The organism is Sanguibacter antarcticus (assembly GCF_002564005.1).
GTDB lineage: Bacteria > Actinomycetota > Actinomycetes > Actinomycetales > Cellulomonadaceae > Sanguibacter > Sanguibacter antarcticus.
Map to the genome: position 1 here is coordinate 3,149,222 of NZ_PDJG01000001.1, position 112,448 is coordinate 3,261,669.

The window sequence follows — 112,448 nt, forward strand, 5'->3', positions numbered from 1 at the left end:
TCCTGCGGATCGGTGCTCGGAGCGTCTTGGGGGTCCTGCGGGTCCTGCGGATCCTCCGGCTCCTGAGGGTCTCCCTCGCCGCTGTTCTCGTCCTCGGGTGGGGGCGGGTTCTCGAGCGCTTCGCGTTTCTCGCGCGCGGACGTCTCCTTCTCGACGACGCGTTCGCGCGCCTCGTCGTCGTCCGGGCACTCGTTCCAGATCCGGATCTCGTCGGCGTCCTGGTAGAGCCCCTCGGCCTCGAGGTAGGACTCGATCGCCAGGTCCTTGTAGAGGTCGGGGTCCGGCGCCGTCCCGTCGGTGGGGACGTCGGTCCCGAGAGCGTCGAGCGCTCCCTGCTCACGCTTCATGCGCTCGACGTGGCCGTCGGCGACGGCCTGCGCGACGTCGCCCTGGAGCTCGTGGCCGACTGCGAGGTTCGTCTGGATCGCGCACACCGGCACGAACGTGCCCGCCGGGAGGTCGGCGAGGTCGGCTGGCGGCTCGGGGGCGAGGTCGTGAGCACGGAAGAGGGCGTCGATACCGCCCTGGAGGTTGTCGTCGCGCATCAGCGACGTCCCCTCGTCGAAGTGTCCCTTCCACTGCTCGGCCACGTCGAGGGTCTGCAACCAGTGGTACCGCGACGATGCTCCGGCGAAGTCCTCGTCACCGTAGAGCTCGTCGGCCGCGTTGGCGATCAGGGGGACGGACAGCGCCTTGGCTGCGCCGAGGAGCGCAAGGAGCACGAGCGGGAACGTCCACCAGAACAGGCGCTTGCGCTTGCGCAGCCGTGCCGTGCGGATGCGTGCGACCCGGTCGTGCTCGAGCACCCGGCGGCGTTCTTCTGCCTGGTGCTCGAGCTCGACGCGGCGGGTCGCCGGGCGGCCTGGACGGGCGCCGGGGCCGGTCCGGACCTTGGTCGGGAGCGGGGGGACGGGCTGGTCAGGCATGGTGGACCCCCACGGTTCGGCCGAGCCGGCGCCCGGCGTCCCAGGCTTCGAGCGTGAGCAGGAGCGCGAGGACGAGCGCGAACGGCCACACGACCATCTGGTACGACGTGAGCGTGCGCCGCCCGTCGGCAGCGATCTGCCGGGGGTCGACGTCCGCGACGAGGTCGGCGGTCTCGGTGGGCTCGGTGCGCTGGACGTAGGGGATGCCCATCTCGTCGGCGACGGCCTGGAGCTGGACGGGGTCGAGGACCGAGAGGGCGTCGGGGGAGCCGTCCTTCGTCGTGTCCTTGATGTAGTCGCCCTCGGCGTCTGTGCCGTTGTTGAAGATGGGGTCGTACTCCTTCATGCGCCCGCCCTGCGTGGTGCCGTAGCCCAGGACGGCGCCACCGTCGACGAGAGGTGCGAGGTCGGCGTAGGACCGGCGCGCGCCGTCGGCCGTGTTCTCGCCGTCGCTCATGAAGAACACGAGGCGCACATTCGTGGGGTCCTGCTCGGACGCGCCGGTGAGCGCCCGGGTGAGCTCGGTCAGCGGGCGGTCGACGAGGGACCCCTGGGAGTAGATCGTCACCTCCCGCTCGAGGGTCTGGGCCCAGGCGGTGACGGAGCGGGCGTCTGTCGTCAGCGGCAGCTGCCGGCTCGCCTGGGAGTCGAACGAGATGATCGAGTACCGCGCGCCGGGGATGTCGGCGGTGATGCTCTGCATGTCGGCCCGCACGCCGTCCAGGCGTTTCTCGGTGCCGTCGTAGTCCTCCGCGGCCATGGAGCCGGTGCGGTCGACGACGAAGAACACGTCGACCGCGGTGATCGTCGTGTCGGTCCCGGTCCGCGGCACGCTGGGGGCGAGGCCGACGACCGCGACGGCGAGGACGATGCCGGAGCGCCGGAACCAGGCCCACGCCTCGCGGCGACCGGTCCCGGACGGGCGGCGGGCTGCGCGGACCGCGAGGACGGCCGTGAACCCCAGCAAGGGCACGAAGATCGCGGCGAGGACGACGACGGGCAGGAGCGGTTGGAGGATCACTCGCGCAACCTCCACTGCACGACGACGAGCAGCGTCACGCCGAGGACCGCCCAGAGGAACCACGGACCGGCCTTGTCGGCTGACGTGACCTCGGGCGAGGCGTCGAGGTCGACCGCCTGCTGTGCCTGGACGTCACGGACCATCGTCTCGACCGCCTCGGCGTCGTCGCTGTAGAAGTACATGCCGCCCGCGCCTTCGATGGCCTCGCGGTACTCCCGCTCGAGGTTCTCGCTGCCGCCCCAGTCGGACGCGCCGTAGAGACCGTTGAGGGAGATGCCGCGCGAGGCGGCCAGGTCCACCGACTCCTGCAGCGAGTAGATGGGGGCTCCCATGAGGTCGTTGTCGGTGGCGAGGATGATCGAGCGCGACCGCTCGGTCTCGGCCTCGTCGAACTGCAGCACGCAGCTCGCGAGCCCGTCGCCGATGAGGGACGAGCCGTCCGTCGTGCCGGTGGTGCCCGCGGTGAAGAGCATGTACCGGTCGAGCGCCTCGGCGTCGTCGGTGTACGTGACCACGGGGTCGAGCGCCGCGGTCGCCTCGACGAGCTGGTCCTGGACGAGCGTGTAGTCGTCGGTGAGCGGGAACACGGTCCGGGAGGTGGAGTTGAAGATCGACAGGGCGATGCGTTCGCCCTCGAAGCTCTCGACGAGGCCGGAGAACACCTCGACCATCTCCTTGTCGTACTCGAGCATGGACCCCGAGACGTCGAGGCACAGGACGATGTCTCGCGTGCCGAGCTTCTGGTTGACGACCGAGACGTCGGCGGGGCGCGCGGCGATGACGGCGGTGCCGACCGTCGCGACGAGGAGCCCGGTAACACCGAGCCACTGCAGCGCGCGGTAGCGCCGGACCCACGCCCGGAGCTCCGGGATCTGCTGGAGGTACTCGGAGTTCGCGACCCAGACGGCTTCCTCGGACCGGGCGGACCGCGGGTGCCGGGCGGTGTACCAGGCGACGAGCGCGGCCGCCGCGACGACGACGAGCACGACGGCGACGAGCCACGGCCACCGGATGGACGACGTGACCTCCCCTGCTGCGAGGATCACCATGACGAGACCACCGTCCGTGCGCCGTCGAGGCCTTCGACCCCGGTCTCCTGGGTGGTGCGCGCGAACGCCGGCTGGTAGTACCGGGCGATGAGGTTGGCGAGACGCCCGGCCCCGGTGAGGTGCTCGAGATCCGTGAGCGTCATGACGGACGTGTCGATCCCGCGGCGTCTGCCGGCGAACTCGCGGACGATCGTGCTGAGGCGCAGGTGCAGCTCACGGACGTCGATCTCCTCGGCGTAGAAGGCACGTTCCACCTCGTCGATCTTCGTGAGGCAGAGGACCCGGACGTCGACGAAGGGGTCGCTCCCGGCCGCGTACGTCGCAGGCGGCAGCGGCTCGCGCACCTGGTCCTCGTCGCTGCGCCGGCGGGTGACGACGAACAAGACGACGAGCCAGACGGTGACGGCCACGAGGAGCGCGACTCCCGTCCAGGCCCACCACGCGCTGAACGCGACAGGGTCGACGATGTCATCGATGGGCACGTCGCTGCCTCCCCAGGAGCTCGACGAACCGGTCGACGACGTCGTCGCTGCTGTCCACGACCATCCCGTGGACCTGCTGACGTCGGAGCAGGTCGGCGACGAGCGCGCGGCGCGCGTGGACCACCTTGTCGGCTGAACGCTGGAGCCCGCGACGCTGCTGGAGGTAGGCCGGCAGGTGGAGGTCGTCGTCGACGTCGCGCACCGGGCTCTTCGTCGGCCCGCCGGTGATCGTCAGCGCCGAGGCGTCGGCGACAGCGAGGACCATGACCTCGTGGCGCACGCGCAGCTGGCGCAGGAGGCGCTCGTGCTGGGGCTCGGGGCGTGCCTCGTCGGTGATGAGGATCATGAGCGATCGGCGCTGGAAGGCGTTCATCGCCCGCTCGAGCGGGCGGTCGAGATCGCTCGCCGGTGCGTCGACGTCGAACATGCCCGCCAGGTGGTGGAGCATGACCTCGAGATCGCGCGTGCTCGCGCGCGGCGGGCGCTGGACGAGCCGTTCGGCGTCGCCAGCGACGAGCGCGACGCGGTCACCCCGGTCGCGCGCCAGGTACGCGACGAGCGACGCCATGAAGACGGCGACCGTCGACTTCTCTTCCCCGCCGGCGGAGACCGCTGCCATGTTGCGCCCGGTGTCGACGACGAGCACGAGGTTGAGGTTCGACTGCCGCACGAACCTGCGGATGATGGGGATGCCGGCGCGCGCGCTGGACTTCCAGTCGACGTCGCCGACGTCGTCACCGGGGGAGTAGAGGGAGAGGTCGTCGAAGTCTTGGCCGTGGCCTTTGAAGATCGACCGGTGCCGGCCCTCGAGCAGGCCGGCCGCACGGCGTGCCACGGGGAGCTCGAGCCGAGCCCTGACCTGGGCGAGCCGTGAGATCTCTGTCATCGTCGGGCAGCCCCTACGGCGTGGGGACGGCGTCGAAGATCGCGTCGATGAGCTGCTCGGGCTGCACGTTGTTGGCGAGCGCGTCGAACGTCCGGACGATGCGGTGCCGGAGCACGGCGTAGCGGATCGCCTTGATGTCGTCGGGGATGACGAAGCCGCGACCAGCCTGGATCGCGAGGGACTGCGCCACGCGCATGAGCGCGATCGACCCGCGGGGGCTCGCGCCCACGCGCACGTGGTTGGAGAGTCCCTGGACGGGGCGAGGGCCGGAGAAGCGGCTCGTGTTGATGACGTCGACGATGTACCGCTTGATCGAGGTGTCCACGTACACGTCGTCGACGAGCCCTTGGAGGAACCGGACGTCGTCCAGGGAGATCGGCGGGACCGTGAGAGGAGCCGACTGGCGACCGGACGAGACCCGCTCGAGGATCTCGACCTCGTGGACCGCGCCCGGGTACGTGAGGACCTCTTTCATGAGGAACCGGTCCATCTGCGCCTCGGGCAGCACGTACGTGCCCTCCTCCTCGATGGGGTTCTGCGTCGCGAGGACCATGAACGGGTCGGGGAGCGGGTACTCGACGCCACCGATGGACGTCTGGCGCTCTTGCATCGCCTCGAGCATGGCCGACTGGGTCTTCGCGCTCGACCGGTTCACCTCGTCGAGCAGGACGAGGTTCGCGTGCACGGGGCCGAGCTGCGTGGTGAACGAGCCGGTCCCGTAGTTGTAGATCTGCGTGCCGACGATGTCGTTCGGCATGAGGTCGGGCGTGCACTGGATGCGGTGGAACGTCCCGCTGACGGACGCGGCGAGCGTCTCGGCAGCCGTCGTCTTCGCGAGGCCTGGGACGCTCTCGAGCAGGATGTGCCCGCCGGCGAGGAGGGAGCTCACGAGCGCGGTCCGCAGCGCCTCTTGCCCGACGACCCGCTGCTCGAAGACCTGGGTGACCGTACCGAGGAGCTCTTTGGCCTTCTGGAGGTCTTCGGGAGTGATGCCGCCGTGGCCTGCGCTCATGGTGGGACGTGCCTTTCGTCGCGGGGTCGGGCTTCAGTATGCCAGCGCCCCAGGTCTTCCGGCCCTTGCGCCCGATGGTTCCGGGTACCCGTGCACAACTCCCCTCCACGTACCCTGGTGGCGTGAAGACACGCCAGCAGGACGGGGGCGCGGTGGCCTCTCGCAGGCCTGCGCAGGCGCCGCCCGACGCACCACGCTCTTGGGTCGGGGTCCCCGTCGGGGTCGTCCTCCTCGCTCTTCTTGCCGTCGTCGTGGGCGGCGCGTTCTCGGACGCGTTCACGACGCAGCTGCTCCTCGACCCGGGCGCCGTCGTGCGGTGGGGGCTGCCTGTCGCGACCGTCGTGAGCGAGCTCGCGGTCGCTGTGACGCTCGGGGGGCTCGTCCTCGCGGCGTTCGTCGTCCCGCCGGGCGTCGCTCTCGACCGGACCCTGAGCACCGTGGCGCTCGGTGCGGGCACGTGGACGGTCGCGTCTCTCGTGCGGATGGTCCTCGCCGCCTCCAACGCTGTCGGTGTCCCGCTCGACGCGCCCACCTTCGGTGAGCAGCTCGGCGTCTACCTCACGCAGATCTCGGCCGGGCGCGCCTACCTGGCCATCACGGTGACGGCTGCGGTCGTCTGCCTGATGGCCATGCTCACGCGGACCGCGACGGGCGCTCTGTGGTCGGCGGCCCTGACGTTCCTCCCGCTCGTGCTCCAGTCGCTCATGGGCCATGCGGCGGGCTCAACGAGCCACGAGATCGCGGTCTCGTCCCTCTTCATGCACCTCGTCGGTGCTGCCGTGTGGATCGGCGGCCTGCTCGTGATAGCGGTTCTGCGGACGCGTCGCGCGCTCACGGACGAGGCGCTCGCTGTCGTCGTCGCCCGCTTCTCGCCGGTCGCGGCCTGGTGCTTCGTTGTCGTCGCGCTCTCCGGCGTGGTCAACGCGCTCGTCCGTCTCGGCGGGGTCGCAGGGCTCTCGACGGACTACGGGGTGCTCATCCTCGCCAAGGCGGGGCTGTTCGTGGTGCTCGGTGGGTTCGGCTGGGCGCACCGGTCCTGGGTGGTCGGACGGCTCGGTGCGTCTGCGGCTCGCGGCTCGACCGCGCTCTTCTGGCGCCTGGCGGGTGCCGAGCTGCTCGTCATGGGTGCCGTGTCGGGGGTCGCCGTCGCTCTCGGTGGCAGCCCGCCGCCCGACGACAACGCGCCGCCCCCTGACCCCACGCCCGCGTTCATCATCACGGGCAGGGCTCTCCCGCCGGAGCTGACCTTCTCCCGCTGGTTCACCGAGTGGAACTGGGACGTGCTCCTCGGCTTCGCGTGCGTCGCCGCCCTCGTCGTCTACCTCCGGTGGGTGCGGCGCCTGCACCGGCGCGGCGACGCCTGGTCGCCGGTGCGCACCGTCTCCTGGGTGACCGGGACGGTCATCATGTTCTGGGTGACGAACGGTGGACCGGCGGTCTACGGGTCCGTGCTCTTCAGCGCTCACATGCTCCAGCACATGGTCCTGGCGATGGTCATCCCGATCTTCCTCGTCTCGGGTGCACCGATCACTCTCGCGCTGCGCGGCCTGACCATCCGCAAGGACGGGACGCGCGGGCCGCGCGAGTGGCTGCTCGTCATCGTCCACTCCCACCTGGGGCGGTTCTTCGCGCACCCGATCGTCGCAGCGATCAACTTTGCCGGCTCGCTGATCGTCTTCTACTACACCCCGGCGTTCGAGTACGCCCTCTCGACCCACACGGGTCACATCCTGATGACCGTGCACTTCACGCTCGCGGGCTACTTCTTCGCCAACGCGCTCATCGGCATCGACCCTGGTCCGTCGCGTCCGCCGTACGCGCAGCGGCTCCTGCTGCTCCTCGCGACGATGGCGTTCCACGCCTTCTTCGGTGTGACGCTCATGTCCGGCGAGATCCTCCTCGTCCCCGAGTGGTTCGGCCTCATGGGCCGCGAGTGGGGGCTGTCGGCTCTCGCGGACCAGCAGGAGGGTGGTGGCATCGCCTGGGGCGTCGGCGAGCTGCCGACGATCAGCCTGGCGGTCATCGTGGCCGTCTCGTGGTCGAGAGCCGACGAGCGCCTCGCGAAGCGTCGTGACCGCAAGGTCGACCGCGACGGGGACGTCGAGATGGACGACTACAACGACATGCTCCAGAAGCTCTCCGACGCGGACGACCGGGCGCTCTGATCGTTCGGTGCTACCGGTGCTACCGGTGCTACCGGTGCTACCGGTGCTACCGGTGCGGCCCGCGTGCTCGTCGTGCAGGAACCGGTCGTGGTGCAGAACGGCAGCGGCGCCCCAGCCCGACCGGGCTGAGGCGCCGCTGCTGCTAGGTCAGACGGTCGTGCACTCTGTTCCCCCGAGGGAGAAGATCGGCGCAGCGCCCGGCGACCCGGAACCGATGAACCCGAACGAGACCGCGCCGTGGTGGCCGATCGTCGAGTTCCAAGCCGCTCCTGTGGCCGAGACGGTGCTCCCGGTCTGGGTGAGCGTCGCGTTCCATGCCTGCGAGACGGTCTCTCCGTTGGCGAAGTCCCACGTGAGGTCCCAGTCGTTGATCATGGTCATCGACTCGTTGGAGATCGTCACGTTGCCCTGGAAGCCGGCGCCCCAGGAGTTCGTGGCGTCGTACTCGACCGAGCAGGTCGCTGCGGCTGCGGCCCCGGAGGAGAACATCAGGGTCGGTGACTGCGGGGAGGAGTTGCCTGCCGCGTCGTGGCCCACGACATAGACGGAGTAGTCCGTGTCGGGTGCGAGGCCCGTGAGCGCGGCGCTCCCGGTGCCGGTCCCCGAGTAGGGGACGGTCGCGAGGACGTCGTCCGTCGTGGCGTCGTGCACCGTGTGGTTGGTGACGGCGACGTCGTCGGTCGACGCGGCGAAGGAGATCCCGGCGCTGGACCCGGACGCGGTGACGAGCGTCGGTGCGCCGGGTGCGGTCGGTGCCGTGGTGTCGGTGGGTGTGTCGGTCGGCGGGTCGGTCGGCTCGCTCGTGCTGCCACCGAACACGACGTCCGAGCAGTTGTAGAACGCTTCGGGGCTGTCCGAGCGCTCCCAGATGGAGTAGATGATGTGCTGGCCGCTCTTCTCCGGGAGGGTCGCGTCCCAGTAGTACTCCGGGCCTGTTGCACCGCCGGAACGCACCGGTGGGTCGACGGCCTTGTCGAACTCCTCGATGTCGTCCCACCCGATCGGCTGTGTCGGGTCCCACCCGTCTTTGGTGATGTACTGCGTCCACGATCCAGGGTGTTGCACTGTCGCGGCGTACTGGAAGGTGATGTTGGCGCCGGACGTCAGAGCTGTCGTCGGCCACTCGGTGCTCGCCGCGTTGAAGGCCTTGAACTCGGCGCCCGGACCGCAGAGCTCGCCGTCCGGGATGGTCTCTTCGTGCTTGCCGTCGACAAAGGAGAGCAGGTTCCCGTACCAGGTGTAGAACGGGTAGGAGCTGACCGCGAGAGCGTCTTTGCACATCTCGTTGGTCGGGAGCATGTTGCCGCCCTGCCCGGCAGCCTGCCCGCCGGCGAGGCCGTCGAGGTAGCACTGGTACGTGCGGGTGGCGGGGAAGGTGAGTCCGCCGTGAGCGTCGGCGCTCTCCGGCGTGCCGGCGACCACCGAGCCTGCTCCGACGAGGCCGACTGCGGCGAGGCTGATGAGGAAGCGTCTCGTGCGGGAACGTGGGGTGGTCATGGTCGTCGGTCTCCTGCCGTCGTGGATGGACGCCCGTTTCGGGCGAGATGTCATATCCATGGCTCCCCAGCGTCCGTCGAGATCACGGACGGGTCAACGACCTAAACGTTTCTCATCCGACACCGGGACGAGCACGCGACGAGTACCGGACGAGCTCGGGACGAGATCACCTGCCGATCGGGAGCGGGGGTCGGGGTGGGTGTCGGGGGTGGCGACCATACTCGGACCGTCATGAGCACGAGATACACAGGATGCCGGTGACGGCAGATGCGGGGGCGTCGGATGGACCACGAGGAAGCGCGAGAGATCAAGCGGCAGCTGGCGGACTACGTCGCGGAGATGTACGGGAATGACGTCACCGCGAGCGGCGCAGGTCTCGTCGGCGCCGGGGTGGCGCTGGGCCTGTCCCCCGTGCGCGACGGCGGCTACGGTCTCGCGGTCCGGTACCGGCTCGGCGTGCCGAAAGCACGGATGGTCGCCCGCAAGGTCGCCGAGCAGGTAGGCCCGATGGCCGACGTGCGGCGCACGGGTCGGATCTACGCCGGGCCGCGGCGGGCTGTCGGGCTCAGGACACCGGTCGCGACCGCGCTGGCCGTCGGCGAGACGGGGCGCACCCGGCCGCTGCGCCCGGGGGTGTCGATCGCGCACCGTGACGTCACCGCCGGGACGCTCGGGGCGTTCGTCCACGTCGACGGTGCGCTCCACGTGCTGTCGAACTATCACGTGCTCGTCGGGTCGCCGTCGGCGTCGGTGGGCGACCCGGTCCTCCAGCCCGGGCCCGCGGACGGCGGGCAGGACCCGCAGGACCGGGTCGGCGCGCTCGCAGGGTTCGTCGCGCTGCGGCGCGGCGCCGTCGCCAGGGTCGACGCCGCGGTCGCGCTCCTCGAGGACCCGTCGGTCGAGCTCGACTACCCCGAGGTGGGCCCGATCACGACGACGGCCGAGGCTCTCGGCGACGAGGAGGTCCTCAAGGTGGGACGCACCACGGGCCTGACGCGCGGCCGCGTCACCGCGATCGAGCTCGACGACGTCGTCGTCGGCTACGGCGAAGAGCTCGGCGAGCTGCGCTTCGACGACCAGATCGAGGTCGAGAGCACAGGCACCGGTTCCTTCTCTCGCGGGGGAGACAGCGGGTCTCTCGTGTACCGGACGGACGGGACTGCTCTCGGTCTGCTCTTTGCAGGGAGCGAGACCGGGGGCGACAATGGGACCGGGCTGACGTACATCAACCCGATCGACACCGTCCTGCGCGAGCTGAGGGCGACGTTGGCGGGCTGAGGCGGCCTCCCGGCCGAGATCCGGCCGGGAGCTCCTGACGCGAGGTGCACATGGCTGACCTGGACAAGGCGCGGCACGCGAAGCTGCGCCTGCGATCTGAGCTTGCGGACCGTGACGGCATCCGTGGCGTGGGCATCTCTCGGGGCGACGACGGCTACCGCGTGCAGGTGAACGTCCTCAGCGCGTCCGACAACCGGGACCTCCCGGCGACCGTCGAGGGCGTTCCCGTCCTCGTGCGCGTGTGCGGACGGATCCACGCAGGAGGCTGAACCTCTCGTGCTCGCCCGGTGCGCGCCCACAGATCGTCCTCGATCGTGTTCACTAGTCCTGTGACCTCGAACAATCCTCGTCTGCCCCGTGTCCGCGCCTCCGAGCTCGTCGGCCGCGGCTGGCTCAACACCGGGGGCAAGGACGTCAGCCTCGCGGACCTGCAGGGCAAGATCGTCGTCCTCGACTTCTGGACGTTCTGCTGCGTCAACTGCCTGCACGTCCTCGACGAGCTCCGCGAGCTCGAGGCGGCCCACCGGGACGAGCTCGTCATCATCGGTGTGCACTCGCCCAAGTTCGTCCACGAAGCCGACCCGGTCGCGCTCGCCGCAGCGGTCGAGCGGTACGAGGTGCACCACCCGGTCCTCGACGACCCGGAGCTCGTCACGTGGTCGGCGTACACCGCCCGGGCGTGGCCGACGCTCGTCGTCATCGACCCCGAGGGCTACATCGTGGCGCAGATGGCCGGGGAGGGGCACGCGCACAACCTCGAGATCCTCGTCCGCGACCTCGTCGTCGAGCACGAGGCCAAGGGCACGCTGCACCGGGGCGACGGCCCGTACGTCCCGCCCGAGCCCACGTCGGGCACCCTGCGCTTTCCTGCCAAGGCCATCACGCTGGCGAACGGCAACCTTCTCGTCGCCGATGCCGGGCACCACTCGCTCGCGGAGCTGCTCCCCGACGGCGAGACGCTCGTGCGCCGCATCGGCTCTGGCGAGCGCGGCCTCGTCGACGGCCCCGCCGAGGTGGCTCGGTTCAGCGAGCCGAACGGCCTGTGCCTCGTGCCGGACGCGCTGCGGTCGCTCGTCGGCTACGACGTGCTGGTCGCGGACACGGTCAACCACGCGCTGCGCGGGGTCGACCTCGAGGACGGGACGGTCGTGACCGTCGCCGGCAACGGCGCACAGCTCATGGTGGGCGCGAGCGACAACGTCCTGCCGTCTCCCGAGCTGGACCGCGCGCCCGAGAGCGAGCCCGAGACCGCCGCACAGGCTCTGCCCGACGCGCTGCAGGGGGAGACCGCGGACGCAGCGTTCGAGGCTGCGCACACCCTGACCTTCGAGCTCCCGGACCTCGCCGCGACGGGTGCGTCCCTGTGCGTCGGTGGCGTGCCCTTCAACGGCTCGGCACAGCTGCACAAGCTCTCGTCTCCGTGGGACGTCGTGTGGGTCGAGCCGCTCGGTGCATTCCTCGTCGCGATGGCGGGCAACCACTCGCTCTGGGCGTTCGACGCCGAGGACAGCTCGATCGCCCAGGTCGGCGGCACCATGAACGAGGGCTTGCTCGACGGCCCGCTCGCGGAGGCATGGTTCGCGCAGACGTCCGGCCTCGCTGCAGGGTCGGACGGCGCCGTGTGGCTCGCGGACTCCGAGACCTCTGCGCTGCGACGGGTCGAGATCGAGCCGGGCATCTCGACGGGAACCGTCACGACGGCGATCGGCGAGGGCCTCTTCGACTTCGGCCACCGCGACGGACCGGCCGCGCAGGCGCTCCTGCAGCACCCGCTCGGTGTCGCGACGCTCCCCGACGGCTCGGTGGTCGTCGCGGACACGTACAACGGTGCGATCCGGCGTCTCGACCCGGCGACCGACGAGGTGACGACCCTGGCGACCGGGCTCGCCGAGCCGAGCGGCGTCCTCGTCCACGTAGACGGCGACGCGATCACGCTCACCGTCGTCGAGTCCGCCGCGCACCGGCTCACGCGCGTCGCGCTCCCCGCCCGCCTCGCGGGGCAGGTGCTCGACACGGGCGCGCACCGCACGCAGCGACCGGTCACGGAGGTGTCGTCGGGCGAGCTGTCTCTCGAGGTGGTCTTCACCCCCGCGGCAGGCCAGAAGTACGACGACCGCTACGGCCCCTCGACCCGGCTCCAGGTCTCGTCCACCCCGCCCGAGCTGCTGCTCGACGGGACGGGCGACGCCGTCGAGCTGACCCGGACCCTGCGGATCAGTCCGGACGTCCACGAGGGGGTCTTGCACGTGACGGCTCAGGCAGCCTCCTGCGACGACGACCCGGAGAACGAGTACCCGGCCTGTCACCTGGCTCAGCAGGACTGGGGCGTACCGGTCCGGGTCCTTGCGGGTGCGCCGTCGACCCTCGTGCTGCCGCTCCACGGCTGACGCTCGATGGCAGCCGGTCCACGTCCGCCGGTCTCGCGACCTCGAGGGCTTCGCGCACGCGGGGCGCGCTAGGCGGGGAGGTCCTCCAGCGCGCCGCGCACGATCGAGTCGCCGGAGTGCGACGGGTCGCCGTCGAAGTGCTCTTCGGAGACGTCGACGAGCGAGAACTCCGTGAGGTCGAGCCCTGCCGGGATGTCGAAGCGTCCTTGCGCGCCGTCGAGGATCCCGAGGCTCACGAGCCCGCTGAGGTCGTCGGCGATGAGCCACACCTCGCGGTACCCGTCCTCGGTCGTGGGCGCTGCGAGGTCTACGACGATCTGACGGACGCCCGCCGAGCTCTCCTCGAGGCGCGCCTCGCCGCTCGCGGTGGTCCAGTCCGGCAGGGCGTCGAGCTGCGCGCTGGCGAGAGGCGTCTCGTCGGCGGAGGGGACGCGTCGCTCCCACAGTACCCCGACGCTCACGCCCAGGACGAGCGCGACGCACGCCGCCACGAGCATCTGCGCGATCCCGCCGCGGCGGCGCTCTCGCCGCTCCGACAGGCTCGTCACGGTCGCTGGAGCGACAGGTTCAGGTGCGGCCGTCGACGCGAACGGGCGCGCGGCGTCCGCGCCGAGCCCGAGCTCGGCGCTGATGCGGTCCCAGACGGCGGGCGCCGGGGGCACCAGCGCGTCGTCGGGCGTGAGGGCGCGGCCGGTCTGCGCGACGACGGCAAGCTCTGCCATCTCTTCCGTGCACCGTGGGCAGGCGGAGAGGTGGTCGCGCTCGTCGGCGCTCGTCGTGCTCTCGACGTCTTCGCCGAGCGCGAGGAGCGCCAAGACATCAGGATCGATGTGCTGCACCATCCACCTCCAATCGTGTTCGCAGACGGGTCAGGCTGCGCCTGACGTGGCTCTTCACCGTGCCGAGCGGGAGCGACAGCTCGTCGGCGATCTGGACGTGCGTCAGGTCGCGGAAGAACGCCAGCCGCAGGATCGTCCCGCCGGGGTCACCGAGCCGGTCGAGCTCGTCCGCGATGAGGACGCGGTTCGCGACGGTGTCGGCGTCCGACTCGTGGGCTCCGACGATGTCCGGGGCGAGGATCGCGGCGGCCGCCTCGGACTTGCGTGCGCGGGTCCGCGCCTCGTGGGTGTCGGCGATCTTGTTCCGGCAGATCCCCATGATCCATGTGGAGAGCTTGGCCTTCTGCGGGTCGAAACCGCCTCGGCCTCGCCATGCCGCGACGAAGACCTGCTGGGTGACGTCCTCCGCGTCCGTCGTGCTCCCGAGCGAGCGCAGCGCCACCGTGTGGACCAGCGTGGACCACCGGCGGTACGCCTCGCCGAGCGCGCTCTCGTCGCCGCTGGCGAAGGCCGCGCCGAGCTCGCGCTGGGTGTCGACGTCGACCCCCGGGGGGACGGTCACATGCTCTCCTTCGGGTGCCGGGCGATGTCGTGTGCCTCATCGTCATGCCGTCGGGAGCGCTGTGACGATGACGTTGTCCACATAGTGTCCTGTCTCGCGGTCGAAGTTACCACCACAGGTCACGAGCACGAGCCGTCGTTCGCCGGCCCTGTCGAAGACCTGGTCGAGCGGCACGTCGACCTTGGCGATGCGTTCTGTCGTGCTGACCGTGTAGCTGAACTCTGAGCCGGTGGAGTCGGTGACGACGATCGTCGCGCCGGGCTGGATGTCGACGAGCTTGGCGAACTCGCCGAGCCCGGTCGCCCGGGTGTCGACGTGCGCAGCCACGACGACGGCGCCGCTCTCCCCGGCAGGCGCCGGGCCGTACTGGTACCAGCCGGCTCGTTCCCCGGTCTCGGGCAGGGACATGCTGCCGTCGGCCTCGACGCCCACGGGGTCGACCGGCATCGCGATGGAGAGGTCGGCGATCTCGAGGGACACAGGAGGCGGGGACGGCGCGGCGGGTTGTTCGTTCGCGGGCCGGACGGTCACGGCCGGGACGGCGCCCACGGCTGCGGGCGCCGCGGGAGGGGTGGCCGTCGTGTCGGGCTGCGGGGCGACGGTGGCTGCGTCGGTCCGCGTCGGGTCGGAGGCGCCGCACGCCGTCAGGGTGAGGACGGCGACGACACCGGTGAGGACGAGCCGGGTCGTGGTGCGAGCGTGCCCGGCGCCCCGACCGCCTCCGGAGAGGGGTCGAGGCGCCAGGAGTGCTGCACGGGACGGCTCGTCAGGGAGAACAGCACTCATGGCTTGTGACCTGACGTGTCGGTGCGGTTCAGCGCTGGTCGGCGCTGACGGTCTCGCGGGTCCCGCGGCGTGCGAGGAACGCTCCACCGAGGACGGCGGCGAGGATCGCGCCACCGATGCCCACGCCGAGCGGGCTCACCGAGGAGCTCGAGGTGTCGGCGAGGCCGACCTCGCCTGCCGGGACGCCGGCCGGGGTGGAGTGGAGCCCGTCGATGGTCTGGGTGGCGAGAGCGAGGTTGTCGTCCTCGAGGCTGCCCCACGCGTAGACGATCGTGTTGACGCCCTCGGCCACGGTGACGTCGGCCGGGCCGATGAGCGGGTCCGTGGTGCCGGCGGCGGCGACGGACGCCGAGACGGTGCCGGCCGGGAGGTCGAGGACCTCTTCCATGGGGTTCGTCAGACCGGAGACGACAGCGCTGCCGCCTGCGAGGACGTCGACGGCCGGGGCCGCTGCGACGTGGCGCACGGTGAGTCGTCCCTCGCCGGGCGCGGTCGTCGAGGTGTCGTTCGTGAACAGGGTGGCGGTCGGTGCCCCGTCCGCGTCGAGGTGCGCTGCGGCGGTGTAGCTCGTCCCGGCCTCGAGGGGAAGGTCGACCGGACCGATCGCGGGGTCGCTCGCGTCGACGGCGTCGGCGGCGGTGATCGCGACCGTGTAGGTACCTGCCGGGAGGTCGAGCGGGCCCGCGAGGTCGCCAGGGGCGAAGTCGTCGAGCGTGAGCTCGCCGTTGACCCACACGTCGACGGTCAGCCCGGGGACTGCGTGGAGGACAGAGAGCTGGGCGTCGCCGTCAGCGGCCTGGGCGGGGGCGGCGAGTGCGCCGAGCCCGACCATCGCTGTCGCTGCACCGGTGGCGAGGATTCCTGCTGCGCGCTTCGTGGTTCGCATTGTTTCTCCAGGGTGTGCGGGCCCGGTGGTCGTTCACCGGGCCGATCTGAGCTGACACCCCGTACTTCTGCTGGAGGTGCAGTCTCGGATGCACCTTCAGCAGAAGTATTTTTCGCGTGCTGCGCGCACGACCACGTCAGGCCAAGATCGACTCCAGGGCTTCGAGGGTCTTCTCGAGCACTGCGATCCCCTCGCCGAACTCCAACGTGGACACGTCGATCATGTCTCCGCTGGTCCAGTCGGGCAGGTGGGTCATGTCATTCCTCGTTCTCTCGCGCGACGACGCGGTTCTGGACGGCTGGTTCTGCTGGAGCGGAACGGTACAAAATGGTCTCTAGATGGTCAAGACCGGGTGAAAGATTACGAAAGCATAACGCCCCGGCCTGGTGGGAAGATCGATGGCATGATCTTCGACCTCGCACTGATCGACCTCGACGGCACCATCACGGACTCGGCACCGGGGATCGTCTCCTCGATCGAGCTCGCCTACGACGCCCTAGGGGTACCTCGCCCGAGCGATGACGACCTCCGCCGGTTCGTGGGCCCGCCCATCGAGGAGAGCGCACGGCGCCACGGGATCGAGCCGGGCCGCGTGGCCGAGTTCGTCTCCGCCTACCGCAGCGTCTACAGCGTGACCGGCCTGTTCGACAACAGCGTCTACCCGGGCATGGCCGAGGCGCTCGTCGCGCTGCGGGCCGCGGGCGTGCGCTGCGTCGTCGCCACCTCGAAGCCGGAGGTGTACGCGCGCCAGATCCTCGAGCACTTCGGTCTGGACGACCTCTTCGAGCACATCTGTGGTTCGACGCTCGACGGCACGCGCACCACGAAGGCCGACGTCGTCGCCTATGCGCTGGCCACTGTCGAGGGATCGGAGCGCGGCCTGCCCGAGCGCGCACGGGTGACCATGGTCGGGGACCGCGAGCACGACGTCCTCGGGGCGCGGGAGCACGGCATCGGGACGATCGCGGTCGGCTGGGGCTACGCGGCGCCCGGCGAGCTGGCCGAGGCCGCGCCGGCGGCCGTCGTCGACACCCCGGAGGACCTGGTCGCCGCAGTGTCCGGCTGAGGAGCGCGTCCCGGCGGTGCGGGCTGCTCCAGACGTGCGTGCGTTCACCGCAGAGCCGCTCGCAGATCGCCGCGGTGACGGCTGATGTAGTCGGCGGCAGGGCCCCAGTGGTCGGCGTGCCCTGCGGCGTGGAGGGTCGCCCAGGGCTCGGTGCCGGTGCGTGCACCGTCGACGAGCAGGTCGTACATGCCACGGGTGTGGTCGGCGGTCAGCTGCACGAGGTCGGGTCGGTGGGTGGAGCTGAGCCCGTAGCCGTCGACGAGGTTGCGCAGGCGCGGGCCGTCCACCGCCGGGTCGCCGCCGGGGCTCAGCGGCAAGAAGGCGTGGGCGACGTAGGCGAGGTCCCACAGGCGTGATCCGGGCCCGGCGCCGTCCCAGTCGATGAACACCCAGCGGTCGCCGTCGCGGACGAGGTTCCACGGTGCGAGGTCGTGGTGACAGATGATGTCGTCCGTGGGGGCGGGGATGCCTACCTCCCAGTGCGCGTCTGGGGGGAGCGCGAACGTCGCCGCGGCGTCGTGCAGGTCGCGGACGAGGACGCCGAGGCGTGCAAGCTCGTCGTGAGACATGGGCCCCATGGTGTCGGCCATGGTTCCGGGGATGTACTCGACGACGTGCCGACCCTGCTCGTCGATCCCGAAGGACCGCGGTGCGCCGCGGAAGCCGACGTTGGCGAGGTGGGCGAGGAAGGCGTGCACGGACGGGGTCGCCGGTGTGGCGGGTTTGCGCACCGTCGCTCCGAGGATGTCGTCACGCACGAGAACCACGGCGCCGGCGCCGTATCCGCCGTCGGTGAGGAACTCTTCCGACACGTTCATGAGCACAGTTTGCCCCTAAAGCAGCGGGTGAAAAAACTGTGTCCGCTCGCGCGTCCGCGCCGGGTGTGCTGCGGGGCGTCGTCCGGTGGGCGGAATGTGGCCTTGGAGACGTTTGGTGGACCCTTGACCTTGACGTTACGTCAAGGTCTAGCGTGGCAGACATGACGACGAACGACTGGTCCATCCAGGAGATCGCCCGCACAGCCGGGACCACGAGCCGCACCCTGCGTCACTACGACGACGTGGGGCTCCTGCGCCCCAGCCGGACCGGCACCAACGGCTACCGGTACTACGACGCCCCGGCGCTCGTCCGGCTGCAGCGCATCCTGCTGCTCCGCGACCTTGGGCTGGGCCTCCCGGCCATCGCCGAGGCGCTCGACTCCGAGCGCGACGAGGTCCGCGCGCTCGGCGCGCACCTCGCCTGGCTCCGCGACGAGCAGGAGCGCGTGGCACGTCAGGTCGTCGCTGTCCAGGCCACGATCACCGCACTCGAGAAGGGAACATCCCCCATGGCACACAGCATGTTCGACGGTTTCGACCACACCCGGTACGCAGGAGAGGTCCAGGAGCGCTGGGGCGCCGAGACGTCCGAGCGGAGCACCCGCTGGTGGAGCAGTCTCAGCGCCTCGGAGAAGGAGGCCTTTCTCCAGACCCAGCACGACATCGGGACGGACTTCGGCCGTGCGTGCGCCGCAGGCCTCGCCGCGGACAGCGCCGAGGTCCAGGCTCTCGCGCGTCGTCAGGTCGCATGGCTCGCGGTCTCTGCCGAGGCGACGACGGGGGCGCCGCTGACGAAGGAGTACGTCGTGGGTCTCGCTCACCTGTATGCCGACGACCCTCGGTTCGCCGCGACCTACGACCGCAACGGGACAGGGACCGCGCTGCTCGTGCGTGACGCGATGATCGTGCTCGCCGAGACGGAGCTCTGAGGCACCTCGGCACCGACGGCGCGCAGCACGAAGGCCTCCGTCGCGGTGATCGCGTGGGCGCGGGCGACGGACTCCTCGGGGAGGGACCGGCCGGACAGGCAGGCGTTGACGAGGATGACGGACGTCGCGATGTCCTGGTCCGGGAACTCTCCTCGGCGGATGCCCTCGGCGAGGATCTCTCGCAGGATGTCCTCGACGAGGACAGCGTGCTCGCGCAGGCGCTGCTGCGTGCCGCGGGACAGCACCGTCCGGAGGTCGGGCCCGGGGGCGACATGGAACACCCGGGTGAGGCGCGCCTGCGCCTGCACGTAGGTCCGGAGCCGTTCGACCGGGTCGTCAACGCCGTCGAGCGAGCGGCTGAGCGTCTCGACATAGCGTGAGGTCTCGAACGTGATGAAGCCCATGAGCAGGGCTTCTTTGTCGGCGAAGTGGTTGTAGACGGCGGTCCGCCCGACCCCCGCGGCTGCTGCGATCTCGGCGAACGTGATCGCGTCGAAGCCGCGCTCGGCCATGAGCGCGGAGAGTGCGGTGAAGAGGCGCTGGCGAGTCTGCTCGCGGTGCTCGTGGAGCGACCCACCAATGATCTTCGGCATTGTGACAGTGTTCCACCTTGTGTCAGCACCCGCATCGAAGGTTGCCCTTCCCTGGCGCGGGGCCACGATGTGTGGATGAAATATCGCCGCATCATTTTCCACGTATCGTCATCCGGATGACGGCACTCCTGGGCACGGCGGTCCCGGCGCCGCACGCATCTGACCACGTCCTCGCGGTGTCGTCGGACGTCGACGTCCTCGCGCTCGCCCGCGCCTGGTTCGCTGATGCACGGTGGGTCCGCGAGCCTGTCGACGGCGACCTCGCCGCACGTCCCCAGCCGCGCGGCGGCGCACGCATGCGCGGCATGGTCCACGTGCCGGCCGAGGCGATCCCGGGCGAGATGCTCCTCGCCCCCCGCGTCACGCTCCGCGGCCCCTACCCGCTCACCGCCGCCCAGACGCAGGCGCTCGACCTCCCGTCACGCCGCTCGAGCGCATACGCGATTCACGTGGAGGGCCGGGCCAGGCGCGCCGCCCCGACCGGGGACGTCGACCCGCACGACGACCTCGTCCGGGCCTTCCCTGGCGGCAGGCCAGTGGGAGACGAGCTCCTCGTCGCACGGTGGCTCGTCGCGGCAGCGCGGCACGCCCGCGGCGCCGTGCTCGTCGACGGTGGCGGGACGCCCGTCGTCCCCGACCCCCGGACTGCGGTCGACCTCTCGCTCTTCAGCCCGAACGCGCTCGAGGCGGAGAGGGCTCTGGCGCTCGCCCGTACCATCCTGGTCCAGGCGCAGCTCGTCACGTCGACGGCGACCCTCGACGGTCCCCAGGAGTACTCGCTGCGAGCCGAGACGCCGTACGACGGCACGGTGACGGTGCGGTTCCATCGCACCCAGATGCTGCCGCTCGTGCTGAACACCGTGCCGTGGCGCGACTCGGGTCCGTTCGCCTACCGGGTGGGCTGGGGGCCGGGGACGGAAGGAGACCTCGGTCTCGAGCAGTCGTCGCAGCTGTACTCCATCGCGCGGACCCGGATGGCACCGGTGGTGAACAGGCTGACGCTGGCGCTGCAGACCGCGATCGGCGGGATCGTCGTCGATGCGGACGGCTTCATGAGGGATGCCTCATATCTCGCGTGAAGTCCCCCTGCCGTCGTTATCATGAGTCTCATGGTTGGCGAGAGCATTCCTCCGGACACCAAGGACTGGACCTGGGTCCTCACGGCTCCGTGCCCGGAGTGCGGGTTCGTGGCCACCGAGATCTCGATCGGCCAGATCGGTCCAGAGGTCCGGGCAGGCATCCCACGGTGGACCGCCGCGCTCATGCGTCCCGACGCCCGGGTGCGTCCGGACGCGACGACATGGTCGACGCTCGAGTACGCGGCGCACGTGCGCGACGTCTTTCGGTTGTTCGCCGAGCGTCTCGACCTCATGCTCCGGGAGGACGACCCGACGTTCGACGACTGGGACCAGGACGCTGCCGCCGAGCAGGCACGGTACGCGTCGCTGAACCCGATGACCGTCGCTGTCGAGCTCGAGGAGGCAGGCCGCGCGGTGGCTGAGCGCTTCGACCAGGTGATGCCGAGCCAGCTCGCGCGCACCGGGCTGCGATCGAACGGCTCGGTCTTCACCGTCCTGACGTTCGGCCGCTACTTCTTGCACGACGTGGTTCACCACCTCCACGACATCGACTCCGTGTCGGTCTGACGTTCTCACCCAAGTTATCCACAGATCTTGTCCACAGGGCTGTGGATCTGTGGACGTTCTCGGTGCACAGCCTGTGGAGAACTGTGCATGGAGAGATCCGCGGCGAATGGGGGACAAGGTCCTCTTGCGGCGTTCGTGACGCGGGGCTACAACTGGGGTAGAGACAGAACCGGCGGACTCGGGAGCGGCTTCAACCCCGCGAGCGACCACCGGCTATGTCCGGACCCTCCGGAGAACGGCGCATCTTCTCTTCGGCCCCACGGCTAGGTCTGTCGGGGTCGGCGGGCTGTGGGCAACGTCGCAGGACGCGTCTGGACCGGATGGTCACACGGCCGTGAGAGGTATCCGCTTCGAGTCGACGCACCACCGGGGTGACCGGCTCAGCCAAGGTTCGACAGGGGATACCGAGCCGCCACGTTGCGCGGTGTCGAGGGGGTGGAATGGACGTCGCCGCCCCTCTGGAGACCAGCGGCCATCTTGAGGCCCTTCGGTGCATGTACCGGAGGGCCTCTGTCGTCCCGCCAGCGCGACGACCGGCGCACGAGCGTGCCCCTCAGAGGCACGTGCCCCCGCAGACGCACGAAGGGCCGGTCCGTGAGGACCGGCCCTTCGTCTGTGGAGCGGATGACGGGAATCGAACCCGCGCTATCAGCTTGGGAAGCTGAAGTTCTACCATTGAACTACATCCGCACGACGCTCCCGCCTGCTCCTACGTCCAGCAGGTGGTGCGCGCAATGAAGAGCATACCTAACAGGAGCGCCGACCGTGAGCACCCCCTCGAACGAGAACCAGCCCGACCACGACAAGCTGCCCCCGTCCGGCCAGCCGGCATGGCAGCAGGACCCCTCTGGTGGCACCCAGCCGCCGGCACCTCAGGGGTACACCGGAGGGGAGCAGTCTCCCTACGGTGCTGGGCAGCCGTACCAGCCCGGATACACCGGTGGCCCGCAGGGATACGGAGCCCCGCAGGGTTACCAGGGCTACCCCGGCGGCCCTGGTGGTCCGTGGACGCAGCAGGACCCGAACGCGAAGTCGCGGATGGCTGCTGGCCTTCTCGGCATCTTCCTCGGGTACTTCGGTGTGCACCGGTTCTATCTCGGCCACACCGGCATCGGTGTCGTCATGCTCCTCATCACCGTGATCTCGTTCGGCACCCTCATCTGGGTGAGCGCCATCTGGGGTCTCATCGAAGGCATCCTCTACCTCACGGACAAGACCGGGACCTACTCGCGGGACGCGTCGGGCAGGCCGCTGCGGGACTGACGTCCGCGCCAGTGGGCGGGATGTCGGATCCGCTACGGTTGGACCGTGCTCCTCTCCGACCGCGACATCCGCGCTGAACTGAACACCGGCCGCATACACCTCGACCCGTTCGAGCCGGAGATGGTCCAGCCGTCCAGCATCGACGTACGGCTGGACCGGTACTTCCGGTTGTTCGACAACCACAAGTACCCGTTCATCGACCCGGCGCAGGACCAGCCGGACCTCACCCGGCTCGTCGAGGCCGCCCCTGGTGAGCCGTTCATCCTGCACCCGGGAGAGTTCGTCCTCGGCTCGACGTACGAGGCGGTGACTCTTCCCGACGACGTCGCTGCACGCCTCGAGGGCAAGTCGTCGCTCGGCCGGCTCGGGCTCCTGACCCACTCGACGGCAGGGTTCATCGACCCGGGGTTCTCCGGGCACGTGACGCTCGAGCTGAGCAACGTCGCGACCCTGCCGATCAAGCTGTGGCCAGGCATGAAGATCGGCCAGCTCTGCTTCTTCCAGCTCTCGTCCCCTGCCGAGCACCCGTACGGCTCGGCGCGCTACGGGTCGAGATACCAGGGCCAACGCGGCCCGACCGCATCGCGTTCCTCCCAGAACTTCCACCGGACCGAGATCTGACACCATGAGCACCCCTTCCTCCACCCCCCTCCTCTCCCCGATGCCCGCGACGTCGGCGCACCCGATCGCGGATCTCTACGTCCGGCACCTGCTCGGCGTGAGCGACGACGTCGACACCTCGGAGGTGGAGACGCTCGCGCTCGCCCGCTTCCCCGCCGCACGGTGGGAGATCGCCCCCGCCGAGGAGCAGACCCCCGAGGGTGTCCGCCTCGCGCCGGGCGTCCTGCGTCTGTCGCGCCACACCCTGATCTCGGGCCCGTACGCGCCGGCCGTCGACGACGGCACCGCCCTCGACCTCGACCACACGGTCAGCATGGTCTTCGACGTCCTGTGCCCCCGCGAGCGTGGCCCGGCACCGTTCCGCGGAGGCGGGGACCGTGACGGCCTCGCTCGCATCTTCGCGGCGGGTTCTCCGGTCCGCGAGGAGTGGCGGGTCGCGCAGTGGCTCGTCGCGGTCGGTCGCCGTCTCGGCGGGTCCGTCCGCTTCGAGGTGGCAGACGGTGAGCACACGACGGTCACCCCTGACCCCGCCGTCGCCGTCGACATGACGATCTTCTCCGACGTGTGGCTCGACCCGGACGCCGCGCTCTCGGTGTGCCGCACGGCGGACCGGCGGTCCGAGCTCGCGATGACCGGTGTGTCTTGGGGCGGGCCGCCCGCCTCGACGGGTGCGGTGCCGGCTCTCGTCGACAGCCCGCTCACGCCCGAGCAGCTCCGGGGTCTTCACGAGCGCGCCGACGCCTTCGACATCGCCGCGCTCACCTCGCCGCCTCCGCTCTCTGGGTACGGCGTCGAGGTCGACCTCGGCAAGGACGGCATCGTGTCGGTCGAGATCAGCGGTGTGGACCAGGTCCCTCTCACCATCAAGGGCCTCGAGTGGGCGAAGAACGGTGCGGTGACCTATGTCGTGCGCTGGACGCCCGAGAACCTCGAGGACTGGCAGCGCGAGCGCCCGTCGTTCGACCTGAAGATCTCCCGGACCCGCGCATCGGGCGTCGTCGCGGGGCTCACGCGAGCCCTGTTCCAGGCCGTGGGCGGCGAGGTCGCCGACCAGGACGAGTTCCTCCTCGATCCTGACGACGTCTGAGCGTCTCCCGACGAGCTCCAGGGCGGTCCGGACGGCTCCCGGACCGCCCTGCTGCGTCGAGAACACGCCTCTCCGCTTGGTAAACTCGCAGCAGATCCCTCACAACTGAACCGACCACCCGCCCACAACAGGACGGAGCGGACGTGCTGCTGCTGCTCGTTGCACATGCCCTCGTGGCACTAGCCGCGCCTGCGCTGGTCTCGTGGTGGGGCCGGCGAGCATTCCTCGTCATGGCCCTCGCGCCCGCAGCGGCGACCGTCTACGCGCTCAGCTGGACCGACCGCGTCGTGCACGGCGACGGACCAGCCGAGAGCCTCTCGTGGATCCCCGCCCTCGGGGTGAACCTCTCGTTCCGCATGGACACCCTCTCGTGGCTCATGCTCCTCTTCGTCGGTGTGGTCGGCACGCTCGTCCTCGTGTACTGCTCCGCCTACTTCGCCGCGAGCGCCTCCGGGCTCGGTCGCTTCGGAGGGGTGCTCGTCGCGTTCGCGGGCGCGATGGTCGGTCTCGTCACCGCTGACGACATGATGATCATGTTCATGTTCTGGGAGCTGACGACGGTCTTCTCCTATCTCCTCATCGGGCATTACCACGACCGCAAGGCGAGCCGTCGGTCCGCGATGCAGGCGATCATCATCACGACCGCCGGCGGGCTCGCGATGCTCTGCGGCATCGTCATCCTCGGAACCACGTCCGCGACCGGGTACAGCCTCTCTGGCCTCCTGGCCGACCCGCCGTCCGGGACAGCGGTGACTGCCGCGGCGGTCTGTCTCCTCGTCGGGGCTGCGACGAAGTCGGCCCTCGTGCCGACCCACTTCTGGCTGCCGGCTGCGATGGTCGCCCCCACACCGGTGAGCGCGTACCTGCACGCGGCCGCGATGGTCAAAGCAGGTGTGTACCTCGTCGCCCGGTTCGCTCCGGCGTACTCGCACCTGACCGTCTGGGTGACGATCGTCGTCGTGCTCGGCTGCGGCACCCTCCTGCTCGGCGGGTACCGGGCCCTGCGGCAGAACGACCTCAAGCTGGTCCTCGCGTTCGGCACGGTGTCCCAGCTCGGGCTCATCATCCTGCTCGTCGGGCTCGGCAGCCGCTCGGCGGCGCTCGCCGGTCTCGCGATGATCGGGGCGCACGCCCTGTTCAAGGCGGCGCTGTTCCTCACGGTCGGGGTCGTCGACGCCGCGACCGGTACCCGCGACCTGCGCCGGCTCACCGGCGTGGGGCGGGCTCTTCCCACGACCGCGGTGGCAGCCACCCTCGCGACCCTCTCGATGATCGGTCTGCCGCCGTTCGCGGGCTACGTCGCCAAGGAGGCAGCGCTCGAGTCCCTGGTGCACGACGGGGTCCTCGCCGGGCCGGACTGGGTGGGGCCTCTCGTCGTGGCGGCCGTCGTCGTCGGTTCGATCTTCACGGTCGCGTACGGCCTGCGCTTCCTCTGGGGCGCGTTCGCCACGAAGCGTTCCTCGCCGGCGATCCCGGTCGTGGGAGTGAGCGCCGAGGGCGCGACGGTCGAGACGGCGATGATCGACCCGTCGACCATCGAGCGGCAGCCGCTGCTCCTCGTCGGTCCGGCGCTCGCGCTGGCGGTCCTCGGTCTTGTGGCTGGGCTCGTGCCGGGCACGGGGGAGTCTCTCCTCAGCCCGCACGCTGACACGTACCCCACGGGCGAGGCCGGCCACCTGGCGCTGTGGGCCGGTCTCGGGCCGGCGTTCTTCCTCACGCTCGTCGTCCTCGGTGGCGGCGTGCTCCTCTTCGTCGGCCGCACGGCGGTCGAGCGGTTCCAGGCCGCGATGCCCCGTGTGGTCGAGGCCGACCGGGCCTACCGGCGGTTCATGCGCGGGCTCGACGACTTCGCCGCGGACGTCACCGCCGTCACCCAGCGTGGCTCGCTGCCGTTCTATCTCGGCATCATCCTCATCGTCCTCGTCGTCGGTCCGGGGAGCGTGCTGCTCACCCAGACGACCTGGCCGGAGTCGGTGCGCATGTGGGACACCCCGGCCCAGGTCCTGCCCGTGGTCGTCATCGTCGTCGCGTCCGTCCTCGTCGCCCGCTCACGCCGTCGCCTCAAGGCGGTGCTCCTCGTCGGGTTCTGCGGCTACAGCGTCGCGCTGCTCTTCCTCCTGCACGGCGCCCCGGACCTCGCGCTGACGCAGGTGCTCGTCGAGACGGTGACGCTCGTGATCATGGTGCTCGTGCTGCGTCGCCTCCCGCCGTACTTCTCGAACCGGCCGCTCGCCTCGACCCGGTGGGTGCGGCTGGGCATCGCGACCGCAGTGGGCGTCGTCGTCATGTGCATGGCGGTCATCATCCCGGGCGCGAGGATCCACGAGCGGGTGTCCGTCGCGTTCCCGGAGGAGGCGTACGAGTTCGGTGGCGGGAAGAACATCGTCAACGTCACGCTCGTGGACATCCGTGCGTGGGACACGATGGGCGAGATCTCCGTGCTTCTCGTCGCCGCGACCGGCGTCGCGTCCCTCGTCTTCTTGCGCCGACGTGGCGGCGAGATCTTCCGGGCGCAGAACGTCACCGAGGAGACCTCGGCCGGATACTCCTCAGGAGAGGGCGGGGTCTCCGGAGCCGACGGCAGCCTCGCGCGCCGCACCGAGCTCGACCCGCACGCACTGAGCGCAGCCCCCAGGGCCTCCGCCTCCTCCTCGAGCAGCACGACGCTGCGCCACCGCGTGTGGCTGCCGGGCGGGCGCACGCTCGCGCCGCTGCGCCGCTCGGTGATCTTCGAGGTCATCACCCGGCTGCTCTTCCACTCGATGATCGTCTTCGCGCTCTTCCTGCTGTTCTCGGGCCACAACGCCCCGGGCGGAGGGTTCGCGGCCGGCATCGTCGTCGGGATCGCGCTCATCGTGCGGTATCTCGCCGGGGGCCGCTACGAGCTCGGTGAGGCGCTGCCCGTCCAACCGGGAGTCCTCCTCGGCGTCGGGCTGTTCCTCTCCGCGGGCGTCGGTCTCTTCGCGCTCATCCTCGGCGGCGAGGTGCTCCAGAGCGTCATCGTCGAGGTCACCGTCCCGGTGCTCGGGCACGTCAAGCTCGTCACGTCTCTCTTCTTCGACCTCGGGGTGTTCCTCGTGGTCCTCGGCCTCGTCCTCGACATCCTGCGCACCCTCGGCGCGGAGATCGACCGCCATGTCGACGTCAACGTTCCTGGGTCCGCAGGCGATCAGAGGGACCCCAGCGATCCCAGCGATCCCAGCGATCCCCGCGACCACGGGGCCGACGCGGAGGTGACCGCATGACCGGCGACGACATGATCGACATGAGCCCCAGCCTCGTCCTCGTCGTCGCGATCGGTGCGCTGTTCATCTCGGGCGTGTACCTGCTGCTCGAGCGGAGCCTCACGCGAGTGCTCGTCGGCTTCATCCTCATCGGCAACGGCGTGAACCTCCTCTTCCTCGTCGCGGGCGGTGCCGCGGGCGGGCCACCGATCGTCGGGACGACCGCGAGCGAGGACATGAGCGACCCGTTGCCGCAGGCGATGGTCCTCACAGCGATCGTCATCACGCTCGCCCTCACTGCGTTCGTCCTCGCGATGGCCTACCGCTCGTGGCAGCTGCACGGGCACGACGAGGTCCAGGACGACCTCGAAGACCGCAGGATCGTGCGCCTCGCGGCAAAGAACGCTCCGTCCTTCAACGACCTCGACGCACAGGAAGACACTGAGAGCATCGACGAGCAAGCAGCAGAGGCCCGCGACGAGACCGGGCGGGACGACGCATGAGCGACTTCTTGTGGCTCGTTCCGCTCCCGGTGGTGATGCCGCTGTTCGCCGCGGGGCTGACGCTCGCGCTGTACCGGCACCCGGTGGCTCAGCGCATCATCAGCGTCGTCGCGCTCACCCTCATGGTCTGCGCAGGGACCGCCCTCCTCGTCCTGGCTGACAACGGCGCCGTCGTCGTGGACATCGGCGGCTGGGCCGCCCCGGTCGGCATCGATCTGGTGGCCGACAGGGTGTCTGCTCTCATGCTCACCGTCTCGAGCACCGTGATGCTCTGCGTCCTGCTGTACTCCCTCGGCCAGGGGATCACGGACGGCGACGAGGCCGCGCCCGTCTCGATCTACCACCCGACCTACCTCGTCCTGGCCGCGGGCGTCTCGAACGCCTTCCTCGCGGGCGACCTCTTCAACCTCTACGTCGGCTTCGAGATCCTCCTCGCCGCGAGCTACGTCCTGCTGACGCTCGGCGGGACCGGCGAACGGATCCGGGCAGGGTCCATCTACGTGGTCGTCGCCCTCTTGTCGTCGTTGATCTTCCTCGTGGCGATCGCGCTCGTCTACGCGGCGGCCGGCACGGTGAACCTCGCCCAGCTCGCCCTGCGGCTCCCCGAGCTCGACCCGGGCGTGCAGCTCGTCCTCCAGCTCCTGCTGCTCCTGGCCTTCGGGATCAAGGCGGCGATCTTCCCGCTCTCCGCCTGGCTCCCCGACTCCTACCCGACCGCCCCAGCACCGGTCACGGCCGTCTTCGCCGGCCTGCTCACCAAGGTGGGCGTCTACGCGATCATCCGGACGCAGACGCTGCTGTTCACCGACGGGCGGCTCGACACGCTCCTCATGTGGTTGGCGCTCGCGACGATGGTCATCGGGATCCTCGGCGCGGTCGCCCAGAACGACATCAAGCGTCTCCTGTCCTTCACGCTCGTGAGCCACATCGGCTACATGCTCTTCGGCATCGCGCTCGCGGACCGGGCCGGGCTCGGTGCGTCGATCTTCTACGTCACGCACCACATCACCGTCCAGACGACGCTGTTCCTCGTCGTCGGGCTCGTCGAGCGACGCGGTGGATCGACGTCCCTCGAGCGCCTCGGCGGGCTGGCCAAGATCGCGCCCGGGCTCGCGGTCCTCTTCTTCATCCCGGCGATGAGCCTCGCCGGGATCCCGCCGCTGTCCGGGTTCCTCGGCAAGATCGGGCTGCTCCAGGCGGGCGTCCAGGCCGGGACCCCGCTGGCCTACACGCTCGTGGTCGGCAGCGTCGTGACGTCTGTCCTCACGCTCTACGCGATCGTCAAGGCCTGGAACAAGGCGTTCTGGCAGACGCCGCCCGAGCCCATCCCTGAGACGAGGCTCCCGTTCAGCCTCGTCGGACCGACCACGGCGCTCGTCGGGCTGGGGCTCCTCATCACCGTCGTCGCAGGCCCGCTGTACTCGTACACGGACCGCGCCGCCCGGACGCTGCTCGACACCGACGCGTACGTCGACGCGGTCCTGCGACCCGACGGTCGTGGGTCGGGCGAGTCCGCCGACGAGCCGTCCGAGACGGACGGGGTGACCGAGAGCGCACCCGGTGCCGGCGAGACCTCGGGAGGGGGATCATGACCATCCACCGCCGCCGACGGAGCCTCCGTGCGCACTGGCCCTCCATCGTCTGGCTCACGGCCGTGTGGATGATGCTCTGGGGCGAGATCGCCTGGGGAAACCTCGTGAGCGGTCTCCTCGTCGCGAGCGTCGTGACCGTCGCCATGCCGCTGCCGGCGATCGACTTCCACGGACGGCTGCGCCCGCTCGCTCTCGCGCACCTCGTCGTGCGCTTCGCGATCGACCTCGTGAACGCCTCGGTCCAGGTGACCATGGAAGCCTTCCGGTTCGGCCGCACGCCGCGCGGAGCGGTCGTCGGTGTGCGCCTGCGCAGCTCGTCTGATCTCTACCTCACCCTCGTCGCCGAGCTCAGCTCGCTCGTGCCCGGGTCGGTCGTCATCGAGGCCAACCGGCTCACCGGGATGCTCTACCTGCACATCCTCAACCTCGAGGCGTACGGGGGCGTCGAGAAGGTGCGGGACGACGTCCACGCGCTCGAGGACCGGGTGATGCGCGCCATCGCGTCGGACGACGAGCTCTCCCGGGCCGGGATCGCCCGCTCCGCACGTGCACGACCGTCGTCGAGCACGCTCCCGCCGACGCTCCCGCCCGGCCCGCAGACACCTGTCCCACCGACCGGGAGAACCTCATGACCGTCGTCGCCATCGTGTGCGGCGCACTCCTCGCGGGTGCAGCGATCCTTGCCCTGGTCCGCGCAGAGCGTGGACCGTCGATGCTCGACCGGACGATCGCCCTCGACGTGTTCGTCACGGCGATCGTCGGGGCGATCGTGCTCGAGTCGGCCCTTTCCGGACGGACGGACACGCTCCCGATCCTCGTGGTCCTGTCCCTCGTGGCCTTCGTCGGATCCGTGACCGTCGCGCGCTTCGCCGCTGTCGAGCCTGAGGGCGAAGGGCGCGTCCGGAGCGTCGAGGAGGTCGCGGCGGAAGAAGCGGCCCTCCAGCGCGAGACAGGGGACGAGTCATGACGTGGACGACGATCGCGGACGTCGCTGCAGCGGCCTGTCTCCTTGCCGGAGCCTTCCTCGCGTTCGCGGCGGGCGTCGGGGTGGTCCGGTTCCCCGACCTGCTCTCCCGGATGCACGCGGGGACGAAGCCGCAGGTCTTGGGGCTCATCTTGCTCCTCACCGGCGAGGCGCTCCGGGTGCGCAACCTCCAGGTCCTCGGCATGCTCGTGCTCGTCGCCGTCTTCCAGCTCATGACGGCGCCGGTGGCGGCGCACATGGTGGGCCGTGCGGGCTACCGGACCGGCAAGGTCCGCTCAGACCTGCTCGTCGTCGACGAGCTCACCGACGACCAGGCCGCGAGCAGTCCTGCCGCGACCAGTCCCGCCTCGGGAGCCCCTGCCGCAGGAGCCTCTGTCGCGGGCGCTCCTGCGGGGACTTCTCCCACGGACGAGAGTCCCTCTTGAGGTGATAGTTCTGTTTGGTCGCGGTCGGCAGGTACTCTGGTGGCCAGCTCACCCGATCGTCGCGCGAAGGAGCCCGGAATGACGAAGCTGTTCGACGATGTCGGCCGTCGTCTCTGGCCGGCGTGGATGCTTCTCGTGCGCAGCGTCGCCGCCGGAGTGTTCGGCCTGGCGATCGCGTTGACGGTCGCCGTCCTCGTCGTCGGTCCTGAGACGAGGGACGAGTGGCGTGCGCTCCCGGCCCGTGTCGCGAGCGGTGAAGTTCGCATCCCCGTCGTCGGAGGTCTCCTGGGTGACGGCGGCGCGGTGACGGCTGAGGCCGCGTCCGACGACGACCTCGAGGCCCGCGCAGCAGCAGCAGCGTCCCGGAGCGGTGCCCTGCGCACGGACGGGCTCGCCCGGCGTCTCAACCCCTTCGCGGTCCGAGACTCCGGAGCCTTCGTGGCCGCGGGCGATGCGGCCGAGCCGACGGCCGTCCCCTCGGAGACCCCCGAGCCCGAGGCTGCCGCACCGACCGTGGAACCTGAGCCCGAGCCGGAGCCAGAACCTGAGGTGGAGACCGAGGCTGCCGCGCCCCCGAGCGCTGAGCCCGAACCTGAGGCGACCACGCCGTCCGTCGCGGCTCCCGCCGAGACGCCGACGACTGCTCCGAGCACGAGCACGAGCAACGGCCTGAGCACCGAAGGCGCCGAGGTCCTGCGGCTCGTGAACGTCCAGCGTGTCGAGAACGGGTGCTCCGAGCTCCGTCTGGACTCCCAGCTCACCTCTGGTGCGCAGCTGCACAGCGAGGACATGTACGCGAACGACTACATGTCTCACACGAGCCTGGACGGACGGACCCCGTCTGACCGAGCGGCCGCGACGGGGTACAGCTCGTACGGAGGCGAGAACGTCGCCAAGGGGTACCGCTCCGCTGCGGCCGTGATGGACGGGTGGATGAACAGCCCCGGGCACCGCGCCAACATCCTCAACTGCTCGTTCGTCGCGATCGGTGTCGGTGTCGAGGTCGACGCCTGGACGCAGGTGTTCGGCTACGCCTGACGGTTCGCCAGCCAGGCGAACATCTCCGCGAAGAAGGCCGACCGGGCAGGCTCCGGGGACAGCGTCAGGTCGTGGGCCCCGCCGTAGATCCGCACGACGGTGACATCGGTCCCCAAGCCCTGGGCGCGTGCCCTGGTCTGCTCGACGTCGAGCACGCTGTCCGTCGTGTCGAGAGCGTCGTGGAACGTCTTCGCGCTCCCGGACTCGGCTGATGTCAGGACGAGGACCGGGCAGGTGATCGCGAGCCCGCGGGCGACGCGGGCGTGTCCTCGACGGATCGCGCGGAGCCATCCGGCGCGCACAGGGAAGCCGTCGAGCGGCTTCCATGCGAGGTCGTAGTCCCACTCTCCTCCGGTGCCCGTGTGCAGGGCTCTCCCGTAGTGCGGCTGGAGGCGACCGACGACCGCCATCGGCGCCAGCGGTCCCAGGAGGTCGATGACCCGGGTCGCGACGACCCGGTGGAACCAGCTCTCGTTGAGGTCGAACCACGGGCTGTTGAGGACGAGCGCGTCGACGACGGGGTGCTCAGCGGTGCGGTTGCGCGCGTCCGCCCACAGGCTCGTGACGAGGCCTCCGGTCGAGTGCCCGAGCACCACGAGCTCGGTGTGGCCCTCGTCGGTGCGGATGATCTGGGCGGAGCGGTCGAGCTCCTCCGCGTAGTCGGCCAGCTCTGGCACGTAGTTGGGCGTCTGGTGGTCGCGGAGCGAGCGACCATACTTGCGGAGGTCGAGCGCGTAGAAGTCGTAGCCGTGAGCGGCGACCTGCTCCGCGAGGTGGGTCTGGAAGAAGTAGTCGACGAAACCGTGCACGTAGAGCACCGCCCGCCGTGCGCCGGGTGTGCCGGCCCGCCGGACCAGCGTCGCCACGACCTCGCCCTCGGCGTCCGGCTCGAGGTCGAGCGTCCGTGCGACCCAGCCGTCGCCGAGGACGTCGGGGTGCCACCCGTCGCTCTGCGGTCCGCCGCCGTGCGCCTCGTCGGGCTGCTGGTCATCGTTCACGGTGCGTCTCCTCGTCGTGCTGGGCGTGCTGGGCCGGCGGGCTCTCAGGCAGGGGGTTGGTACGGTCCCCACGGCTGCTGTGCTCCGGGGTGTCCAGGCGCACCCGGTCCGCTGGGGTCTCGTGGCCCGCGGCCGCGCACGACGAACCACGCCACGAGGGCACCGATGGCGAGGACGGCCACCGTGGCGGAGATCCACAGGAGCCAGTTGACGCCGTCCTCGTCCGCGTCGCTGTCAGAAGAGTCCTCGTCTGCTGCGGCGACCTCGTCGCTCGCGTCGTCGGCGGGCTCGGTGATCTCTTCCTCAGCGGGCTCGGTCGTCGTGCTGGGGTCGGCGGTCGACGTCGCGGAGGTCGCGGTGAAGTCGAGGTCGTCATCACCCGTGGCGGTCCACTCGATGGTGTGGTCGTCGATGAGCGCACCGTTGTGCTCGAGGACCGTGCCGGGGAAGTCGACGACCATGTTGATGGTGACGGCAGCGCCCTGCTCTTCGGTGAGGCCGGAGCCCTCCACGACGAGGGTCATCGGGTACTGGAAGTCGAAGGTGACCGTCTCGTCGTCCGACTCGAAGAGCCCGGTGCCGAACATCGTCGCCTCGTCGCCGGCGATGCCTGTGCCGACCGCCTCGACGCCGGAGAAGCCGTCGGCGGAGTAGGTGGTGAACGTCCAGTCGTCCGTGCCGGGAGTGCTCTCGAGGGTCGAGACGAGCGTCTCGGCCATCTGGTCCGGGGTGGCGCCGGTCGTCGCGATCTCCGCGTCGTCGCCGAGCATGTAGAAGGTGATGTCGTAGGAGGCGTCGTCCTGCACGACGACCTCGGCGGTGACCTTCCCGCATCCGGTGATCGCAGCGACGACGAGCGCGGCTCCTGCGGCTAGTGCAAGTCGTCTTCTGCTCATGCGGGCGGTTCTCCCTCGGCGCGGTCAGGAGGCGTGCCCTCGTGGGCCTCGCTCTTCCTCGACGAACTGTGCCACGGCCGCGCGGCGACTGTCAGCAGATCGCAGGTGACGGGGGAGTTCTCCCCAGGGCGAACCTGGAGAAAGGCGACACCTTCGCGGTGGAGAACTCGGGTTGAGTGGACTACGCTCAACTTTAGAACCAGTCGCAGCTCACAGAAAGACACATGGAGATTCGATGGACGGAAATCTGACGACCCTCTCCCAGGCCGCCCTCGGCGATGCGATCCAGACGGCCACGGCCGCAGGCAACCCGCAGGTCGAACCACTCCACCTGCTCGCCGCCCTCGTGGCCCAGTCGGAAGGCACCACCCCGGGTCTGCTCGCCGAGATCGGGGCCGATGCCCAGGCGGTGGGGGCCGACGTCCGCCGCGCCCTCGTCGCGCTCCCCACCGTGAGCGGCACAGCGGTCACCAAGCCGACCGTCTCCGCCGCCCTGTCGTCGGTGCTCCAGCGCGCGCGCACCGAGGCTGCCACGCTCGACGACGAGTACCTCTCGACCGAGCACCTCCTCCTCGGCGTCGCCGCAGCCCCGTCGTCCGCTGCCGACATCCTGCGGCGCGCCGGAGTCACGCGCGACGCGCTCGCCACCGCGATCCCCGTCGTCCGCGGCGACAAGCGCGTCACCTCGCCGAACCCCGAGGGCACGTACAAGGCGCTCGCCCAGTACGGCGTCGACCTCACCGAGGCAGCGAGGGACGGCAAGCTCGACCCGGTCATCGGGCGTGACGCAGAGATCCGCAGGGTCGTGCAGGTCCTCTCCCGCCGGACCAAGAACAACCCCGTCCTCATCGGAGAGCCCGGCGTCGGCAAGACGGCCGTCGTCGAAGGGCTCGCCCAGCGGATCGTGGACGGCGACGTCCCCGACTCGCTCAAGGGCAAGCGGCTCATCTCCCTCGACCTCGCAGCGATGGTCGCGGGCGCGAAGTACCGCGGCGACTTCGAAGAGCGGCTCAAGGCCGTCCTCGAAGAGATCAAAGGATCCGACGGCGAGGTCGTCACCTTCATCGACGAGCTGCACACCGTCGTCGGCGCGGGCGGTAGCGGCGACGGATCGATGGATGCCGGGAACATGCTCAAGCCCATGCTCGCGCGCGGCGAGCTGCGGCTCGTCGGAGCGACCACGCTCGACGAGTACCGCGAGCGGATCGAGAAGGACCCCGCCCTCGAGCGTCGGTTCCAGCAGGTCTACGTCGGCGAACCGTCCGTCGAGGACACCATCGCCATCCTGCGCGGACTCACGTCCCGCTACGAGGCCCACCACCGCGTCACCATCTCGGACGCCGCGCTCGTCGCCGCCGCGACGCTCTCCGACCGCTACATCACCGGGCGCCAGCTCCCGGACAAGGCCATCGACCTCGTCGACGAGGCCGCGTCCCGCCTGCGCATGGAGATGGACTCCTCCCCGGTCGAGATCGACACGCTCCGCCGTGCAGTGACACGCCTCGAGATGGAAGAGCTCGCGCTCGACAAGTCCGACGACGACGGGTCGAAGCAGCGCCTCACCGAGCTGCAGGCCACCCTCGCCGACCGCCGCGAAGAGCTCGCCGCGCTCAACGCCCGGTGGGAGTCCGAGAAGGGCGGCTTCAACAGGGTCGGTGAGCTGCGCAAGAAGAAGGACGAGCTCCAGTCCCAGCAGGAGCGAGCCGAACGGGAAGGCGACCTCGAGACCGCCTCGCGCATCCGCTACGGAGACCTCCCCTCGCTCGAGCGCGAGCTCGCCGACGCGGAGCGCGCCGAGCGCGTCGAGGACGCCGAGTCCTCCGCCGAAGGGCGCCCGCCGCGGCTCGTCGGCGACCGGGTCGACGCGGACGAGATCGCCGAGGTCGTCGCCGCCTGGACCGGTATCCCGGCCGGACGGCTCCTGCAGGGCGAGAGCGAAAAGCTCCTCTCCATGGAAGACGCCATCGGGCAGCGGCTCATCGGTCAGAAGACCGCGGTCTCCGTCGTCTCGGACGCAGTCCGGCGCGCCCGAGCAGGAGTGTCCGACCCCGACCGCCCCACGGGCTCGTTCCTCTTTCTCGGCCCGACGGGCGTCGGTAAGACCGAGCTCGCGAAGGCGCTCGCAGACTTCCTCTTCGACGACGAGCACGCCATGGTGCGCATCGACATGTCGGAGTACTCCGAGAAGCACAGCGTCGCGCGGCTCGTCGGTGCCCCTCCCGGGTACGTCGGCTACGAGGAGGGCGGCCAGCTGACGGAGGCCGTCCGCCGTCGGCCGTACTCGGTCCTGCTCCTCGACGAGGTGGAGAAGGCGCACCCGGAGGTCTTCGACATCCTCCTCCAGGTGCTCGACGACGGACGTCTCACGGACGGCCAGGGCCGCACGGTCGACTTCCGCAACGTCATCCTCGTCCTCACGTCGAACCTCGGGGCGCAGTTTCTCGTCGACCCGTTGCTCGACGAGGCGGCGAGGCGGGCCGCCGTCATGTCGACGGTCCGCGAAGCCTTCAAGCCGGAGTTCCTCAACCGGCTCGACGAGGTCGTGCTCTTCGACGCGCTGGGCCTCGACGAGCTGGGTCGGATCGTCGACATCCAGGTCCGGGAGCTGGCAGGCCGGCTGACCGGTCGTCGGATCTCGCTCGAGGTGACGCCGTCGGCGCGCGAGTGGCTCGCGATCGAAGGGTTCGACCCGGCGTACGGTGCCCGCCCGCTGCGTCGCCTCGTCCAGCGCGAGATCGGGGACAAGCTGGCTCGGTCGATCCTCTCGGGCGACGTGATCGACGGCTCCACCGTGGTGGTGGACCGCCCCGCACCTGGGCCCGAGCCCACGGGCGAGGCCGCCCACCTCACGCTCACGGTCGACTGAGCCGACGACCGACGATCGACGACGGGGGCCGCAGGCATCGAGCGCCCAGCGCCCCCGCCGTCAGAACGAGATCCAGCCCGTCCACGTGCCGGCCGTGCTGCGGGTGCGGTAGTAGGCGCCCGACCAGACGCCGGAGTAGTCGACCGCGACCGAGAGCGTGGGGCCCTGGTAGCCGAGGGTGGTGCGGATCCCCGACCCGGAGACGTACTTGTCGATGCGTGCCTGCACGTTGAGGCATCCGGAGCGCGCCTCCACCTTGGTCCACGTCGACGACCTCGATGTCGTGACCGTGCACCCGGCAGCGGCGGCGCTCGATGCTGTCGCGACCGAGGACGCTACGAGGACGACCGTCAGTGCTGCGACCAAGCGTCTGTGCTTCATCTCTTCTCCCCTGCGAGCCGTGTCGAGACACGTCGTCGTGCCTCGAGACGACCGTAGGACCCGGCGCTGGCAGCGATCCTGCGGACACGCCGCACATCGAGAGGTTTGTCACGGTTTGCCGACGGGGATCGTGAGGTAGCCTGGCTGCACAACCACATACCCACGGGAGCTCGTAGCAACGAGCTGAGAGGGTGGCTCACGCGCCACCGACCGTTCGAACCTGTTCGGGTCATGCCGACGTAGGGAGAATGATCGATGAACATCGTCGACGACGCACGCGCGTCCTCAGCACCATCTGCAGAACACCGCACGGTGACCACCGGGCCCATCGCCGGCTCCTCCAAGCACTACGCGGAGGTCCCCGGCGCTCCTGGTCTGACCGTCCCGCTCCGCCGCGTGAACCTCAGCAACGGCGAGCACCTCGACCTCTACGACACGTCGGGCCCGTACACAGACGACTCTCCCGACGCGCCGCCGATCGATCTCCTCGCGGGCCTGCCCCAGCCGCGGCACGCATGGACCCGGCCGGCTCCCGCGGAGGGCGTGAGCACCCAGCTCGCGTGGGCGAAGGCAGGCATCGTCACCGACGAGATGCGGTTCGTCGCCGCCCGCGAGGGCGTGGATGTCGAGCTCGTCCGCTCGGAGGTCGCCCGCGGTCGGGCCGTCATCCCCGCGAACCGGAACCACCCCGAGGTCGAGCCGATGATCATCGGCAAGGCGTTCGCCGTGAAGATCAACGCGAACATCGGCAACTCCGCGGTGACGTCGAGCATCGAGGAAGAGGTCGAGAAGATGGTGTGGGCCGCCCGCTGGGGCGCCGACACCCTCATGGACCTCTCGACCGGCAAGGACATCCACGAGACGCGCGAGTGGATCCTGCGGAACTCGCCCATCCCCGTGGGGACGGTGCCGATCTACCAGGCCCTCGAGAAGGTCAAGGGCGACCCCGCGGCGCTCACCTGGGAGGTCTACCGCGACACCGTCATCGAGCAGTGCGAGCAGGGCGTCGACTATGTGACCGTGCACGCGGGCGTCCTCCTGCGGTACATCCCGCTCACGGCGCAGCGCGTCACCGGGATCGTCTCGCGCGGCGGCGCGATCATGGCGGCGTGGTGCCTCGCGCACCACCGGGAGTCGTTCCTCTACACGCACTTCAGCGAGCTCTGCGACATCCTGCGCAGCTACGACGTGACGTTCTCGCTCGGTGACGGTCTGCGCCCCGGCTCCATCGCGGACGCCAACGACGCGGCCCAGTTCGCGGAGCTCCGGACCCTCGGCGAGCTGACGACGATCGCCAAGTCCCACGGCGTCCAGGTGATGATCGAAGGACCGGGCCACGTGCCCATGCACAAGATCGTCGAGAACGTCCGGCTCGAGGAGGAGCTCTGCGAGGAGGCGCCCTTCTACACGCTCGGCCCGCTCGCCACCGACATCGCACCGGCGTACGACCACATCACGTCGGCCATCGGCGCAGCGATGATCGCGCAGGCCGGCACCGCGATGCTCTGCTACGTCACGCCCAAGGAGCACCTGGGCCTCCCCGACCGGGACGACGTCAAGACGGGCGTCATCACGTACAAGATCGCGGCGCACGCCGCCGACCTCGCCAAGGAGCACCCGCGTGCGCAGGAACGCGACGACGCGCTGTCCCGGGCGCGGTTCGAGTTCCGCTGGCACGACCAGTTCGCGCTGTCCCTCGACCCGGACACCGCGCGGGCCTTCCACGACGAGACGCTCCCGGCGGAACCAGCCAAGACGGCGCACTTCTGCTCGATGTGCGGCCCGAAATTCTGCTCGATGCGGATCTCCGCGGACGTCCGCGCCTATGCGGAGGCGAACGGCCTGACGACGGTCGACGCCATCGAGGCCGGCATGGCCGAGAAGTCGAAGCAGTTCGAGGAGAACGGCTCCCGCGTCTACCTGCCGGTCTCGCCGGCCTGAGCGAGGGCGCGCCCGTCAGTCGAGAAGGCTCGTGTCCAGGGTGTCCGGGACGCTCGCGATGCACAGGCCCTGGCGGTCGCCCTCGCTCCACGAGTCCTCGGTCGGTGCCCACACGCTGAGCGTGATGGCCGAGAGGTCGACGTCGGGCGCGTCGATCGCCCCTGTGGTGCACTTCTCGGCTGTCGCCGAGGTGACCTCGTCGGTGCCCGGGAAGTCGGTGCTGGTCGAGTACTTCCGTGCACCGATCACCTGTGACTGGTGGGCTTCGTCGCACGGCACGACCGTGACGGAGCCCACCGCACCGTCGCTCGGGAGCGACTCGATGCAGTTCCCCACGACAACCTGCTGGGCGTACGCCTCGACGCTCTCGCCGACCTCTGCGTCGAGCAGGTCCACGCTCCGGTCCGCGAAGAACGCCAGGTACGCACCGACCGCGACGACGGCGAGCACGACGACCCCGGAGAGACCGACGAGGAGCGCTCGCGAACGCCGCTCCGGCGCGGGCTGTGCGCCCCACGACGGTCCACCTGCCTGGCCGTCCCATGCGGGTGCGTGGAAGGTCGACGGGTCGTAACCGGGCTGCGACGGAGCACGCGGCACCGTGGCAGGAGGCGTGGGAGAGGGTGTGGGAGACGGCATGGGCGGAGGCGGAACTGGCGGCAGCGCGGCCGCCGGGGCGGGGTGCTCGTCAGACGGTCCGGGTGGGGGTGGGGGTACTGAGCTCACGGTCGCTGCCACCTTTGATCTGAGTCCGTCGTCGATCGGTGTCCGTCGGAGCACGGACCAGCCAGGATGCGTCCAAGACTAGTACCGGGGGCGGGTCACCTGGCGAGCGCGACGTCGTCGTCGGCGATCCGCCCGGTGACGGGTCCGTGCCGGGACGTCGCGAAGCACCAGACCTCGTGGTGGTCGTCGTTCCACACGTCTTCGGGCGGAGCGAGGGCGAACGGCTCGAAGAGGCTGGCGGACGTCGTCGGCAGGGCGGCGAGCGTCGCGACGCACAGGGCGCTGCCTTCGCGTCGCATCGAGCCGAGGCCGGGGTAGGTGCCGTCGGGGCCGAGCTGGACGGGGATCATCGCGACCAGCTCGGCGTCGTGCGGGAGGTCGCACGGCATGACCGTCACCCGAGCCGCACCGAAGGGCGGAAGGTCGAGGCAGTGCCCAGGGTTGACGTCGACGAAGAGGATCTCCACGGGCGCGGCGACGTCTGCGGGATCAGCGTTCGCCTCGCCGCGGTCGCTCAGCTGCACCGCCCACACGACGTACCAGGTCGCGGCGACCCAGGCGGCGGTGACGAGGGCGCCGAGGACGATCCCCGTGAGGGCGAGGGCTCTCCCGCGCTGCGGCACGCCGGCTCGTCGTGCACGGCGGAGCTGGTGGAGGGCGACGGCCCCCAGGACCATGCCGAGCATCCCGCCGACGACCGGCGACGCCACGGGCACGGCGGCGGCCGCGACGGCCAGCCCGTTGCGGGCTCCCGGGCCGGAGGCCGGAGGATGCGCGGGTGCGAAGGGCCCGCTCGGTGGGCTCCCGGGGGGCTGCGGGTATGGCGAGGCGCGGTACTGCGGCCCTGACGAACCCACAGTGGTCATGGGCACACCCTACCGAGGGCGCACGGGTGCACGGCCGTCAGGGATAGAGTCGACCGGGCAGCCAGCGCCCGGCCGGGTGGCGCCCGGTCTACCAGGCACGACGGGAGGTACGAGGGTGTCCAGCAAGCCCGCGCCCGACGGCCGAGCGCCTCGCTCAGGGGGCTACGCGAAGGGTCGCGCCACGCGCGAGGTGATCCTCGACGCAGCCACGGCACTGTTCGGCGAGCTCGGCTACCGGTCGGCGTCGTTGCGTGAGATCGCGGCTCGCGCCGGCGTCTCCCACCCGGGGCTGCTCCACCACTTCCCGACGAAGGAGTCGCTCCTCGCGGCTGTCCTGGCGCACCGCGACGAGGTTGACGGCGCCGCGATCGAGGCGGACCGCGCGACGGGGATGGACTTCTTCGAGGCGCTCGCCCGGGTCGCGGAGCGCAACGCCGCGCGGCCGCGGATCGTCGAGCTGTTCTGCACGCTCTCTGCCGAGGCCACGTCGGCTCAGCACCCTGCGCACGCGTACTTCCGGCGGCGCTACGCCGATCTCGTGAGCGAGCTGACGGGTGAGCTCGAGCAGCGCTCCGCCGCGGGGCGGCTGCGTGCAGGGACGTCGCCCGGCGACGGTGCGCGGACGGTCGTCGCACTGATGGACGGGTTGCAGGTGCAGTGGCTCCTGGAGCGCGAGGGCGAGGGCCCGCAGGTCGACATGGCTGCCGTCCTGCGGGGCTACCTCAGCGTCCTCCTCGGCTGAGCGCTCCCGTCACGCGTGCGCAGCGGCTGCAGCGACGAGACGGTCGAGCGCCTCGCGGTCGAAGAGCATCCCGTCGAACCCGGCGATGACGCGTGCGGGCATGTCGTCGATCATCTGCATCGACGCGTCGTCGAGCGTGAGGGCGCCGTCGGCGTCGGCGCCGCTCGTCTCGGGCCGCGCCAGCTCGGCGCGCATGAGCGGACCACCGACGGGGTGGTCGATCCACTCGGCGAACGTCGAGGAGTGCGTGAGCGTCCCCGCGAGGCTCTCGCCGACGACGTCGATGCTCACGGCGCCACGGAGGTCACGGGAGGACGACCCGACCGAGACGACGAACTCGCCGCCCTCGAGCACCCACCGGTCGAGCGTCGTGTGCCAGTAGGACAGGTCGCGCGCACCGAGCTCGAGCTGCAGCTCCTGAGGCTCGCCCGGCTGCAGGGTCGTCTTGGTGAACGCCTTGAGCTCGCGGACCGGACGCTGGACCTGGGAGCGCGGGTCGCCCACGTAGACCTGGACGACCTCGGCACCGGCGACCGGTCCGGTGTTCGTGACGGTCACGGTGACGTGGACGGTCGCGTCGGTCCCTGTCCCTGAGACCGTGGCGGTCGGGGTCGAGTAGTCGAAGGTCGTGTAGGAGAGCCCGTGGCCGAACGGGTAGGAGACCGCGACGTCCTTGGTGTCGTAGTAGCGGTAGCCGACGAGGGTGCCTTCGCCGTAGCGGACGTGCCCGAGCTCTCCGGGGAACGACCCGAACGCGGGGGTGTCCTCGAGGCGCAGCGGGATGGTCTCGGTGAGCCGTCCCGACGGTGTGCGGGCCCCGAACAGCAGGTCGGCGACGGCGCTGCCACCAGCCTGGCCGCCGAGCCACGCCTCGAGGATCGCGGGTGCGTCCTGCTCCCACCCGGCGACCGTCACCGCGGCCCCGTTGGCGACGACGACCACGATGCGTGGGTTGACCGCGGCCACCGCACGCAGGACGGCGAGCTGCTCGGCGGGGAGGTCGAGGTGCTGACGGTCGAAGCCCTCGGACTCGTAGGAGGCGGGCAGGCCGAGGAAGAGCAGGACCGTCTGCGCGGTGCGTGCGATCTCCACAGCCTCCTCGAGGAGCGCTCGGTCGCGCGCCTCGTCCGGGTCGGCGTCGGTCACGAACGCCGGCGCGAACGGGATGTCCGCGCCGGCGATCGCGCGGACGGCGTCGAGCGGTGCGTCGAGGCGCGTGGGGTGGACCTGCGAGGAGCCGGCGCCCTGGTAGCGGGGGGTGCGGGCGAACTCCCCGAGGACGGCGATGCCGGAGGCGTCGTCGGCGCGCAGGGGCAGGATCGGAGCGTCGGGCTGGTCTGCGACGAGGGACGGGACCGCGTCGTTCTTCAGGAGCACGGCAGCGTCGGCGGCGGCCTCGCGGGCGAGGGCGTGGTGCGCGGCCGCGTCGTAGGTGCTTGTGCTCTGGGCAGCCGGCTGGGCACGCTGCACGAGCGTCAGGAGCCGACGGACGGCCGCGTCGAGGACTGCTTCGTCGAGATCCCCGGCGCGGACGGCTGCGACGACCGCGGCGTCGGTGACGTCCCCCGAGGAGGGCATCTCGAGGTCGAGACCAGCGGCGAGGGCAGTCGCACGGTTGCTCACGGCGCCCCAGTCGGACACGACGACGCCGTCGAAGCCCCACTCGTCGCGCAGCACGTCAGTGAGCAGCCGACGGTTCTCGGACGCGTACGTGCCGTTGATCTTGTTGTAGGAGCACATGACGGTCCAGGGCGCGGCCTGGGTCACGACGCGCTCGAACCCCGCGAGGTAGATCTCGCGGAGCGTGCGCTCGTCGACGTCCGCGGACACGCGCATGCGGTCCGTCTCCTGGTTGTTCACCGCGAAGTGCTTGAGCGAGGTGCCGACTCCTTGGCTCTGGATGCCCTGGACGAGCGCGGCAGCCAGGTCGCCCGAGACGACGGGGTCCTCGGAGAAGTACTCGAAGTTGCGCCCGCACAGGGGGGACCGCTTGATGTTGATGCCGGGGCCGAGCAGGACGGAGACGTCGTTGGCGCGGGTCTCCTTGCCGAGAGCCTCGCCTACACGGTGCAGGAGCCCGGTGTCCCACGTGGAGGCGAGGGCGACCGCTGTGGGGAAGCAGGTGGCGGGGACGCTGTCGCCGATCCCGGGGTTGTCCGCGGAGGCGACCGGCTTGCGCAGCCCGTGGGGTCCGTCGGTGACCATGATCGACGGGACGCCAGCACGCTCGATCGGCGTGGTGGTCCAGAAGTCACGGCCTGAGGTCAGCGATGCCTTCTCCTCGAGGGAGAGCAGGGCGAGAGCTTGCTCGACGTCGAAGACCGCAGCGGGCCCGGTGGCGTCGTCGGTGTGGTCGGAGCTGGGCATGGTGCACTTCCTCGGGTCGTCGAACGAAAGGACGTGGCTGCTCTCGTCCGATCGTAGACCAGATACCTACCGCTTGGTAGGTCTTCAGGTCGTGAGGACCGTGCGGGCCGCGTCCGGCTGTCCGCCGCCCGTCTGCTGGGTGGCCCGCCAGGCTCAGACGGCGATGTCGAGGATGACAGGGACGTGGTCGGACGCGCCCTTGCCCTTGCGCTCGTTCCGGTCGATCTCGACCGCCGTGACCAGGGGCGTCAGTGCCGGGGAGGTGTAGGCGAAGTCGATCCGCATGCCCTGGTTCTTCGGGAACCGGAGCTGCTGGTAGTCCCAGTACGTGTACTTGCGGTCTTCAGGGACGTGCACGCGTGTCACCTCCGTGAAGCCTGCCGTCTCGAACGCAGCGAACGCGTCTCGCTCCGGCTGGCTCACGTGCGTGGAGTCCTTGAACACCTCGAGGTCCCACACGTCGGTGTCCTGCGGGGCCACGTTCCAGTCGCCCACGAGCGCGACCTTGGCTGCAGGGTCCGCGGTCACCCAGCCCTGTGCGTTCTCGCGCAGCGTCGACAACCAGTCGAGCTTGTACGGGTAGTGAGGGTTGTCGAGCGCACGCCCGTTCGGTACGTACAGGCTCCACACCCGCACGCCACCGCACGTCGCGGCGAGGGCGCGCGCCTCGAGAGCCGGCTCCTCACCGAAGTGGGGCTGGTCGGGGAACCCCGTCTCGACGTCCTCGAGCCCTACCCGGCTGATGATCGCCACCCCGTTCCACTGGCTCAGACCGAAGTGCGCGACCTCGTAGCCCGCGGCCTCGAACACCTCGAAGGGGAACTGAGCGTCCTTGCACTTGGTCTCCTGGAGTGCGAGCACGTCCGTCTCGCTCCGTTCGAGGAAGGCCACGGCGCGCTCGGCGCGAGCACGGATCGAGTTGATGTTCCAGGTGGTGAGGCGCATGGCACCCAGGCTAGCCGCAGGGGCTGTCGCCGCGAACGAGGAGCTCGTCGGCCGGCGCCCGCACGCGGTGTCTGAAGGTATGTCATATTTCATTCAATTCCGCAGGTGTAGCAGAAGGTGTGATTTGAAATACCCGCGTTCAATGCATTGTAGGTCGATAGTGCTGCCTTTACCTCCCGTGCGATCAACGCCCGGACGGCATATGCACGACGGTCTTTTGCCCGTAGGGTCTATTACTGCGGTCACAGGGGGCGAGACCGGCCGGCTCGTCGACGATGCTGATCGAGAGTGCATGCAGCCAGTGCTGAGGTGGTGCTGGAAACAATTCAGTGTGCTGACGAGAGGAATTCACATGAAGAGCAACCGGACATCCGATCCCAGCGTCTCCGTCCTCGACGAGATCATCGACCAGAACCTCGAAGACCAGAGCGGAGGCCAGGGCTGGGGCACCACCATCACCAGCCTCGCCTGCTACGGGGTCAGCTGGGTCCTGGGCAACGGGGGCAACTTCTGCACCGTGACGCAGGAGTGCCAGAGCAACTGCTAGGCCTGCTCGACGCCGTGGCCGGTCCCGGGGCTCCCGGCGACCGGTCACGGTCGGGAGGGGACGAACGCTCGAGGAGGCGAAGATGCACACGATCGACGACGTGGCACGCTGGCGGGAGCTCTTCCCAGAGATCGCCGACGACGGCGAGTACGAACAGCTCGTCGAGGACGCGCACGTCCTCTGGCGCGAGCAGGACGACGACCGGGACGACGCCGCACACCCGAGCGATACGCCCCCGAGCGCCACGCACCAGAGCAGTCCAGACGCCACCATGGAGCCGTTGGACACGGAGGTCGTCGCCGACCACGTCCACCTCGGTGCGTACTTTCTCCACGAGGTCGCTCCGCTCGTCGAGACGTTCCGGGCCGAGATCGCTCGCCTCCCGCTCCTGAGCAGCTCCCACGACGTCACCGCCGCCAGCGTCGTCGCGGTCGCGCAGATGTGCGCTGCCCTCGGGGTGCGGACAGTCGTCACGGAGCTGCACCGGCAGCGGGACGAGGGGCTGCTCCACGGGGCGACGTCCGAGGACCGCTACGCCGACTTCCTCCGCCGGATCAGCTCGGACGACGGGCGGGCGGACCTGCGCCTGCGGTACCCGGTGCTCTTCCGGCTGCTGCACGAGCGGACCCAGCGGCACCTCGACTTCGTCCTCGAGGTGCTGTGCCACACCCAAGACCATCTCGGTGCGCTCGCTGAGACGTTCCCGGAGACCGTGGGGGACGGGCTCGTCACGAGCGTCTCGACGAACAGCGGCGACACCCACCGCGACGGCCGGTCCGTCGCGATCCTCACCTTCGGCCCTGGTGCCCGGCTCGTCTACAAGCCACGGTCGATGAAGATCGAGGCAGCGTTCAACACTCTCGTGCACGAGCTCCGTGCCCGTGCCGGCATCGACCTGCTGACCATCCGGACGTACGTCGCGCACGAGTTCGGGTGGGCAGAGTTCGTCGAGCACGCGGAGCACGTCCCCGACCGTCGTCGGTACTACGAGGAGATCGGCGCGCTCACCGGAATCCTCTACCTCCTCAACGGGTGGGACATCCACCACGAGAACCTCCTCACCGTCGACGGGCGCCCTGTCGTGGTCGACCTCGAGACGCTCTTGCGTCCTCAGCTCGTTGTCGACGCGGGGTACGCCGAAGGGTCCGCCGCGCAGGTCGCGGCGGCGCAGCTCGACGCGTCGGTGTGCTCTATCGGGATCCTTCCCATGGTCATCAAGCGGGGGCGCGAGGACGTCGGGATCGACGTCGGCGGGGTGGGGTTCCGGCGCGGTCAGGCGTCGCCGTTCAAGGGCTTCGCCCTCGTCGACGTCGGACGCGACGACATGAGGATCCGCTTCGACGGGCAGGTCGCGGACACGGGCAACGAGAACGCGCAGGACGGCGAGCCGGAGACCGTGATCGCCGACCGCACGTCGATCCAGGCAGGCCTCCGTCGGCTCTTCGACTGGGTGCTCGGCCACAAGGTCGAGGTGTGCGACCTGCTCCGTTCGACGTTCTCCGAGGTCAGGGCCCGGTACGTCCACAACCCCACGATGTTCTACGCCCAGCTGCTCCGGATGGGCACCCACCCGGACTTCATGGTGCGCGACGAAGACCTCTGGGTCCTCATGCACCGGGTAGGGCTGCGTCGGCAAGACCTCGACGACGGGATCGTCCGGTCCGAGGTCCTCGACCTGTGCAACGGTGACGTCCCGTACTTCCAGTACGACGCGGGAGGTCGCCGGCTCGTCGACTCGCGCGACGCACCGACCGGCCCCGGCTTCCGTCGCAGCCCCCTCGAGTCGGTGCTGGAGAAGCTCGACGCGCTGACGGAGCACGACGCCGCGGACCAGGTGCGGCTCGTCGCCATGACGTTCGTCCACCGCCTCCCGCGGTCCAGCGACCCCACCGGCTTCTCCTTCCCCGAGCCGGGGGCCCAGCCGGTCGACGTGCCCCGCGCACGGATGCTCGCCGAGGCCCGACGCCTCGGCGACCGGCTCGAGGAGACCATGGTCGAGAGCTCGTCGGGCATCCAGCCCTCGACGTGGCTCGCCCCGCTCGTCACCACCTCCGACCACAGCCAGTGGGTACCAGGCACGCTCGGCTACGACCTCTACGGGGGGATCCCCGGCATCGGTCTCTATCTCGCCGCGCTCTCGGCAGCCACCGGCGAGGAGCGCACGGCCACAGCCGCGCACAGCGTGCTCGGCAGGCTCTCGCAGCAGCTGCGGCCGGGTGTCATGGACAGCTCGGCGATCACCCTCGGCGGGATGACCGGTCTTGCCGGAGCATTCCACGCGACCGCGGTCGGCGGCCGGTTGCTCGCAGCGCAGGACGTCGTCGACGCCACGTACGACGCGCTGCCGCTGCTCGTCGACGCCATCGACCGAGACCCGAGCTTCGACTTCATCGCCGGAGCGACCGGTGCGCTGGCGACCTGCCTGAGCCTCTCCCGCTCCGCGGACACGACCGCGCAGCGCGACACGTCTGTGGAGCACGCGGTCCGTGCCTACGAGCGGATCGCGCAGGCGAGCCCGCACGTCCTCGGCAGGGGCGTTCCTGAGGCCGGGATCTACAGCGGCTTCGGGCACGGGCTCGCGGGCATGGTGCCGTTCGTCGCGGAGCTCGGTGCGCTCACGGGAGACCGACGGGTGCAGGCCACCGCCGCAGGTCTCCTCGAACAGCTGCTGAGCATGCGCGACCCGCACGACGGGAGATGGCACCGGAGCTCGGTCTCCGACGCGCAGTCCTTCGCCTGGTGCCACGGCTCCACCGGGATCCTCCTCGGGCTCCTCCTGGCTGAGCCCCACCTCGACGAGGGCGCCCTCGACGGTGCCGTCGTCCGCGAGCTCGTGGCCACCACCGTAGAGCGCTCGTTCGGCCACAACGTCACGTACTGCCACGGCGACCTCGCCAACCTCGAGGTGCTCGGTCTCGCAGCCGAGCGGCTGGGGGACCGCGACCTCGCGGCTCGCGTGACGGCTGGCTTCGTCGACCTGTTCGACTTTGTGCTCGAACGCTACGACGAGACGTCGCCGAGCAAGTATGCGGCGAGCAACAGCCTCATGGTGGGGACGTCAGGGATCGGGTACGCGATCCTGCGGCATGTGTCGCCTGTGCCACCGCCGTCCGTGCTGTGGCTGGAATAGGACGCGGAAAATTACCCGCTATTCACTTTCATCGTGCGGGCCGGTCCTCGGGTATTCGCCGAACGCCATGACATTCTTCGAGGAAAGGCCAGAGAATGACGAGAATCTCGAACGAGCGGGGTGAACCGTGATCTCGCGTCTGCGTCCGACGATCCAGATCACGCCGACCGAGTGCGGGCTGTGCTGTGCGTCGATGATCCTCACGCACCATCGCAGCAAGGAGTCCCTCGTCTCGTTGCGCACAGAGTTCGACGTCGGGCGCGACGGGCTGTCCGTCCGCGACATCCGTCGTGTCCTCGAGTCGAGGGGGCTCGCAGTCACGACCTTCCGCGCGAACCTCGCCGGGCTGCGGGACGTCCGGCTGCCCGTGATCGCGTTCTGGCGCAACAGCCACTTCGTCGTGGTGGAGCGCATCGTCCGAGGCACGGTCACGGTGCTCGACCCTGCACGAGGCCGTGTGGTGCTCTCCGCCCAGGAGTTCGAGGCCGACTTCGCTGGGATCATCATCCTCGCGACGCCCACAGCCGACTTCCAGCCGGACCTCCACCGGGAGCCGTGGGTCTGGCGCGAGTTCCTCGCACACATGAAGCACGCGAAGGCTCCCCTCGTCGGGGTGGCCGTCTTCTCCCTCATCACCTACGGCGTGAGCCTCGCGGTGCCGATGATCACGCAGCGCCTCGTCGACGGCTTCGTCGCCGACGGGGACGTGGGGCTCTCGACGCTCACGAAGACGCTCGCGGTCGTCGCTGCGGTCACCTTCTTCGGCGTCGTGCAGGCACAGGTCGTCTTCGTCACGCGGCTCACGGTCGTGTTCGGCCGCACGCTCATGGGCACCACCTTCAAGCACCTGCTGACGCTGCCCTACAGGTACTTCGGCACGCGGAGCCCCGGTGAGCTCATCTATCGCCTCGCGAGCGTCAGCTCGCTCCGTGACCTCCTGGCGACCCAGGTGATCGCCGGGGTGCTCGACGCCGGCATGATCGTCGTCGTCTTCGCCTACATGGCGTCGAAGTCGGTGCAGCTCGCGCTCGTCGCTCTCGGGTTCTTCCTGCTCATCTCTGTCGTCCTCGTCGTCACGCGCACGCCGATCCTCAACGCGCTCAACGCCGAGATGACCGAGTTCAGCAAGACCCAGGGCCTGCAGATCGAAGCCGTCTCGTCGATCGCGTCGCTGCGCGTCGCCGGCGTCGAGGACGAGTTCTTCCAGGACTGGTCGACGACGTACGAGCGGGGGCTCGCACGGATGCGCGAACGCTCCGTCCTCCAGGGGTGGGTCAACTCGTTCGTCGGGGTGGCCCGGACAGGTGCACCGCTCGTCATCCTGCTCCTCGGCCTCATGATGGCCGCATCCGGAACCCTGAGCCTGGGGGAGGCCGTCGCGTTCCAGGCGTTGTCGACGAGCTTCTTCGCGCTCTCCACGTCGATCTTCGCGGCGTTCTCCCAGTACCTCGTCGCCACCTCGTACCTCGAACGTCTCGTCGACATCACGCGCGCAGAGCCCGAGGCCTGGCCCGAGGACGGGTTCACGGGCGAGGTCCAGGGCCGCATCGAGGTCCGCGACCTGCGCTTCCGCTTCACGGACAACAGCGCGGACGTCCTCCAGGGCATCTCCTTCGACGCAGCCCCGGGGCAGAAGATCGCCATCGTCGGCACCTCGGGCTCCGGGAAGACGACCCTCGGCCAGGTCTTGTCCGGTCTCCAACGCCCCACGGGCGGGTCCGTCACCTACGACGGCCGCCCGATCACGGAGTTCGACCGCCGGGCGTTCTACTCGATGATCGGCGTCGTGCCGCAGGAGATCGACCTGCAGAACAAGTCGATCAGAGACAACATCACCATGGGCGGCGCGGTGCACGACCCGGCGCGCGTGGTCCAGGCCGCGGAGGCCGCCCAGATCCACCACGAGATCCTCCAGATGCCCATGGGCTACGACACCCGGATCAGCGAGATGGGAGCCAACATCTCGGGCGGGCAGCGCCAGCGGATCGCACTGGCCCGCGCCATCTACAAGAACCCCAAGATCCTCCTGCTCGACGAGGCGACGAGCTCCCTCGACGTCCTCAACGAGACGAGGATCGCGGAGCACCTCAGGCGGGTCGAGTGCACCCGGATCGTCATCGCCCACCGGATGTCCACCATCGTCGACGCGGACCGGATCCTCGTCATGCAGGCGGGACGGATCATGCAGGCGGGCACGCACGAGGAGCTCTTCGCCACCGAGGGCCACTACCGAGACCTCTTCATGACCCAGCAGGACGCGCTGGACCTCGTGGGGCTCGGACCGGTGGCTCAGACCATCCCGTCGTCGTAGCGCACCAGCAGATCGGTAGGGTGGCATCATGGCAACTGCACTGATCACCGGCGCGAGCGCCGGCCTAGGACTCGAATTCGCCTGGCAGCTCGCAACAGCGCGCCACGACCTCGTGCTCGTCGCGCGCGACGAACAACGGCTGCAGAGCATCGCCCGCCAGCTGCGCGCGGCCGCCGGGGTCACCGTCGAGGTCCTGCCCGCCGACCTGGCCGACCGCGAGCAGACGGAGCGCGTCGCCGAGCGGCTACGGACCACCGAGAACCCCGTGAGCCTCCTCGTCAACAACGCCGGCTACGCCGTCCACGAGCACTTCACGACCGGCGACATCCACAAACAGGAGACGTCCCTCGACGTTCTCGTCCGCGCCGTCATGGTGCTCAGCCGTGCCTGCCTCGACCAGATGCTCCCTCGCGAGCGCGGAGCCATCCTCAACGTCTCGTCCGTCGCGGCCCTCACCGCGTCCGGCACCTATTCCGCCCACAAGGCGTGGGTCCGGGCGTTCACCGAAGGTCTCGCCGTCGACCTCAAGGGCACCGGCGTCACCGCGACCGCCCTGTGCCCGGGGTTCGTCCACACCGAGTTCCACGACCGCGCCGGCATCGACTACTCCGGGTTCCCCGAGATCGCCTGGCTCAATGCTGCCGACGTCGTGACCGCAGCGCTCGCCGACGTGCGCCGAGGTGCCGTCATCTCCACCCCGAGCCTGCGCTACCGCGCCGCCTCCGGCCTGCTCCGCGTCCTGCCGCGCTCTGCCGTGCGAGCACTCCAGGCGTCCGGGGGAGCGGGCGGGACCGCGCGCTCGGCCTAGCGCCCGCTAGCCTGAGGGCGTGACCGAGACACCTGGCGCCGACGCCCCCTCCTTCCTCTCCCCGACCCCGCGCGAGCAGCTCCGCGACCTCATCGCGGAGCTCGCCGTCGTCCACGGAAAAGTGACGCTCTCCTCTGGCCGTGAGGCCGACTACTACGTGGACCTCCGACGCGTCACCCTCCACCACCGGGCCGCCCCGCTCATCGGGCACGTCCTGCTCGACGCGCTCGAAGAAGCCGGGCTCGGCACTGCGGAGATCGACGCGGTCGGCGGGCTCACGCTCGGTGCCGACCCCATCGCGACCGCGCTCCTGCACGCGGCAGCCTCGCGTGGTCAGGACCTCGACGCGTTCGTCGTGCGCAAGGCTGCCAAGGCGCACGGCATGCAGCGCCAGATCGAGGGGCCCGACATCGCGGGGCGTCGCGTCGTCGTCGTCGAGGACACCACGACGACCGGCGGTTCGCCGATCGCGGCCATCGAGGCAGCGCGCGCGGCAGGCGCAGAGGTCGTCGGGGTAGCGACGATCGTCGACCGTGCGACCGGTGCTCGCGAGAAGATCGAGGCCTACGGCGTGCCCTACCTCTCCTTGTTCGGCCTCGCGGACCTCGGCCTCTCCTGACCGGACGGCGCTGCTGGCTGCGCCAGCAGCGCACGTCACCGGGTGCGCGTCTGCTGCTCCACCCCCGATGGGCAGTTGTCCCCATCGCCAGAAAATTCACCCGACCATACGCTCCGTCCTATGACGACGAGCGTTGAGATCACACGATGGCCTGTAGCCCAGAGCTCGGCCAGCTCCCGTTTCCTTGCTCACGATCCGGGCAACCCGACCTCCTCCCAGGCAGCGCAGTACTTCCAGTCGGTCCGCTCCGTGCGCCCTGACTCCGGGTCTGGCGCTGGGCACGACCGGTACGCCGTGCCCGCCGGTCGGGTCTGGGCACGATTCTCGGTCCAGGCAGCGGTCGCGTTCGGCCTGGGCGTCCTGTGCACGGGGGCCGTCGCCGTGGCGGCGCTCAGCGCCTGACCTGCAGAGAGCCACCGGTTCAGCCCTCGCGGGGGACTGCTCCCCATGGTTCGCTGCGGCTCTCGGGCCTACGCTCCTGGTCATGACCTATGGCGTGGACCCCAGCTCCGGAACCGATCTCACCAAGCAACCGCCCACCTCTGGGCAGCCTGGCCCAGAAGCGTACGGACAGCCCGGTGGCCCGGAAGCGTACGGACAGCCGGCACCGCAGGTGTACGGACAGCCCGGCCCGCAGGCCTACGGACAGCCTGCGCCGCAGGCGTACGGTGCGCAGCCGCCCCAGCAGACAGGTGACATCGAGGTTCGCCCCTCGAGTGCGCAGTACCGCGGCTTCCTCACCAAGACACCGATCGTCTTCATCGTCCTCGTGGTGTTCTTGTATCTCCGAGCGGGTATCGCAGGCTTGATCATCACCGTCGTCGTCGGGGCCCTGTCTCTCGGCGGGGTCTTCTTCTACCTGAGCTGTGCGCGGGTCCGCATGGATGCGCTGACCGTCTCGATCCGTGGCCTCGTCCGGACGACGACCTTCGCCCGCGCTGATCTCGGGGCGGTCGTGCTGACTCCCTACCAGGTGAGCGCGAGCGACGGCCGGGTGCAGCTCACGCTCTTCGCTCTCGACCGCCAGGGCCGCCGTGTCCTGCGTCTGGGCAGCGCGCTCTGGAACCCGGCCGACCTCGAAGGGCTGGCCTACGCGATGGGTCCGGTGCCCGTCGTCTATCAGGAGGTTCTCACCCCGAAGCTGCTCACGCAGCGTCACCCAGGGTCGGTCTCGTGGGTCGAGCGCCACCCGTTCGGCTTCGCGGGGATCATCGTGCTCGCGGTCATCGCAGCGGTCGTGCTCGCGGCCGTGGTCACGGTGGTGCTGGTCCCCTGAACGAACGGCGCTCCAGCCTGAGCGTCAGATACGTTCGACGAGGTCCGCGATCGAGTTGACGACGGTGCTCGGGCGGAACGGGAAGCTGTCGACGTCCTTGACCTTCGTCGACCCGGTGAGCACGAGGAACGTGTGGAGGCCCGCTTCGATGCCGGCGACGATGTCCGTGTCCATACGGTCGCCGATCATCGCGGTCGACTCGGAGTGGGCGTCGATGCGGTTGAGCGCCGACCGGAACATCATCGGGTTGGGCTTGCCGACGAAGTACGGCTCGCGGTTCGTCGCGCGGGTGATCATCGCGGCGACAGCGCCCGTGGCGGGGAGGGGGCCCTCGGCGCTCGGCCCGGTCGGGTCCGGGTTGGTACAGATGAACTTGGCGCCGCCGAGGATGAGACGGACGGCCTTCGTGATGGCTTCGAACGAGTACGTGCGCGTCTCGCCGAGGACCACGTAGTCGGGGTCGGACTCGGTGAGCGTGTAGCCCGCCTGGTAGAGCGCGGTCGTGAGGCCCGCCTCGCCGATGGCGTAGGCGCTGCCACCGGGGATCTGGTCCGAGAGGAACTGGGACGTCGCGAGCGCCGACGTCCAGATGGACTCTTCAGGAACCTCGATCCCTGATGCGGCGAGCCGTGCCCGCAGGTCACGTGCGGTGAAGATCGAGTTGTTCGTGAGGATGAGGAAGGGGCGGCCCTTGTCCCGGAGCGTCGTGATGAACTCTGACGCGCCCGGGATGGCCTTGCCCTCGTGGACGAGGACCCCGTCCATGTCCGTGAGCCACGACTCGATCGCGCGAGTCATCGCTGCGCCTCGTCTCCGGGGTGACCTGGGCGAGGAGCCTCGCCGATCGGAGCGACGGCCACCTTCTCCTCTGCTGCGGGCAGGACGGCGGCTTCCTTGCGCTTGGCGAGCCATCCGCGGCCGACCTCGAGGATCACCGGGATGACGGAGACGAACACGATGAGGACGAGGATCGCCTCGATGTTGTCGTGCACGAAGGTGATCTGCCCGAGGAAGTAGCCGAGCAGCGTGATCCCGACGCCCCAGAGGAGGGCGCCGATGACGTTGAAGCTGACGAAGTGCCGGTACGGCATCTTCCCGACGCCTGCAGCGACGGGGGCGTACGTCCGCACGAAGGGCACGAAGCGCGCGAGGATGATGCTGCGGCCGCCGTACTTGACGAAGAACGCGTTCGTCTGGGTGATGTACTCCTGCTTGAAGAAGCGAGAATCTGGCTTGTTGAAGATCTTCGGTCCGACCCTGCGGCCGATGAAGTACGCGACCTGGTCGCCGGCGAACGCCGCGACGAAGAGGAGCGCGCACAGGAGCCACAGGGGGAAGTCGAGCTCGTCGCGTGCGACGAGCATGCCCGCGGTGAACAGCAGCGAGTCCCCTGGCAGGAAGGGGAAGAGCAGCCCTGTCTCGATGAAGACGACGACCGCGATGCCGATGAGGGCGTACGTGCCGAACGACGAGATGAGGCTGTCAGCATTGAGCCAGCTGGGGCCGAGGGCCACCACCTGGTCGCTCGCGGTCACGAAGAGGTCAACTGTAGTCACCCGCCAAGGGTACGGGGTGGGGCTGCCCAGGGGTGTCGAGAGCGCGCGTGAGATGTGAACATTCTGGTGCAGAGAGGGACCGCAGAGCGGGAGAATGAACCACATGACCCAGCCACCAGACCCGACGCCCTCCACCACGACGGCGGAGACCGTCGGCGTCGGGCCGTGGCCGGGCGGGCCCGAGGCGTGGCCGCGCACCGGGAGCGGCGACCTCGACCCCGACTACGACCCCGAGCTGCTCACGGAGGGCGACCGCCGCAACGTCGTCGACGGGTACCGGTACCTAACGATGGACGCGATCGTCGCGGACCTCGACCGTCGCAGGCACCCGCTCCACGTCGCGATCGAGAACTGGGGGCACGACCTCAACATCGGCTCCGTCGTGCGGACGGCGAACGCGTTCGCGGCGAAGGAGATCCACATCGTCGGGCGCCGTCGGTGGAACCGCCGGGGTGCGATGGTCACCGACCGCTACCAGCACGTGCGCAACCACCCGGACGTCGCTGCGTTCCTCGACTGGGCCGGGAGCGCCGGCGTCCCTGTCATCGGCATCGACAACGTGCCCGGGTCCGTCCCGCTCGAGGGCTATGCCTTCCCTCGCGAGTGCGCGCTGCTCTTCGGCCAGGAGAGCACCGGGCTCACCGAGGAAGCACGGGCCGCCAGCCGGGACATCCTCCACATCACCCAGTTCGGGTCGACGCGCTCGATCAACGCCGGGGCCGCAGCGGCGATCGCGATGCACGCATGGGTGCAGCAGCACGCGACGATCCCGGAGGTCCGGTAGCCCTGTCGTGCACGACACCAGGATCGTCGACTCACCCACGGGTCGAACGGCCCACACGCACCGCCTAGGTTTCGTGCAAAACTTGATGCGAAAGTCCCACTGACGTCCCTCTCTCACAGGAGTTTTTGATGGCGATCGCAACCCCCGAGGTCTACACCGAGATGATCGACCGCGCGCGCGCAGGCAAGTTTGCCTACCCCGCCGTGAACATCACGTCGTCGTCGACCATCACCGCCGCTCTCCAGGGCTTTGCTGAGGCCGAGAGCGACGGCATCATCCAGGTATCCGTCGGTGGCGCGGAGTACGCGTCCGGCTCGACGGTCAAGAACCGCGTCGCCGGTTCGCTCGCCCTCGCTGCGTACGCGCACGAGGTCGCGAAGGGCTACGGCATCACCGTCGCGATCCACACGGACCACTGCGCCAAGCAGAACCTCGACTCCTGGGTCCGCCCGCTCCTCGCCCTCGAGACCGAGCAGGTCAAGGCCGGCAAGCTCCCGACGTTCCAGTCCCACATGTGGGACGGCTCGACCGTGCCGCTCGAGGAGAACCTCCTCATCGCCGAAGAGCTCCTCGAGCTCTCGGTCGCAGCCCACACCATCCTCGAGATCGAGGTGGGCGTCGTCGGCGGCGAGGAAGACGGCCACGAGGCCGAGATCAACGAGAAGCTCTACACGACCGTCGAAGACGGCCTCGCGACCGTTCGCGCGCTCGGCACCGGCGAGAAGGGCCGCTACCTCACGGCTCTGACGTTCGGCAACGTGCACGGCGTCTACAAGCCCGGTGCCGTCAAGCTGCGCCCGGCCCTCCTCAAGGAGATCCAGGACGGCGTCGGTTCGGTCCTGGGCAAGGAGAACCCGTTCGACCTCGTCTTCCACGGCGGGTCCGGCTCCACCGCTGAGGAGATCGCTGAGGCGGTCGACAACGGCGTCATCAAGATGAACGTCGACACCGACGCCCAGTACGCGTACACGCGTCCGGTCGCCGGCCACATGCTCGCGAACTACGACGGCGTCCTCAAGATCGACGGCGAGGTCGGCAACAAGAAGATGTACGACCCCCGCGCCTGGGGCAAGGCCGCTGAGGCCGGCATGGCCCAGCGCGTCGTCGAGGCTGCGCAGCAGCTGCGGTCCGCTGGTCACTCCATCGGCTGACACGCACGCACGACGAAGGCCCCGGCGATCTCGCCGGGGCCTTCGTCTGTGCTCAGGACGGTGTGCTGCAGGTGCGTCCGCCCGGTGCGGGCGGGGTCAGCCGATCTCCGGGGTGGACGGCGCCCCGGTGCGTGCGGGCTCGAGGTCCGCGTCGAAGGTGGCTGCGGGGTCCGTGGGCTCGCTGTCTGCGTCGTCGTCGATCTGGAGAAGCTCGCCGATAGAGGTGACCTCGAGGAGGAACCGCACGGTCGGCGGGGTGCGGAGCATCCGTACCGGCCTGTCGCTGATCGCGGTGAGCCGGGCGAGGAACGCCACGCCGGTGGAGTCCATGAACGTCACGTGGTGCGCGTCGATCTCGACGGGCAGCCCAGCTTCTTGGACGTCCTGCGTGGCCTGGTGCAGGTCCGCGACGATGTCCGCGTCGATCTCGCCGGAGAGCAGGATGCGCGAGTGGGTGGCGCCCACGATCACGTGGACGGCTCCAGGTTCGCTCGCCCCGAGGCTCGCCAAGGGGGTGTCCACACGTGCCGCTTCGCCTGATGACTCAGGAGGCCTACCAGCGGTAGGGGTGTTAGCGTCGCCCACGAAAGCTCCCTTCGACAGATGATCATTGTGTCGTGGTGCGGGGACGTTGACTAGTGCGCCGTCTACCCCCGACGAGCTATCACCGGTGCGATGGCTCTCTGAGAGAGTAGTACCCCTGGAAGTTCCACTACGAACTGGAGGACGTGGGTGAGATCGTCGACGTCGGGCGTGGGGCGCGAGCACGGTGCCCTGGAGCCGGTCACGGATGCGTCGTTGTCTGGTCTGCGGGACCGTGCGATGGAGTCTGCAAGCCTTCCGGCCGTCCTGCTCGCTGTCGACCACGACCGGGCAGTGATCGTCTGGGCCAACACGGCTCTCGCGCGCCTGACCGGCCTGGACGCTGACGCGATCGTCGGCGAGCCGTTGACGGTCCTCGACCCGCCAGGTGCCGTCCCGGTCGACCGTGCAGCCCTCGAGGAGCGCCTGGCGCTGGAGGGCTCCGTGACCTGGCGGTCCCCAGGGACACGGGCTGACGGGACCTCGCTGTGGCTCGAGTACACGATGTCTGTCGTCCCGTCCGCCGACGGGGTCGCGAACGGTGACGCCTGCCCCGGATCGCAGGACGCCGACCACGTGACCCACCGGTCGTGCTTCGTCGCCGATGTCACGCGTCAGGTCCGCGAGTGTGAGGAGCAGCGACGCTCGTTCGCTGTCGAGCACGATGCCCGCACGACGCTCGACACGATCTCCCTCGTCTCCGACCTCCTGACCGATCTCGACTACCCGCAGGTCCTGCGCGAGATCGCGACGATCCTCGAGCGTGGCGTCGTCGGCTGGGCGGGGTTCTTCCTCGACGACGGTGGGCTGCGCTTCGCCGAGGGCATCAACGCGCACTCGGTGACCACCCGTGGCGCCCACCGGATCGCACGCGAGACCGGCGTGGAGATGGACGCGCTGGGCGACGCCCGCGCACCGGGCGCGAGCACGTCCCTCGAGCACGCCGCCACCACCTTCATCGACCCGCTGCGTGACCTCCTCGACGGCCTCATCACCGGACCCATCAGCTTTCAGCTGCGCACCGACTACCCCGTGGGGACCGTCGCGCGCTGGTTGGCACGCTCCGTGCGAGACAAGATGGACGTCGCGCACGACGCGGGCGAGACCGAGCCGTTCGTCGTCGTCAGCGCTGTGTCCGGTCGACGTCGGGTGCTCGGGATCCTCGTGACGAGCCAGCAGGACCAATCGAGCGCGGGGCTGGACGGGGCCACGACGACGCTCCTCGACCTCGTCTCGCGCCGGGTGGGCATGGCGATCGACAACGTGCGGCTCTACGCTCGCGAGCACCAGCTCGCCGAGACCCTCCAGCGCGCCATGCTCCCGGAGCAGGTCGAGATCCCGGGCCTGGACGTGTGGACGTTCTACGCCCCGACGTCCGAGCACGCGCAGGTCGGCGGCGACTGGTACGACGTCCTGCAGATCAACGACGGGGTCGCCGGCCTCGTCATCGGTGACGTCGTGGGTCACGACATCGAGGCCGCTGCCGCCATGGGCCAGCTGCGGTCCGTCGTGCGGTCGTACGCGTTCGAGCTCACCTCGCCCGGGACGGTCCTCGAGCGGGTCGACCAGCTGCTCGTCGGCATGCGGATCCCGCGCTCGGCGAGCCTCGTGTACGCGACGTTGCGCCAGGCTGACGAGTCCAGCTGGGAGATCCAGTACTCGCGAGCGGGGCACCTCCCGCCCCTGCTCGTCCGTGACGGCCAGGTCCACCAGCTGAGCGGAGCCGGGGGCGCTCTCATCGGGTTCGGCTCACGGTCGCGTGCGACGGCGACGGAGACGCTGGTGCCGGGCGACGCGCTGATCTTCTACACGGACGGGCTCATCGAGCGTCGCGACCGTTCCTTGCGCGACGGGCTGGCGGCGCTCGTCGAGGCCTCGGAGCGGGTGACCGCGATGGATGCCGCAGGGATCGGCGAGGAGCTCCTCGCGCGGCTGGCCGACGCGCCGGAGGACGACGTCGCCGTCGTCGTCGTGCGCGTCCCTGATCCTGGAGCAGACACCTCGGCGTCGACGTTGAGCCCTCGGTCTCGCCGGTGGTTGCTCCCGAGCGAGCCGGCGTCGATCGGCCGGGCTCGCCACGCGGTCCTGCGCACGTGCCAGGTGTGGGAGATCCGCGACGTCGCGAATGCCGAGCTCGTGGTGTCCGAGCTCGTCGCGAACGCCGTGCTGCACGGGTGGGGGCACATCGCGCTGCGGTTGTTCGACACCGGAGACGGTCTGCGCATCGAGGTCGAAGACTCCAACCCGTCACCACCCGTCACGACCGACGGGCACGCCAACCGCATGGGCGGCTACGGCATGCAGATCGTCGAGCGCCTCGCGGACTGGGGGTGGCGGCCGAGCGGCACGGGCAAGCTCGTCTGGGCGAAGGTGCGGGAGAGCGGCGCACGGTCGGCGCGGTCGCGCACCTAGCGGTCGCGCACCTAGCGGTCGCGCACCTAGCGGTCGCGCACCTGGCGGGAGCAGCGGGTCTTGCGTGGTCCGTCGACGCGCGGGTTCCGTCGACCTGGACGCTGGGCTAGACGCTGGGGACGAGCGGCACGCCCGTCGCTGGTGTGACCGGGTTGCACTCGTGCTCTGGGTCGATGCGGAAGAGGTCCAGCGCACCGCACACCTCGAGGACGAAGAGGTCACGGTCGTCGCACCCGCGCAGGACGGTGGCGCCGCCGCGCTTGCGGCCGGCGTCGGCGAGCGAGATGAGGAACGCAGCCCCGGTCGAGTCCATGAACGTCACCCGGCACATGTCGATGACGAGGAGCTGACGGCGGAGCCCGACGACGCGTGCGGTGAGCTCAGGGAACTGGTCACGTTCGGCGAGGTCGAGATCACCTGCGATGACGAGCGTTGTCGTCGCGGGCGATGTAGCGATCTCGATCATGGGTCGACTCTAGCCACGCGGCCGCACGCGTGCACAACTGCGCGGGGCAGAATGGGGAGCATGAGCCACGAAGCGAGCCCCGCCACGCCCACCCCGCCGCGCCCGACGGTCAACCTGCTCGACGGCCCGCCGCCTACACGCCTCGGCGCCGACCACCCTGACGTCGCCGCCCGCGCCGAGGTCGAGGGCGGACGCGCTGTCGCCCTCGTCGCACGCGACTACCCGGCGTCGTCCTACGTCTGGGCGCTGCTCGCCGAGGGCGCCCTCGACCGCGGCGACGAGGTCACGGCCTACGCGTTCGCGCGGACCGGGTACCACCGCGGGCTCGACTCCCTGCGCAAGGCCGGCTGGCGCGGCCACGGGCCTGTGCCGGCCGACCACCAGGCCAACCAGGGCTTCCTCCGGGCGCTCCTCGCGCTCGCCGAGTCGGCCGAGCAGATCGGCGAGACCGAGGAGGCGACGCGCTGCACGACGTTCCTTCTCGACGCCGGGACGTCCCCGGACGAGGTCGCGTCGCTGCGTTGAGAGCCGACAACCGGTAAACTCGTCGGGGACATCGGGTTCACTGCCGCCCGGAGGCCCGGAGCGCCCCGCGATGTCGACGCGGGCTGCCGCCCCAGACAGGCAGCTTGAAAGTGGGGATCCATGCCAGCCGTGGTAGTCGTCGGCGCCCAGTGGGGCGACGAAGGCAAGGGCAAGGCGACCGATCAGCTCGGGTCGCGCGTCGACTACGTCGTGAAGTTCAACGGCGGGAACAACGCGGGACACACCGTGGTCGTCGGCGGTGAGAAGTATGCGCTCCATCTCCTGCCCTCCGGGATCCTCTCTCCAGGCGTCACGCCGGTCATCGGCAACGGTGTCGTCGTCGACATCGAGGTCCTCTACGAGGAGCTCGACGCGCTCATCGAGCGCGGTGTCGACGTCTCGCGTCTTCTCGTCTCCGGCAGCGCGCACGTCATCGCGCCGTACAACCGGACGATGGACAAGATCACCGAGCGGTTCCTCGGCAAGCGGCGCATCGGCACGACGGGCCGCGGCATCGGTCCGACGTACGCCGACAAGATCAGCCGGACGGGCATCCGTGTGTGGGACCTGTTCGACGAGAAGATCCTGCGCGCCAAGGTCGAGGGGGCGCTCGACCAGAAGAACCACCTCCTCGTGAAGGTGTTCAACCGCCGGGCCATCACGGTCGACGAGACGGTCGAGGAGCTGCTCCAGTACACGGAGCGCCTGCGCCCGATGGTCGCGGACACCGCGCTCGTCCTCAACCAGGCGCTGGACGCGGGCAAGACGGTCCTCTTCGAGGGCGGCCAGGCGACGATGCTCGACGTCGACCACGGCACCTACCCCTTCGTGACGTCGTCGAACGCGACGGCCGGCGGGGTCTGCACCGGCTCGGGTGTCGGGCCGACGCGCATCGACCGTGTGGTCGGCGTCATCAAGGCGTACACGACCCGTGTCGGCGAGGGGCCGTTCCCCACCGAGCTCTTCGACGAGTCGGGCGAGTTCCTGCGCGCGACCGGTCACGAGTTCGGTGTCACCACGGGCCGTCCGCGTCGGTGCGGCTGGTACGACGCGGTCGTCGCGCGGTACTCGAGCCGGATCAACGGCCTCACCGACTTCGTCCTCACGAAGCTCGACGTGCTCACCGGCCTCGAGAAGATCCCGGTGTGCGTGGCGTACGACGTCGACGGCGTGCGGTTCGACGAGATGCCCACGGACCAGAGCGCGTTCCACCACGCGAAGCCGATCTACGAAGAGCTCGACGGCTGGACCGAGGACATCACGGGAGCGCGCACGTTCGAGGACCTTCCGGTCAACGCGCAGAAGTACGTCCTCGCGCTCGAAGAGATGTCTGGCACCCGGATGTCCTCCATCGGCGTCGGACCAGACCGCGAGGCGACGATCCAGCGCTTCGACCTCATCGACTGAGGTTCGTCGCAGGCGCCGCGGGACCCCGCGGCGCCGCACGGCGTCCCCTTGTGGACGTCGGCCCCGGGACGCGTCCTCGCCGATAGACTCGCGTCCGTGAAGATCCTCGTCATCGGTTCTGGTGCCCGTGAGCACGCCATCGTCCATTCGCTCGCGCAGGAGACGGCTGACGGGGGAGGGCACGAGCTGCACGCCGCCCCCGGAAACCCAGGGATCGGCGCCCTCGCGACCCTGCACCCTGTCGACGCGCTCGACAACGTCGCCGTGACCGAGCTCGCGCAGAGCGTGGGCGCCGAGCTCGTGATCATCGGGCCCGAGGCGCCCCTGGTCGCCGGCGTCGCGAACGCGGTGCGGTCGGCGGGCATCCCGGTGTTCGGCCCGAGCGCCGACGCCGCCCGGCTCGAGGGCTCGAAGGCCTTCGCCAAGGACGTCATGGCGGCAGCCGAGGTGCCGACCGCGATGGCGCACGTGTGCTCGACCATCGACCAGGTGGGCGACGCGCTCGATGCGTTCGGCCCGCCGTACGTCGTCAAGGACGACGGGCTCGCTGCAGGCAAGGGCGTCGTCGTCACCGACGTGCGGCTCGACGCGATCCGTCACGCCCAGGCGTGCTTCGCGAACCCTGACCGCGGCGGCGACCCCCGCGTGGTCATCGAGGAGTTCCTCGACGGCCCGGAGGTCTCGCTCTTCTGCATCAGCGACGGGACGACCGTGGTCCCGCTCGCTCCCGCGCAGGACTTCAAGCGCGCGTTCGACGGCGACGCAGGACCCAACACCGGCGGCATGGGGGCGTACAGCCCTCTTCCGTGGGCGCCCGAGGGCCTCGTCGACGAGGTCGTCGCCCGGGTTGCGCAGCCGACGATCGACGAGATGCGTGCGCGAGGCATCCCGTTCGTCGGTGTTCTCTACGTGGGGCTCGCCCTGACGAGCCGGGGGACGAGGGTCATCGAGTTCAACGCCCGGTTCGGCGATCCGGAGACGCAGGTGGTCCTCGCGCGGCTCGAGTCGCCGTTGTCGACCCTGCTGCTCGCGGCCGCGACCGGGACGCTCGTCGACGCACCGCACCTGCGATGGCGCGACGAGGCCGCGGTCACGGTCGTGATCGCCGCGGACGGGTACCCGGCAGCCCCGGTGTCCGGCGGTGCGATCACCGGTGTGCGTGACGCGGAGTCGCTGCCGGGCGTCCACGTCATGCACGCGGGGACGGCCGAGGACGGTGAGGGCGGCCTCGTCGCGGCCGGAGGCCGGGTCTTGTCCGTCGTCGGGGTCGGCGAGGACCTGCGTGCGGCGCGCCGGGCGACCTATGCGGGTATCGACTTGATCACGCTCCCGGGCTCGCACCACCGCACGGACATCGCAGCGAAGGTCGTCGCGGCAGACGCAGCCGACGCGGCGGATGCATCGTGAGCGAGCGCAGCACGGGCTTCGAGACGTCGAGCCTCGACCTGCCGGGATGGCGTCACGTCTACTCGGGGAAGGTGCGCGACCTCTACGAGCCGGACCTGTCGCACCTCGGCGGTGCGCACCCGCTCGGGGACGTGGTGCTCGTCGTCGCGTCTGACCGGGTGAGCGCCTACGACCACGTCCTCGACCCAGGGATCCCTGACAAGGGGACCGTCCTCACGCAGCTGAGCCTCTGGTGGTTCGAGCAGCTCGGCGACCTCGTGGACAACCACGTGGTGAGCACCGAGCCGTCGGCGATGCCGGGCGACGGGCTCGTGCCGGACGCGGTCGTGGGGCGTGCCATGGTCTGCCGCCGGCTCGAGATGTTCCCGGTCGAGTGCGTCGTCCGCGGCTACCTCACCGGGTCCGGGCTCGCGGAGTACCGCGAGAGCGGTTCCGTCTGCGGTGTCCCGCTGCCCGACGGGCTCGTCGACGGCTCGCGCCTGCCGGAGCCGATCTTCACACCGGCGACCAAGGCGGAGGTGGGAGAGCACGACGAGAACGTGAGCTTCGAGGTCGTCGTCGGGCAGATCGGGCTCGACGCCGCGACGCGCCTGCGCGAGCTGACCCTGGCCGTGTATGCGCGCGCCGAGGCTGTCGCCCGGGAGCGTGGAGTCATCCTTGCGGACACCAAGCTCGAGTTCGGCACCGATCCGGTGACCGGCGCGATCGTTCTCGGCGACGAGGTCCTCACACCCGACTCGTCGCGGTTCTGGGCGGTCGAGGGCTGGGAGCCCGGACGGGCACAGCCGAGCTTCGACAAGCAGCCGATCCGCGACTGGCTCGTGTCCCCAGCCTCCGGCTGGGACCGTGCGGGAGAGTCCGCACCGCCTGCGCTCACGGACGAGGTCGTCGCGGCGACCCGCTTGCGGTATCTCGAGGCCTACCGGCTGCTGACGGGTACCGATCTCGCCTGACCCCTTGCGCGCATGGGTCGTCTGACGATATATATCGTCTATGGCAACCCCGTTCCGCACGACCCGGCAGAGCTACCTCATCCTGCTCGCGCTCGCAGGGCAGGAGAGACAGCACGGGTACGCCGTCATCAAGCTCGTCTCCGACCTCTCCGACGGCGAGGTGACCCTCGGCGCCGGCACGCTCTACGGAAACATCGACCGCCTCCTCGACGCAGGCCTCGTCGAGACCGCAGGCGAAGAGGTGGTCGGCGGGCGGCAGCGCCGGTACTACCGGGCGACCGCCGAGGGGGCGGCACTGGCGCTCGAGGAGACGCAGCGGCTGGCCGCGCTCGCGGCCCGCGCCGAGACGATCCTCGGCGCACGGCCCGTGACCACGCCGGTCGCGCGACCGTGGACCGGGGCTGCTGGACCTGCGCTGGGGAGCCTCTGATGACCCGCCGAGCAGGAGCGCCGAGCGACGCCGAGGCCCTCGAGCGCTCGACCCGCTCCTGGATGCGCGCCTACCCGCGCCGCTGGCGCGCGGCCTTCGGAGACGACCTCGTCGGCATCCAGGCTGACGTCGCGCGACCGGGAGCCCGGCGCGTCCCCGCCCGGGAGGCGGCAGCGATCGTCCGGTCCGGCTGGCTGCTGCGGCTGCGGGAGCACCCACCGCTGCTGCCCTGGCTCGGCTACCGGCTCCTCGATCGACCGCTCCCGCCGCGGTACGCACACTGGGCGGCCGACGACATCCTTGGTGCGCTCTGGTTCGCGCGATGGATGATAGGGCCCACGTGCATCATGCTGGTCATCACCTGGCTCGGGAGCAGTGACCGCGGTGACTCGCTCGTTTCTCCCGCGGTCGTCGGGGTGCTCATCGGCGCGGGGATCGGGTGCCTCCTCACCGCTGGACCGCTCGGCACCGGGAAGAGGCGAAAGGGCTGGCAGCGGCACGTCTCCGACGAGGTTCCGTTCAGCCTCTTGTCTCGGAACGACAAGCGGCGTGCCGTCCGAGACGAGAGGACAGCCTGAAGGCTGCGACTCCGTCTCGATCAGCGGCGAACGACATGCTTGCCGTCGCGCGCACCCCTATCCTCGACTGCATGAGGACCTTCCCGTGGGGACGCGATCCACGATCCACCACCTACGGCGTCGCGGTGCTCCTGCCCGGTTCCGGGTACACGGTGCAGGCCCCGCTGCTCTACTGGTGCGCCGAGATGCTCGCGGAGCTCGGGTGGCACGTCCAGGCTGTCGAGTGGACGATCACCGACGACGCGCTCGACGACCCGGTGCCCTTCGTCGACGGAGCAGTCGGGCAAGCGTTCGACGACGCCCCGGCATCGGACCGGATGCTCGTCGTCGGGAAGTCGTTCGGCACGTTCGCCCTCCCGTGGGCTGTGGCCAACGAGGTGCCGGGCGTCTGGCTGACGCCGGTCCTCACCGACCCGGCCGTCGCGCGTGCGCTCGATGGCGCCGATGCGTCCCACCTTGCCGCGGGCGGCGACCGAGACGCCCTGTGGCTCCCCGAGAACGTCCCCTCGACGGCCGCTCGGCTCATCACCATGCCGGGCGGTGACCACGGGCTCACGCTGCCCGGCGGGTGGCAGGCCTCCGTCGAGGCTCAGGCGGACGTCATCCTTCAGATCTCCGAGCACGTTCGTCACCTCTGACGCCGACCGTGCAGGCGTCCGGTGCTCACCAGGGCGGCTCCGCCGCGATCGGGTTCGCGAGTGTTCCCGCGTAGACGAGCGACGACGACGGGTCGGTGAGATCGACCATGTGCAGCGTGTTGCGCAGCTGCAGCCGGTTGAGGCACGAGTGCGCAAAACGTGCTGCACGTAGGTCGACGCCCGTCTCGAGGTCCGGGTGGTCTGCGCGGTGCTCGTCGACGCACTGCGCCACGAGGTCCCAGAGCTCAGCCTCAGGAAGCACACCGTCGACGTCGAGGATCGCAGCCAGGTGCCGCAGAAAACCGTCGAACACGTCCGTGAAGACCGCCAGCGCCTTCTCCTCGTCGTCGACCGGGTGGCAGATCCGCTGGACGTCCGCAGGCAGCGGACGATCAGCGAGGACCACGACCTCCTCGCCGATGTCCTTCATGAACACCCCCACGGGCACATGGTCCTCCAGCACGAGGATGAGGTTCTCGCCGTGCGGCATGAACGCGAGGTCGTGCACGAGGAGACAGTGGACCACCGGTCTCAGGTACGCCCGCAGGTAGCGCCGCACCCACTCGGCCGGAGCGAGCCCCGAGGCCGCGACGAGCGCGGTGACGTACGCGTCGCCGTCGCCGTCGCGGTGCAGGAGCGCAGCCATCGTCGCAAGGCCCTGCCCCGGCTCCACGAGGGCAGCAGGGCTCTCCCGCCACAGCGCCGCGAGCATCTTCCGGTGCGCGCTCGGCTGCGCCGTGCGGTGATAGACATCGCCCGTGTACCCGATCGCGACGCGCTCGCGCAGCACCCGGAACCCGCACCCGCGCAACGTCTCGTCCTGGTCGACGAGCTCCGCGACCCAGTCGTTGATCGCCGGCGTCGGCTCCATGTACTCGGGAGACAGGCCACGCAAGAACCCCATGTTCTGGATCGCCAGCGCCACCTTCACATAGTGACGGTCAGGACGCGAACGATTGAGGAGCGTCCGGATCGACTGCTGCGCCTGGTACTCGTCGTCGCTCTCGCCGAGCAGCACCAGGTCGTCACGGCCCACGTCCGCCGCGAACGTCACCGCGACACGGTGCTCCCACTGCCACGGGTGGACCGGCAGGTAGAGGTACCCGGCAGGATCGAGCCCCCGCGCTCGCAGCGTCGCCTCGAAGCGGGCGAGCATCACGTCGCCGAGCTCTGCGCGGTAGAACGCTGCCTCGTCGAGGCCTGCCCCGAGCGAGAGGCAGGTCGACGCGCGCCGGGCAGCGAGCCACACCACCCGGACGGGCGCCGCCGCCTCGGGCGAGTAGGCCGCGTGCTCCGCGACCCCGAAACCGATCCTCCCGTTGTTCGCGATGAATCCCGGATGCCCCTCGGTCATCGCCTGCTCGACGGTCGCGAGGTCGGCATCGACGAGCTCGCGGGCGCTCGGGCCCCCACGGTGGATCTTGAAGGCCGCGCTCGCGAGCGTCGACGAGAGCTCCTCGAGGTACAGCGGCAGCAGGTCGTCTGGCACCCGGAGGTCGGGCTGGAGCTCGAGGACCAGGTCGAGCGCATCGAGAGGGGCGGGGGACCCGTCGAGGTCGCGCGTGATGCTGGCCTCGTCGAGCACCCAGTGCTCGAGGGCTGTGCGGCGGGCACGGAAGCGATAGACGACCCGGCCGTCGTCCAGCACGAGCCGGTACGGCACGGTCCCGCTCGTCCCGAGCGCCCCCGCGGTGGGAGCGTCGTCGAGCCGGACCGGCGCGAGCAGGCGCTCGTGGCTGAGCTCCGCGAGCGTCTTGGCGACGAGGTGGCGGTGCGCTGTCGCGAGGATCTCGGGGCGCAGGTGCGCCGCGGCTGCTGGTCCCGCGAGGGGTGCGGTGGGAGTCATGGGTGGATCCGTCCGAGGTGGCTGGAGGCGAAGTCGGAGCGCGTGCAGACGCTGAGGAGGGCGCGCTTGCCGGGGAGGTCGACCTCGCGCAGGGCGCGGAAGCCGGCGGCGTCGTTCTTCGCCGTGATGGGGGTGTTGGTGACGTCCGGCTCGACGACCACGCGCAGGGCGCCGAGCTCGTCGAAGAGGAAGCGCACCACGGCCGCCATGACCGCGGACGTGAGCCCGTGCACGGGGTGCGCCGGAGGAACCGGCGGGGGAGCGACGAGGAGGTGCATCCCGACGTCGCCGGGCAGGGCGTCGTGGACGTCGGTGAGCACGACGTGCGCGGGGTCGTACGTCTCGACGAGGAAGGTCGGTTCACCGTCGACGCGGCCGAGCCACGCGGCCTGGTGCGGGTCGGCGGCGATCGCGACCAGGTAGTCGACGACGTCGGCGGCGGCGAGGTGCTGCATCTGCCAGAAGGCCGACGCCGGGTGGCGCAGCCATGCATGGACGGTGGTCGCGTCGCGGTCGGCGTCGACAGGCTCGATGGTGATGGTGAGGCTCATCGGACCCCGCCGACCGGGGACCCGGAGCCTGCCCCGTGCGCGACCCTGCCGGGCACGCCGAACTCCTGGAACGCGATGCGGTGTTCCATGGGGTAGACCTCGTGACCGGTGACGGACGCGATGATCGAGGAGTTGCGCCATGCACCGAACCCGAGATCGGGGGCGGTGAGCCCGTGCGTGTGCTCTTCCGCGTTCTGCACGAACACGCGGCCTCGGGTGGTGCGCGACGGATCGGGCGGCGGGGTGTCGATCGTGTAGTCGCGAGCGACCGCGAACCGCCCGAGGTCGTCCCATGCAAGGTGCTCGCGGGCGCTCAGGACGAGGTCGGGGACGCGGGCGGCGTACCCGGTCGCGAGGACGAGCGCCGCTGTCCTGTGCTCGTGGACCTCGCCGAGGTCGCCGTGGCGCAGCCGGAGCGTGTACTCCGCGGTGTCTGGGTCCCAGCGGGCACCGATCACCTCGGTGTCCGTCAGGAGCGTCGACGGGACGGGGCCGCGCACGCTCTTGCGGTAGAGAGTGTCGTAGATGTCGTCGACGAGCGTTCCGCTGATCCCCTTGTAGAGGCTGCGCTGCTCCCGGCCCAGGCGCTGACGCGTCTCGAGGGGCAGCGCGTGGAAGTGGTCCGTGTACTCCGGAGACGTCATCTCGAGCGTGAGCTTCGTGTACTCCATGGGGAAGAAGCGCGCAGAGCGCGTCACCCAGTCGAGGCGGGTGGGCTGGTCGCCGACCGTCTCGAGGAGGTCCCGGTAGATCTCGGCGGCGGACTGCCCGCTGCCGACGACCGTGACAGAGCGGGCCGCACGCAGCCGTTCCCGCTGCGGGAGGTACTCGGCGCTGTGCACGGCGGGCCCGGCGAGGTCGCGCAGCGCAGGCGGCACGACAGGGCTCGTGCCGGTCCCGAGCACGACGTGCCGGGCTCGGTAGGTCTCCTCGGTGCCGGTGCCGGTGCCGGTGCCGGTGCGCACGGTGTGCACCACGTAGGCGTCGTCCTCGACCTCGAGAGCCACCACGGTCCGGCCCCACCGCAGGGTGTCGAGCTGCTCGGCGACCCACCGGCAGTACGCGTCGTACTCCTCGCGCAACGGGTAGAAGCTCTCTCGGATGTAGAACGGGTAGAGCCGTCCGCTCGCCTTGAGGTAGCTGAGGAACGAGAACCGCGAGGTGGGGTCGGCCATGGTCACGAGGTCCGCGAGGAACGGAACCTGGATCGTCGCGCCCTCGATCATCATGCCGGGGTGCCAGGCGAAGCCGTCGGCGGAGTCGAGGAAGACGGTGTCGAGCTCGGCGAGCGGCTCGGTCAGGGCGGCCAGGCCGAGGTTGAACGGGCCGATCCCGATGCCGACCACGTCGTAGGTACGGGGTCCGGCGGGCGGAGCGGTGTGCTGCGCGGCGCTCACCGGGCACCCAGCCGGGCTGGGACGCTGACGGCTGGGGCGTCGTAGGCCGAGACCGCGCCGGACGCGAGGTCTGAGGCGCGGTCGAGCATCGCCTCACCCTCGACGAGCGCAGCGGCGGTGTCGCGCACGAGCGCGAGGACACGCCGCACGTCGGCGAGCGTGGCGTCAGGGTTGAGGAGCGTGAGCTTGAGGCACGGGCGCCCGTCGACGACCGTCTTGGCCACGAGGCTGCGGCCGGACTCGAAGAGGACACGGCGGACGAGCGGGACGAGGTGGTCGGCGGCAGCGTCGTCGAGGCCTGCAGGCTGGTAGCGGAAGAGGACGGTGCTCAGCTGGGAGCGGCCCACGAGGCGGAGGTCGTCGTCCGCCGCGACCACGTCGTGCACCTGGGCGGTGAGGTCCACCACGGTGTCGAACATCTCGCCGAGCCGGTCGGCGCCGAGCGCTCGCAGGGTGACCCAGAGCTTGAGGGCGTCGAAGCGCCGGGTGGTCTGGAGCGACTTGTCGACCTGGTTGGGCTCGCTGCTCCCGGCCGGGTTGAGGTAGTCGGCGTACCAGGCGGCGGGCGCGAGGTCGGCAGGGACCCGGACGAGGACGGCGCTCGAGGAGACGGGCTGGAAGAAGCTCTTGTGGAAGTCGACGGTCACGGAGCGGGCACGCTCGATGCCGTCGAGCAGGTGGCGACGCGTCGGGGAGACGAGGAGGCCGCAGCCGTAGGCGGCGTCGACGTGCAGCCACACGTCGGTCTCTTCGCAGACGTCGGCGATGGCAGCGAGCGGGTCGATGCAGCCGCGGTCGGTGGTCCCGGCGGTCGCGACGACGCACATCGGCACCTGACCGGCGGCGACGGCGTCGCGCAGGGTGTCCGCGAGCGCGGCAGGGAGCATGCGGCCGTGGGCGTCGGTGGCGACGGTGAGGACCGCGTCGTCGCAGAGGCCGAGGATCCGGGCGGACTTCTGCACGCTGAAGTGGCTCGAGGTGGTCGCGAGGACGACGAGCTGGTGCAGCGAGGACCGGCCTGCGGGGTGGCGTGCGGTGGCGTGCTCGCGGGCGAGGAGGAGAGCCTGGAGGTTGGACTGGGTGCCGCCGGACGTGAAGATCCCGTCGCCGGCCGTGAAGCCGATCCGGGTGTTGACCCAGTCGACGAGGTGACGTTCCATGAGGGTGCCGATGCCGGACTGGTCGTAGGTGTCGAGGGACGCGTTGACGGCGGAGACGACGGCTTCTGCGGCGACGGCCGAGACCGCGACGGGGCAGTTGAGGTGCGCCGCGTAGTCGGGGTGGTGGAACCAGACGGCGTGCTCTGCGAAGAGAGAGTCGGCTTCTTCGACGGCGAGAGCGGCGCCGCGGCCCGGGCCGTCGAGGTCGACGGCGTCGACGAGCGACTGGAGCTGGTTGCGGCTGGCGCCGGAGAACGGCTGGGTGGTGGTCTGGAGCCTGTCGGCGATGCGGCCGACGGCTGCGTGCATCGTGGCGAGGTAGGTGTCGGCGGTGGTGGAGGACAGCAGCTCGTGCATGCGTGGGCTCCCGATTCACTGGACGAGGGTAGGTTAGGCGTTCCTAACTTTGGGGCGGCCCGGCTTACCGTAATGCACCGGTTGCCGGATGTGCGTACGTGTTTCACTGTGAAGTAGTTCACACGATTGAGGTAAGGCAATCCATACCCAGGCAAAGGTTAGGCATGCCATACTTTTGACCATGATCACTCCTGCTACGACGACGCTCGAGCGCACCCAGCCCGCGTACCGCGCGTTCGGCGTGACCGTGAGCGCCACCCGGCGGCTCGGCCCGTCGTTCGTCCGGGTGACCTTCGCCGGAGACGACCTCGACAGCTTCGGCGGCGACGGGTTCGACCAGCGGATCAAGATCGTCTTCCCCGACCCCGCCGGCCGCGTGCCTGTCCGTGAGGACTTCGACAACGAGACCTGGTACCAGACCTGGCGCGGGCTCCCCGAAGCCGACCGCCACCCCTTCCGCACCTACACGATCCGTGCGAGACGCTCCGCCGCCGAGAACCTCAGCGGCAGCGTCGAGGTCGACGTCGACTTCGTCCTCCACGGCACCGAGCCAGCCCCCGAAGGAGCCCTCGACAGCACAGACACCTGTCAGGCAGCCAGCGGTCCCGCGTCACGCTGGGTCGCGAACGTCCTCCCCGGAGGGCGAGCCGTGGTCATCGGTCCGAACGCGCTCGCCGCAGGCCCGCCTCGCGGCATCGAGTGGGCACCTCCCTCGACCGCCACCACGCTCCTGCTCGCCGGTGACGAGACGGCCGCCCCTGCGATCGTGTCCATCGTCGGCGCCCTCCCACCGGGAACCCGTGCGCACGCGTTCATCGAGGTCCCCGAGCGCGAGGACGCGCTCGTCGGCCCTGTGCCCGACGGAGTGAACCTCACCTGGCTCCCTCGCCGCGCCAGCGACGGGACGCAGCACGACCACGGCGTCCTCCTCGACGCTGCCGTCCGCGACTGCATGAGCAAGCACTGCGCCGAGCTCGCCGAAGCCGAGGGCGCCGCACGGCAGCCCGCACCGGGCGCCGAGCCCGACGACGTCGACATCGACTCCGAGATCCTCTGGGACGTCCCCGCCGGCCACGACGCACCGGGCACGCCTGCTCTCACCGGCTGCTACGCCTGGATCGCCGGCGAGGCAGCCGTCGTCCGTGACCTGCGGCGCCACCTCGTCCGCGACCTCGGTATCGACCGCCGGTCCGTCGCGTTCATGGGCTACTGGCGTCGCGGCCGCGCAGAGTCCTGACGACGCGCCGCGCAGCAGCCCGCAGACGCGCCACCTCTACCCTTATTCCGCACCCCCAAGCCGGGCACCCGTCCCGGCGCGAGCCGCAAGGACACACAGTGACCACGAGCAGGACCCGGACCGCATCTACGCGCGCCGTCGCCACGATCGCCAGCAGCCTCCTCGCCCTCGGGGCGCTCGGCGCCTGCAGCACCGACACCACAGCGTCCTCAGACGGCTCGGTGGCAGTCGGTGACACCGACGCCTTCCCGGTGACGATCGAGCACGCCTTCGGTGAGACCGTCATCGACGAGGCGCCCACGAGCGTCGCGACCGTCAGCTGGGCGAACCAGGACGCGGTGATCGCCCTCGGCGTCGTCCCCGTCGCGATGCCGTTCTCCACCTACGGCGGAGACGAGAACGGCTACCTTCCCTGGACCCTCGACGCGCTCGAGGCACTCGGCGACGAGCGTCCGACGCTCTACTCCGACACGGACGGCATCCCGTTCGACGAGCTCGAGCTCGCCGGACCAGACCTCATCCTCGGCACCTACTCCGGCATGAGCGACGACGAGTACTCGCAGCTGAGCAAGATCGCGCCGACCATCGCCTACCCCGAGGTCGCGTGGGGCACCGACTGGACCACACAGCTCGACGTGGCCGGCCAGGCGCTCGGGCTCGACGACGAGGCCGCTGCGCTCCAGACCGAGATCGAGGACGGGATCGCCACCGCGGTCGAGTCCGCCCCGGAGATCGAGGGCAAGACCTTCGCCTACCTGGCCTTCAGCTCTACGGACCCGTCGGTCGTCTCGTACTACACGCCGACCGACTCGCGGGTCAGGTTCGTCGAGTCCCTCGGGCTCGTGATCGCACCGAGCATCGTCGAGCTCTCGAAGGACAGCGCCGAGTTCTACGGGGAGGTCAGCGCCGAGCTCGCAGACACGATCGACGCCGACATCGTCTTCGCGTACGTCGACTCCCCGGAGCACCTCGCCGCGGTCGAAGCCGACCCGCTCCTCAGCGCGATCCCCGCGATCGCCAGCGGCGCGATCGTCGTCCTCGACGACCCGACGTTCATCCTCTCGACGTCGGCGCCGTCCCCGCTGTCGATCCCGTGGGCCGTGCGCGAGTACGTCCCGCTCATCCAGGAGGCGGCGACGCACGTCGAGTGACGTTGCGAGCCCACCGAGCATGACGCAGACGACCACCAGCGGACAGCCGGTCGCGACCCCTCGGGGCACGCGGCCGGCTGGTCCGCGTCGCGCCACCCTCGTGGCCGGCCTCCTCCTCGGTCTCGCGGCCGGCCTCCTCGTCGCTCTCGTGAGCGTGGGAGTCGGTGCCCGCCAGGTCCCGCTCGACCAGGCCTGGGCCGCGCTCACCGCGTACGTCCCCGGCGACATCGCGCACGAGGCAGTCCGCTCCCGCGTCCCTCGGACGGTCCTCGGCCTCCTCGTCGGGGCGTCCCTCGGCCTCGCCGGCGCCCTCATGCAAGGCCTCACCCGCAACCCCATCGCCGACCCCGGGATCCTTGGCGTCAACGCCGGGGCGTCGATGTTCGTCGTCCTCGGGATCGTCGTCCTCGGCGTGACCTCGCCGGCCGCGCAGGTGTGGTTCGCGTTCGCCGGAGCCGCTGTCGCCGCCGTCGCCGTGTACTGGGTCGCGTCGCTCGGGCGAGGCGGGCCCACCCCCGTGAAGCTCGCGCTCGCCGGAGCGTGCATCACGGCGGCGCTCACCTCCGTCATCACCGCGCTGCTCATCATGAACACGCGCGCCTGGGACACGTTCCGCTTCTGGCAGGTCGGCTCCGTCGCCGGGCGTTCCCTCGACATCGTCGGCACGGTGCTGCCCTACCTCGTCCTCGGGATGCTGGTCGCCCTCGCGAGCGGCCGCGTCCTCAACGCCCTCTCCCTGGGCGACGACCTCGCGCGCGGGCTCGGCCAGAACGTGGGGCGGGCCCGAGGGCTCGCGGCCGTCGGCGTCGTGCTCCTCTGCGGCGGTGCGACGGCGGCAGCCGGCCCGGTCGCGTTCGTCGGCCTCACCGTCCCGCACGTCGCCCGCGCCATCACCGGCCCGGACTATCGGTGGATCCTGCCTTACAGCGGGCTGCTCGGCGCCGTCCTCGTCGTCCTTGCCGACGTCCTCGGCCGGATCGTCGCGCACCCCGGACAGCTCCAGGTCGGCATCGTCACCGCGTTCATCGGGGCGCCCGTGTTCATCGCGCTCGTCCGCCGCAGAAAGCTGGCCGAGCTGTGAGCGTGCCCGCAGCAGAACCGTGGGCTCAGGCCGCCGGAGCGGACCGCGCACCGAGGCCCAGCCCCAGCCCTGTCGCCGTCGTCCGCGCAGCGCGCCGCGAGCGCACCACCCGCTACCGCGTGGTGACCACGGCCCTCGTGGCCGTCACGGTCGGGCTCGTCGTCCTCACGCTGTGCGTCGGGGCGTTCATGGTGTCCTTCGTCGACGTCCTACGGGTCGTCGGCGGCGCAGACATCGACGGGGCGACCTTCGTCGTGTGGGACCTGCGCCTCCCGCGCACCGTCACGGCGGTGTGCGTCGGGGTCGCGTTCGGGCTCTCCGGAGCGATCTTCCAGACGCTCGTCCGCAACCCGCTCGCGAGCCCCGACATCATCGGTATCACCGCCGGAGCGAGCGCCGCGGCCGTCGTCGCCATCATGCTCTTCGGCCTCAACCCCGACCTCGCAGCACCCTTCGCCTTCGGCGGTGCGCTCGTCGCGGCGGCGATCATCTACCTGCTCGCGTGGCGCGGCTCGGTCTCCGGCTACCGCCTCGTGCTCGTCGGTATCGGTGTCGCGGCCATCCTCAACGCTGTGGTGAGCTACGCGCTGACGCGCGGCGACGTCATCGACGCCAACGAGGCCCTCGTGTGGATCACCGGGTCGCTCAACGCCAGCTCGTGGGGCCGCCTGCCCGGGCTCGTCTGGCCGCTGCTCGCGCTCCTCCCGGTCGTGGCGCTCCTCGCCCGCCCGTTGCGCGGCCTCCAGCTCGGTGACGACCTGGCGGCCGGGATCGGCGTCCGGCCAGAGCGTTCCAAGCTCGCGCTCATCGTCGTGGCCGTCGCTCTTGCCGCCATCGCGACGGCTGCTGCCGGACCTGTCGCCTTCGTCGCGTTCGTGTCCGCTCCCATCGCCCGGAGGCTCGCGCCCGGCTCGGGTCTCGCCCTCGTGCCGTCCGGGCTCGTCGGTGCGTGCGTGGTCCTCGCAGCGGACTTCGCCGGTGCCCAGCTGTTCGGGGACACGCGGCTGCCCGTCGGCATCATCACCGGCGTCATCGGCGCGCCGTTCCTCCTGTGGCTGCTCGCCCAGTCCAACCGCACCGGAAAGGGCTGACATGGTCCACCACACGCTCGCCGCACGGGACCTCACGCTCGGGTACGACGCCAAGGTCGTCGTCCCCGACCTCAGCGTCGACATCCCCACCGGGCAGATCACCGTCATCGTCGGCGCCAACGCGTGCGGCAAGTCGACCCTCTTGCGGGGGCTCGCACGGTTGCTCTCGCCGTCGTCGGGCACCGTGCTGCTCGACGGCGAGGACATCCGTTCACGCTCGACGAAGGAGGTCGCGCGCGTGCTCGGTCTGCTGCCCCAGACGCCGATCGCGCCCGACGGCATCACGGTCGCCGACCTCGTGGGTCGAGGACGGTACCCGCACCAGGGCTGGTTCCGGCAGTGGTCCACCGAGGACGACGAGGCCGTGGCGGAGGCGCTCGAGGCGACCTCGACGCTGAGCCTCGCGGGACGCCCGGTCGACGAGCTCTCCGGCGGGCAGCGCCAGCGCGTGTGGATCGCGATGGCGCTCGCGCAGCGCACGGACCTCCTCCTGCTCGACGAGCCGACGACCTTCCTCGACGTCAACCACCAGATCGAGGTCCTCGACCTCCTGTGCCGGCTCAACCGGACGCTCGGGCGCACCGTCGTCATGGTGCTCCACGACCTCAACCTGTCGGCGCGGTACGCCGACCACCTCATCGCCATGAAGGACGGCCAGATCCACAGTCAGGGCACGCCGGCGGAGGTCATGACCGCCCAGGGGATCGAGGAGGTGTTCGGTCTGCGGTGCCGGGTCATCGACGACCCCGAGACGGGCACACCGCTCATGGTGCCGATCGCGGCCCCGCACCTCATCGGACCAGGTCGCTTCGGGGTCCGGACGAGCGCGGTCTGAGGACCACGCACGTCTCAGCGACGAGACCGTCTGCCGGAGCGCTCGGCGCTCACGATAAACTGGCGACCGGTCTGTACCTTGCACCTGCAGCAGACAAGAACCGAGCCCGAGGAGTCCCCGTGGGACGCGTAGTCGTCGACGTCATGCCGAAGCCCGAGATCCTTGACCCGCAGGGCAAAGCCGTCGCCGGAGCCTTGCCACGCCTGGGCTTCACGCAGTTCTCCAGCGTCCGCCAGGGCAAGCGCTTCGAGCTCGAGGTCGACGGTCCTGTCACCGCCGAGGTGCTCGCCGCGGCCCGCGAGGCAGCCGAGCACGTGCTGTCCAACCCCATCATCGAAGACGTCGTCACCGTGTTCGACGCGTCCGACGATGTCGCAGCCGGATGAGCGACACCCAGCACCTCGGCGGCGCCCGCATCGGCGTCGTCACGTTCCCCGGGACGCTCGACGACCGTGACGCGGCCCGTGCCGTCCGGCTCGCGGGCGGGATCGCCGTCCCTCTGTGGCACGCCGACGCCGACCTGCACGGCGTCGACGCGGTCGTCCTGCCCGGTGGGTTCTCGTACGGCGACTACCTGCGCGCCGGTGCGATCTCGCGCTTCGCTCCCGTCATGGAGACCCTCGTCGACGCCGCGAACGGCGGGCTGCCCGTCCTCGGCATCTGCAACGGGTTCCAGATCCTCACCGAGGCGCACCTCCTCCCCGGTTCCATGGTGAAGAACGACGGCCTCGCGTTCCTGTGCACCGAGCAGACCCTCGTCGTGGAGAACGCGACGACCGCCTGGACCAGGGACTACACCCAGGGTGAGCAGATCACCGTCCCGCTGAAGAACCAGGACGGCCAGTTCGTCGCCGACGAGCACACCCTCGACGAGCTCGAGGGCGAGGGTCGCGTCGTGGTCCGCTACGCGGGGGCCAACCCCAACGGGTCGCGCCGCGGGATCGCCGGCATCACGAACGCGGCGGGCAACGTCGTCGGCCTCATGCCGCACCCCGAGCACGCCGTCGAGTCCGGTTTCGGGACGGCTGCGGTCCAGGGGCCCCGCGCGGGCACGGACGGTCTGAAGTTCTTCACGTCCGTCCTCGGCTCGCTCGTCCGCGCCTGATCGCCCGCTCGTCGTGACAGTTCCTGGGGTGCCTGACGCCGTCGTCGAGACCGTGCCGTGGGACCTCGCCGAGGTCGACGCCCTGCGGCGGGAGCAGCAGGTCGAGCTCCGTGGTCGGTACGGTTCCGGCGAGCCCGGACCGCCGCCGACCGGCCGCGGGCTCGTCGCGATGGTCCTCGTCCGGGTCGACGGCGAGCCGAGCGCGTGCGGCGCGGTCCAGGACATCACGGGGGAGCACCCCGACCTCGGGGCGGGACGCACCGGGGAGATCAAGCGCGTCTTCGTCCGTGTCTCTGCTCGGCGCCGCGGCCTGTCCAGGCTCGTCATGGCGGCACTGCACGAGCACGCGCGCGACGCGGGTCTCGACCGGCTCGTCCTCGAGACCGGCATGCTCCAGCCCGAGGCGATCGCACTCTACGAGGCGTGCGGCTACAGCCTGATCGACAACTACGGCCCGTACGCCACGGACCCGGTGTCCCTCTGCTACGCGTACGACCTCACCTGAAGAGTCCGCATCCGAGCAACCCCCTGGCCTGACTGGCCGGGCCCACGCCGGTGCCGGTGCCGGTGCCGGTGCAGGTGCAGGTGCAGGTGAGATCGGGCACTTGTCTCGGGCTCGGGCAGTCAATAGCCCTAGCCCGAGACAAGTGCCCGAGGTGGGTGCCGGTGTCCGGGGCGTTCGGCGACTACTGCACGATCCCAGCGTCGTCGCGGCGAGGCTCCGGAAGCACGCCGTCAGGTCGCCGCGAGGGCCCGCTCGACGTCCTCGATGAGGTCGAGGGGGTCTTCGAGGCCGATGCTCAGCCGCACGGTCGTCTCCATGATGCCGACCGCGGCGCGGCCGGCAGGGCCGAGCTTGCGGTGGGTCGTGGTCGCGGGGTGCGTGACGAGCGACTTCGCGTCGCCGAGGTTGTTGGAGATGTCGATGACCTCGAGCGCGTCGAGGAACGTGAACGCCCGCTTCTTCGCGGTCTCGGGGTCGGTGCCGTCGGGCACGGCGAGGTCGAAGGTCACGACCGTGCCGCCGCCTGACTGCTGCGACCGGGCGAGCTCGTGCTGCGGGTGCGACGGCAAGAACGGGTACCGCACACGCGTGATGCCAGGCAGCGTCTCGAGGTGCTCGGCGACCTTCAGCGCGGCGGCCGTCTGAGCATGGACGCGCAGCGGCAGCGTCTCGAGCCCCTTGAGGAGCACCCAGGCGTTGAACGGGCTCAGCGACGGCCCGGTGTTCCTGATGAACTTCTGCACCGGTCCGTCGATGTACTCCCTCGAGCCGAGGATCGCTCCGCCGAGCACGCGGCCCTGGCCGTCGATGTGCTTCGTGGCGGAGTAGACGACCACGTCGGCGCCGAGCGCGAAGGGCTGCTGGAGGACGGGGGTCGCGAAGACGTTGTCGAGGACGACGACGGCGCCGGCCGCGTGGGCGAGCTCGCACACGCGTCGGACGTCGACGATGTCCTGCATGGGGTTGGACGGGGTCTCGAAGAAGACGACGTCGGCGGGCGTGGCGAGGGCGGCCTCCCACTGGTCGGTCTCGTGACCGTCCACGTAGTCGACGACGACGCCCCAGTCGGCGAAGATCTCGTCGAAGATGACGACCGTCGACCCGAAGAGGGCCCGTGCGGACACGATGCGGGAGCCGGACTTCACGAGGGCGGCGAGGGACGTGAAGACGGCGGACATGCCGGTCGCCGTCGCGTAGCAGGCCTCGGCGCCGTCGAGCAGGCGGAGCCGCTCCTCGAACATGCGGACGGTCGGGTTGCCGTAGCGGGAGTAGATGAAGCGGTCGAGGTCGCCCTTGAAGGCGGCCTCGGCCTCGGCGCCGCTGCCGTAGACGTAGCCCTGTGTGAGGAAGATCGGCTCCGACGTCTCGTCGAAGTTCGAGCGGACCTGCCCGCCGCGCACGGCGAGCGTCGCAGGGCGCAGCGTCCGCGGGGCGGCCGTGCCGGGCACCGCGTTCACTCCGTGCCGGTGTACGTGGTCGACGGGAGGTCGCGCAGGAGCCACCCGTTGATGGTGCGTCGACCGTTGGCGTCGACGTCGCCCTCGAAACCTTCGAGGATGTTGTACGCGGGGCCGTAGCCGGCGGCTGTCGCGTCGCTGGCGGCGCCGATGGAGCGGTTGCCCGAGCGGCAGAGGAAGGCGATCGGACGGTCGTCGCCCGGCTGGAGCCCGGTCTTCTCCGCGACCTGTGCGACGAAGTCCTCGTTCGGCCCGGTGGCGGTAGCCCACTCGACGAAGGTGACGTCGCGGCCGTCGAGCTCGCTCACGTCGGGGACGCCGATCTGGCGCCACTCCGCCTCGGTGCGCACGTCGACGATCACTGCGCGGGGGTCGTCGCGCAGAAGGTCCCAGGCCTGCTGGGGGGTGAGGTCGCCTGCATAGGTCATGTTCGTGCCTCCGTCTGTCGTTCCATCGGTCCGGGCGGTAGCACCCTCACCTCGGTGGCCGAGGGGGTTGCTGCGGCGTCGTCGTGCCAGGTCACTCAGCCGCTCTGGATGGTCGTGCGTCTCAGGATCGCGCGCCACCCTGAAAATGAGACGCTCTGATCATATGGTGAGACGCTACCGGTTCGTGCGTTGACACGCACCTGATTGTCCCCGATCGTTGAGTCAGGTCACGAGTGCCAGCAGAATGCCCCGGCTTGCTGGCCGGCAACCCTCCTTCCGCGGTGGGGTGCCCCGGGTGAAGACCTGGCCGGAGTCAGTCGATCTCCGGCAAGCGCGGGACCGCACGCAGGTGCACAGCGGTCCCCTGATCGTCGAAGGACTCGCCATGTCTGTCACCACCACGCTCGATCGCACAGGCTCCGAGACCACGGCCGTCGAGCGCACGGCGACCGCGCTGGTCCCAGTAGCCGGTGTCGCGAGCTGTCTCCCTGTCGTCGGCTCCGACACCCTCGTCCCGCTCGTCGACGGCCGGACCGTCCCGTACGCCAATCTCGACTGCGCCGCCAGCGCCCCGGCGCTGTGTGCTGTCGCCGACCGCGTCACCGAGGTCCTACCCCTCTACGCGAGCGTGCACCGCGGCGCCGGCTACCTCTCGCAGGTCTCCACGGCTTTGTACGAGGCGAGCCGCCGCGCCATCGGATCGTTCGTCGGCGCCCGCTCCGACGACGTCACCGTCGTCACCCGCAACACCACCGACTCCCTCAACCTTCTCGCCGGATGCATCCCCGACGGCCCGGACGGGGCGCCGGGACGGGTTCTCGTCCTCGACGTCGAGCACCACGCGAACCTCCTGCCGTGGCAGCGCTCGGCCGGCGGAGCGACTGTCCTCGTCGGCGAGACGTCCGTCGCGGGAACGCTCGCCGCCCTGCGTGCGGAGCTCGCTGCCGCGCCCTATGCGCTCGTCGCCGTCACCGGCGCCTCCAACGTCACCGGGGAGTCCCTCCCTGTCGCGGACGTCGTCGCCGCAGTGCACGCCGCCGGAGCGCGCGTGGTCCTCGACGGCGCACAGCTCGTGCCGCACCGCCGCTTCTCGCTCTCGGAGACCGGCGTGGACTACATTGCCTTCTCAGGGCACAAGACCTATGCACCATTCGGGTCCGGTGTCCTCGCGGGACGCCGCGACTGGCTCGACGCTGGTGTGCCGTACCTCGCAGGGGGCGGCGCGGTACGCCACGTCGGCGTCGGTGACGTCGTGTGGACCGATGCGCCCGCCCGTCACGAAGCAGGGTCGCCCAACGTCGTGGGTGCGGTCGCCCTCGCTGCGGCCTGCGACGCGCTCGCCGCGCTCCCCGAGGGTGTGCTCGCCGGGCACGAGGCCGCCCTGCGGACCCGCCTGGTCAACGGGCTGTCTACCGTCCCGGGGGTCCAGATCGTCACGGCCTGGGCCGACGCGGTCGATCCGGTCGGTGTCGTGACCTTCTCGGTCGTCGGCCACGACCCGGGGCTCGTCGCTGCGTACCTGTCTGCCGAGCACGGCATCGGGGTCCGCGACGGCCGGTTCTGCGCCCACCCGCTCCTCGCCCGGCTCGGCTACGACGCGGGTGCAGTCCGCGCGAGCGTCGGCGTCGGCACCACCCTCGACGAGGTCGACCGGTTGGTCACCGCGCTCCATGCCTACGTGTCCACCGGGCCTGTCGCCCGCTACGAGATCGTGGACGGGTGCTGGGCCGTGGTCGACGACCCCCGGCCACTGCCCACAGGCTCCGGGCTCACGGGGCTCGTCGGAACTGCTGCCGCAGCCTTCGGAGCCGGTGGCCCGGCGTGCGGCCCGGCACCTGCGTGACGCCCTTGAGCGCTCTGTCGCTTTTCTTCGTTTAGTCGATTTTACAATGAGGTGTGCTTATCGTGGAGAGCATGAAGCACTCTACGACTCCTCGCCGCGTTCTCCATGCTCTGTGTCTCGGTTCCCTCGTCCTCGCACTGACTGCGTGCGAGGACGTCAGAGCCATACCGTGGCCAGCAGCCGGGACAGGAACAGCAACCGACTCGGCGACCGCGGACGCTACTCCTGAGCCCTCTCCTGTCCAGTCAGCCGACCTGGAAGCCACCACAGATGAAGGTACCGCGGAGCCGGTCGAGGTCGCGGTGCCGGATGATGTGGTCCCCGCACCTGTACCCGCTGCCCTCCCCGAAGACGTCGTCCCAGACGAGGCCGCTCCCGCAGAGCCCGTCGTGGTTGAGCCCGTCGCGACGGCCGAGGTGGTCGTGAGCGCCGCGTACCCTGACGACGCGGTCGGCGACTACCAGCTGGGCGGTTCCTACACACCGCCCGCAGGCGTCAACCTCGTCGTGCGCGACAGCACCTCCAAGCCCGCACCAGGCCTGTACAACATCTGCTACATCAATGGCTTCCAGACGCAGTCCGACGACTCTGACGCGTGGCTCAAGGACCACCCCGAGCTCGTCCTGCACGTCGACGGCGAGCCGGTCGCCGACCCCGGATGGCCGGACGAGTACCTCCTCGACGTGTCCACGGCCGCGAAGCGCACAGCCATCGCTGACATCATGGCCGTCACGATGACGTCGTGCGCCGACAAGGGCTTCGACGCGATCGAGTTCGACAACCTCGACTCTTACCTCCGTTCCGACGACGCCCTCGACATCGACGACGCCGTCGCCACCGCACGGCTGTACACCGAGCGCGGGCACGCGCTCGGGCTCGAGGTCGGGCAGAAGAACACGGCCGAGCTCGGCTCCCGCGGACGCGACGAGGTCGGGTTCGACTTCGCGATCGCCGAAGAGTGCGGAGTCTACGAAGAGTGCTCCGACTTCACCGACGTCTATGGCAGCCACGTCTTCGCTATCGAGTATCCCGAGGACGGGGACTTTGCCGAGTCGTGCGCGAGCCCCGGCCGCCCGGACAACATGATCCTGCGTGATCTCGACCTCGTCACCCCCTCTGACAGCGACTACGTCTACGAGCGCTGCTGACACCGTCGCGGCGTCCGGCGCGGCTCACCCCTTCACGCACAGGAGAGTGCGAAGCCGCGCCACCACCTCGACGAGGTCAGACTGCGCTGCGATGACCGCGTCGAGGTCCTTGTAGGCAGCGGGGATCTCGTCGACCACGCCGGCGTCCTTGCGGCACTCGACGCCTGACGTCTGTGCCGCGAGGTCGTCCGTCGTGAACTCCTTCTTCGCCCGTGTCCGGGACATCCGTCGGCCCGCGCCGTGCGACGCGGACTGGAACGACGCGTCGTTCCCGAGCCCCCGCACGATGTACGAGCCTGTCCCCATCGACCCGGGGATGAGCCCGAGGTCGCCGAGCCCCGCCCGGATCGCACCCTTGCGGGTGACGATGAGCTCCGCACCGCCGATCTGCTCGACCGCCACGTAGTTGTGGTGGACGTTGACCGCCTCGTCGAACTCCACGACCACGCCGGCGAAGGCCTTCCGGACCTCGTCGACGACGAGCGCCATCATCACCGCACGCGAGCGTGCCGCGTACTCCTGCGCCCACCGCAGGTCCGTGAGGTACGCATCCATCTGCGGGGTCCCCGCGAGGAACACGGCCAGGTCCCTGTCCGGCAGCGTGAGGTTGTGGTCCAGACCCTTCGCGATCGACACGTGGCGCTCCGCGAGCTCCTTGCCGATGTTCCGCGACCCGGAGTGCAGCTGCAGCCACACCTGGTCGTCCTGGTCGGTGCACAGCTCGATGAAGTGGTTGCCGCCGCCGAGCGTCCCCAGCTGCTTGCGTGCCCGCGCCTCGAGCTGCTGCACCCCGCCGTGGAGCGTCGAGAACCGGCCCCACAGCGAGGCCGTGCCCGAGACGAACGCGGCGCTCGCCGGGCCGGAGCGCACGGGCCGGAGCCGGCTGACGTCGACGGCCGAGCCGTGCGAGTGGAAGCCGACCGGAACAGCACGCTCGAACGCCGAGCGGAGCGGGCCGAGGTCGTCGGGCAGGTCGGACGCCGTGAGCGAGGTCCGGACGCCGATCATGCCGCAGCCGATGTCCACGCCGACGGCGTTGGGCGACACGGCGTCACGCATCGCGATGACGGATCCGACGGTCGCCCCCTTTCCGAGGTGGACGTCTGGCATGACGCGGACGCCCTCGACCCACGGCAGCGCTGCGATGGTGCGCAGCTGCTGGAGCGCCTGCTGGTCGACGTCGTGCGGGTGCGCCCACATGAGCGTCGGCGCTTTTGCGCCCGGGAGGGGGACGGGGAACTCGGCGTGCATGCTGCCTCTCTCGATCGGTGCCGGCCGGGTGCGTCACCCGGGCTGTGCGGCGGGATGACCGTAGCCGACCAGTCCCGTCGGCCACCTCCTTTTTTGCTCGACGACGTCGGCGACGCGCTCGGGTCGACGACTCGGCACCGCTGCGTGCCCCACGCCGAGCCGCGACGCACGCGCTGACGGTCCGCGCTACCGCGGGTTCTGCGTGAGATACGTCTCGAGAGACTGGGGTGCACGCCCGGTGAGGGTCTCGACAGCGGTGCTGACGGCAGCCATGTCGTTGCTGGCGATGGCCGTGTAGGTGCTCACCCATGCGTCGAGCTGCCACCCGGGTGCGTCGAAGCCGGCGCGCGACCTGTAGGCCTCGTCGATCGTCTCGTCGTGGAACCGGACGTCGGTGCCACGGACGCGTGCGATGGTCGCGGCGACGTCCGCGAGGGTGAGCGACTCCGGGCCGGTGAGGTCGTAGACCTGGGAGACGTGCGGTGCCGGGGTCGTGAGGACCGCAGCAGCGGCGCGTGCCACGTCCGAGCGCGTGACGACGGCGACCCGTCCGTCGCCGGCCGGCCCGCGGACGACTCCGTCGTCTCCCACCAGGTCTTCCATGAAGTCGATGTAGAAGCTGTCTCGGAGGAACGTCCACCGCATGCCCGAGGCCTTGATGTGCTCTTCGGTGGCGTGGTGGTCGCGCGCAAGGGTGAAGACTGCGTCGGGCGCCGCTGCGACGAACGACGTGTACACGATGTGCTGCACCCCCGCGGAGGCTGCGGCGTCGACGAAGGACCGGTGCTGGTCGAGCCGTTCGAGGCTCTCCGGGGCTGACACCATGAACAGGGTGTCGACGCCGGCGAGCGCGGCTCGTGAGGCGTCCTCGTCGCTGTAGCTGAACGGGTGCACCGTGCACAGCGGGAGGTGCGGAGCCTTCGCGGGGGTGCGCACCAGCAGTCGTTGCGGGACGTCGCGCTCAGCGAGGTTCCGGGCGACGCGGCCGCCGAGCGCACCGGTGGCGCCGGTGACGGCGAGGGTGGGGAACGTACTCATCAGGGGCTCCTGGGTGGTTTGGGTGAGTCTGCTGTGCGGCCGGGATGCTGGGAGTCAGACCCGATCACCCGGCGACGACGATGCCGAGGTGCGCCGCGAGCGCCGGTGCGAGGTCGCGCAGCTGGTCCTCGCTGATGGTCGCTCCTTTGAGGCCGGCGAGGCCCGTGAGGGCACTGAGCCGTGCCCCGCTGAGGTCCACGCGCTTGAGGTGGGTGGCGGTCGTGGTGAGCTGGTCGATGCGGGTCCCGGGGAAAGCGACGACGTCTGCCCGGACACGGGAGAGGTCGAGCTCGCCGATGACGCAGTCCTCGAAGCGGACCTCGCTCAGGCGCGCGTCGCGGAGGTTGAGGTAGTCGATCTTCACGTCGCGGAACGTCACGCGGGACCAGTCGCCGGAGTAGGCCTGGATGCCGCCGAGCCTGCTGGCGCGGACGGTCACGTCGAGCCACGATCCGGAGGCGACGTCGAGGGTGTCCGCGTTGACCGTGTCGAACGTGCAGCCCATGAGCCGGGCGGAGCCGAGGTTCGTGCCGGAGAGGTCGGCGTCGCGGAACTCGGAGTCGATGATGCGCGAGCCCGACGCGTCGACGTCCCGCAGGTCGGTCCCGTCGAACACGCCGTTCTCGACGTATCCCTCGGGCTCGAGGCGCTGGGGGTCGTCGGGAAGGTCGTCTGTCGCCATGGACCCACTTTCTCACGCACGCTGGAGGGCACCCACGAGGTCGGAGCGAGCGGACCTCGACCGGGAATGTCCTGGCGGAGTCTGACGTTCCCCCGATGATTGACTCATCAACTATCTGAGGTGCGCATGCTCGACGTCGTGGTCATCGGAGCCGGTCAGGCCGGGCTCGCCGCCGCCTACCACCTGGTGCGTCTCGGCCTGGAGCCCGAGCGTGACTTCGTCGTCCTCGACGCCAACGACGGCCCCGGGGGAGCGTGGCGCCATCGCTGGCCGTCCCTCACCCTCGGCGCGGCGCACGGCATCCACGACCTGCCCGGACTGCCCATCGGGCCTCCGGACCCGACCGAGCCCGCGTCCGCCGCGGTCGCCCGCTACTACGGGACCTACGAGGAGACGTTCAGCCTCCCGGTGCACCGGCCCGTCACCGTGACCGCGGTGCGCCCCGAGACCGACGACCCCGCGTCGCCCCTGCTCGTCACAGGGACCGAGGGCACGCTCGCAGCACCGCGGACGTGGCGCACCCGCACGATCGTCAGCGCGACCGGCACGTGGACCCGCCCGTACTGGCCGCACTACCCAGGCCGCGAGCTCTTCCAGGGGCGCCAGCTCCACACGCACGACTTCTGGTCGGTCGACGAGTTTCGCGGCCAGCACGTCGTGGTCGTCGGGGGCGGCGCGTCCGCCGTGCAGTTCCTCCTGCCGCTCGCGCAGGTTGCGACGACGACGTGGGCGACGCGTCGCCCGCCCGTCTTCGGCGACCGGGTGTTCGACCGCGAGTGGGGCATCGACGTCGAGCGCCGCGTCCGCGAACGGACCGCTGCCGGGCTGCCGACGCTCAGCGTCGTCGGCGCGACCGGTCTGCCCCTGACCCCGGAGTACCAGCAAGGCATCGACGACGGGGTGCTCGTCTCGCGCGGCATGTTCACACGCATCACCGAGCACGGGGTCGTCTTCCCCGACGCGTCGGCGCCCGGCGGCGAGACCGAGGTCCGCGCGGACGCGATCCTGTGGGCGACCGGGTTCCGCCCGGCCGTCGACCACCTCTCGCCCTTGCGCCTGCGCGAGCACGGCGGCGCCATCGCGACAGACGGTGTGCACGTGCCGCGCGACGGTCGGATCTTCCTCGCCGGCTACGGCGCCGGGGCGTCGACCATCGGGGCGACACGGTCCGGACGAGCTGCGGCGGTGGCAGCGGCACGCGCGGTGCGCGGTGCGGACGGGCGGCCCAGCGGCCCCGTCGGGCGACCGTCCGACGCGACGTGGCTCAGCCACGGCGCGAGCGGACACACACGGGTGTGAGAGCCTGCTTCACGAGGAGCGAGCACGGAGAGGAGCGCGGTGCGCAGGTCTGTCTGCTTCATGCTCGCGGTCATGGCCGTCGCGCCGGGACTTGCGGGCTGTGCTGGTGGGGACGTCACACCCGAGGACGTCACCCCTCCGGACATCACCGCCAAGATCTCCTCGCAGGAGTATCTCGCAGAGGCGCTCCAGCTTCTGGACGACGGCATCCTTGCGGGCTCAGGCGACTGGACGGCGGCTCGAGCGGATGCGATCGCGCGCGTGACGGCCGAGACCTCGCTCGACGACGTCCACGCGATGCTCGACGACCTGGCGACCGTCGCGGGCGGCCTGCACAGCCGGTTCCGCACACCTGACGAAGTGCGTTCGTGGGAGAAGGACGCGCTGGGCACTGACGGTCCCGAGGTCCCGAGCGTCGAGCGCGACGGCGACGTCGCTGTCCTCACTCTCCCGTCTTTCCCGATCGACGACCCGGCTCTGGTCGAGGCCTACGTCGACGCGAGCGTGGCTGCGATCCGACCGTTTGCCGACGCGGACCTGTGCGGGTGGGTCGTCGATGTCTCCCTGAACACCGGTGGGAACGGTGACGCGATGATCGTGGCGGCGTCGCCGCTGCTCTCCGACGGACTGGTGCTGGGTCTGGAGGAGCCGGACGGCACCGTGCGCGAGCTCGCGGTCGACGGCAACACGGTCCTCGGCGACGGCGACGTGCTCGTCGGTGGGTCCGGGAGCCCGATCAAGATCCGCACCCCGTCGATCGTTGTCCGCCACAGCCTGATGACGGCGAGCGCCGGTGAGGCGGTCGTGGTCGCGTTCTACGGCGAGCCGTCGGCACGGACCTTCGGTTCCCGGACGCGCGGGTTCACGACCGGCAACACGTACACCGAGCTGGCGGACGGAGCAGGCCTCACGGTGACCACGGGTGCGTTCCAGGACCGCCTCGGGAACACCTACGACGGCAAGCTCGCCCCAGGTGTCGAAGGTCCGGGAGCGAGCGTGGCAGCTGATCTCGCGTCGACGGAGAGCGACTGGCTCCGCGCCAGGTGCTGAGCATCTGGCGCGGAGCAGGGAACGGTTCTGTGCGCCCTCGAGGAGGACGCCACCACCTAGCCCGGCGTGACCGTCCCTGTGAAGTGCTCCTTGCCGCTGCGAGCGTTCCAGCCGACATACGTGAAGCCGTCACCGGGGCTCTCGCTCCGCGTGATCGCCACCGCCACCTTCCCGGGCAGCAGCACCGGCTTGGCGAACTCGACGGTCCACTCGAATGCTCCGGCCTGTCCCGCACCGGTCTCCGACAGTGCCCGTGCGGCCGTGTACATGCCGTGCGCGATCGCCTTCGGGAAGCCGAACGCCTTGGCGGTCAGTGCGGAGAGGTGGATCGGGTTCCGGTCCCCGGAGACTGCCGCGTACCGACGACCCGTGCCGGCGTCGAGCTGCCACTGCGCGGTCGGGAAGCGCTCAGTGGTTGCCTCCGCGTCGGCCACGCGAGCCGCGCTGGCGGTCGCCTGCGGCGCACCCGGCTCGACGACCGAGACGCTCCCCGCACCCTTCGCGAGATACGTCGACACCCCGCGCCACACGACCTCGCGCGCGTGCCCTGCTCCGGAGAGCGCAGAGACCTCGGTGACGAGGTCCACCTGCGTCCCCTTGCGGTGGGGCCGTGCGTTCTCGGCCCACGCCTGGACCTCGAGGTGCTCGTCGGCGAGCACGGGACGCGAGACGCGCACGGCGTTGGCGAGGTGCACCATCCCGGCGACGGGCAGCGGGAAGTCCGGACGGACCATGAGTGCCATCGCCACGGGGAAGGCGAGGACGTGCACGAACCCGGCAGGGAGGTGGTCGTCGGTGGGCTCGCCCAAGAGTCGCTGGTAGGCGAGCAGGTGCTCGGGGTCCGCGACGACGTCGGCGACGCGATACGTCACGTCGGGCAGCACGACGGTCGACCGTCCGGGCTCGGCGCTCTCGTCGAGACCGCCCAGTCCCGGAATCTTCGAGAGCAGCCGTTCTGCGCTCGGCACGACCGCTCGCACGTACAGCCCACCGAGGCCAGGGACCTCGGGGAGCGTCTTGACGTGCGCGGGCCGGTCGCCGCTCGTGCTGGAGGTGTTCATGTCCGCCACGGTGTCAGGCTCCGACGAGGTTCTGGCCGCAGACGCGCAGCACGGTCCCGTTGATCCCCCCGGCGGCCGGCGACGCGAAGAACGCGACGGCCTCAGCGACGTCGACCGGAAGGCCTGCCTGCTGGAGCGAGTTGAGACGTCGGGCCACCTCGCGCGTCGCGAACGGGATCCGTGCAGTCATCTCTGTCTCGATGAACCCGGGCGCGACAGCGTTCGCGACGCCGCCGGTCGCCGCCATGAGCGGTCCGGTCGCCCGGACCATGCCGATGACCCCGCCCTTGGACGCGGCGTAGTTCGTCTGCCCACGGTTGCCGGCGATGCCGCTCGTCGAGGCGAGCGAGACGATGCGTGGCTGGTCGACGAACGCGGGTGAGGCGAGGAGCGTCTCGTTGATCCGCAGCTGCGCCGCGATGTTCACCGCGAGGACGGAGTCCCACGTCTCGGGCTTCATGTTGGCGAGCAGCTTGTCCCGCGTGATCCCGGCGTTGTGCACGACGATGTCGATGCCGCCGTGACGCGCCACGGCGTGGTCGATGATCTTCGCGCCCGCGTCGGGTGCCGTGATGTCGAGCTGGAGCGCGGTGCCACGGATCTGGTTGGCGACCGTCGCGAGCGACTCGCCCGCGGCGGGCACGTCGACCACGACGACCTTGGCGCCGTCGCGCGCGAGCGTCGTCGCGATGGCAGCACCGATGCCGCGTGCGGCACCGGTGACGACCGCGACACGGCCCTCGAGCGGGCGGTCCCAGCTCGCAGGCGTCGTCCCGCCGGACGAGGACACCGTGAGGAGCTGGCCGTCGACGAACGCCGACTTCGCCGACAGGAAGAACTGCAGGGCTCCGAGCACGGACGGCGCGGTCACGGGGACCTCGCCGTCGGTCGCGGACGTGAGCACGATCCCGTTGCCGGTCGCGCCTCCGCGCAGCTCCTTCGCGACAGACCGGACGATCCCGTCAATGCCCTGACGCACGGCCGCGACAGCCGGGGCATCGTCGGCGAGCGCGGCGCGGGAGATCGTCACGACGCGGGCTCCGGGGGCGAGCGCTCGCAGGACGCCACCGAGCTCGCGCACCGGCGCGGAGAGGTCGTCGGGGTGCACTGCTTCGGAGAGGACGACGACGACTGCGCCCCACCGCACGCTCGAGGCGCCGTCGGCGGACCGGCGCACGTCGAGGGCGTCACCGAGCTCGCCGCTCACGAGGATCTGGGCGACGGCGTCAGCATCCTTGCCGGACCCGACGGTGCCGCCGAGCACGAGGACCGGCCCGGTGACGAGCGGGGCGCCCGTGACCTGACGACGCAGGACGGACGGGCGCGGCAGCCCGAGCTTCTTCGCCAGGTTGCCGGTGACGCCGCCGTTGACGAGGGAGATGTACTTGTCGCTCACTTGGTTGCCTCTTCCGTGCTCTCGGCGCCCGCCGCAGCGGACTCGATGATGGCTGCGACGCCCAGACCTCCGGCGGCGCAGACAGAGATGAGTGCTCGCGAGACGCGGCCGGTCTCGGCCGCCTTCGCGGCGACGAGCTTCGCGGCGGTCGCGACGATGCGGCCTCCGGTGGCTGCGAACGGGTGCCCCGCGGCGAGCGAGGAACCATGGACGTTGAGCTTCGACCGGTCGAGGGTCCCGAACGCTCCGTCGAGGCCGAGCTCGGTGCGGCAGTACTCGTCGTCTGCCCATGCGGCGAGCGTCGACAGGACGGTCGACGCGAAGGCCTCGTGGATCTCGAAGAAGTCGAAGTCCTCGAAGGTGAGGCCGTTGCGGGCGAGGAGGCGCGGCACCGCGTGGACCGGCGCCATGAGGAGCCCCTCGCGGCCGTGGACGTAGTCCACCGCGGCGGACTCTCCGTCGACGACGCGAGCGAGGACGGGCAGGTCACGGGCCTCGGCCCACGCTCGCGACCCGAGCAGCACGACGGATGCGCCGTCGGTGAGCGGTGTCGAGTTGCCGGCGGTCATCGTCGCGGGGGCGCTGAGGGACGTGCCGAACGCCGGCTTGAGCGTCCCGAGCTTCTCCAGGGTGGTGTCGGCGCGCAGGTTCTGGTCGCGCGTGAGTCCCTTGTACGGGGTGACGAGGTCGTCGAAGAACCCGGAGTCGTACGCGTCGGCGAGGCCGTGGTGGCTGTTGAACGCGATCTGGTCCTGGGCCTCACGGGTCACGCCCCAGCGTGCGGTGGTGATCGCCTGGTGCTCGCCCATCGACAGGCCGGTGCGCGGCTCGCCGGTGCTGGGCGCTGCGGGGGTGAAGTCTGCGGGGCGCACTGCGGCGAACGCCTTGACGCGGGCGCCGAGGGTCTTGGCGTGCGACGCCTTGAGGATCGCGCGACGTAGTCCCTCGCTCAGGGCGATGGGAGCGTCGGAGATGCTGTCGGTGCCGCCGGCGATCGCGGAGTCGAGCTGGCCGAGCCGGATCTTGTTGCTCGTGCTGATGACGGCTTCGAGCCCTGTCGCGCAGGCCTGCTGGAGGTCGTACGCGGGAGTCTGCGGGGAGAGCGACGATCCGAGGACGCACTCGCGGACGAGGTTGAAGTCGCGGGAGTGCTTGAGCACCGATCCTCCGACGACCTCGCCGATCCGCTCACCCTGCAGACCGAACCGTGCGACGAGGCCTTCGAGCGCCGCGGTGAACATGTCTTGGTTGCTGACGTGCGCGTACTTTCCGCCGGCGCGGGCGAAGGGGATGCGGTTCCCGCCGACGATCACCGCGTCGGTCAGGCGGGTGGGGGGAACCTGGTGCGGTGTGGGGCTAGAGGGCAGTGCCACGGGGTCTCCTCGCGAGATGTGCGGGCCGTCGTGGTCGGAGCATCGTCCGGGACGGCTGTGTCCAGAACCCACAGTACCTGATACTGTCAGTTTCGTGAGTCCAGTCACAGGAGATTCGACAGCGAGGTCGGACGAGATGCCCCAGCCCCAGCCGGCGACCGATGGTCGCTCCACGCGCTGGGACGACCACCGCGCTGCCCGACGCATCGCTCTCGTGCGTGCTGCCCGCAAGGCCGTGCACCAGATGGGCCCCGAGGTCTCCATGGACGAGATCGCCACGTTCGCCAAGACGTCCAAGTCCATCGTCTACCGCTACTTCGTCGACAAGCCCGGCCTGCAGCTCGCTGTCGGCGAGGCTGTCGTCGAGCAGATGAGCGTCGCCCTGAGCGAGGCCGCGCAGCTGGCGACCACGCCGCGCGCCGCCCTGGAGTCGATGGTCGCCGTCTACCTCGAGATGATCGCGCACTCTCCGAACGTCTACTACTTCGTCACGCGCACGGCCCCCGGGCTGCCGTTCCTCGAGTCGATGAACGAGATCGTCGCTGTCCCCTTCGCCCAGGAGATGAACGCTGACGCCGTCGACGCCGCTGCCTGGGGCGCTGGTGCTGTCGGGTTCATCCGAGGGTCGGGGGAGTGGTGGTTGCTGAACCGCACCGAGCCGGGAGCGCCGACCCGCGAAGAGCTCACCGACCGCGTCACCGCATGGCTCTGGGGCGGGCCGGTCGGCGTCCTCGCCCGCGGCAAGCCCTGATGTCTCCCCCCGAGCTCCCTTCCGAACCGACCAGTGTGTTTGCCAGTACAAAGGAGTCAGCATGACCACCGTCTCGGACCGCCCCTCCACCACCGCACCCTCGGGCAACCGCACCGGTCTCACCCCCGACCGCGCCGACCACCACGTCGACGTCGCCTACCTCGAGACGGCGCTGCTCGGCCGCTGGGCTCAGATCCGCCGGGACAGCCGTGCTGTCGCAGCGGACCCGCGGTTCGCCAAGGAGGAAGGCCTGTCCATGGCCGACCACCGCGCCCGGGTGCTCGACCAGCTCAAGCTCCTCACGACGGACGCCGACGTGCTCCGTGCCTTCCCGGTCCACCTCGGCGGCAGCAACGACGCCGGCGGCAACCTCGCGGGCGCTGAGGACCTGATCCTCGCGGACCCCTCCTTGCAGATCAAGGCTGGCGTGCAGTGGGGGCTCTTCGGTGCAGCGATCCTCCACCTCGGGACGCCCGAGCAGCACGAGGAGCTTCTCCCCGCTGCCATGGACGTCAGCGTCCCCGGTGCCTTCGCCATGACGGAGATCGGCCACGGCTCGGACGTCGCGTCGATCGGGACGACCGCGACGTACGACGAGGCGACCGAAGAGTTCGTCATCCACACGCCGTTCAAGGCCGCGTGGAAGGACTACCTCGGCAACGCGGGCCAGCACGGCACCGCCGCGACGGTGTTCGCCCAGCTCATCACGCAGGGCGTCAACCACGGTGTCCACGCGTTCTACGTGCCGATCCGCGAGACGACGAAGGACGGTTCCGCGGGTGACTTCAAGCCGGGCGTCGGCGGCGAGGACGACGGTCTCAAGGGCGGTCTCGTCGGCGTCGACAACGGTCGCCTGCACTTCACTCACGTGCGCATCCCCCGCAAGCACCTGCTCGCCCGCTACGGCCAGGTCGCTGCCGACGGCACCTACACGTCGCCGATCGACAGCCCCGGACGCCGCTTCTTCACGATGCTCGGCTCGCTCGTCCAGGGCCGTGTCTCCCTCGACGGCGCGGCGGGCGTGGCCACGAAGGCCGGGCTCATCACCGCCATCACCTACGGCAACCAGCGTCGCCAGTTCGCCGGCGCCTCCGAGACCGAGGAGATGGTGCTCCTCGACTACCGCGAGCACCAGCGACGCCTCCTCCCGCTCCTCGCGGAGACGTACGCGGGCCACTTCGCGCACGAGCGCCTGCTCGATCTGTTCAGCGCGGTGTTCTCCGGAGAGATGGACACGCCCGAGTCTCGCGAAGACCTCGAGACCATGGCCGCGACGCTCAAGCCGACCTCGACCTGGCGTGCGTTGAACGTCCTGCAGACGTCCCGCGAGGCGTGCGGCGGTGCCGGGTTCATCACCGAGAACAGGCTCGTCTCGCTCCGCGCCGACCTCGACATCTACGTGACCTTCGAGGGCGACAACACGGTCCTCCTGCAGCTCGTCGGCAAGCGGCTCCTGGCCGACTACGCGGCGAACTTCAAGGGCATCGACGGCGTGGGCATGGCCCGGTTCGTCGTGGAGCGCGCTGCCGACAGCGTCCTCTACAAGACGCCGATCAGCCGCATCGCGCAGAGCATCCTCGACTCCGGCTCGGTCCGTCGCTCGGCAGGTCACCTCCGGGAGGAGGCCACCCAGCGCGAGCTGCTCACCGACCGTGTCGAGAGCATGGTCGCCGAGCTGGCGACCGCGCTGCGCCCCGCGTCCAAGCTCACGCGCGCGAACGCGGCAGAGCTCTTCAACAACCACCAGCACGAGCTCATCGAGGCGGCACGTGCCCACGCCGACCTCGTCCAGTGGGAGGCGTTCACCAAGGCGCTCGAGACCATCGAGGACGCCGGCACCCGCCAGGTGCTCACGTGGGTGCGCGACCTCTTCGGTCTCGTGGCCGTGGAGAAGAACCTCGCCTGGTACCTCATCAACGGGCGCCTCTCTGGGCAGCGTGCGCGGACGGTCACGTCGTACATCGACCGGCTGCTCGCTCGCCTGCGACCGCACGCGCAGGACCTCGTCGACGCGTTCGGCTACGGTCCGGAGCACGTGCGCGCGACGATCGCCACGGGCGTCGAGAAGGAGCGTCAGGACGAAGCGCAGGAGTACTACCGGGCCCTGCGTGCGAGCGGTCAGGAGCCTGTGAGCGAGAAGAGCCTCAAGGGCAAGGCCACGGGCGGCTCGAAGGGCTGAGCCAGAGCGGGGTCGAGCGACGAGCGCGACCGGCGGGCTCGACCACCAGGACAGGCGTCAGGCAGGCGTGGTGCGCTCCGTAGAGTGACGGGGTGCACCGCGTCCCCGCCCCCCTCCTGTTCCTCGTCTCCGGGGTCACCCAGTACGTCGGAGCGGGGCTCGCCGTCGGCCTCTTCACGGTCGTCCCCGCGACGGCGGTGGCGTGGTCACGGATCGCGGTCGCGGCGGTCGTCCTCCTCGTGTGGAGCAGACCGTGGGCCCGACGCTGGGACGGTCCCACGCTGCGCGCCGCCGTCCTCTTCGGGGTGGTGCTCGCCGCGATGAACTGCACGTTCTACGCGTCGCTGGACTACCTGCCTCTCGGCAACGCTGTCGCCATCGAGTTCGTCGGGCCCGTCCTCGTCGGGGCGCTCACCGGCCGTGGTGTGCGCGAGCGGGTGGCCATCGGGCTCTCGCTCGTCGGTGTGGTCCTGCTCGCGGGCGTCACCGTGACGTCGGGCGACGACGGAGCCGTCCTCGGGATCGTGCTCGTCCTGGCGGCTGCCGCGTGCTGGGCCGGGTACATCCTCCTCGGTCGCGTCGTCTCTCAGCAGGGGACCGGGCTCGCGCCGCTCGCCGTCGGCATGGCCGCCGGCGCGGTCGTCTTCGCGCCGTTCTTCGGTCCGTCCTCGACGCCGCTCTTCACCGACGGGGGCTACCTCGCGGTGCTCGTCGGCATCGCGCTCGCGTCGTCCGTCGTGCCGTACGGGATCGACCAGGTGGTCCTGCGCAGGCTCCGCCCTGCGCAGTTCTCCATCCTCCTGGCCATCTGGCCAGCCTCTGCGCTCCTCGTCGGAGCCGTCATGCTCCGACAGGTGCCGCACGGGCTCGAGGTCGTGGGCCTCGTGCTCGTCTCGGTGGCGATCGCGCTCACGGGCCGTCCGCAGGCTCCCACCACCGACCCGACGGCCGACCCGGCGCCCGGTGCGCCGGGCGCCTCAGAGCCAGCAGCCTAGGCCGGGTTGCACCGTGCGATGAGGTAGCCGATGAACGAGATGTCGGGACGCCACGGCTCGAGGTTCCAGGTGTCCTTCTCACGGGCGCCGTCCACGTGGCAGAGGAACTGCTTCCGCATGACGCTCGTGTCAGCCGAGGGGTCCAGGCGCACCACGTCGTCCCAGCCGTAGGTCCGGCCTGTGGTGCCCGACGCGCGCCCCCAGGCGGTCGGGGTGACCGCGAGCGAGCGTCCCCCCTCCCGCTCACCCCACTCGACGCTCGCCACGACCGCCTGACCCAGGTACACGTCGACCGTCAGCGGGTACGCCACCGCGGGATCGCTCGCTGCTGCCGTGTCGTCGGCGCTGGCGTCTGCGCTCTCCCCGGTGGCGTCGTAGCCGTCCGGAGCGAGGTCGAGAGCGAGGAGACCACCGATGTCGTCGACCTCTGTCCAGCTCGAGGGCACCTCGCTGCCGGTCGTGTCGGTGACGACCGGTGCGGCGAGCCCTCCGCGGAGCTCGTCGTCGCTCCCGACCACGGCGACGGACGAGTCCCAGGCGACCACGACGGAGCTCTCGCCGGGGGCCTCGAAGGTGTAGCGGACCGCCCCTGGTTCGGGGAGCGTCGTGCGCAGGTGCATGCCTCCGTCGCCGTCGGGAACGAGCGCTGTCGTGGGGGTCTGAGCGACCGACGGGGACGCTCCGAGCATGTCGATCACGACCGCGTCCGAGGGAGATTCCGGACTACTAGCACTTTCACCGGCATTATCGGTAGGCATTTGTCCCTCCGTCTCAGATGGTGGCGATTGGGACTGGACAGGGGGTGAAGAAATGGGTGAACATGCAACAAGCGAAAGAAGCACGAGAGCGGCGGCAGGGACTCGAAAAGCGCCAGTGCGGAGCGGATTTCTCAGAACGGACGACCTGATCAGGGGGCGGTGCGCTCCCATGGGGTGAGCTCCTGTTCTCTTGCACGGACGAGTGAGAGGTAGTAGGGGTGCTGACCGACACCGATGTGAACGTGTCCTGGGGAGTCGCGCTCGACGGCCCCGATCTTTACGCTGCCGCACAGCTCCTGGACGACAACGAACAACGACGAGCGGCCGCGATCCGCAACGACCATACCCAGCGACGGTTCGTCTCCGCGCACGCGATGCTCCGCATCCTCGTCGGCCAGCAGATCGGCTGGGACCCCAAGGACCTGCGATTCGGCAACGCCGGGCGGTACGGCAAGCCAGAGCTCGTCTACCCGCCCATCCGCGTCCACTTCAACATCGCCACCGCAGGCGACCGTGTCGTGTGCGCCGTCACCGAGTCCGGGGCCGTCGGCGTCGACGTCGAGTCGCACGACGTGATCGAGGAGGCAGACGCTGCTGGAGGGCTCGAGGACGTGCTCCTCACCGCCGCTGAGCGTGACGTCCTCACCGAGTTCCCGCACCGTGCGGGCGCGCTCGCACGCTGGTGGGTTCGCAAAGAAGCGATCCTCAAAGCGACCGGTGAAGGCCTGACCATCGATCCGCCGACGCTCGAGATGAGCGCTCCGGACGAGACCCCCGAGCTTCTCAGCTGGGAAGGACGCGCCGTTCCCTCCCTGTGGATCTCTGACCTCGACGTGGGCGCCGCCTACGAGGCTGCCGTCGTCGTCCTCACCCCGCGCTGACGGAGGCCATGGAGCGCCGGGTGAGACTCCCGACAGCACACCGCTCCACCCGGCTAAACTTGCCCCGTGACTGCTCCCAGCAAGCCCGCCCTTGACACCGTCGAGCATGCCGCTGCGACTCCCGACGAGGTCCAGCCGTTCGCGGCGCTGGGCCTCAAGCCGGACGAGTACCAGCGGATCCGTGACATCCTCGGCCGCCGCCCGACGGCCGCCGAGCTGGCGATGTACTCGGTCATGTGGTCCGAGCACTGCTCGTACAAGTCCTCCAAGGTGCACCTGAGCACGTTCGGCGAGAAGACCACGCCGGAGATGAAGAAGCACCTTCTCGTCGGCATCGGCGAGAACGCGGGCGTCGTCGACATCGGCGACGGCTGGGCCGTCACGTTCAAGGTCGAGTCCCACAACCACCCGAGCTACGTCGAGCCCTACCAGGGTGCCGCGACCGGGGTCGGCGGGATCGTCCGGGACATCATCTCCATGGGCGCGCGTCCTGTCGCCGTCATGGACCAGCTGCGCTTCGGTGCCGTCGACCACCCGGACACAGCGCGCGTCGTGCACGGGGTCGTCGCCGGCGTCGGCGGCTACGGCAACTCGCTCGGGCTGCCCAACATCGGTGGCGAGCTTGTCTTCGACAGCTCCTACCAGGGCAACCCGCTCGTCAACGCGCTGTGCCTCGGCGTGCTGCGCCACGAGGACATCCACCTCGCCAACGCCTCGGGCGTCGGCAACAAGGTGGTCCTCTTCGGTGCGCGCACCGGCGGCGACGGCATCGGCGGTGCGTCCATCCTCGCGTCGGAGACCTTCGAGGACGGCGTGCCTGCCAAGCGCCCGAGCGTCCAGGTGGGTGACCCCTTCATGGAGAAGGTCCTCATCGAGTGCTGCCTCGAGCTCTACGCGGCGAAGGTCGTCGAGGGCATCCAGGACCTCGGCGCGGCCGGGATCTCCTGCGCCACCTCCGAGCTCGCGTCCAACGGTGACGGCGGCATGCACGTGTGGCTCGACGACGTGCTGCTGCGCGACCCGTCGCTCAACGCCGGCGAGATCCTCATGTCTGAGTCGCAGGAACGCATGATGGCGGTCGTCACGCCCGAGAAGCTCGACGCGTTCCTGGCGATCACCGGCAAGTGGGACGTCGAGAGCGCTGTCGTCGGAGAGGTCAACGGCTCCGGCCGCCTGACCATCGACCACCACGACCAGCGGATCGTCGACGTCGACCCCAAGACGGTCGCCCACGAGGGGCCCGTCTACCTCCGCCCGTACGAGCGCCCGGCCTGGCAGGACGCGCTCAACGCCGACACCGTCGTCGCGGCCGGCCTCGCGCGGCCAGAGACCGGCGACGAGCTGCGCGCCACGGCGCTGCAGCTGCTCTCCTCGCCCAACCTGGCGTCGAAGGAGTGGGTGACCAACCAGTACGACCGCTTTGTCCAGGGCAACACGGCGCTCGCCCAGCCTGACGACGGCGGTGTCGTCCGTGTCGACGAGACCACCGGCCTCGGTGTCGCGCTCGCCACCGACGCGAACGGCCGGTACACGAAGCTCGACCCGCGCACCGGCGCCCAGCTCGCTCTCGCGGAGGCGTACCGCAACGTCGCTGCGACCGGCGCGCGCCCGCTCGCGATCACCGACTGCCTGAACTTTGGCTCCCCCGAGGACCCTGACTCGATGTGGCAGCTCGTCGAGGCGATCGAGGGGCTGGCGGACGGCTGCCAGACGCTCGGCGTCCCTGTCACCGGCGGCAACGTCTCGCTCTACAACGGGACGGGGGAACCGGGGCAGATCGACTCGTCGATCCACCCGACGCCCGTCGTCGGTGTCCTCGGTGTCCTCGACGACGTCGCCCGGGCGACCGGCTCCGGCTGGCGCACGCCCGGCGAGACGATCTTCCTGCTCGGGGCTACGTTCGCCGAGCTCGACGGCTCGGCCTGGGCCGACGTCGTCCACTCTCACCTCGGCGGCCTGCCGCCGCGCCTCGACCTCGCTGCCGAGCGCGCGCTGGCCGAGGTCCTCATCAACGCGACCCGCGACGAGCTCGTCGACGCGGCGCACGACCTCTCCGAGGGCGGCCTCGCCCAGGGACTCATCGAGGCGAGCCTGCGCTTCGGCGTCGGCGCCAAGGTGACCCTCGACGGGCTGCTCGAGCGCGACGGCGTCTCGGCCTTCGAAGCGCTCTTCTCCGAGACGGCGGCACGTGCGCTCGTGGCCGTGCCCCGCGGCGAAGAGGTGCGCTTCGTCGACGCGTGCTACGCCCGCGGCGTGCCGTACCTGAAGATCGGCGAGGCGGGGCACGACGTCGACGGCGTCGAGTCCCTCGAGGTCGAGGGCCTCTTCACGCTCCCGCTCGACGAGGCCCGCGAGGCCTTCACGCGGACGCTGCCGGCGATCTTCGGCTGACCAGCGCCTGCTGCCTCGAGCGTGAGCCCGTGGGCCTGACCAGTCGTCGTCGGCCAGCGTGGCCTGTGCCAAGAGCCGCTCGTCGTCTCCGTCGAGCAGGCGACCGTGTCGGCGTGCCGCGGGTGCGGGCCGCTACGCGTCTCTGGCGGCGCCCTGAGGCATACCGAACACCGTGCGCACACCTGGCGACCAGAGCACCGAGTCCGGTGCACGGTCGACGAGACCAGGGAACCCGGCGGCTGCGACGAGCGAGTCGTCGAGGTGGACCAGGCGCGCGTGGTGGAGCGGCCACGGCTCGTGCTCGTTGGGCACGAAGAGGAGCCGGCCGAGGTGCCGCGTGTGCAGACCCCAGCGGGCGGTGAGGAACTGTGCGAGCGGGTCGGGCTGATCGATCCGGGCGCCGGGTTCTACGACGATCCGGCCACCGGCGCCACGAGGTCCGGGTACCCGTCGGGCAGACGTGTACGTGATCGTGGAGGCCGTGCGCTCGATGCGCATCCGCGACCACGTGTACGGGAGCGCGAAGCCGACGCGGGCGGCCACGACCACGGCGAGCCGCGACGCGTCGAGCGACCGGAAGACCACGCCGCGCCGGCCGGTCGCATCGACCGAGTACAGGCGCACGTTCGTCTCCGCGAAGGTGCCGAGCCACGGGACTGCGGGGCCGCGGGCGACACCGGCGTCGGCCAGGCGGAACGGGACGAGACCGACGTAAGTCGCGCCGTCGAACAGGTCAGGGGCGGTGCCGCGAGGGAGCAGCGGAGCGACGAGCGTCGGGTCCACCCGCCAGTGCACGAAGGTGAGGTCCTCCCAGCGCTGCGACATGATCTGCGGCCTGTCGAGCGGCGAGGCGGTCGGCGAGACGGGGGAGCGGGGCACCGGCCCGTCACTGGTCATTGGGGCGTCTCGGTCGCGGTGTCTGCGCCGAGATTGAACGGTGACGTCTTGCTCGAGAACATCTCCAGGCGCTGCTCCGGCGTCATCGCCTCGATCGCGGCGCGGTGCTCGGTGGAGAAGCCGGAGACCTCGACCGGCTCGGCGATCGGCACGAGCGAGTGCACGATCCGGTCGGGGTAGGCGTGGACGATGTTCATCGACTGGCCTGAGTCCACACCAGAGAGCAGCCGCTCGTGGGCGCTCAGGTCGAGCGTGTAGCACGTGGCTGCTGCGACGGACACGGGGATGCCGGCGACGAGGCTGTGCGTCGAGTAGTGCAGGTGCCCGGCGAGGACGCCACTGACGTCCGTGCCCGCGACGACGCGCGCGAAGCGGTCCTGCTGCTCGAGCTCGAGCATGTCCATCGCCCACAGGAGCGGCGTGGGGATCGGCGGGTGGTGCATCGCGACGAGGGTGCCGTGCGGCGCAGGCGTCGCGAGGACGTCGGCCAGCCAGTCGAGCTGGGCGTCGGTGAGCTCGCCGTGGTGGTACCCGACGACGGTCGTGTCGAGCGAGACGATCCGCAGCCCGTCGACGTCGTAGACGCGGTCGTGCGGCTCGTCCGATCCTTCTTCGTCGAAGAGACCCTGGGCGTAGCGCTGCCGCTCGTCGTGGTTGCCCATGACCCAGACGACCTGCGCACCCATCCTGGCCGCGACGGGCTCGACGATCGCGCGCAGCCGGGCGTACGCCTCGGGCTCGCCCTGGTCCGCGAGGTCGCCGGTGAAGACGAGCGCCTGCGGTCGGATGTCTGACCGTTCGAGCTGATGGAGCGCCCGCTCGAGGTTCGCCTGGGTGTCGACCGCGTCGTAGAGCCTGCGGTTCCCGGCGAGGAAGTGGGTGTCGCTGATGTGGGCGACGGCGTGCGAGGGGGCGGGGTGCTGTCCGAGCTGGGTCACGTGTCTCACCATAGCCACGGGGCGGGCGAGCGACCGTGCGGCTCGTCCGCCGAGCGACCATGTCACGAATGCATGACACAGCACGATGTCTCGATATCGTGACGTTCTGTATAGTCATGGTATCGTGACACGATGTCGACCGTCAGGAACCCTCACGAGCTGGGAGCGCAGCTGCGTGCAGCGCGTCGCGCGGCGGGGCTGACCCAGGCGCAGGTCGCCACATCCGCGAACGTCTCGCGCGCATTCGTCATCGATCTCGAGCAGGGCAAGCGTCCCGGTGCAGAGCTGTCCCGGGTGCTGGCCGTGGCGCGCGCGCTGCACCGGTCGTTCGCCCTCGTGGAGGACGCGCGGCCATCCTTTGACGCCGCCCTAGACGACTTCCTCGGATCATGACGAAGGTCACCGAGCTCGCGTTCGCGCTCTACGGACGCCGTGCAGGGACCATCGTCCGCGATCGCAGCCGGATCGGCCTGAGCTACGACACCTCGTACCTGACCTCGGCCGACCCCACCCCGCTGTCCCTCTCGATGCCGCTCTCCACCGACGCGTACCCGACCCGGTCCGTCGAGGCGTTCCTCAAAGGTCTCCTGCCCGACCATGAGGAGGTCAGAGCGCGATGGTCCAGACGCTTCGGGGTCAGGCCCGGGGACACCCTCGGTCTGATCGCAGCCATCGGTGCAGACACCGCGGGCGCGGCCGTGTTCGCCGCACCTGACGAGCTCGACGACCTCCTCAGTCGACCGGGGGCAGTCGAGCCGCTCACCGAGGCCGACATCGCCAGCCGGTTGCGCCAGCTGCGTCAGGACGACGGTGCATGGCACGACGAGCACGACGAGCACTGGAGCCTGGCTGGTGGGCAGGGCAAGTTCACGCTCGTCCGCCGCACGGACGGCGGCTGGGCACTGCCGTCCGGCAGCATCGCCTCGACGCACATCGTCAAACCAGGGATCTCCCGTATCCGCTCGCAGGCGCTCGCCGAGCACGTGAGCATGCGTGCGCTCGCCCTGCTCGGGCTGGACGTGGCAACGACGGAACACGTCCTGTTCGACGACCAGCCTGCGATCGTCGTCACGCGCTACGACCGACGCCCGAACCGCGCCGGGACCGTCGTGCGGATCCACCAGGAGGACATGGTCCAGGCTTTCGCGATGGACCCCAGCCGCAAGTACGAGGCCGACCGGGGACCTGGTGTCGGTGCGATCGTCAACCGCCTCCGCGCCGCGGCGGACGACGACTCCGCCGTGCGATTCACCGATGCCACGATCGCCGGCTACCTGCTCGGCGCCCCGGACGGCCATGCCAAGAACTACTCGATGCTGCTGCTGGGTCGTGCCGCGCGGCTGGCGCCCTTGTACGACGTCTCGACAGGGCTCGTCCCGAGCGCAACAGGCAGGCTCCGGTACGGGTCTGCTGCGATGTCGATCGGCGGGGAAAGAGCGTTCGGCGAGGTCGAGGCGAAGCACTGGGTACGCTTCGCGAAGGTCGTCGGGCAACCGGCGGACGCGATCCTTCAGAGGGTCCGGAGCCTTGCCGAGTCCGTGCCCGACGCCTTCCGAGACGCGATCCGCGAGCTCCCGCGCAGCGAGGACGCCACCTTCCTGTCCGCGGTCGTCCTGCCGAGCATCGCGGCGCTGGACGCGCAGACGGTCACTGGCCTCACGTCCAGCCGTCGGACCGGCGGACGGGTCGTCGTGCCCTTCGTCCGGACTCTGGAAGCGACGCCGGTGACCGGCACGGAGGCGGATCCGGATGACGGAATCGAGCCGGATGACGAGACCGACGCGTGGGACGGCGGCGCGGTCACGTCACACCGGTAGGGAGGCGTCGTAGATCCGCAGGCACGAGCCGACGATGGTGTCGCCGAGGCCGTCGTCCGTGGCCCAGGCGAGGAACATCGGCGGCACGGGATCCGGCACCACGAGCTCGTCCCACCAGGCCGGGTACACCGGCGCGACGATCACGCCCGTCCCCGTCCGCACCGAAGGGGCCGGGAGGAACGGCGTGAGCGTCGGGACGCTGACGTTGCGCAGCATCCGGTCGCGGCCGGTGGGGTCGTCCTGGTCGCGGAGGTCGGGACTACGCGAGGTCCTTGCTCAGGACGACGAGCTGCAGCCCGTCGCGCAGGATCTCGATCATGTCGGCGTCCGCGGGCGGGAACGGCTCAAGGTCGCCGGTCGGGCGGTAGCCGCGGCGACCGTAGTACGCGAGGAGCTCGGGACGGGCGTCGAGCACCGTCATCGTCAGCTCGGCCAGCTGCCACTCCTCGCGGGCCACGCGCTCGGCCTCCGCGAGGAGACGACGACCGATGCCGTTGCCCTGCGTGGTGGGCCGGACGGCGAAGAGACCGAAGTACGCGGCGGTGCCCGAGATCCGGGTGACGTGCGCGCAGCCGAGGATCTCGCCGTCGGACTCTGCGAGGACGATCCGGCTGCCGGGCTGCTCGATGTCGGCCTGGAGCATCGCCACGTCCGCGCGGGGACCACCGACGAGGTCCGTCTCCGTGGTCCATCCGGCGCGGCTCGCGTCACCGCGGTAGGCCGAGTTCACGAGGGCGACCACAGCGGGGAGGTCGTCGCTCGTCGCGGAGCGGAAGGCCAGCACGTCGGACAGCACCCCACGACGATAGCGCCCTGCGCCGAGGCCGACCGCCGGGATGTGGGTAGCCGGCGTCGACCGCGCACCGTGGCGCTACGGTCGGACCGTGAGCAGCGGACAGGTGGAACGGGTCGACGTGGTCGTCGTCGGTGGCGGGGTCATGGGCTCCGCCGCCGAGCGGTGGCCCGGACTGCGCTTCGAGGTGGCGGTGCTCCACGAGCCGAGCACCGCCAGCGGTGAGCTGCTCGCGCAGCGGGTCGTGCTGAGCCGCTTCAGCAGCTGATCTCCATCCGGCGAGGTCGGCAGGTCGACCGTCGTCAGGTCGACGATCGCGCGGAACGACCGGTCGACGGCGTCGGCGTCCTCCGGGCCTTCTCCGGCAGGCTCGTCGCTGCTCTCGAGCGAGACGAAGCGGAGCGGCTTCGTCGTCGTGCTGCTCGACCCGTAGGTGTAGGAGAGCCAGAGCGGGGCCTCGTTGCGCAGCAGGTCGTACATGCGGTCGAAGTCGCTGAACGGGACCTGGCCGAGGATGGTGATCCGGGCGAGCGGGCTCGACGTGCTGCGGGCGACGCGCACGGTGTATGACGCGATGGGGATGGACGGCATGGGAGTGCTCCGTTCAGAGAAGGAGGCTTCGTCGGTCGACGAGGTCAGACGGTTCGCAGCTCGATCGTCGCGAACGACGCCACGTACTGGTGGTCGTCGACCCGGTGAGCGTCCAGCACCGGCATGTAGGCGATCGCGTCGCCCTCGAGCATCGACTCCGTCGTGAAGTCGTGCCCGTCTGTGTAGTGGTAGACGAGGCACACGTGCGCGGTCGGGTCGACCACGCTCTGCCCTGCCCCAGCGATGTCCATGACACCCACCTCCACCGGGTGGCTCCGTCGCCGCCCTCTACAGAGGAAGAGCGTGCACGACGTCGGTCGTGACACCTCTCACCCGCGGACCACCCCGAGGTCACCTGATCGTGTGTCCGTAGGAGCTCTGTCCCGTACAGACCTCACCCTGCCGGTGCTAGCGTCGAAACCCGGACGAAGCGCCAAACGGAAGAGGCACGAGCATGCTGGTCGGGTTGCACACGGACTACCTCACTGAGGACCTGGCAGAGGACGGGCACCCCGTCTCTTTCGAGCTGAGCTGCCCGCCGGGCTTCAACTTCGCGTACGACGTCGTCGACCGGCTCGGGACCGAGACCCCGGACCGTCGCGCGCTGCGCTGGTGCAACGACGAGGGGGAGCGCGCCGACTACACGTTCGGTGACGTGCAGCGGCTCAGCGACCAGGCCGCGTCGTACTTCCTCGCCCAGGGCATCCGCAAGGGCGACCGGGTCCTGCTCATCCTCAAGCGGCACGCCCAGTTCTGGTGGGCCATCACCGCCCTCCACAAGATCGGTGCGATCGCTGTCCCGGCGACCAACCAGCTGCTCCGCTACGACCTCGTCTTCCGTCTGAACGAGGCTGACATCTCGGCCGTCGTGTGCACCCTCGAGGGCGACGTCGCCGCCGAGGTCGAGGCCGCCGAGGCCGAGACGGGGCGCACGCTGCTCAAGGTCGGCGTCCGCGGCGAGCGCCACGGCTGGGACGACCTCGACGCCGGGATGGCCGCCGCCGCGCCCTTCGTCAAGCCCGCACCCGAGGATCTCCCCGCGGTCGACGACGCGATGCTCCTCTACTTCACGTCCGGCACCACGGCGCAGCCGAAGATGGTCGTCCACGACTACTCGTACCCGATCGCTCACATCGCCACCGCCAAGTACTGGCACCGCGTCGACCCCGACGGGCTGCACCTGACCGTCTCGGAGACCGGGTGGGCCAAGTCCGTGTGGGGCAAGCTCTACGGCCAGTGGTTCATGGAGACGTGCGTCGACGTGTACGACTTCGAGCGCTTCGACCCAGTCCGCCTCCTCAAGCACCTCGAGGAAGCACGCGTCACGACGTTCTGCGCGGCCCCGACCGTCTACCGTTTCCTCATCACGCACGACCTCGCGTCCTACGACCTCTCCGCCCTCACGCACTGCACCATCGCCGGCGAGGCCATGAACCCGGTCGTGTACGAGTCCTTCCGCGAGCAGACGGGCATCGAGCTCAAAGAGGGCTACGGCCAGACAGAGATGACCCTCGCGGTCGTCACCAACTACTGGCAGGCCACGAAGCCCGGCTCGATGGGCCTGCCCTCCGCCGGGTACGACGTGGTCCTTCTCACCGACGACGGCACCGAGGCCGGCGTCGACGAGGACGGCGAGATCTGCCTGCGCCTGCCTGAGGGCACTAAGCCGATCGGCCTCTTCACCGGGTACGCCGGCGACCCCGCCACGACGGCGTCCGTCTGGCACGACGGTTTTTACCACACCCACGACCTCGCCCGCCGGGATGCCGACGGGTACTTCTGGTACGTCGGACGCACCGACGACATGATCAAGACCTCCGGCTACCGGGTCGGTCCCTTCGAGGTCGAGAGCGTCGTCATGGCGCACCCGGCGGTCGTCGAGTGCGCCATCACCGGTGCGCCCGACGAGGTCCGCGGGATCGTCGTCAAGGCGACCATCATCCTGGGGAACGGCTACGAGCCGTCGAGCGCGCTCGTCAAAGACATCCAGACCTTCGTCAAGCACCGCACCGCGCCCTACAAGTACCCGCGGATCATCGAGTTCGTCGAGACGATGCCCACCACGGTCTCCGGGAAGATCCGCAGGGTCGTCATCCGTGAAGAGTCCGAGCGAGCAGCAGGTGGCGACGCGGGTTGATCGCTGTGCCTTCGTCGAGCCCTCGCGGACGCGTGAGCCGACCGGTTCGTCGTGCTGGGGCCGAGGTCTCCATGCAGTGGACGGACCGTGTGCCGGTCCTCGACCGGCCGGTACGCTGCGGAAGTGCCCCAAGTGGTACTCCCGTCCCAATCGCGGCTGCGGGACCAGCGCGTGACGAAGGAGAATGCCCGATGGAAGGCCAGCTCGCCCCCGTGCTCGACCAGGTGCTCCGCCGCAACCCCGGCGAGGCAGAGTTCCACCAGGCTGTCCGGGAGGTGTTCGACTCGCTGGCCCCGGTGCTCAAGAAGAACCCCCACTACGCCGACGCAGCCGTCCTCGAGCGCATCTGCGAGCCCGAACGGCAGATCATCTTCCGGGTTCCCTGGGTCGACGACGCGAACCGCGTCCAGATCAACCGCGGCTTCCGGGTCGAGTTCAACTCGGCGCTCGGTCCCTTCAAGGGCGGCCTGCGGTTCCACCCCTCGGTCTACCTCGGCATCGTCAAGTTCCTCGGGTTCGAGCAGGTGTTCAAGAACTCCCTCACCGGCATGCCCATCGGTGGCGGCAAGGGCGGCTCCGACTTCGACCCGCGTGGCCGGTCCGAGGGCGAGGTCATGCGGTTCTGCCAGTCCTTCATGACGGAGCTGTACCGGCACATCGGCGAGTACACCGACGTCCCGGCCGGGGACATCGGCGTCGGCGGACGCGAGATCGGCTACCTCTTCGGCCAGTACAAGCGGATCACCAACCGCTACGAGTCAGGCGTCCTCACCGGCAAGGGGGTCTCCTGGGGCGGCTCGCTCGTGCGGACCGAGGCCACCGGGTACGGCACCGTCCTCTTCGCCCGAGAGATGCTCAAGACCCGTGGGCTCGAGCTCGAGGGCCAGCGCGTCGTCGTCTCCGGATCGGGGAACGTCGCCACCTACGCGATCCAGAAGGCACAGGAGCTCGGCGCCCTCGTCGTCGCGTTCTCCGACTCCTCCGGCTACGTCGTCGACGAGGCCGGTGTCGACCTCGAACTCCTCCGTCAGATCAAAGAGGTCGAGCGCGGACGCGTCGCTGAGTACGAGACCCGGAGCCCGAGCGGAAAGTTCGTCGCCGGCGGATCGATCTGGGACGTCCCCGCCACGGTCGCACTGCCCTGCGCCACGCAGAACGAGCTCGACGTCACTCACGCGCGCACGCTCCTGGCCAACGGCGTCCTCGCGGTCGCCGAGGGCGCGAACATGCCGACGACTCCCGACGCGTTCGCTGCGTTCCAAGCCGCAGGCGTGCTCTTCGCTCCCGGCAAGGCCGCGAACGCGGGCGGCGTCGCGACCTCCGCGCTCGAGATGCAGCAGAACGCGAGCCGCGACGCCTGGACCTTCGACCACACAGCCGACCGTCTGGAGCAGATCATGGTCGGCATCCACGACCGCTGCGCCGAGACGGCCGACACGTACGACCAGCCGGGCAACTATGTCGCCGGCGCCAACATCGCCGGGTTCATCCGGGTCGCCGACGCGATGATCTCGCTCGGCGTCATCTGACGCACACCGACCTGACCCGACGCCTGTCGCACGCTCTAGTCGCCGAGGAGCCCGTGCTCGTGCGCCCGCATGAGCGCTTCCTCGCGTGACGACACCTCGAGCTTGCGATAGATGCTGCGCACCTGGGTCTTGATCGTGTTCGCCGAGACGAAGAGCTCGCGGCCGATCTCGGCCATGTTGCCCGTGTTGACGAGGTGGTTGAGCACGACGAGCTCGCGCTCGGCCAGCTTGATCGTCGAGAGCAACGACGGAAAGACGGTCGGGACCTTCGAGAGGTCCGCGAGGAACTCCGCGGTGGGGTCGTGGTCACGGGTCGAGGCCGCGGTCCGCAGCGCGAGCAGGTCGCTGCGCGGCACGAGCATGAGCGGTGTGCGCAGCTGGTGCTCCGTCATGAGGCGCACGGTCGCGTCGAGGTTGCGCAGCGCCATCGGGGTGTTCTGCAGCCGCAGAGCAGCTGCCGCACGCACGAGCAGCGACTCGGCGCGGAGCCGTACCGAGAGTGCGTCGTCCCCGGTGACCCTGCTCAGGGTGCGGATCGCGCGTTCGGGCTGGTTCGCGAGGAGCCATCGTCGAGACCACATGACCGCGATCCACGGCGAGGTCTTCGGGTGCTCCTCGAGGAGCGCCTCGGCCTTGACGCCTTGCCCGTCCGCCATGAGCAGGCTCGCGCGGCACGCGTCGAGCAGTGCACGAGAGCGGTCGCCGATGGTGGGGAGGTGCCCTGACGTCGTCATGTCGATCTCGAGTGCAGCGCTGCTCTCTGCGGCACGGCCGAGGCCGAGGTCGATCATCGCTTGGGCGTAGCGGAAGAGCGGCCAGTGCTCCGTGGTGTTCACGTGGGCACGCATGAGGTGCAGCTCGTACTGCGCGCGAGGGAAGTCGAGCTGCTCGATCGCGGACAGCGCCTCGCCCAGCCGGTAGAGCGCACCGAAGTACCCGTGCTTCCATGCGGCAGGCCAGACCTCCCCGCGAATCTTCTCGAGGATCGGGCGGACCGTCGCCATCTCGCCCTGCATCGCGAGCGCCCCGCACCGCAGCGCCTCGGCATGGTGGCGGCTCTCCGCACCGGCAGACTCGGCCATCGTCGAGCTCGCCTCGAACGCGTTGATCGCGCGCTCAGCCTGCCCGCCGTAGTACAGGGTGAGGCCGAGGTGCTCGAGCATGACCGGCAGGATCGCCGTGAGCTCGTCCCGCTGCGCCATGGTCAGGTCGGAGAACAGTCGCATCGCCCGGTCGGTCACGCCCATGGCCTGGTCCACGTGGCCGGTGGAGCGCAACGACGCGCTCTGGATCGTCAGGAGGATGAGACGCTCGGCAGACCCTGCTTTGGTGCTGCGGAGCTTGGCGGACGCGTTGGCGATGGAGAACATCTCCATCGCGCGCACGCGGTGCGCGCCTGACGAGTTGTACGCCAGAGCGAGCACCATCGCGAGGATCGGGTAGTTGTACAGCCGCCGGATCGAGAGCGGTGACAGGAGCCGCACCACGGCATCGGGGTGGTAGGAGAGGAGCGTGAACCACCGGGCCTGCGCGACGCGCGTCGCGAGGTCGAGGTCTGAGATCGAGACGGCTTCCCGGAGCGCGACGAACGGCTGGTCGTTCTCCAGCGCCCATTCAGCGGCCCTGCGGACGAGTCCGTCTACCAGCTCTGGTGACCGGTTGCGCAGCTCGGTGCGCAGCATGGAGCGGACGAGCTCGGAGATCTGGAAGGTGCGGCCCAGCGTGCTGACGGCCCACATGCCGATCCCTGCGGCCTCGAGCTGGCTCAGCGCGGTCTCGGCGGCGGCGAGGTCGGGAAGGTTGGCGAGGTCGACCACGAGGTCGAGCGCGAGGACGTCTGCCACAGAGCAGCGCATCGCGACCTGGAGGGTGTCTGGCGACAGCCGCCCGACGACGGAGTCGTGGAGCATCGTCGCGCTCGCGTCGATGAGCCGTGGCGAGATCTCCGGTGCATCGAGCCCGTCGGGTTCCATCTGCAGCGCGACGATGAGGCCGCGGATCGCGATGGCCGACCCGTCAGAGAGGTCGTGTGCGGCCAGCGCGAGATTCTCCCAGCAGGTGAAGTCGGCCTGCTCGAACGCGGTGGCTGTCTCGGAGAGCGTGAAACGCAGGGTGCTGGGATCGATCACCACCGTGTCGAGCGAGAGCGACGTGACGGGAAGCTCGAGCGGCGACAGCGTCCGGGTCGAGATGACGAACTCGAGGTTCGGGCAGTGCTGGAGGAGGAAGACGATGTCGTCGTGCACGTCGTCGTCGCTCACGTGCTGGTAGTCGTCGATGACGACGACGAGGGGAGTGCGCAGCTGCCCGAATCCACGGACGAGCAGGTGGCGGGGGTCGTCGGTGATGCGCATCTCGGCGACGAGTCGACCGAACACGGGGGCGTGCTCCGCGTACCCGGCATCGACGATGGTGAGGACGACCTCGCGCCAGAAGGCGAGGCGGGTCGCGGCGCCCTCGTGTGCGGTGACCCAGACGCCGGGGGGAGCTGTCGGGTCGCGCAGGCTGGCCCACTCGGCAAGAAGGACTGTTTTTCCGCTTCCGCCGGGTCCGCGGACGACCGTCAGAGGGGACGCTGCTGACAGTTCTTCGATGAGCTCGGGGCGGGGAATGAGAAATGACGGTACTCGCGGTCCACCGTAGAACCCACCGGAAGGTGGTGGGTTGTTCGGCTGTTCGGACATGCGGTTCTGGACCCTTCGGACACCCTCGATATCAGTCGGCGGGGCGCCGGGAGCGCTGTAGGCGATGATGCCGATGACCTGGGTGACAACCGATGGTAGAGGCACGAGCGCCGGGAATGAAGACGCAAGAGGACATAGTCACGGCAGAAACAGGGAATCGCATGAACTTTCCGACATTATCTGCCGAAAACTTCATGCGATCCCTGTTCGAGCGAACTTCTCAGAGGACTACTTGGCGTTGTGCGCCCGGCGGCTGATCCGGAAGGCGACGATGCCAGCTGCGACGAATGCTGCGGCCAGTGCGGAGAGCATCCCGACCTTGGCACCGGTCAGGGCGAGCTCGCCCTCCTGCGCCTCGACTGCGACAGTCTCGGTGCCGGAGACCGACGGGACGACGGTGGGCTCAGGAACCTCGACCGTGACGTCGCTGACGTCCGAGACGGGCTCGGTCACGACGGTCTCCTCGGGGACGACCGGCTCGTCGGTGACCTCAGGGGTCGGGGTCTCGGTGACCTCGGGGTTGGGGACCTCGTCGGTGACGGGGGTCTCCTCGGGGGTGGGCTCCGGAGTCGGCTCAGCGGACGGCTCCACGGTCGGCTCGGGCGTGGGCTCCGGAGTCGGCTCAGGCGTGGTCTCCGGCGTCGGGTTGCACGTCTCCTCGTCGTTCACCGGCTGGACGAACTCGTGGCTGAGGTACGCCTTGCCATCTTCCTTCGGGCTCGTGAGGATGCCGTCAGCCATGAAGTCGTCGACGAACTTCTTCTCGTCTTTGGTGTCGTAGCGGTAGACGTCGACCTGGTACCAGCCGGTGCCACAGTCAGGCACGGTGCCGACGAGCTCCTGCGGCCAGGAGACCTTCTTCTCGGTGCTCTTCGGCATGAACCACGCGAC

The 112,448-nt window shown here is 70.1% G+C and carries 104 protein-coding genes, 1 tRNA gene and 3 riboswitches (2 of these 108 running past the window's edge); of the genes, 59 read left to right on the forward strand and 46 right to left on the reverse strand.

Going from position 1 to position 112,448, the window contains the following annotated elements; genetic code table 11:
• The 6 genes in view from ATL42_RS14385 to ATL42_RS14410 are tightly spaced (at most 13 nt apart) and all read right to left on the reverse strand, a layout consistent with a single transcriptional unit that may run on beyond the window.
• Positions 1-926, reverse strand: the 5' portion of a protein-coding gene (locus ATL42_RS14385; protein ID WP_098455941.1) for a hypothetical protein. The gene continues 166 nt to the left of window position 1, outside the view; 926 of the gene's 1,092 nt are visible here — the first part of the coding sequence; it begins with the start codon at positions 924-926; its stop codon lies beyond the left edge, outside the window.
• Positions 919-1,947: a vWA domain-containing protein gene (locus ATL42_RS14390; RefSeq protein WP_098455942.1), complete on the reverse strand. Its 1,029-nt coding sequence runs from the start codon at positions 1,945-1,947 to the stop codon at positions 919-921. The genes ATL42_RS14385 and ATL42_RS14390 overlap by 8 nt, the downstream gene beginning before the upstream one ends.
• On the reverse strand, positions 1,944-2,996 hold the full coding sequence (locus ATL42_RS14395) for a vWA domain-containing protein (protein ID WP_098455943.1): 1,053 nt from the start codon (positions 2,994-2,996) through the stop codon (positions 1,944-1,946). The genes ATL42_RS14390 and ATL42_RS14395 overlap by 4 nt, the downstream gene beginning before the upstream one ends.
• Positions 2,990-3,478 (reverse strand): hypothetical protein, encoded by a 489-nt coding sequence (locus tag ATL42_RS14400; RefSeq protein ID WP_098455944.1) that lies wholly within the window; start codon positions 3,476-3,478, stop codon positions 2,990-2,992. Before ATL42_RS14400 ends, ATL42_RS14395 begins: the two co-directional genes overlap by 7 nt.
• Positions 3,465-4,364, reverse strand: a complete 900-nt coding sequence (locus ATL42_RS14405) for a DUF58 domain-containing protein (RefSeq protein ID WP_098455945.1) — start codon at positions 4,362-4,364, stop codon at positions 3,465-3,467. Before ATL42_RS14405 ends, ATL42_RS14400 begins: the two co-directional genes overlap by 14 nt.
• Positions 4,365-4,377: 13 nt before the next feature.
• Positions 4,378-5,376 carry an AAA family ATPase gene (locus ATL42_RS14410; RefSeq protein WP_098455946.1) on the reverse strand — a complete coding sequence of 333 codons (999 nt, stop codon included), beginning with the start codon at positions 5,374-5,376 and terminating at the stop codon, positions 4,378-4,380.
• Between the two features lie 122 nt (positions 5,377-5,498).
• Here ATL42_RS14410 and ATL42_RS14415 point away from each other — a divergent pair, with 122 nt between their 5' ends.
• The gene (locus tag ATL42_RS14415; protein ID WP_245862592.1) at positions 5,499-7,541 is read left to right on the forward strand and encodes a bifunctional copper resistance protein CopD/cytochrome c oxidase assembly protein; all 2,043 of its coding nucleotides are present in this window, start codon (positions 5,499-5,501) and stop codon (positions 7,539-7,541) included.
• Positions 7,542-7,688: 147 nt separating this feature from the next.
• Here ATL42_RS14415 and ATL42_RS14420 read toward each other — a convergent pair whose 3' ends face one another.
• Complete coding sequence (locus ATL42_RS14420; RefSeq protein WP_211281833.1) at positions 7,689-9,038, reverse strand: lytic polysaccharide monooxygenase; 1,350 nt, start codon at positions 9,036-9,038, stop codon at positions 7,689-7,691.
• A gap of 282 nt (positions 9,039-9,320) precedes the next feature.
• On the opposite strand from ATL42_RS14420, the gene ATL42_RS14425 reads away from it, so the two are divergent.
• The 3 genes from ATL42_RS14425 to ATL42_RS14435 are packed head-to-tail and all read left to right on the forward strand — an operon-like array spanning position 9,321 to position 12,703.
• Positions 9,321-10,316, forward strand: a complete 996-nt coding sequence (locus ATL42_RS14425) for a chymotrypsin family serine protease (RefSeq protein WP_098455949.1) — start codon at positions 9,321-9,323, stop codon at positions 10,314-10,316.
• Positions 10,317-10,366: 50 nt separating this feature from the next.
• A complete protein-coding gene (locus ATL42_RS14430; RefSeq protein ID WP_098455950.1) occupies positions 10,367-10,585 on the forward strand; it encodes a hypothetical protein in 219 nt (72 codons plus the stop codon).
• A gap of 60 nt (positions 10,586-10,645) precedes the next feature.
• Positions 10,646-12,703, forward strand: a complete 2,058-nt coding sequence (locus ATL42_RS14435; protein ID WP_098455951.1) for an NHL domain-containing thioredoxin family protein — start codon at positions 10,646-10,648, stop codon at positions 12,701-12,703.
• Between the two features lie 68 nt (positions 12,704-12,771).
• On the opposite strand, the gene ATL42_RS14440 is transcribed toward ATL42_RS14435, so the two are convergent.
• Genes ATL42_RS14440 through ATL42_RS14455 form a run of 4 tightly spaced genes read right to left on the reverse strand, consistent with a single transcriptional unit; the run spans position 12,772 to position 15,776 of the window.
• A complete protein-coding gene (locus ATL42_RS14440) occupies positions 12,772-13,545 on the reverse strand; it encodes an anti-sigma factor (protein ID WP_098455952.1) in 774 nt (257 codons plus the stop codon).
• Positions 13,523-14,104, reverse strand: coding sequence for an RNA polymerase sigma factor (locus ATL42_RS14445; protein WP_098455953.1), 582 nt, complete (start codon positions 14,102-14,104; stop codon positions 13,523-13,525). The genes ATL42_RS14440 and ATL42_RS14445 overlap by 23 nt, the downstream gene beginning before the upstream one ends.
• 42 nt (positions 14,105-14,146) lie before the next feature.
• Positions 14,147-14,890 carry a class F sortase gene (locus ATL42_RS14450; protein ID WP_098455954.1) on the reverse strand — a complete coding sequence of 248 codons (744 nt, stop codon included), beginning with the start codon at positions 14,888-14,890 and terminating at the stop codon, positions 14,147-14,149.
• Positions 14,891-14,918: 28 nt separating this feature from the next.
• Entirely contained in the window at positions 14,919-15,776 is an 858-nt protein-coding gene (locus ATL42_RS14455; RefSeq protein ID WP_098455955.1) for a DUF4397 domain-containing protein, read from the reverse strand.
• 403 nt (positions 15,777-16,179) lie between these two features.
• Here ATL42_RS14455 and ATL42_RS14460 point away from each other — a divergent pair, with 403 nt between their 5' ends.
• Positions 16,180-16,842: an HAD hydrolase-like protein gene (locus tag ATL42_RS14460; protein WP_098455956.1), complete on the forward strand. Its 663-nt coding sequence runs from the start codon at positions 16,180-16,182 to the stop codon at positions 16,840-16,842.
• 44 nt (positions 16,843-16,886) lie between these two features.
• Here the strand turns inward: ATL42_RS14460 and ATL42_RS14465 are convergent, their stop codons facing one another.
• The gene (locus ATL42_RS14465) at positions 16,887-17,660 is read right to left on the reverse strand and encodes a phosphotransferase (RefSeq protein ID WP_098456604.1); all 774 of its coding nucleotides are present in this window, start codon (positions 17,658-17,660) and stop codon (positions 16,887-16,889) included.
• 161 nt (positions 17,661-17,821) lie between these two features.
• On the opposite strand from ATL42_RS14465, the gene ATL42_RS14470 reads away from it, so the two are divergent.
• Entirely contained in the window at positions 17,822-18,589 is a 768-nt protein-coding gene (locus tag ATL42_RS14470) for a MerR family transcriptional regulator (RefSeq protein ID WP_098456605.1), read from the forward strand.
• On the opposite strand, the gene ATL42_RS14475 is transcribed toward ATL42_RS14470, so the two are convergent.
• Positions 18,514-19,182: a TetR/AcrR family transcriptional regulator gene (locus tag ATL42_RS14475; RefSeq protein ID WP_098455957.1), complete on the reverse strand. Its 669-nt coding sequence runs from the start codon at positions 19,180-19,182 to the stop codon at positions 18,514-18,516. The two genes, ATL42_RS14470 and ATL42_RS14475, sit on opposite strands and share 76 nt — an antisense overlap.
• Positions 19,183-19,298: 116 nt before the next feature.
• Between ATL42_RS14475 and ATL42_RS14480 the strand changes: the two genes are divergently transcribed.
• Together ATL42_RS14480 and ATL42_RS14485 are read left to right on the forward strand one after the other, a co-directional pair.
• Complete coding sequence (locus ATL42_RS14480) at positions 19,299-20,261, forward strand: hypothetical protein (RefSeq protein ID WP_098455958.1); 963 nt, start codon at positions 19,299-19,301, stop codon at positions 20,259-20,261.
• A gap of 30 nt (positions 20,262-20,291) precedes the next feature.
• Complete coding sequence (locus tag ATL42_RS14485; protein ID WP_098455959.1) at positions 20,292-20,828, forward strand: DinB family protein; 537 nt, start codon at positions 20,292-20,294, stop codon at positions 20,826-20,828.
• A gap of 616 nt (positions 20,829-21,444) precedes the next feature.
• Here the strand turns inward: ATL42_RS14485 and ATL42_RS14490 are convergent.
• Positions 21,445-21,518 (reverse strand) — tRNA-Gly (locus tag ATL42_RS14490).
• Positions 21,519-21,593: 75 nt separating this feature from the next.
• Here ATL42_RS14490 and ATL42_RS16790 point away from each other — a divergent pair.
• From ATL42_RS16790 to ATL42_RS14540, 10 genes are all read left to right on the forward strand, one after another.
• Positions 21,594-22,091, forward strand: coding sequence for a TM2 domain-containing protein (locus ATL42_RS16790; RefSeq protein WP_098455960.1), 498 nt, complete (start codon positions 21,594-21,596; stop codon positions 22,089-22,091).
• Positions 22,092-22,136: 45 nt separating this feature from the next.
• Positions 22,137-22,712 carry a dCTP deaminase gene (dcd, locus tag ATL42_RS14500; protein WP_098455961.1) on the forward strand — a complete coding sequence of 192 codons (576 nt, stop codon included), beginning with the start codon at positions 22,137-22,139 and terminating at the stop codon, positions 22,710-22,712.
• A 4-nt stretch (positions 22,713-22,716) separates the two neighbouring features.
• On the forward strand, positions 22,717-23,799 hold the full coding sequence (locus ATL42_RS14505) for a hypothetical protein (protein WP_098455962.1): 1,083 nt from the start codon (positions 22,717-22,719) through the stop codon (positions 23,797-23,799).
• Positions 23,800-23,942: 143 nt separating this feature from the next.
• Positions 23,943-27,044 (forward strand): Na+/H+ antiporter subunit A, encoded by a 3,102-nt coding sequence (locus ATL42_RS14510; protein WP_098455963.1) that lies wholly within the window; start codon positions 23,943-23,945, stop codon positions 27,042-27,044.
• Positions 27,045-27,055: 11 nt separating this feature from the next.
• Entirely contained in the window at positions 27,056-27,526 is a 471-nt protein-coding gene (locus ATL42_RS14515) for a Na(+)/H(+) antiporter subunit C (protein WP_098456606.1), read from the forward strand.
• Positions 27,523-29,118: a Na+/H+ antiporter subunit D gene (locus ATL42_RS14520; protein WP_098455964.1), complete on the forward strand. Its 1,596-nt coding sequence runs from the start codon at positions 27,523-27,525 to the stop codon at positions 29,116-29,118. Before ATL42_RS14515 ends, ATL42_RS14520 begins: the two co-directional genes overlap by 4 nt.
• Entirely contained in the window at positions 29,115-29,750 is a 636-nt protein-coding gene (locus ATL42_RS14525; RefSeq protein WP_098455965.1) for a Na+/H+ antiporter subunit E, read from the forward strand. The genes ATL42_RS14520 and ATL42_RS14525 overlap by 4 nt, the downstream gene beginning before the upstream one ends.
• Positions 29,747-30,085, forward strand: coding sequence for an MrpF/PhaF family protein (locus ATL42_RS14530; protein ID WP_098455966.1), 339 nt, complete (start codon positions 29,747-29,749; stop codon positions 30,083-30,085). Before ATL42_RS14525 ends, ATL42_RS14530 begins: the two co-directional genes overlap by 4 nt.
• A complete protein-coding gene (mnhG, locus tag ATL42_RS14535; protein WP_098455967.1) occupies positions 30,082-30,528 on the forward strand; it encodes a monovalent cation/H(+) antiporter subunit G in 447 nt (148 codons plus the stop codon). The genes ATL42_RS14530 and mnhG overlap by 4 nt, the downstream gene beginning before the upstream one ends.
• Before the next feature lie 78 nt (positions 30,529-30,606).
• Positions 30,607-31,566 carry a CAP domain-containing protein gene (locus tag ATL42_RS14540; protein WP_098455968.1) on the forward strand — a complete coding sequence of 320 codons (960 nt, stop codon included), beginning with the start codon at positions 30,607-30,609 and terminating at the stop codon, positions 31,564-31,566.
• Here ATL42_RS14540 and ATL42_RS14545 read toward each other — a convergent pair.
• The gene (locus ATL42_RS14545; protein WP_098455969.1) at positions 31,557-32,564 is read right to left on the reverse strand and encodes an alpha/beta hydrolase; all 1,008 of its coding nucleotides are present in this window, start codon (positions 32,562-32,564) and stop codon (positions 31,557-31,559) included. The genes ATL42_RS14540 and ATL42_RS14545 overlap by 10 nt on opposite strands.
• A 44-nt stretch (positions 32,565-32,608) precedes the next feature.
• Positions 32,609-33,460, reverse strand: a complete 852-nt coding sequence (locus ATL42_RS14550; RefSeq protein ID WP_098455970.1) for an LppM family (lipo)protein — start codon at positions 33,458-33,460, stop codon at positions 32,609-32,611.
• A gap of 235 nt (positions 33,461-33,695) precedes the next feature.
• Between ATL42_RS14550 and clpB the strand changes: the two genes are divergently transcribed.
• Complete coding sequence (gene clpB / locus ATL42_RS14555) at positions 33,696-36,326, forward strand: ATP-dependent chaperone ClpB (protein WP_098455971.1); 2,631 nt, start codon at positions 33,696-33,698, stop codon at positions 36,324-36,326.
• A gap of 60 nt (positions 36,327-36,386) precedes the next feature.
• Here clpB and ATL42_RS14560 read toward each other — a convergent pair whose 3' ends face one another.
• Positions 36,387-36,707 (reverse strand): hypothetical protein, encoded by a 321-nt coding sequence (locus ATL42_RS14560; RefSeq protein ID WP_098455972.1) that lies wholly within the window; start codon positions 36,705-36,707, stop codon positions 36,387-36,389.
• 152 nt (positions 36,708-36,859) lie between these two features.
• Positions 36,860-36,970: riboswitch (TPP riboswitch) on the forward strand.
• Between ATL42_RS14560 and thiC the strand changes: the two genes are divergently transcribed.
• Complete coding sequence (thiC, locus tag ATL42_RS14565; protein WP_098455973.1) at positions 36,963-38,648, forward strand: phosphomethylpyrimidine synthase ThiC; 1,686 nt, start codon at positions 36,963-36,965, stop codon at positions 38,646-38,648. (Overlaps the previous riboswitch by 8 nt.)
• Positions 38,649-38,663: 15 nt before the next feature.
• Here the strand turns inward: thiC and ATL42_RS14570 are convergent, their stop codons facing one another.
• Positions 38,664-39,287 (reverse strand): septum formation family protein, encoded by a 624-nt coding sequence (locus ATL42_RS14570; protein ID WP_098455974.1) that lies wholly within the window; start codon positions 39,285-39,287, stop codon positions 38,664-38,666.
• Positions 39,288-39,469: 182 nt separating this feature from the next.
• On the reverse strand, positions 39,470-40,240 hold the full coding sequence (locus ATL42_RS14575; RefSeq protein ID WP_143556781.1) for a DUF4190 domain-containing protein: 771 nt from the start codon (positions 40,238-40,240) through the stop codon (positions 39,470-39,472).
• Positions 40,241-40,355: 115 nt separating this feature from the next.
• On the opposite strand from ATL42_RS14575, the gene ATL42_RS14580 reads away from it, so the two are divergent.
• Positions 40,356-40,982: a TetR/AcrR family transcriptional regulator gene (locus ATL42_RS14580; protein ID WP_245862596.1), complete on the forward strand. Its 627-nt coding sequence runs from the start codon at positions 40,356-40,358 to the stop codon at positions 40,980-40,982.
• Positions 40,983-40,991: 9 nt separating this feature from the next.
• Here the strand turns inward: ATL42_RS14580 and ATL42_RS14585 are convergent, their stop codons facing one another.
• Positions 40,992-43,349 (reverse strand): glycoside hydrolase family 3 C-terminal domain-containing protein, encoded by a 2,358-nt coding sequence (locus ATL42_RS14585; RefSeq protein WP_098455977.1) that lies wholly within the window; start codon positions 43,347-43,349, stop codon positions 40,992-40,994.
• 153 nt (positions 43,350-43,502) lie between these two features.
• On the reverse strand, positions 43,503-44,294 hold the full coding sequence (locus tag ATL42_RS14590; protein WP_098455978.1) for an exodeoxyribonuclease III: 792 nt from the start codon (positions 44,292-44,294) through the stop codon (positions 43,503-43,505).
• Positions 44,295-44,646: 352 nt separating this feature from the next.
• Here ATL42_RS14590 and ATL42_RS16505 point away from each other — a divergent pair, with 352 nt between their 5' ends.
• From ATL42_RS16505 to ATL42_RS14625, 7 genes are all read left to right on the forward strand, one after another.
• Entirely contained in the window at positions 44,647-44,841 is a 195-nt protein-coding gene (locus ATL42_RS16505; protein ID WP_169925446.1) for a plantaricin C family lantibiotic, read from the forward strand.
• A gap of 82 nt (positions 44,842-44,923) precedes the next feature.
• Positions 44,924-47,971, forward strand: a complete 3,048-nt coding sequence (lanM, locus tag ATL42_RS14600; RefSeq protein ID WP_098455979.1) for a type 2 lanthipeptide synthetase LanM — start codon at positions 44,924-44,926, stop codon at positions 47,969-47,971.
• Between the two features lie 127 nt (positions 47,972-48,098).
• A complete protein-coding gene (locus ATL42_RS14605) occupies positions 48,099-50,282 on the forward strand; it encodes a peptidase domain-containing ABC transporter (RefSeq protein ID WP_098455980.1) in 2,184 nt (727 codons plus the stop codon).
• Between the two features lie 28 nt (positions 50,283-50,310).
• Entirely contained in the window at positions 50,311-51,090 is a 780-nt protein-coding gene (locus ATL42_RS14610; RefSeq protein ID WP_098455981.1) for an SDR family NAD(P)-dependent oxidoreductase, read from the forward strand.
• 19 nt (positions 51,091-51,109) lie between these two features.
• Positions 51,110-51,709 carry an orotate phosphoribosyltransferase gene (pyrE, locus tag ATL42_RS14615; protein WP_098455982.1) on the forward strand — a complete coding sequence of 200 codons (600 nt, stop codon included), beginning with the start codon at positions 51,110-51,112 and terminating at the stop codon, positions 51,707-51,709.
• A gap of 120 nt (positions 51,710-51,829) precedes the next feature.
• Positions 51,830-52,111: a hypothetical protein gene (locus ATL42_RS14620; RefSeq protein ID WP_098455983.1), complete on the forward strand. Its 282-nt coding sequence runs from the start codon at positions 51,830-51,832 to the stop codon at positions 52,109-52,111.
• Positions 52,112-52,193: 82 nt separating this feature from the next.
• Positions 52,194-52,985: a hypothetical protein gene (locus ATL42_RS14625; protein ID WP_143556782.1), complete on the forward strand. Its 792-nt coding sequence runs from the start codon at positions 52,194-52,196 to the stop codon at positions 52,983-52,985.
• Between the two features lie 24 nt (positions 52,986-53,009).
• Here the strand turns inward: ATL42_RS14625 and ATL42_RS14630 are convergent, their stop codons facing one another.
• Positions 53,010-53,783 carry an HAD-IIA family hydrolase gene (locus ATL42_RS14630; RefSeq protein WP_098455985.1) on the reverse strand — a complete coding sequence of 258 codons (774 nt, stop codon included), beginning with the start codon at positions 53,781-53,783 and terminating at the stop codon, positions 53,010-53,012.
• Positions 53,780-54,541: a VTT domain-containing protein gene (locus tag ATL42_RS14635; RefSeq protein ID WP_245862599.1), complete on the reverse strand. Its 762-nt coding sequence runs from the start codon at positions 54,539-54,541 to the stop codon at positions 53,780-53,782. The genes ATL42_RS14630 and ATL42_RS14635 overlap by 4 nt, the downstream gene beginning before the upstream one ends.
• Before the next feature lie 103 nt (positions 54,542-54,644).
• Here ATL42_RS14635 and ATL42_RS14640 point away from each other — a divergent pair, with 103 nt between their 5' ends.
• Together ATL42_RS14640 and fbaA are read left to right on the forward strand one after the other, a co-directional pair.
• Positions 54,645-55,325 carry a TrmH family RNA methyltransferase gene (locus tag ATL42_RS14640; RefSeq protein WP_098455987.1) on the forward strand — a complete coding sequence of 227 codons (681 nt, stop codon included), beginning with the start codon at positions 54,645-54,647 and terminating at the stop codon, positions 55,323-55,325.
• 128 nt (positions 55,326-55,453) lie between these two features.
• Positions 55,454-56,476 (forward strand): class II fructose-bisphosphate aldolase, encoded by a 1,023-nt coding sequence (fbaA, locus tag ATL42_RS14645; protein ID WP_098455988.1) that lies wholly within the window; start codon positions 55,454-55,456, stop codon positions 56,474-56,476.
• A gap of 96 nt (positions 56,477-56,572) precedes the next feature.
• Here fbaA and ATL42_RS14650 read toward each other — a convergent pair whose 3' ends face one another.
• Entirely contained in the window at positions 56,573-56,998 is a 426-nt protein-coding gene (locus tag ATL42_RS14650) for an STAS domain-containing protein (protein ID WP_245862601.1), read from the reverse strand.
• Between the two features lie 210 nt (positions 56,999-57,208).
• Between ATL42_RS14650 and ATL42_RS14655 the strand changes: the two genes are divergently transcribed.
• Positions 57,209-59,470, forward strand: coding sequence for an ATP-binding SpoIIE family protein phosphatase (locus ATL42_RS14655; RefSeq protein ID WP_245862605.1), 2,262 nt, complete (start codon positions 57,209-57,211; stop codon positions 59,468-59,470).
• 106 nt (positions 59,471-59,576) lie between these two features.
• Here ATL42_RS14655 and ATL42_RS14660 read toward each other — a convergent pair whose 3' ends face one another.
• Positions 59,577-59,936 (reverse strand): STAS domain-containing protein, encoded by a 360-nt coding sequence (locus ATL42_RS14660; RefSeq protein WP_098455990.1) that lies wholly within the window; start codon positions 59,934-59,936, stop codon positions 59,577-59,579.
• Positions 59,937-59,987: 51 nt separating this feature from the next.
• Here ATL42_RS14660 and ATL42_RS14665 point away from each other — a divergent pair, with 51 nt between their 5' ends.
• The 7 genes from ATL42_RS14665 (at position 59,988) to ATL42_RS14695 (ending at position 65,874) form a co-directional block, all read left to right on the forward strand.
• Positions 59,988-60,461, forward strand: a complete 474-nt coding sequence (locus ATL42_RS14665) for a DUF3151 domain-containing protein (protein ID WP_425443205.1) — start codon at positions 59,988-59,990, stop codon at positions 60,459-60,461.
• Between the two features lie 120 nt (positions 60,462-60,581).
• On the forward strand, positions 60,582-61,868 hold the full coding sequence (locus ATL42_RS14670; RefSeq protein ID WP_098455992.1) for an adenylosuccinate synthase: 1,287 nt from the start codon (positions 60,582-60,584) through the stop codon (positions 61,866-61,868).
• 96 nt (positions 61,869-61,964) lie between these two features.
• Positions 61,965-63,275, forward strand: coding sequence for a phosphoribosylamine--glycine ligase (gene purD / locus ATL42_RS14675; RefSeq protein ID WP_098455993.1), 1,311 nt, complete (start codon positions 61,965-61,967; stop codon positions 63,273-63,275).
• Positions 63,269-64,228 carry a phosphoribosylaminoimidazolesuccinocarboxamide synthase gene (locus tag ATL42_RS14680; RefSeq protein WP_425443216.1) on the forward strand — a complete coding sequence of 320 codons (960 nt, stop codon included), beginning with the start codon at positions 63,269-63,271 and terminating at the stop codon, positions 64,226-64,228. Before purD ends, ATL42_RS14680 begins: the two co-directional genes overlap by 7 nt.
• Positions 64,229-64,268: 40 nt before the next feature.
• The gene (locus tag ATL42_RS14685) at positions 64,269-64,658 is read left to right on the forward strand and encodes a PadR family transcriptional regulator (RefSeq protein ID WP_098455995.1); all 390 of its coding nucleotides are present in this window, start codon (positions 64,269-64,271) and stop codon (positions 64,656-64,658) included.
• Entirely contained in the window at positions 64,658-65,236 is a 579-nt protein-coding gene (locus ATL42_RS14690; RefSeq protein WP_098455996.1) for a hypothetical protein, read from the forward strand. The genes ATL42_RS14685 and ATL42_RS14690 overlap by 1 nt, the downstream gene beginning before the upstream one ends.
• Before the next feature lie 71 nt (positions 65,237-65,307).
• Positions 65,308-65,874: a hypothetical protein gene (locus ATL42_RS14695; protein ID WP_143556783.1), complete on the forward strand. Its 567-nt coding sequence runs from the start codon at positions 65,308-65,310 to the stop codon at positions 65,872-65,874.
• A 25-nt stretch (positions 65,875-65,899) separates the two neighbouring features.
• Here ATL42_RS14695 and ATL42_RS14700 read toward each other — a convergent pair whose 3' ends face one another.
• The 4 genes from ATL42_RS14700 to ATL42_RS14710 are packed head-to-tail and all read right to left on the reverse strand — an operon-like array spanning position 65,900 to position 71,185.
• Positions 65,900-67,720: an IucA/IucC family protein gene (locus ATL42_RS14700; protein ID WP_143556784.1), complete on the reverse strand. Its 1,821-nt coding sequence runs from the start codon at positions 67,718-67,720 to the stop codon at positions 65,900-65,902.
• Complete coding sequence (locus tag ATL42_RS16280) at positions 67,717-68,271, reverse strand: GNAT family N-acetyltransferase (protein ID WP_143556785.1); 555 nt, start codon at positions 68,269-68,271, stop codon at positions 67,717-67,719. The genes ATL42_RS14700 and ATL42_RS16280 overlap by 4 nt, the downstream gene beginning before the upstream one ends.
• Positions 68,268-69,668 carry a lysine N(6)-hydroxylase/L-ornithine N(5)-oxygenase family protein gene (locus tag ATL42_RS14705; RefSeq protein ID WP_098455998.1) on the reverse strand — a complete coding sequence of 467 codons (1,401 nt, stop codon included), beginning with the start codon at positions 69,666-69,668 and terminating at the stop codon, positions 68,268-68,270. The genes ATL42_RS16280 and ATL42_RS14705 overlap by 4 nt, the downstream gene beginning before the upstream one ends.
• The gene (locus ATL42_RS14710) at positions 69,665-71,185 is read right to left on the reverse strand and encodes a pyridoxal phosphate-dependent decarboxylase family protein (protein WP_098455999.1); all 1,521 of its coding nucleotides are present in this window, start codon (positions 71,183-71,185) and stop codon (positions 69,665-69,667) included. The genes ATL42_RS14705 and ATL42_RS14710 overlap by 4 nt, the downstream gene beginning before the upstream one ends.
• Before the next feature lie 181 nt (positions 71,186-71,366).
• Between ATL42_RS14710 and ATL42_RS14715 the strand changes: the two genes are divergently transcribed.
• The 8 genes from ATL42_RS14715 to ATL42_RS14750 all read left to right on the forward strand — a co-directional run bounded on the left by ATL42_RS14715 (position 71,367) and on the right by ATL42_RS14750 (position 78,190).
• Positions 71,367-72,422 carry a siderophore-interacting protein gene (locus tag ATL42_RS14715; RefSeq protein WP_098456000.1) on the forward strand — a complete coding sequence of 352 codons (1,056 nt, stop codon included), beginning with the start codon at positions 71,367-71,369 and terminating at the stop codon, positions 72,420-72,422.
• A gap of 98 nt (positions 72,423-72,520) precedes the next feature.
• Complete coding sequence (locus tag ATL42_RS14720) at positions 72,521-73,573, forward strand: ABC transporter substrate-binding protein (RefSeq protein WP_169925447.1); 1,053 nt, start codon at positions 72,521-72,523, stop codon at positions 73,571-73,573.
• A 19-nt stretch (positions 73,574-73,592) separates the two neighbouring features.
• The gene (locus ATL42_RS14725) at positions 73,593-74,654 is read left to right on the forward strand and encodes a FecCD family ABC transporter permease (protein ID WP_098456002.1); all 1,062 of its coding nucleotides are present in this window, start codon (positions 73,593-73,595) and stop codon (positions 74,652-74,654) included.
• 2 nt (positions 74,655-74,656) lie between these two features.
• Entirely contained in the window at positions 74,657-75,745 is a 1,089-nt protein-coding gene (locus ATL42_RS14730; RefSeq protein WP_098456003.1) for a FecCD family ABC transporter permease, read from the forward strand.
• 1 nt (position 75,746) lies between these two features.
• A complete protein-coding gene (locus tag ATL42_RS14735; RefSeq protein ID WP_098456004.1) occupies positions 75,747-76,580 on the forward strand; it encodes an ABC transporter ATP-binding protein in 834 nt (277 codons plus the stop codon).
• A 119-nt stretch (positions 76,581-76,699) separates the two neighbouring features.
• Positions 76,700-76,966 carry a phosphoribosylformylglycinamidine synthase subunit PurS gene (gene purS / locus ATL42_RS14740; protein WP_098456005.1) on the forward strand — a complete coding sequence of 89 codons (267 nt, stop codon included), beginning with the start codon at positions 76,700-76,702 and terminating at the stop codon, positions 76,964-76,966.
• The gene (gene purQ / locus ATL42_RS14745) at positions 76,963-77,685 is read left to right on the forward strand and encodes a phosphoribosylformylglycinamidine synthase subunit PurQ (protein ID WP_098456006.1); all 723 of its coding nucleotides are present in this window, start codon (positions 76,963-76,965) and stop codon (positions 77,683-77,685) included. Before purS ends, purQ begins: the two co-directional genes overlap by 4 nt.
• Before the next feature lie 28 nt (positions 77,686-77,713).
• Positions 77,714-78,190: a GNAT family N-acetyltransferase gene (locus ATL42_RS14750; protein ID WP_098456007.1), complete on the forward strand. Its 477-nt coding sequence runs from the start codon at positions 77,714-77,716 to the stop codon at positions 78,188-78,190.
• A 230-nt stretch (positions 78,191-78,420) separates the two neighbouring features.
• Here the strand turns inward: ATL42_RS14750 and ATL42_RS14755 are convergent, their stop codons facing one another.
• Positions 78,421-79,647 carry an O-succinylhomoserine sulfhydrylase gene (locus tag ATL42_RS14755; protein ID WP_098456008.1) on the reverse strand — a complete coding sequence of 409 codons (1,227 nt, stop codon included), beginning with the start codon at positions 79,645-79,647 and terminating at the stop codon, positions 78,421-78,423.
• A complete protein-coding gene (locus ATL42_RS14760) occupies positions 79,644-80,075 on the reverse strand; it encodes a rhodanese-like domain-containing protein (RefSeq protein WP_098456009.1) in 432 nt (143 codons plus the stop codon). Before ATL42_RS14760 ends, ATL42_RS14755 begins: the two co-directional genes overlap by 4 nt.
• A 19-nt stretch (positions 80,076-80,094) precedes the next feature.
• Positions 80,095-80,190: riboswitch (SAM riboswitch) on the reverse strand.
• 110 nt (positions 80,191-80,300) lie between these two features.
• Positions 80,301-80,415, forward strand: a riboswitch (SAM riboswitch).
• 45 nt (positions 80,416-80,460) lie between these two features.
• Between ATL42_RS14760 and ATL42_RS14765 the strand changes: the two genes are divergently transcribed.
• Both ATL42_RS14765 and ATL42_RS14770 read left to right on the forward strand, forming a co-directional pair.
• On the forward strand, positions 80,461-81,918 hold the full coding sequence (locus ATL42_RS14765) for an aminotransferase class V-fold PLP-dependent enzyme (RefSeq protein WP_098456609.1): 1,458 nt from the start codon (positions 80,461-80,463) through the stop codon (positions 81,916-81,918).
• Between the two features lie 71 nt (positions 81,919-81,989).
• On the forward strand, positions 81,990-83,066 hold the full coding sequence (locus ATL42_RS14770) for an endo alpha-1,4 polygalactosaminidase (RefSeq protein WP_098456010.1): 1,077 nt from the start codon (positions 81,990-81,992) through the stop codon (positions 83,064-83,066).
• Positions 83,067-83,090: 24 nt separating this feature from the next.
• Here the strand turns inward: ATL42_RS14770 and ATL42_RS14775 are convergent, their stop codons facing one another.
• The 3 genes from ATL42_RS14775 to ATL42_RS14785 form a co-directional block, all read right to left on the reverse strand.
• Positions 83,091-84,317: an RtcB family protein gene (locus ATL42_RS14775; protein ID WP_098456011.1), complete on the reverse strand. Its 1,227-nt coding sequence runs from the start codon at positions 84,315-84,317 to the stop codon at positions 83,091-83,093.
• 186 nt (positions 84,318-84,503) lie between these two features.
• Positions 84,504-85,355 carry an SDR family oxidoreductase gene (locus tag ATL42_RS14780; RefSeq protein ID WP_098456012.1) on the reverse strand — a complete coding sequence of 284 codons (852 nt, stop codon included), beginning with the start codon at positions 85,353-85,355 and terminating at the stop codon, positions 84,504-84,506.
• Positions 85,356-85,419: 64 nt separating this feature from the next.
• A complete protein-coding gene (locus ATL42_RS14785) occupies positions 85,420-86,037 on the reverse strand; it encodes a pentapeptide repeat-containing protein (RefSeq protein WP_098456013.1) in 618 nt (205 codons plus the stop codon).
• Positions 86,038-86,163: 126 nt separating this feature from the next.
• Here ATL42_RS14785 and ATL42_RS14790 point away from each other — a divergent pair, with 126 nt between their 5' ends.
• Positions 86,164-87,336 (forward strand): FAD-dependent oxidoreductase, encoded by a 1,173-nt coding sequence (locus ATL42_RS14790; RefSeq protein ID WP_098456014.1) that lies wholly within the window; start codon positions 86,164-86,166, stop codon positions 87,334-87,336.
• A 39-nt stretch (positions 87,337-87,375) separates the two neighbouring features.
• A complete protein-coding gene (locus tag ATL42_RS14795; protein WP_098456015.1) occupies positions 87,376-88,386 on the forward strand; it encodes a S41 family peptidase in 1,011 nt (336 codons plus the stop codon).
• A gap of 56 nt (positions 88,387-88,442) precedes the next feature.
• Here ATL42_RS14795 and ATL42_RS14800 read toward each other — a convergent pair whose 3' ends face one another.
• The 3 genes from ATL42_RS14800 to ATL42_RS14810 are packed head-to-tail and all read right to left on the reverse strand — an operon-like array spanning position 88,443 to position 92,216.
• A complete protein-coding gene (locus ATL42_RS14800) occupies positions 88,443-89,447 on the reverse strand; it encodes a MaoC family dehydratase (protein WP_098456610.1) in 1,005 nt (334 codons plus the stop codon).
• Between the two features lie 13 nt (positions 89,448-89,460).
• A complete protein-coding gene (locus ATL42_RS14805; protein ID WP_098456016.1) occupies positions 89,461-90,843 on the reverse strand; it encodes a 3-oxoacyl-ACP reductase in 1,383 nt (460 codons plus the stop codon).
• A complete protein-coding gene (locus tag ATL42_RS14810; RefSeq protein WP_245862609.1) occupies positions 90,840-92,216 on the reverse strand; it encodes an acetyl-CoA C-acetyltransferase in 1,377 nt (458 codons plus the stop codon). The genes ATL42_RS14805 and ATL42_RS14810 overlap by 4 nt, the downstream gene beginning before the upstream one ends.
• A gap of 136 nt (positions 92,217-92,352) precedes the next feature.
• On the opposite strand from ATL42_RS14810, the gene ATL42_RS14815 reads away from it, so the two are divergent.
• From ATL42_RS14815 to ATL42_RS14825, 3 genes are all read left to right on the forward strand, one after another.
• Positions 92,353-92,967, forward strand: coding sequence for a TetR/AcrR family transcriptional regulator (locus ATL42_RS14815; RefSeq protein ID WP_098456017.1), 615 nt, complete (start codon positions 92,353-92,355; stop codon positions 92,965-92,967).
• Positions 92,968-93,028: 61 nt separating this feature from the next.
• Entirely contained in the window at positions 93,029-95,146 is a 2,118-nt protein-coding gene (locus ATL42_RS14820) for an acyl-CoA dehydrogenase family protein (protein WP_098456018.1), read from the forward strand.
• A 92-nt stretch (positions 95,147-95,238) separates the two neighbouring features.
• Positions 95,239-96,141 carry an EamA family transporter gene (locus tag ATL42_RS14825; protein WP_098456019.1) on the forward strand — a complete coding sequence of 301 codons (903 nt, stop codon included), beginning with the start codon at positions 95,239-95,241 and terminating at the stop codon, positions 96,139-96,141.
• On the opposite strand, the gene ATL42_RS14830 is transcribed toward ATL42_RS14825, so the two are convergent.
• Entirely contained in the window at positions 96,138-96,830 is a 693-nt protein-coding gene (locus ATL42_RS14830; protein WP_245862798.1) for a DUF2599 domain-containing protein, read from the reverse strand. The two genes, ATL42_RS14825 and ATL42_RS14830, sit on opposite strands and share 4 nt — an antisense overlap.
• A 287-nt stretch (positions 96,831-97,117) precedes the next feature.
• On the opposite strand from ATL42_RS14830, the gene ATL42_RS14835 reads away from it, so the two are divergent.
• Together ATL42_RS14835 and purL are read left to right on the forward strand one after the other, a co-directional pair.
• Positions 97,118-97,780, forward strand: a complete 663-nt coding sequence (locus tag ATL42_RS14835) for a 4'-phosphopantetheinyl transferase family protein (RefSeq protein WP_098456021.1) — start codon at positions 97,118-97,120, stop codon at positions 97,778-97,780.
• Positions 97,781-97,846: 66 nt separating this feature from the next.
• Positions 97,847-100,171 carry a phosphoribosylformylglycinamidine synthase subunit PurL gene (gene purL, locus ATL42_RS14840; protein ID WP_098456022.1) on the forward strand — a complete coding sequence of 775 codons (2,325 nt, stop codon included), beginning with the start codon at positions 97,847-97,849 and terminating at the stop codon, positions 100,169-100,171.
• A 132-nt stretch (positions 100,172-100,303) separates the two neighbouring features.
• Here the strand turns inward: purL and ATL42_RS14845 are convergent, their stop codons facing one another.
• Positions 100,304-101,068: a YqjF family protein gene (locus tag ATL42_RS14845; RefSeq protein ID WP_098456023.1), complete on the reverse strand. Its 765-nt coding sequence runs from the start codon at positions 101,066-101,068 to the stop codon at positions 100,304-100,306.
• Positions 101,065-102,006, reverse strand: a complete 942-nt coding sequence (locus ATL42_RS14850) for a phosphodiesterase (RefSeq protein WP_245862612.1) — start codon at positions 102,004-102,006, stop codon at positions 101,065-101,067. Before ATL42_RS14850 ends, ATL42_RS14845 begins: the two co-directional genes overlap by 4 nt.
• 132 nt (positions 102,007-102,138) lie before the next feature.
• On the opposite strand from ATL42_RS14850, the gene ATL42_RS14855 reads away from it, so the two are divergent.
• Positions 102,139-102,399, forward strand: coding sequence for a helix-turn-helix domain-containing protein (locus ATL42_RS14855; protein WP_098456025.1), 261 nt, complete (start codon positions 102,139-102,141; stop codon positions 102,397-102,399).
• The gene (locus ATL42_RS14860) at positions 102,396-103,823 is read left to right on the forward strand and encodes a type II toxin-antitoxin system HipA family toxin (protein WP_098456026.1); all 1,428 of its coding nucleotides are present in this window, start codon (positions 102,396-102,398) and stop codon (positions 103,821-103,823) included. Before ATL42_RS14855 ends, ATL42_RS14860 begins: the two co-directional genes overlap by 4 nt.
• Here ATL42_RS14860 and ATL42_RS14865 read toward each other — a convergent pair.
• The 4 genes from ATL42_RS14865 to ATL42_RS14880 form a co-directional block, all read right to left on the reverse strand.
• A complete protein-coding gene (locus tag ATL42_RS14865; protein ID WP_098456027.1) occupies positions 103,812-104,039 on the reverse strand; it encodes a hypothetical protein in 228 nt (75 codons plus the stop codon). The genes ATL42_RS14860 and ATL42_RS14865 overlap by 12 nt on opposite strands.
• A gap of 43 nt (positions 104,040-104,082) precedes the next feature.
• On the reverse strand, positions 104,083-104,619 hold the full coding sequence (locus ATL42_RS14870; protein WP_211281834.1) for a GNAT family N-acetyltransferase: 537 nt from the start codon (positions 104,617-104,619) through the stop codon (positions 104,083-104,085).
• Positions 104,620-104,694: 75 nt separating this feature from the next.
• Positions 104,695-105,207 carry a hypothetical protein gene (locus ATL42_RS14875; protein WP_098456028.1) on the reverse strand — a complete coding sequence of 171 codons (513 nt, stop codon included), beginning with the start codon at positions 105,205-105,207 and terminating at the stop codon, positions 104,695-104,697.
• A 44-nt stretch (positions 105,208-105,251) separates the two neighbouring features.
• On the reverse strand, positions 105,252-105,458 hold the full coding sequence (locus ATL42_RS14880) for a hypothetical protein (protein WP_098456029.1): 207 nt from the start codon (positions 105,456-105,458) through the stop codon (positions 105,252-105,254).
• A gap of 203 nt (positions 105,459-105,661) precedes the next feature.
• On the opposite strand from ATL42_RS14880, the gene ATL42_RS14885 reads away from it, so the two are divergent.
• On the forward strand, positions 105,662-107,344 hold the full coding sequence (locus tag ATL42_RS14885; RefSeq protein ID WP_098456030.1) for an AMP-binding protein: 1,683 nt from the start codon (positions 105,662-105,664) through the stop codon (positions 107,342-107,344).
• A gap of 191 nt (positions 107,345-107,535) precedes the next feature.
• Positions 107,536-108,873: an NADP-specific glutamate dehydrogenase gene (gdhA, locus tag ATL42_RS14890; protein WP_098456031.1), complete on the forward strand. Its 1,338-nt coding sequence runs from the start codon at positions 107,536-107,538 to the stop codon at positions 108,871-108,873.
• A 35-nt stretch (positions 108,874-108,908) separates the two neighbouring features.
• On the opposite strand, the gene ATL42_RS14895 is transcribed toward gdhA, so the two are convergent.
• Both ATL42_RS14895 and ATL42_RS16590 read right to left on the reverse strand, forming a co-directional pair.
• Complete coding sequence (locus ATL42_RS14895; RefSeq protein ID WP_098456032.1) at positions 108,909-111,557, reverse strand: LuxR C-terminal-related transcriptional regulator; 2,649 nt, start codon at positions 111,555-111,557, stop codon at positions 108,909-108,911.
• Positions 111,558-111,785: 228 nt separating this feature from the next.
• Positions 111,786-112,448: the 3' portion of a hypothetical protein gene (locus ATL42_RS16590; protein WP_211281835.1), read on the reverse strand. The gene runs 237 nt beyond the window's last position; the window shows 663 of its 900 coding nt (coding positions 238-900); the start codon falls outside the window, past its right edge; the stop codon is at positions 111,786-111,788.

What these genes read in the sequence shown, in the direction of transcription:
- ATL42_RS14395 (WP_098455943.1), bottom strand. Translation starts at nt 2,996, where the DNA reads ATGGTGATCCTCGCAGCAGGGGAGGTCACGTCGTCCATCCGGTGGCCG.
- ATL42_RS14405 (WP_098455945.1), bottom strand. Translation starts at nt 4,364, where the DNA reads ATGACAGAGATCTCACGGCTCGCCCAGGTCAGGGCTCGGCTCGAGCTC.
- ATL42_RS14410 (WP_098455946.1), bottom strand. Translation starts at nt 5,376, where the DNA reads ATGAGCGCAGGCCACGGCGGCATCACTCCCGAAGACCTCCAGAAGGCC.
- ATL42_RS14420 (WP_211281833.1), bottom strand. Translation starts at nt 9,038, where the DNA reads ATGACCACCCCACGTTCCCGCACGAGACGCTTCCTCATCAGCCTCGCC.
- ATL42_RS14425 (WP_098455949.1), top strand. Translation starts at nt 9,321, where the DNA reads ATGGACCACGAGGAAGCGCGAGAGATCAAGCGGCAGCTGGCGGACTAC.
- ATL42_RS14430 (WP_098455950.1), top strand. Translation starts at nt 10,367, where the DNA reads ATGGCTGACCTGGACAAGGCGCGGCACGCGAAGCTGCGCCTGCGATCT.
- ATL42_RS14440 (WP_098455952.1), bottom strand. Translation starts at nt 13,545, where the DNA reads ATGGTGCAGCACATCGATCCTGATGTCTTGGCGCTCCTCGCGCTCGGC.
- ATL42_RS14450 (WP_098455954.1), bottom strand. Translation starts at nt 14,890, where the DNA reads ATGAGTGCTGTTCTCCCTGACGAGCCGTCCCGTGCAGCACTCCTGGCG.
- ATL42_RS14455 (WP_098455955.1), bottom strand. Translation starts at nt 15,776, where the DNA reads ATGCGAACCACGAAGCGCGCAGCAGGAATCCTCGCCACCGGTGCAGCG.
- ATL42_RS14460 (WP_098455956.1), top strand. Translation starts at nt 16,180, where the DNA reads ATGATCTTCGACCTCGCACTGATCGACCTCGACGGCACCATCACGGAC.
- ATL42_RS14465 (WP_098456604.1), bottom strand. Translation starts at nt 17,660, where the DNA reads ATGAACGTGTCGGAAGAGTTCCTCACCGACGGCGGATACGGCGCCGGC.
- ATL42_RS14470 (WP_098456605.1), top strand. Translation starts at nt 17,822, where the DNA reads ATGACGACGAACGACTGGTCCATCCAGGAGATCGCCCGCACAGCCGGG.
- ATL42_RS14475 (WP_098455957.1), bottom strand. Translation starts at nt 19,182, where the DNA reads ATGCCGAAGATCATTGGTGGGTCGCTCCACGAGCACCGCGAGCAGACT.
- ATL42_RS14480 (WP_098455958.1), top strand. Translation starts at nt 19,299, where the DNA reads ATGACGGCACTCCTGGGCACGGCGGTCCCGGCGCCGCACGCATCTGAC.
- ATL42_RS14485 (WP_098455959.1), top strand. Translation starts at nt 20,292, where the DNA reads ATGGTTGGCGAGAGCATTCCTCCGGACACCAAGGACTGGACCTGGGTC.
- ATL42_RS14505 (WP_098455962.1), top strand. Translation starts at nt 22,717, where the DNA reads ATGAGCACCCCTTCCTCCACCCCCCTCCTCTCCCCGATGCCCGCGACG.
- ATL42_RS14515 (WP_098456606.1), top strand. Translation starts at nt 27,056, where the DNA reads ATGATCGACATGAGCCCCAGCCTCGTCCTCGTCGTCGCGATCGGTGCG.
- ATL42_RS14520 (WP_098455964.1), top strand. Translation starts at nt 27,523, where the DNA reads ATGAGCGACTTCTTGTGGCTCGTTCCGCTCCCGGTGGTGATGCCGCTG.
- ATL42_RS14525 (WP_098455965.1), top strand. Translation starts at nt 29,115, where the DNA reads ATGACCATCCACCGCCGCCGACGGAGCCTCCGTGCGCACTGGCCCTCC.
- ATL42_RS14530 (WP_098455966.1), top strand. Translation starts at nt 29,747, where the DNA reads ATGACCGTCGTCGCCATCGTGTGCGGCGCACTCCTCGCGGGTGCAGCG.
- mnhG (WP_098455967.1), top strand. Translation starts at nt 30,082, where the DNA reads ATGACGTGGACGACGATCGCGGACGTCGCTGCAGCGGCCTGTCTCCTT.
- ATL42_RS14540 (WP_098455968.1), top strand. Translation starts at nt 30,607, where the DNA reads ATGACGAAGCTGTTCGACGATGTCGGCCGTCGTCTCTGGCCGGCGTGG.
- ATL42_RS14550 (WP_098455970.1), bottom strand. Translation starts at nt 33,460, where the DNA reads ATGAGCAGAAGACGACTTGCACTAGCCGCAGGAGCCGCGCTCGTCGTC.
- clpB (WP_098455971.1), top strand. Translation starts at nt 33,696, where the DNA reads ATGGACGGAAATCTGACGACCCTCTCCCAGGCCGCCCTCGGCGATGCG.
- ATL42_RS14560 (WP_098455972.1), bottom strand. Translation starts at nt 36,707, where the DNA reads ATGAAGCACAGACGCTTGGTCGCAGCACTGACGGTCGTCCTCGTAGCG.
- thiC (WP_098455973.1), top strand. Translation starts at nt 36,963, where the DNA reads ATGAACATCGTCGACGACGCACGCGCGTCCTCAGCACCATCTGCAGAA.
- ATL42_RS14570 (WP_098455974.1), bottom strand. Translation starts at nt 39,287, where the DNA reads ATGCCGTCTCCCACACCCTCTCCCACGCCTCCTGCCACGGTGCCGCGT.
- ATL42_RS14575 (WP_143556781.1), bottom strand. Translation starts at nt 40,240, where the DNA reads ATGACCACTGTGGGTTCGTCAGGGCCGCAGTACCGCGCCTCGCCATAC.
- ATL42_RS14585 (WP_098455977.1), bottom strand. Translation starts at nt 43,349, where the DNA reads ATGCCCAGCTCCGACCACACCGACGACGCCACCGGGCCCGCTGCGGTC.
- ATL42_RS14590 (WP_098455978.1), bottom strand. Translation starts at nt 44,294, where the DNA reads ATGCGCCTCACCACCTGGAACATCAACTCGATCCGTGCTCGCGCCGAG.
- ATL42_RS16505 (WP_169925446.1), top strand. Translation starts at nt 44,647, where the DNA reads ATGAAGAGCAACCGGACATCCGATCCCAGCGTCTCCGTCCTCGACGAG.
- lanM (WP_098455979.1), top strand. Translation starts at nt 44,924, where the DNA reads ATGCACACGATCGACGACGTGGCACGCTGGCGGGAGCTCTTCCCAGAG.
- ATL42_RS14610 (WP_098455981.1), top strand. Translation starts at nt 50,311, where the DNA reads ATGGCAACTGCACTGATCACCGGCGCGAGCGCCGGCCTAGGACTCGAA.
- ATL42_RS14620 (WP_098455983.1), top strand. Translation starts at nt 51,830, where the DNA reads ATGACGACGAGCGTTGAGATCACACGATGGCCTGTAGCCCAGAGCTCG.
- ATL42_RS14625 (WP_143556782.1), top strand. Translation starts at nt 52,194, where the DNA reads ATGACCTATGGCGTGGACCCCAGCTCCGGAACCGATCTCACCAAGCAA.
- ATL42_RS14630 (WP_098455985.1), bottom strand. Translation starts at nt 53,783, where the DNA reads ATGACTCGCGCGATCGAGTCGTGGCTCACGGACATGGACGGGGTCCTC.
- ATL42_RS14640 (WP_098455987.1), top strand. Translation starts at nt 54,645, where the DNA reads ATGACCCAGCCACCAGACCCGACGCCCTCCACCACGACGGCGGAGACC.
- fbaA (WP_098455988.1), top strand. Translation starts at nt 55,454, where the DNA reads ATGGCGATCGCAACCCCCGAGGTCTACACCGAGATGATCGACCGCGCG.
- ATL42_RS14660 (WP_098455990.1), bottom strand. Translation starts at nt 59,936, where the DNA reads ATGATCGAGATCGCTACATCGCCCGCGACGACAACGCTCGTCATCGCA.
- ATL42_RS14665 (WP_425443205.1), top strand. Translation starts at nt 59,988, where the DNA reads ATGGGGAGCATGAGCCACGAAGCGAGCCCCGCCACGCCCACCCCGCCG.
- ATL42_RS14670 (WP_098455992.1), top strand. Translation starts at nt 60,582, where the DNA reads ATGCCAGCCGTGGTAGTCGTCGGCGCCCAGTGGGGCGACGAAGGCAAG.
- ATL42_RS14685 (WP_098455995.1), top strand. Translation starts at nt 64,269, where the DNA reads ATGGCAACCCCGTTCCGCACGACCCGGCAGAGCTACCTCATCCTGCTC.
- ATL42_RS14690 (WP_098455996.1), top strand. Translation starts at nt 64,658, where the DNA reads ATGACCCGCCGAGCAGGAGCGCCGAGCGACGCCGAGGCCCTCGAGCGC.
- ATL42_RS14695 (WP_143556783.1), top strand. Translation starts at nt 65,308, where the DNA reads ATGAGGACCTTCCCGTGGGGACGCGATCCACGATCCACCACCTACGGC.
- ATL42_RS14700 (WP_143556784.1), bottom strand. Translation starts at nt 67,720, where the DNA reads ATGACTCCCACCGCACCCCTCGCGGGACCAGCAGCCGCGGCGCACCTG.
- ATL42_RS16280 (WP_143556785.1), bottom strand. Translation starts at nt 68,271, where the DNA reads ATGAGCCTCACCATCACCATCGAGCCTGTCGACGCCGACCGCGACGCG.
- ATL42_RS14710 (WP_098455999.1), bottom strand. Translation starts at nt 71,185, where the DNA reads ATGCACGAGCTGCTGTCCTCCACCACCGCCGACACCTACCTCGCCACG.
- ATL42_RS14715 (WP_098456000.1), top strand. Translation starts at nt 71,367, where the DNA reads ATGATCACTCCTGCTACGACGACGCTCGAGCGCACCCAGCCCGCGTAC.
- ATL42_RS14725 (WP_098456002.1), top strand. Translation starts at nt 73,593, where the DNA reads ATGACGCAGACGACCACCAGCGGACAGCCGGTCGCGACCCCTCGGGGC.
- ATL42_RS14735 (WP_098456004.1), top strand. Translation starts at nt 75,747, where the DNA reads ATGGTCCACCACACGCTCGCCGCACGGGACCTCACGCTCGGGTACGAC.
- purQ (WP_098456006.1), top strand. Translation starts at nt 76,963, where the DNA reads ATGAGCGACACCCAGCACCTCGGCGGCGCCCGCATCGGCGTCGTCACG.
- ATL42_RS14760 (WP_098456009.1), bottom strand. Translation starts at nt 80,075, where the DNA reads ATGACCTATGCAGGCGACCTCACCCCCCAGCAGGCCTGGGACCTTCTG.
- ATL42_RS14765 (WP_098456609.1), top strand. Translation starts at nt 80,461, where the DNA reads ATGTCTGTCACCACCACGCTCGATCGCACAGGCTCCGAGACCACGGCC.
- ATL42_RS14770 (WP_098456010.1), top strand. Translation starts at nt 81,990, where the DNA reads ATGAAGCACTCTACGACTCCTCGCCGCGTTCTCCATGCTCTGTGTCTC.
- ATL42_RS14775 (WP_098456011.1), bottom strand. Translation starts at nt 84,317, where the DNA reads ATGCACGCCGAGTTCCCCGTCCCCCTCCCGGGCGCAAAAGCGCCGACG.
- ATL42_RS14780 (WP_098456012.1), bottom strand. Translation starts at nt 85,355, where the DNA reads ATGAGTACGTTCCCCACCCTCGCCGTCACCGGCGCCACCGGTGCGCTC.
- ATL42_RS14785 (WP_098456013.1), bottom strand. Translation starts at nt 86,037, where the DNA reads ATGGCGACAGACGACCTTCCCGACGACCCCCAGCGCCTCGAGCCCGAG.
- ATL42_RS14790 (WP_098456014.1), top strand. Translation starts at nt 86,164, where the DNA reads ATGCTCGACGTCGTGGTCATCGGAGCCGGTCAGGCCGGGCTCGCCGCC.
- ATL42_RS14800 (WP_098456610.1), bottom strand. Translation starts at nt 89,447, where the DNA reads ATGAACACCTCCAGCACGAGCGGCGACCGGCCCGCGCACGTCAAGACG.
- ATL42_RS14815 (WP_098456017.1), top strand. Translation starts at nt 92,353, where the DNA reads ATGCCCCAGCCCCAGCCGGCGACCGATGGTCGCTCCACGCGCTGGGAC.
- ATL42_RS14820 (WP_098456018.1), top strand. Translation starts at nt 93,029, where the DNA reads ATGACCACCGTCTCGGACCGCCCCTCCACCACCGCACCCTCGGGCAAC.
- ATL42_RS14830 (WP_245862798.1), bottom strand. Translation starts at nt 96,830, where the DNA reads ATGCTCGGAGCGTCCCCGTCGGTCGCTCAGACCCCCACGACAGCGCTC.
- ATL42_RS14845 (WP_098456023.1), bottom strand. Translation starts at nt 101,068, where the DNA reads ATGACCAGTGACGGGCCGGTGCCCCGCTCCCCCGTCTCGCCGACCGCC.
- ATL42_RS14855 (WP_098456025.1), top strand. Translation starts at nt 102,139, where the DNA reads ATGTCGACCGTCAGGAACCCTCACGAGCTGGGAGCGCAGCTGCGTGCA.
- ATL42_RS14860 (WP_098456026.1), top strand. Translation starts at nt 102,396, where the DNA reads ATGACGAAGGTCACCGAGCTCGCGTTCGCGCTCTACGGACGCCGTGCA.
- ATL42_RS14865 (WP_098456027.1), bottom strand. Translation starts at nt 104,039, where the DNA reads ATGCTGCGCAACGTCAGCGTCCCGACGCTCACGCCGTTCCTCCCGGCC.
- ATL42_RS14875 (WP_098456028.1), bottom strand. Translation starts at nt 105,207, where the DNA reads ATGCCGTCCATCCCCATCGCGTCATACACCGTGCGCGTCGCCCGCAGC.
- ATL42_RS14880 (WP_098456029.1), bottom strand. Translation starts at nt 105,458, where the DNA reads ATGGACATCGCTGGGGCAGGGCAGAGCGTGGTCGACCCGACCGCGCAC.
- ATL42_RS14885 (WP_098456030.1), top strand. Translation starts at nt 105,662, where the DNA reads ATGCTGGTCGGGTTGCACACGGACTACCTCACTGAGGACCTGGCAGAG.
- gdhA (WP_098456031.1), top strand. Translation starts at nt 107,536, where the DNA reads ATGGAAGGCCAGCTCGCCCCCGTGCTCGACCAGGTGCTCCGCCGCAAC.
- ATL42_RS14895 (WP_098456032.1), bottom strand. Translation starts at nt 111,557, where the DNA reads ATGTCCGAACAGCCGAACAACCCACCACCTTCCGGTGGGTTCTACGGT.